This is a genomic window from Aquabacterium humicola (assembly GCF_030167915.1).
Taxonomy (GTDB): Bacteria; Pseudomonadota; Gammaproteobacteria; order Burkholderiales; family Burkholderiaceae_C; genus Pseudaquabacterium; species Pseudaquabacterium humicola.
This window is the reverse complement of sequence record NZ_JARGNB010000001.1, coordinates 448628-559173: the sequence shown is the minus strand read 5'-3', so window position 1 is coordinate 559173 and position 110546 is coordinate 448628. Positions and strand designations below refer to the sequence as shown.

The 110546-nt window shown below is 72.1% G+C and carries 103 protein-coding genes, 1 tRNA gene and 2 pseudogenes (2 of these 106 running past the window's edge); 62 read left to right on the top strand and 44 right to left on the bottom strand.

Going from position 1 to position 110546, the window contains the following annotated elements; translation table 11 throughout:
• The 3 genes from P1K89_RS02585 to P1K89_RS02575 all read right to left on the bottom strand — a co-directional run.
• Positions 1-134: the 5' portion of a (Fe-S)-binding protein gene (locus P1K89_RS02585; RefSeq protein ID WP_284614799.1), read on the bottom strand. It extends 1213 nt beyond the left edge of the window; 134 of the gene's 1347 nt are visible here — the first part of the coding sequence; it begins with the start codon at positions 132-134; its stop codon lies off the left edge, out of view.
• Between the two features lie 85 nt (positions 135-219).
• Positions 220-639: a rubrerythrin family protein gene (locus P1K89_RS02580; protein WP_284614798.1), complete on the bottom strand. Its 420-nt coding sequence runs from the start codon at positions 637-639 to the stop codon at positions 220-222.
• A 177-nt stretch (positions 640-816) separates the two neighbouring features.
• Positions 817-1680, bottom strand: a complete 864-nt coding sequence (locus P1K89_RS02575; protein WP_284614797.1) for an alpha/beta hydrolase — start codon at positions 1678-1680, stop codon at positions 817-819.
• A gap of 104 nt (positions 1681-1784) precedes the next feature.
• Between P1K89_RS02575 and P1K89_RS02570 the strand changes: the two genes are divergently transcribed.
• Positions 1785-1860 (top strand) — tRNA-Ala (locus P1K89_RS02570).
• A gap of 71 nt (positions 1861-1931) precedes the next feature.
• On the opposite strand, the gene P1K89_RS02565 is transcribed toward P1K89_RS02570, so the two are convergent.
• The gene (locus P1K89_RS02565) at positions 1932-2744 is read right to left on the bottom strand and encodes a TlpA disulfide reductase family protein (protein ID WP_284614796.1); all 813 of its coding nucleotides are present in this window, start codon (positions 2742-2744) and stop codon (positions 1932-1934) included.
• Between the two features lie 117 nt (positions 2745-2861).
• Positions 2862-3080, bottom strand: coding sequence for a cold-shock protein (locus P1K89_RS02560; RefSeq protein WP_284614795.1), 219 nt, complete (start codon positions 3078-3080; stop codon positions 2862-2864).
• 456 nt (positions 3081-3536) lie between these two features.
• Here P1K89_RS02560 and P1K89_RS02555 point away from each other — a divergent pair, with 456 nt between their 5' ends.
• The 8 genes from P1K89_RS02555 to P1K89_RS02520 all read left to right on the top strand — a co-directional run bounded on the left by P1K89_RS02555 (position 3537) and on the right by P1K89_RS02520 (position 10966).
• Positions 3537-3959, top strand: a complete 423-nt coding sequence (locus P1K89_RS02555) for an Hsp20/alpha crystallin family protein (RefSeq protein WP_284614794.1) — start codon at positions 3537-3539, stop codon at positions 3957-3959.
• A 30-nt stretch (positions 3960-3989) separates the two neighbouring features.
• On the top strand, positions 3990-4421 hold the full coding sequence (locus P1K89_RS02550; RefSeq protein WP_284614793.1) for a host attachment protein: 432 nt from the start codon (positions 3990-3992) through the stop codon (positions 4419-4421).
• 121 nt (positions 4422-4542) lie between these two features.
• Entirely contained in the window at positions 4543-4968 is a 426-nt protein-coding gene (locus P1K89_RS02545) for a hypothetical protein (RefSeq protein WP_284614792.1), read from the top strand.
• Positions 4969-5138: 170 nt separating this feature from the next.
• Positions 5139-7502 (top strand): acetate--CoA ligase, encoded by a 2364-nt coding sequence (acsA, locus tag P1K89_RS02540; RefSeq protein WP_284614791.1) that lies wholly within the window; start codon positions 5139-5141, stop codon positions 7500-7502.
• Positions 7499-8473, top strand: a complete 975-nt coding sequence (pdhA, locus tag P1K89_RS02535) for a pyruvate dehydrogenase (acetyl-transferring) E1 component subunit alpha (protein ID WP_284614790.1) — start codon at positions 7499-7501, stop codon at positions 8471-8473. Before acsA ends, pdhA begins: the two co-directional genes overlap by 4 nt.
• Positions 8470-9450, top strand: a complete 981-nt coding sequence (locus P1K89_RS02530; RefSeq protein WP_284614789.1) for an alpha-ketoacid dehydrogenase subunit beta — start codon at positions 8470-8472, stop codon at positions 9448-9450. The genes pdhA and P1K89_RS02530 overlap by 4 nt, the downstream gene beginning before the upstream one ends.
• Positions 9447-10667, top strand: a complete 1221-nt coding sequence (locus P1K89_RS02525; RefSeq protein ID WP_284614788.1) for a 2-oxo acid dehydrogenase subunit E2 — start codon at positions 9447-9449, stop codon at positions 10665-10667. The genes P1K89_RS02530 and P1K89_RS02525 overlap by 4 nt, the downstream gene beginning before the upstream one ends.
• Positions 10664-10966 carry an acyl carrier protein gene (locus P1K89_RS02520; RefSeq protein ID WP_284614787.1) on the top strand — a complete coding sequence of 101 codons (303 nt, stop codon included), beginning with the start codon at positions 10664-10666 and terminating at the stop codon, positions 10964-10966. The genes P1K89_RS02525 and P1K89_RS02520 overlap by 4 nt, the downstream gene beginning before the upstream one ends.
• 65 nt (positions 10967-11031) lie before the next feature.
• Here the strand turns inward: P1K89_RS02520 and ftsH are convergent, their stop codons facing one another.
• Positions 11032-12798 (bottom strand): ATP-dependent zinc metalloprotease FtsH, encoded by a 1767-nt coding sequence (ftsH, locus tag P1K89_RS02515; protein ID WP_284616294.1) that lies wholly within the window; start codon positions 12796-12798, stop codon positions 11032-11034.
• Between the two features lie 88 nt (positions 12799-12886).
• Positions 12887-13342, bottom strand: a complete 456-nt coding sequence (locus P1K89_RS02510; protein ID WP_284614786.1) for a CBS domain-containing protein — start codon at positions 13340-13342, stop codon at positions 12887-12889.
• Between the two features lie 407 nt (positions 13343-13749).
• Here P1K89_RS02510 and ppsA point away from each other — a divergent pair, with 407 nt between their 5' ends.
• The gene (gene ppsA / locus P1K89_RS02505; protein ID WP_284614785.1) at positions 13750-16158 is read left to right on the top strand and encodes a phosphoenolpyruvate synthase; all 2409 of its coding nucleotides are present in this window, start codon (positions 13750-13752) and stop codon (positions 16156-16158) included.
• Positions 16159-16179: 21 nt separating this feature from the next.
• Here ppsA and P1K89_RS02500 read toward each other — a convergent pair whose 3' ends face one another.
• A complete protein-coding gene (locus tag P1K89_RS02500; RefSeq protein ID WP_284614784.1) occupies positions 16180-16977 on the bottom strand; it encodes a GNAT family N-acetyltransferase in 798 nt (265 codons plus the stop codon).
• 153 nt (positions 16978-17130) lie between these two features.
• Between P1K89_RS02500 and groEL the strand changes: the two are divergent.
• Positions 17131-17304, top strand: a pseudogene (groEL, locus tag P1K89_RS02495) (chaperonin GroEL); the annotation flags it as partial.
• An 85-nt stretch (positions 17305-17389) separates the two neighbouring features.
• Here groEL and P1K89_RS02490 read toward each other — a convergent pair.
• Together P1K89_RS02490 and P1K89_RS02485 are read right to left on the bottom strand one after the other, a co-directional pair.
• Entirely contained in the window at positions 17390-17599 is a 210-nt protein-coding gene (locus P1K89_RS02490; RefSeq protein ID WP_284614783.1) for a hypothetical protein, read from the bottom strand.
• Positions 17600-17815: 216 nt separating this feature from the next.
• Entirely contained in the window at positions 17816-20008 is a 2193-nt protein-coding gene (locus tag P1K89_RS02485) for a PAS domain S-box protein (protein ID WP_284614782.1), read from the bottom strand.
• A gap of 145 nt (positions 20009-20153) precedes the next feature.
• Between P1K89_RS02485 and P1K89_RS02480 the strand changes: the two genes are divergently transcribed.
• Genes P1K89_RS02480 through P1K89_RS02470 form a run of 3 tightly spaced genes read left to right on the top strand, consistent with a single transcriptional unit; the run spans position 20154 to position 23583 of the window.
• Positions 20154-21164 (top strand): ABC transporter substrate-binding protein, encoded by a 1011-nt coding sequence (locus P1K89_RS02480; RefSeq protein WP_284614781.1) that lies wholly within the window; start codon positions 20154-20156, stop codon positions 21162-21164.
• A 2-nt stretch (positions 21165-21166) separates the two neighbouring features.
• A complete protein-coding gene (locus tag P1K89_RS02475) occupies positions 21167-22891 on the top strand; it encodes a sensor histidine kinase (RefSeq protein WP_284614780.1) in 1725 nt (574 codons plus the stop codon).
• The gene (locus tag P1K89_RS02470; protein WP_284614779.1) at positions 22888-23583 is read left to right on the top strand and encodes an ATP-binding response regulator; all 696 of its coding nucleotides are present in this window, start codon (positions 22888-22890) and stop codon (positions 23581-23583) included. The genes P1K89_RS02475 and P1K89_RS02470 overlap by 4 nt, the downstream gene beginning before the upstream one ends.
• Before the next feature lie 14 nt (positions 23584-23597).
• On the opposite strand, the gene P1K89_RS02465 is transcribed toward P1K89_RS02470, so the two are convergent.
• Positions 23598-24410: a universal stress protein gene (locus P1K89_RS02465; protein ID WP_284614778.1), complete on the bottom strand. Its 813-nt coding sequence runs from the start codon at positions 24408-24410 to the stop codon at positions 23598-23600.
• A 137-nt stretch (positions 24411-24547) separates the two neighbouring features.
• Between P1K89_RS02465 and P1K89_RS02460 the strand changes: the two genes are divergently transcribed.
• Positions 24548-25939 carry a wax ester/triacylglycerol synthase family O-acyltransferase gene (locus tag P1K89_RS02460; RefSeq protein WP_284614777.1) on the top strand — a complete coding sequence of 464 codons (1392 nt, stop codon included), beginning with the start codon at positions 24548-24550 and terminating at the stop codon, positions 25937-25939.
• Here P1K89_RS02460 and P1K89_RS02455 read toward each other — a convergent pair.
• A complete protein-coding gene (locus P1K89_RS02455) occupies positions 25866-26252 on the bottom strand; it encodes an HPF/RaiA family ribosome-associated protein (RefSeq protein ID WP_284614776.1) in 387 nt (128 codons plus the stop codon). The genes P1K89_RS02460 and P1K89_RS02455 overlap by 74 nt on opposite strands.
• A gap of 279 nt (positions 26253-26531) precedes the next feature.
• Positions 26532-26834, bottom strand: coding sequence for a hypothetical protein (locus P1K89_RS02450; protein WP_284614775.1), 303 nt, complete (start codon positions 26832-26834; stop codon positions 26532-26534).
• Positions 26835-26976: 142 nt separating this feature from the next.
• On the opposite strand from P1K89_RS02450, the gene P1K89_RS02445 reads away from it, so the two are divergent.
• Together P1K89_RS02445 and P1K89_RS02440 are read left to right on the top strand one after the other, a co-directional pair.
• Positions 26977-27939 carry a ribose-phosphate diphosphokinase gene (locus P1K89_RS02445; protein WP_284614774.1) on the top strand — a complete coding sequence of 321 codons (963 nt, stop codon included), beginning with the start codon at positions 26977-26979 and terminating at the stop codon, positions 27937-27939.
• A 193-nt stretch (positions 27940-28132) separates the two neighbouring features.
• A complete protein-coding gene (locus tag P1K89_RS02440) occupies positions 28133-29737 on the top strand; it encodes a diguanylate cyclase domain-containing protein (RefSeq protein WP_284614773.1) in 1605 nt (534 codons plus the stop codon).
• A 19-nt stretch (positions 29738-29756) separates the two neighbouring features.
• On the opposite strand, the gene P1K89_RS02435 is transcribed toward P1K89_RS02440, so the two are convergent.
• Positions 29757-30389 carry a dienelactone hydrolase family protein gene (locus P1K89_RS02435; protein WP_284614772.1) on the bottom strand — a complete coding sequence of 211 codons (633 nt, stop codon included), beginning with the start codon at positions 30387-30389 and terminating at the stop codon, positions 29757-29759.
• A gap of 45 nt (positions 30390-30434) precedes the next feature.
• Positions 30435-30896 (bottom strand): hypothetical protein, encoded by a 462-nt coding sequence (locus P1K89_RS02430; RefSeq protein ID WP_284614771.1) that lies wholly within the window; start codon positions 30894-30896, stop codon positions 30435-30437.
• Positions 30897-31231: 335 nt separating this feature from the next.
• Here P1K89_RS02430 and P1K89_RS02425 point away from each other — a divergent pair, with 335 nt between their 5' ends.
• Positions 31232-31867, top strand: a complete 636-nt coding sequence (locus tag P1K89_RS02425; protein WP_284614770.1) for a hypothetical protein — start codon at positions 31232-31234, stop codon at positions 31865-31867.
• A 54-nt stretch (positions 31868-31921) separates the two neighbouring features.
• Entirely contained in the window at positions 31922-33622 is a 1701-nt protein-coding gene (gene glgP, locus P1K89_RS02420) for an alpha-glucan family phosphorylase (protein WP_284614769.1), read from the top strand.
• A 37-nt stretch (positions 33623-33659) separates the two neighbouring features.
• On the opposite strand, the gene P1K89_RS02415 is transcribed toward glgP, so the two are convergent.
• A complete protein-coding gene (locus P1K89_RS02415) occupies positions 33660-34523 on the bottom strand; it encodes a TPR end-of-group domain-containing protein (protein WP_284614768.1) in 864 nt (287 codons plus the stop codon).
• Between the two features lie 333 nt (positions 34524-34856).
• On the opposite strand from P1K89_RS02415, the gene P1K89_RS02410 reads away from it, so the two are divergent.
• Entirely contained in the window at positions 34857-35375 is a 519-nt protein-coding gene (locus tag P1K89_RS02410; RefSeq protein ID WP_284614767.1) for a hydrolase, read from the top strand.
• Here the strand turns inward: P1K89_RS02410 and P1K89_RS02405 are convergent.
• Positions 35336-35515 (bottom strand): hypothetical protein, encoded by a 180-nt coding sequence (locus tag P1K89_RS02405; RefSeq protein ID WP_284614766.1) that lies wholly within the window; start codon positions 35513-35515, stop codon positions 35336-35338. The genes P1K89_RS02410 and P1K89_RS02405 overlap by 40 nt on opposite strands.
• A gap of 29 nt (positions 35516-35544) precedes the next feature.
• Complete coding sequence (locus P1K89_RS02400; RefSeq protein WP_284614765.1) at positions 35545-35970, bottom strand: hypothetical protein; 426 nt, start codon at positions 35968-35970, stop codon at positions 35545-35547.
• Positions 35971-36181: 211 nt separating this feature from the next.
• On the opposite strand from P1K89_RS02400, the gene P1K89_RS02395 reads away from it, so the two are divergent.
• Positions 36182-37147: a CBASS cGAMP-activated phospholipase gene (locus P1K89_RS02395; protein ID WP_284614764.1), complete on the top strand. Its 966-nt coding sequence runs from the start codon at positions 36182-36184 to the stop codon at positions 37145-37147.
• 33 nt (positions 37148-37180) lie between these two features.
• Positions 37181-37318, top strand: coding sequence for a BON domain-containing protein (locus tag P1K89_RS02390; RefSeq protein WP_284614763.1), 138 nt, complete (start codon positions 37181-37183; stop codon positions 37316-37318).
• 27 nt (positions 37319-37345) lie between these two features.
• Here the strand turns inward: P1K89_RS02390 and P1K89_RS02385 are convergent, their stop codons facing one another.
• On the bottom strand, positions 37346-40453 hold the full coding sequence (locus P1K89_RS02385; RefSeq protein ID WP_284614762.1) for a PKD domain-containing protein: 3108 nt from the start codon (positions 40451-40453) through the stop codon (positions 37346-37348).
• 494 nt (positions 40454-40947) lie between these two features.
• Between P1K89_RS02385 and P1K89_RS02380 the strand changes: the two genes are divergently transcribed.
• Positions 40948-41337 (top strand): response regulator transcription factor, encoded by a 390-nt coding sequence (locus tag P1K89_RS02380; protein WP_284614761.1) that lies wholly within the window; start codon positions 40948-40950, stop codon positions 41335-41337.
• A gap of 27 nt (positions 41338-41364) precedes the next feature.
• Here P1K89_RS02380 and P1K89_RS02375 read toward each other — a convergent pair whose 3' ends face one another.
• A complete protein-coding gene (locus P1K89_RS02375; protein ID WP_284614760.1) occupies positions 41365-42309 on the bottom strand; it encodes a helix-hairpin-helix domain-containing protein in 945 nt (314 codons plus the stop codon).
• A 249-nt stretch (positions 42310-42558) separates the two neighbouring features.
• Between P1K89_RS02375 and P1K89_RS02370 the strand changes: the two genes are divergently transcribed.
• The 3 genes from P1K89_RS02370 to P1K89_RS02360 are packed head-to-tail and all read left to right on the top strand — an operon-like array spanning position 42559 to position 44408.
• On the top strand, positions 42559-43035 hold the full coding sequence (locus P1K89_RS02370) for a universal stress protein (RefSeq protein WP_284614759.1): 477 nt from the start codon (positions 42559-42561) through the stop codon (positions 43033-43035).
• The gene (locus P1K89_RS02365) at positions 42995-43480 is read left to right on the top strand and encodes a universal stress protein (RefSeq protein ID WP_284614758.1); all 486 of its coding nucleotides are present in this window, start codon (positions 42995-42997) and stop codon (positions 43478-43480) included. The genes P1K89_RS02370 and P1K89_RS02365 overlap by 41 nt, the downstream gene beginning before the upstream one ends.
• Positions 43481-43517: 37 nt before the next feature.
• Positions 43518-44408 (top strand): hypothetical protein, encoded by an 891-nt coding sequence (locus P1K89_RS02360; RefSeq protein WP_284614757.1) that lies wholly within the window; start codon positions 43518-43520, stop codon positions 44406-44408.
• Between the two features lie 28 nt (positions 44409-44436).
• On the opposite strand, the gene P1K89_RS02355 is transcribed toward P1K89_RS02360, so the two are convergent.
• From P1K89_RS02355 to P1K89_RS02330, 6 genes are all read right to left on the bottom strand, one after another.
• Positions 44437-45864, bottom strand: coding sequence for a phenylacetate--CoA ligase family protein (locus tag P1K89_RS02355; RefSeq protein WP_284614756.1), 1428 nt, complete (start codon positions 45862-45864; stop codon positions 44437-44439).
• Positions 45865-45893: 29 nt separating this feature from the next.
• Positions 45894-46541 carry a response regulator gene (locus P1K89_RS02350; RefSeq protein WP_284614755.1) on the bottom strand — a complete coding sequence of 216 codons (648 nt, stop codon included), beginning with the start codon at positions 46539-46541 and terminating at the stop codon, positions 45894-45896.
• Complete coding sequence (locus P1K89_RS02345; protein WP_284614754.1) at positions 46538-48088, bottom strand: PAS domain-containing sensor histidine kinase; 1551 nt, start codon at positions 48086-48088, stop codon at positions 46538-46540. Before P1K89_RS02345 ends, P1K89_RS02350 begins: the two co-directional genes overlap by 4 nt.
• Positions 48089-48245: 157 nt before the next feature.
• On the bottom strand, positions 48246-49982 hold the full coding sequence (locus tag P1K89_RS02340; protein ID WP_284614753.1) for an AMP-binding protein: 1737 nt from the start codon (positions 49980-49982) through the stop codon (positions 48246-48248).
• Entirely contained in the window at positions 49979-50212 is a 234-nt protein-coding gene (locus P1K89_RS02335) for a hypothetical protein (protein WP_284614752.1), read from the bottom strand. The genes P1K89_RS02340 and P1K89_RS02335 overlap by 4 nt, the downstream gene beginning before the upstream one ends.
• Before the next feature lie 40 nt (positions 50213-50252).
• The gene (locus tag P1K89_RS02330) at positions 50253-51095 is read right to left on the bottom strand and encodes a universal stress protein (protein WP_284614751.1); all 843 of its coding nucleotides are present in this window, start codon (positions 51093-51095) and stop codon (positions 50253-50255) included.
• A gap of 152 nt (positions 51096-51247) precedes the next feature.
• Between P1K89_RS02330 and P1K89_RS02325 the strand changes: the two genes are divergently transcribed.
• The 11 genes and pseudogenes from P1K89_RS02325 (at position 51248) to P1K89_RS02275 (ending at position 62184) form a co-directional block, all read left to right on the top strand.
• Complete coding sequence (locus tag P1K89_RS02325) at positions 51248-55336, top strand: hypothetical protein (protein ID WP_284614750.1); 4089 nt, start codon at positions 51248-51250, stop codon at positions 55334-55336.
• A gap of 109 nt (positions 55337-55445) precedes the next feature.
• Positions 55446-55727 carry a DUF2249 domain-containing protein gene (locus P1K89_RS02320; protein ID WP_284614749.1) on the top strand — a complete coding sequence of 94 codons (282 nt, stop codon included), beginning with the start codon at positions 55446-55448 and terminating at the stop codon, positions 55725-55727.
• A 20-nt stretch (positions 55728-55747) separates the two neighbouring features.
• On the top strand, positions 55748-56200 hold the full coding sequence (locus P1K89_RS02315; RefSeq protein ID WP_284614748.1) for an RrF2 family transcriptional regulator: 453 nt from the start codon (positions 55748-55750) through the stop codon (positions 56198-56200).
• 44 nt (positions 56201-56244) lie between these two features.
• A complete protein-coding gene (locus P1K89_RS02310; RefSeq protein WP_284614747.1) occupies positions 56245-57438 on the top strand; it encodes an NnrS family protein in 1194 nt (397 codons plus the stop codon).
• A gap of 10 nt (positions 57439-57448) precedes the next feature.
• Complete coding sequence (locus P1K89_RS02305; RefSeq protein WP_284614746.1) at positions 57449-57838, top strand: SirB2 family protein; 390 nt, start codon at positions 57449-57451, stop codon at positions 57836-57838.
• Between the two features lie 48 nt (positions 57839-57886).
• Positions 57887-58909, top strand: a complete 1023-nt coding sequence (ubiU, locus tag P1K89_RS02300; RefSeq protein ID WP_284614745.1) for a ubiquinone anaerobic biosynthesis protein UbiU — start codon at positions 57887-57889, stop codon at positions 58907-58909.
• A gap of 48 nt (positions 58910-58957) precedes the next feature.
• Positions 58958-59902, top strand: coding sequence for a U32 family peptidase (locus tag P1K89_RS02295; RefSeq protein ID WP_284614744.1), 945 nt, complete (start codon positions 58958-58960; stop codon positions 59900-59902).
• Positions 59899-60405: a ubiquinone anaerobic biosynthesis accessory factor UbiT gene (gene ubiT / locus P1K89_RS02290; protein ID WP_284614743.1), complete on the top strand. Its 507-nt coding sequence runs from the start codon at positions 59899-59901 to the stop codon at positions 60403-60405. The genes P1K89_RS02295 and ubiT overlap by 4 nt, the downstream gene beginning before the upstream one ends.
• 50 nt (positions 60406-60455) lie before the next feature.
• Positions 60456-60614: pseudogene (locus P1K89_RS33380) on the top strand (DUF3079 domain-containing protein); the annotation flags it as partial.
• Positions 60615-60715: 101 nt separating this feature from the next.
• Complete coding sequence (locus tag P1K89_RS02280; protein WP_284614741.1) at positions 60716-61039, top strand: metal-sulfur cluster assembly factor; 324 nt, start codon at positions 60716-60718, stop codon at positions 61037-61039.
• Positions 60988-62184 (top strand): DUF8744 domain-containing protein, encoded by a 1197-nt coding sequence (locus P1K89_RS02275; RefSeq protein ID WP_284614740.1) that lies wholly within the window; start codon positions 60988-60990, stop codon positions 62182-62184. Before P1K89_RS02280 ends, P1K89_RS02275 begins: the two co-directional genes overlap by 52 nt.
• On the opposite strand, the gene P1K89_RS02270 is transcribed toward P1K89_RS02275, so the two are convergent.
• The 7 genes from P1K89_RS02270 to P1K89_RS02240 all read right to left on the bottom strand — a co-directional run bounded on the left by P1K89_RS02270 (position 62081) and on the right by P1K89_RS02240 (position 71624).
• Entirely contained in the window at positions 62081-62773 is a 693-nt protein-coding gene (locus P1K89_RS02270) for a hypothetical protein (protein WP_284614739.1), read from the bottom strand. The two genes, P1K89_RS02275 and P1K89_RS02270, sit on opposite strands and share 104 nt — an antisense overlap.
• A 70-nt stretch (positions 62774-62843) precedes the next feature.
• Complete coding sequence (locus P1K89_RS02265; protein WP_284614738.1) at positions 62844-63224, bottom strand: response regulator; 381 nt, start codon at positions 63222-63224, stop codon at positions 62844-62846.
• Positions 63221-66313, bottom strand: coding sequence for a PAS domain S-box protein (locus P1K89_RS02260; RefSeq protein WP_284614737.1), 3093 nt, complete (start codon positions 66311-66313; stop codon positions 63221-63223). Before P1K89_RS02260 ends, P1K89_RS02265 begins: the two co-directional genes overlap by 4 nt.
• Before the next feature lie 133 nt (positions 66314-66446).
• The gene (locus tag P1K89_RS02255; protein WP_284614736.1) at positions 66447-68576 is read right to left on the bottom strand and encodes a sensor domain-containing protein; all 2130 of its coding nucleotides are present in this window, start codon (positions 68574-68576) and stop codon (positions 66447-66449) included.
• A gap of 184 nt (positions 68577-68760) precedes the next feature.
• Positions 68761-69534 carry a sensor histidine kinase gene (locus tag P1K89_RS02250; RefSeq protein ID WP_284614735.1) on the bottom strand — a complete coding sequence of 258 codons (774 nt, stop codon included), beginning with the start codon at positions 69532-69534 and terminating at the stop codon, positions 68761-68763.
• A 178-nt stretch (positions 69535-69712) separates the two neighbouring features.
• Positions 69713-70906 carry an amidohydrolase family protein gene (locus P1K89_RS02245; protein ID WP_284614734.1) on the bottom strand — a complete coding sequence of 398 codons (1194 nt, stop codon included), beginning with the start codon at positions 70904-70906 and terminating at the stop codon, positions 69713-69715.
• On the bottom strand, positions 70899-71624 hold the full coding sequence (locus tag P1K89_RS02240) for a TetR/AcrR family transcriptional regulator (protein WP_284614733.1): 726 nt from the start codon (positions 71622-71624) through the stop codon (positions 70899-70901). The genes P1K89_RS02245 and P1K89_RS02240 overlap by 8 nt, the downstream gene beginning before the upstream one ends.
• 91 nt (positions 71625-71715) lie before the next feature.
• On the opposite strand from P1K89_RS02240, the gene P1K89_RS02235 reads away from it, so the two are divergent.
• From P1K89_RS02235 to P1K89_RS02190, 10 genes are all read left to right on the top strand, one after another.
• The gene (locus P1K89_RS02235; protein WP_284614732.1) at positions 71716-73344 is read left to right on the top strand and encodes a 6-hydroxynicotinate reductase; all 1629 of its coding nucleotides are present in this window, start codon (positions 71716-71718) and stop codon (positions 73342-73344) included.
• A 9-nt stretch (positions 73345-73353) separates the two neighbouring features.
• A complete protein-coding gene (locus tag P1K89_RS02230) occupies positions 73354-74259 on the top strand; it encodes a UPF0280 family protein (RefSeq protein WP_284614731.1) in 906 nt (301 codons plus the stop codon).
• On the top strand, positions 74256-74897 hold the full coding sequence (locus tag P1K89_RS02225) for an amino acid synthesis family protein (RefSeq protein ID WP_284614730.1): 642 nt from the start codon (positions 74256-74258) through the stop codon (positions 74895-74897). The genes P1K89_RS02230 and P1K89_RS02225 overlap by 4 nt, the downstream gene beginning before the upstream one ends.
• Positions 74898-74917: 20 nt before the next feature.
• Positions 74918-75502, top strand: a complete 585-nt coding sequence (locus P1K89_RS02220; protein WP_284614729.1) for an amino acid synthesis family protein — start codon at positions 74918-74920, stop codon at positions 75500-75502.
• 3 nt (positions 75503-75505) lie between these two features.
• The gene (locus P1K89_RS02215) at positions 75506-77386 is read left to right on the top strand and encodes an ABC transporter permease (RefSeq protein ID WP_284614728.1); all 1881 of its coding nucleotides are present in this window, start codon (positions 75506-75508) and stop codon (positions 77384-77386) included.
• The gene (locus P1K89_RS02210; protein ID WP_284614727.1) at positions 77386-78174 is read left to right on the top strand and encodes an ABC transporter ATP-binding protein; all 789 of its coding nucleotides are present in this window, start codon (positions 77386-77388) and stop codon (positions 78172-78174) included. Before P1K89_RS02215 ends, P1K89_RS02210 begins: the two co-directional genes overlap by 1 nt.
• Positions 78171-78932 (top strand): ABC transporter ATP-binding protein, encoded by a 762-nt coding sequence (locus P1K89_RS02205; RefSeq protein WP_284614726.1) that lies wholly within the window; start codon positions 78171-78173, stop codon positions 78930-78932. The genes P1K89_RS02210 and P1K89_RS02205 overlap by 4 nt, the downstream gene beginning before the upstream one ends.
• 83 nt (positions 78933-79015) lie before the next feature.
• On the top strand, positions 79016-79522 hold the full coding sequence (locus tag P1K89_RS02200) for a (2Fe-2S)-binding protein (RefSeq protein WP_439897964.1): 507 nt from the start codon (positions 79016-79018) through the stop codon (positions 79520-79522).
• On the top strand, positions 79519-83187 hold the full coding sequence (locus P1K89_RS02195; RefSeq protein WP_284614724.1) for a molybdopterin cofactor-binding domain-containing protein: 3669 nt from the start codon (positions 79519-79521) through the stop codon (positions 83185-83187). Before P1K89_RS02200 ends, P1K89_RS02195 begins: the two co-directional genes overlap by 4 nt.
• 35 nt (positions 83188-83222) lie before the next feature.
• The gene (locus P1K89_RS02190; RefSeq protein WP_284614723.1) at positions 83223-83591 is read left to right on the top strand and encodes a VOC family protein; all 369 of its coding nucleotides are present in this window, start codon (positions 83223-83225) and stop codon (positions 83589-83591) included.
• A gap of 12 nt (positions 83592-83603) precedes the next feature.
• Here the strand turns inward: P1K89_RS02190 and P1K89_RS02185 are convergent, their stop codons facing one another.
• The gene (locus P1K89_RS02185) at positions 83604-83906 is read right to left on the bottom strand and encodes a DUF2917 domain-containing protein (protein WP_284614722.1); all 303 of its coding nucleotides are present in this window, start codon (positions 83904-83906) and stop codon (positions 83604-83606) included.
• 126 nt (positions 83907-84032) lie between these two features.
• On the opposite strand from P1K89_RS02185, the gene P1K89_RS02180 reads away from it, so the two are divergent.
• Positions 84033-84968 carry a LysR substrate-binding domain-containing protein gene (locus P1K89_RS02180; RefSeq protein ID WP_284614721.1) on the top strand — a complete coding sequence of 312 codons (936 nt, stop codon included), beginning with the start codon at positions 84033-84035 and terminating at the stop codon, positions 84966-84968.
• Between the two features lie 82 nt (positions 84969-85050).
• Positions 85051-85830 carry a trypsin-like serine protease gene (locus tag P1K89_RS02175; RefSeq protein WP_284614720.1) on the top strand — a complete coding sequence of 260 codons (780 nt, stop codon included), beginning with the start codon at positions 85051-85053 and terminating at the stop codon, positions 85828-85830.
• Between the two features lie 10 nt (positions 85831-85840).
• On the opposite strand, the gene P1K89_RS02170 is transcribed toward P1K89_RS02175, so the two are convergent.
• Together P1K89_RS02170 and P1K89_RS02165 are read right to left on the bottom strand one after the other, a co-directional pair.
• On the bottom strand, positions 85841-86872 hold the full coding sequence (locus P1K89_RS02170; RefSeq protein ID WP_284614719.1) for a methyltransferase: 1032 nt from the start codon (positions 86870-86872) through the stop codon (positions 85841-85843).
• Positions 86873-87024: 152 nt separating this feature from the next.
• On the bottom strand, positions 87025-87957 hold the full coding sequence (locus P1K89_RS02165; protein WP_284614718.1) for a LysR family transcriptional regulator: 933 nt from the start codon (positions 87955-87957) through the stop codon (positions 87025-87027).
• Between the two features lie 131 nt (positions 87958-88088).
• Between P1K89_RS02165 and P1K89_RS02160 the strand changes: the two genes are divergently transcribed.
• From P1K89_RS02160 to P1K89_RS02130, 7 genes are all read left to right on the top strand, one after another.
• Positions 88089-88991, top strand: a complete 903-nt coding sequence (locus P1K89_RS02160) for a sterol desaturase family protein (RefSeq protein WP_284614717.1) — start codon at positions 88089-88091, stop codon at positions 88989-88991.
• On the top strand, positions 88988-89464 hold the full coding sequence (locus P1K89_RS02155) for a hypothetical protein (RefSeq protein WP_284614716.1): 477 nt from the start codon (positions 88988-88990) through the stop codon (positions 89462-89464). Before P1K89_RS02160 ends, P1K89_RS02155 begins: the two co-directional genes overlap by 4 nt.
• A 64-nt stretch (positions 89465-89528) precedes the next feature.
• On the top strand, positions 89529-90770 hold the full coding sequence (locus P1K89_RS02150; protein ID WP_284614715.1) for a helix-turn-helix domain-containing protein: 1242 nt from the start codon (positions 89529-89531) through the stop codon (positions 90768-90770).
• Positions 90771-90813: 43 nt separating this feature from the next.
• Positions 90814-91482 (top strand): outer membrane protein assembly factor BamB family protein, encoded by a 669-nt coding sequence (locus P1K89_RS02145; protein ID WP_284614714.1) that lies wholly within the window; start codon positions 90814-90816, stop codon positions 91480-91482.
• A gap of 132 nt (positions 91483-91614) precedes the next feature.
• Complete coding sequence (locus P1K89_RS02140; RefSeq protein ID WP_284614713.1) at positions 91615-92442, top strand: DUF899 domain-containing protein; 828 nt, start codon at positions 91615-91617, stop codon at positions 92440-92442.
• A 28-nt stretch (positions 92443-92470) separates the two neighbouring features.
• Positions 92471-93085 carry a hypothetical protein gene (locus tag P1K89_RS02135; RefSeq protein ID WP_284614712.1) on the top strand — a complete coding sequence of 205 codons (615 nt, stop codon included), beginning with the start codon at positions 92471-92473 and terminating at the stop codon, positions 93083-93085.
• Between the two features lie 141 nt (positions 93086-93226).
• The gene (locus tag P1K89_RS02130; protein ID WP_284614711.1) at positions 93227-93883 is read left to right on the top strand and encodes a hypothetical protein; all 657 of its coding nucleotides are present in this window, start codon (positions 93227-93229) and stop codon (positions 93881-93883) included.
• On the opposite strand, the gene P1K89_RS02125 is transcribed toward P1K89_RS02130, so the two are convergent.
• On the bottom strand, positions 93873-96779 hold the full coding sequence (locus P1K89_RS02125) for an ATP-binding protein (protein ID WP_284614710.1): 2907 nt from the start codon (positions 96777-96779) through the stop codon (positions 93873-93875). The two genes, P1K89_RS02130 and P1K89_RS02125, sit on opposite strands and share 11 nt — an antisense overlap.
• A gap of 130 nt (positions 96780-96909) precedes the next feature.
• On the opposite strand from P1K89_RS02125, the gene P1K89_RS02120 reads away from it, so the two are divergent.
• Positions 96910-97683: an EF-hand domain-containing protein gene (locus tag P1K89_RS02120; RefSeq protein ID WP_284614709.1), complete on the top strand. Its 774-nt coding sequence runs from the start codon at positions 96910-96912 to the stop codon at positions 97681-97683.
• Positions 97684-97701: 18 nt separating this feature from the next.
• Here the strand turns inward: P1K89_RS02120 and P1K89_RS02115 are convergent, their stop codons facing one another.
• Positions 97702-99099, bottom strand: coding sequence for an MATE family efflux transporter (locus tag P1K89_RS02115; protein WP_284614708.1), 1398 nt, complete (start codon positions 99097-99099; stop codon positions 97702-97704).
• Positions 99096-99614: a winged helix-turn-helix transcriptional regulator gene (locus tag P1K89_RS02110; RefSeq protein ID WP_284614707.1), complete on the bottom strand. Its 519-nt coding sequence runs from the start codon at positions 99612-99614 to the stop codon at positions 99096-99098. The genes P1K89_RS02115 and P1K89_RS02110 overlap by 4 nt, the downstream gene beginning before the upstream one ends.
• Before the next feature lie 77 nt (positions 99615-99691).
• Between P1K89_RS02110 and P1K89_RS02105 the strand changes: the two genes are divergently transcribed.
• On the top strand, positions 99692-102016 hold the full coding sequence (locus tag P1K89_RS02105; RefSeq protein ID WP_284614706.1) for a molybdopterin-dependent oxidoreductase: 2325 nt from the start codon (positions 99692-99694) through the stop codon (positions 102014-102016).
• Positions 102017-102125: 109 nt separating this feature from the next.
• Positions 102126-104324: a catalase/peroxidase HPI gene (gene katG, locus P1K89_RS02100; RefSeq protein WP_284614705.1), complete on the top strand. Its 2199-nt coding sequence runs from the start codon at positions 102126-102128 to the stop codon at positions 104322-104324.
• A gap of 7 nt (positions 104325-104331) precedes the next feature.
• On the opposite strand, the gene P1K89_RS02095 is transcribed toward katG, so the two are convergent.
• Together P1K89_RS02095 and P1K89_RS02090 are read right to left on the bottom strand one after the other, a co-directional pair.
• A complete protein-coding gene (locus P1K89_RS02095) occupies positions 104332-105540 on the bottom strand; it encodes a hypothetical protein (RefSeq protein WP_284614704.1) in 1209 nt (402 codons plus the stop codon).
• A gap of 83 nt (positions 105541-105623) precedes the next feature.
• Entirely contained in the window at positions 105624-106502 is an 879-nt protein-coding gene (locus P1K89_RS02090) for a LysR family transcriptional regulator (protein ID WP_284614703.1), read from the bottom strand.
• A 104-nt stretch (positions 106503-106606) separates the two neighbouring features.
• On the opposite strand from P1K89_RS02090, the gene P1K89_RS02085 reads away from it, so the two are divergent.
• Entirely contained in the window at positions 106607-107050 is a 444-nt protein-coding gene (locus tag P1K89_RS02085; RefSeq protein WP_284614702.1) for a VOC family protein, read from the top strand.
• A gap of 24 nt (positions 107051-107074) precedes the next feature.
• Here P1K89_RS02085 and P1K89_RS02080 read toward each other — a convergent pair whose 3' ends face one another.
• Positions 107075-107557 carry an aromatic-ring-hydroxylating dioxygenase subunit beta gene (locus tag P1K89_RS02080; RefSeq protein WP_284614701.1) on the bottom strand — a complete coding sequence of 161 codons (483 nt, stop codon included), beginning with the start codon at positions 107555-107557 and terminating at the stop codon, positions 107075-107077.
• A 5-nt stretch (positions 107558-107562) separates the two neighbouring features.
• Complete coding sequence (locus tag P1K89_RS02075) at positions 107563-108834, bottom strand: aromatic ring-hydroxylating dioxygenase subunit alpha (RefSeq protein ID WP_284614700.1); 1272 nt, start codon at positions 108832-108834, stop codon at positions 107563-107565.
• A 113-nt stretch (positions 108835-108947) separates the two neighbouring features.
• Between P1K89_RS02075 and P1K89_RS02070 the strand changes: the two genes are divergently transcribed.
• Complete coding sequence (locus P1K89_RS02070) at positions 108948-109871, top strand: LysR family transcriptional regulator (protein ID WP_284614699.1); 924 nt, start codon at positions 108948-108950, stop codon at positions 109869-109871.
• Between the two features lie 132 nt (positions 109872-110003).
• Complete coding sequence (locus tag P1K89_RS02065) at positions 110004-110414, top strand: OsmC family protein (RefSeq protein ID WP_284614698.1); 411 nt, start codon at positions 110004-110006, stop codon at positions 110412-110414.
• 28 nt (positions 110415-110442) lie between these two features.
• Here the strand turns inward: P1K89_RS02065 and P1K89_RS02060 are convergent, their stop codons facing one another.
• A protein-coding gene (locus P1K89_RS02060; RefSeq protein ID WP_284614697.1) for a DUF4197 domain-containing protein crosses the window boundary here: on the bottom strand, positions 110443-110546 show its end. The gene runs 583 nt beyond the window's last position; the window shows 104 of its 687 coding nt (coding positions 584-687); the start codon falls outside the window, past its right edge — the gene reads right to left on this strand; it ends in the stop codon at positions 110443-110445.

Sequence of the window (110546 nt, the reverse complement as noted above, 5' to 3'; positions counted from 1 at the left end):
ACGCAGCGGCGGCAGCCGTGGCAGATGTCGAACACGCGCTCGAGCTCGCGGTTGCAGTCGTCGCGGTCGTAGAAGAGCGGGTTCTTCCAGTCGATCGGATGCCGGGTCGGGGCTTCGAGGTTGCCTTCGCGCATGGGCTGGCCTTTGGCTGGCGTCGGGGAGCTTCGGAAGCACACAAGGGGCCGCGAAGCCCCTTGTGATCATCGTGCGTCGCGGAGGTCAGTCGACCAGCTGATCGAGTGCCTTCTGGTAGCGGTTGGCATGCGATCGCTCGGCCTTGGCCAGCGTCTCGAACCAGTCGGCGATCTCGTCGTGGCCCTCTTCGCGCGCGGTGCGGGCCATGCCCGGGTACATGTCGGTGTACTCGTGCGTCTCGCCGGCGACGGCGGCCTTCAGGTTGTCGCGGGTGGGGCCGATCGGCAGGCCGGTGGCCGGATCGCCCACGGCCTCGAGGAACTCGAGGTGGCCGTGCGCATGGCCGGTCTCGCCTTCGGCGGTGGAGCGGAACAGCGCGGCAACGTCGTTCTGGCCTTCGATGTCCGCCTTGTTCGCGAAGTACAGGTAGCGACGGTTGGCTTGCGACTCACCGGCGAACGCGTCCTTCAGGTTCTGCTCGGTCTTGGATCCCTTCAGGCTCATGGGAGGCTCCTCTGGAAAGTGGGTCGGCGTCCGCCTCTGTTCGGGCGGCACGAATCAACGCTACCAAACGGGATGCGCTGCAGCCAATACATCGCTTCTATTCAATGTATAGCCGATGACTATGAATAAGTAGTTACCCATAGCTGGCACAGAGTCTGTGCCTCGGCGACCGGGCTGTCAACCGAGGCCGAGCAACCTCAATCCCAGTGCATGCAATCGCGCCGCCGGGTCGACGAATTCGTGCAGCACGTCGAAGTGGTTCTTGCCGACGACCGTCTCGCACACCGGCACCGTGCTCGGGCCCCACTGGTCGCGGATCAGGCGGTTCTGCCGCAGGTGCTCGTCGCTTTCCTGCCCGCCGACCACTGCGTACAGCGGCCCGCGCGGCCGCGGGAAGAAGGCCGGGCTCAGGCGCTTCACGCTCGCCGGCGTCAGCTGCAGGTCGGCCTGCAGGAACGGCGCCTGGCGGATCGGGTCGAGGTCGAACACGCCGGAGATCGACAGCGCGCCGGTCACCAGGCGCGGCGGCAGGTCTTCGGCGACGGTCTTCCAGCGGCAGGCCAGCAGCATCGCCGCAAGATGACCACCGGCCGAATGCCCGGCGACGACGATGCGCGACGGATCGCCGCCGTGCTCGGCCGCGTGGCGCCAGGTCCATTCCAGCGCGCGCGTCATCTGCAGCGCGATGTCCTCGATGGTGACCGCCGGGCACAGGCCGTAGTTCGGCACCACGACCATCGCGCCGGCCTTCACGTAGGCCGGCGCGACGAAGGAATGGTCGGCCTTGTCCAGCGCGCGCCACCAGCCGCCATGAATGAAGACGAGCACCGGCGAGCCGGGTCGCTCGGCGGCGAAGACATCGAGCCGCTCGGCCGCGCTGTCGCCGTACGGCAGGTCGAGCGCGTGGCGCAGGCCCTCGCGCGCCAGGCGCGACGCCTCCGTCCAGCGCGCGAGCACCGCGCCGTGCTCGGGCACGCGGGCCCGGTTGTTGTACTGGGCCTCGTACCAGGCCGGTTCCTGCTGCACTGCGGCTGTCGCCATCGAGGTGTTCCGATCGTTCGTGGCGCCTTGCGGCGAGGCCGCTTTCTATCGCGCGCGCCGTGCGGCGGGGAAGGCTCAAAGTATTGCTAGAATGCCCAGCTTCTGGGGACGTAGCTCAGCTGGGAGAGCGTCGCGTTCGCAATGCGAAGGTCGGGAGTTCGATCCTCCTCGTCTCCACCAGACATTCCAGGGGCCGCCAGTGTGCGGCCCCTGTTCTTTTCGGGCTTGGGAAAGCCAAGGGGAAGGCCAAGTCAGTGGGGCCCCGTTATCCGCTCCAGTCGCTGCGCCAGCGTGGCCGTCGAGAGCGCGCCGATGTGACTGGCCACCTGCTTTCCGTGCCTGTCGAAGAACAGCGTCGTTGGATAACCCTGCTGCTTGAACGCTGCGCTGGCCTGGCGAAGCGGGTCGGTCAAGGCGTTCTCGAGGTCCAGCCCCTGCCGTTGCAGCCAAGCCTTCACGTGGCCGGGGTCTTCCCCCTGGTTCAGGAACACGAACGTCACGTCGCGGCGGTCCCGCTGGCCTTGTTGCAGCACGGGCATCTCGCGGACGCAGGGCGGACACCAGGTGGCCCAGAGGTTGATCACGACGGGCTTGCCCGAAAAGCTGTCCAGCCGGACATCGGTTCCATCGAGGGACTTGAAGCTCAGATCGGGCAGCGCACGATCGACCGGGTGAAGGACAAGCGCCGCCGTGCCGGCGACGAACAGCGCGGTGCCCGCCGCCATCGCGGCTCGCAGCGGCACCACAAGGCCCGGGCGCTTGCGCCAGCGGCTGAATGCCAACAGCCAGCCGCCCGCCAGGCCCGCCGGGGCGTTCCAGCCGCCGTCGCGGAGGTCCAGGATCGTCAACGGCGAAGCGAGGTAGAGCCCTCGATACTCGTAGACGAACGCCAGCCGCGCAGCCAGCACGCACACCAGGACGGCCAGCCACAGCTCGTCTTCGACCTTGACGCTGGCTCGCTTGCCGAGCCACAGGCCCGTAGCGAAGGCCAGTCCCACGGAGGCCAGGACCAGGATCAGCTGAAGCGGTAGCAGCAGAGGTCCGATTTGGACGGCGTTCGTCATGGGCAGCAGGTCGGCAGGCGATCGTGTTCGAAGGTCAACGGCTGGGAATCGTGGTTCCAGCAGTACCAAAAAAAAACCGCGGCGAACCGCGGCTTTCCTGTCACAGAGACCGAACGGTCAGACCGGACGGATGTTCGATGCCTGCAGGCCCTTCTGGCCTTGAGTGACTTCGAACTGGACGCGCTGGCCTTCGGTCAGGCTCTTGAAGCCATCACCGCGGATTTCCTTGAAATGCGCGAAGAGGTCCTTGCCGCCCTTTTCAGGCGTGATGAAGCCGAAGCCCTTGCCATCGTTGAACCATTTGACGGTGCCGACTTCGGTGTTGTCGTTGGACATGAAGATTTCCTTTGAAGGTGAAAGAACCGCGCAGCAAACGCTGACGCGTGGCAGAGACACGCAAGAGATCACCAAGGGGGAAATCCAGACAGAGCCCGTCACGGAACCGGACGGGAGAACAGAACCGACCTCGAAACGACGGTCTTGTGCACCACTACTCAGCGCAGTATACGCGTTCGCAGCAGATCCTGTGAGCAAATCTCGCGATCACGGAACTGACGCTCACATCGTACGCTAGCAACGAGGCGAACGATGTCGCATCCGATTTCCTGCCTTAGCGCCCTTGCTTACGGACCTGGTCGCATGCTGGAGACGGTGCACACGCACGCCGGAGAGGCGCGCGGCGGCATGCATTGCGTTTGCGCAAACGGCCCCGAGATGCAGTGCCTAGACTTTTTGGCACCCGTGCACGCGGTCGTGCCGGGAACGATCACATCGCAAGCCAGGAGTTTCATCATGAGCGCATTGACCCGCCTCGAGCGTTTCGACGAGTTCTTCCCCGAGCTCTTCCGCCGCATGTCGCGGCCGCTGGCCATGCCCGACATGCCCGGCGAGATCAAGATCGATGTCACCGAGAACGACAAGGACTACCAGGTGCGCGCCGAGATCCCCGGCGCCAAGAAGGAGGACATCCGCGTCACCGTCGACGGCAACTTCGTCTCGATCGCCGCCGAGGTCCGGCGCGAGAAGGAAGAGAAGGAGCAGAAGACCGGCCGCACGCTGGTCAAGGAGACCTACCAGGGCAGCGTGTCGCGCGGCTTCTCGCTGGCCAGCGAGATCGACCAGAAAGGCATCGTCGCCAAGCTCGAGGACGGCGTGCTCAAGCTCACGCTGCCCAAGCGCGAAGGTGCCGGTGCGCGGACCATCCCCATCCAGTGAGTTGTCGCCCACCCGGGAAGGAGTCGATCCATGAAGAACTGGCTGGTGGTGGCCAATGCCGCGCGGGCCCGGGTGCTCGAAGCCGCCGACGGGGCGGAACCGTACGTGCACGTTGCCGATCTGGTGCACCCGCAGAGCCGGCAGAAAGGCGTGGAGCTCGGCGACGACCGCGCGGGTCGCGTCTCCGGTGCGGGCCATGGCCTGGGTAGCGCCCAATACATCCCACGCACCGACGTGCGAGAACGCGAGCACGAGCGTTTCGCGCGGGAGGTCGCCGCGGTGCTGGACGACGGCGTTGCGGCGGGGCGCTGTGCCGGACTGGTGCTGGTGGCGTCGAACCCGTTCCTGGGCGAACTGAAGGCCCATCTCGGAGCACAAGCGTTGAAGTCGGTCCTGCGCACGGTGGCGGCCGACTACACCACGCTGGCGGACGACGAACTCGCTCAGCGCCTGCGCACCTGAGCACCACTGGTTCGCCGCGGGGCTCCTCGAAGCCGGCCCGGATCGCTACCGGTTATCCGGTAGCCCGCCCTACCAATGTCCGGCATGGCGCGCACGGGGCGCCGTGCCTACAGTCGGCGTCATGGCTGGAACGGACGTCGCCGCGACCGTGCGGGAGCTTGCGCCCGCCCTGCGAGCGGTGCTCGACGAGCGCATCGAACTGGCACTCGACATCGGGCCAGGCTGTCCCCCGGCGGCCTGCCGGCGCGAAGCGGTGGAAGACCTGTTGCTGCTGGCGATCAGGCCATTGCTCGGTGCCATGCTGGACAGTGGCCGTCTCCGGATCGGCGTGCACCCGGCCCAACGGCATGCGCGTGGCGGCATCCTGCTGTCCATCGATGGCGGCGGAGGCCGCGTGGTCACGCGCCGCCTGGCCGCCTGCACGCGGCCATGCTGGCCGACCGATCCGGCAACGGCCAGCGACTGCGGGATCGGTATGCCCGCCAGAGACGACAGCGGTGCGCACAACAGGGCCAGCGACGCGCTGTTGCCTTCGACAGGGCCATAGGCCTGTTCGAACACCAGGCTCGCGCACAAGGACAGTGACCGAACCAGGGTGACCTGCCCATCGCCGATGCGGGCCGCGGCGCCCCCGCCGGCCGCTTTGCGCTCGCGCAACGCCTCCCCTCGCAGCTCGCGTGACGATCGCCGGCATCTGATGCGACGGAGCTTGCACGCATGAACAGCCCCTTGCCCGCCCCCGCGCCGGGCCGCGTCCAGTTCGCCGGCCGCCAGCAGGCCGGACAGTTGCTCGCCGAGCGCCTCGCGGCCATGCCGCTGGCGGCCGATCCCGTGGTGCTGGCACTGCCGCGCGGCGGCGTTCCGGTAGGCGCCGCCATCGCTGCGCGCCTGCGGGCGCCGGTCGACCTGCTGCTGGTGCGCAAGATCGGGCTGCCGTGGCAGCCGGAGCTGGCGCTGGCCGCGGTCGTCGAGGGGTCCCCACCGGGTGTGGTCGTCAACGAGGCGGTGCTGAGCGACGGCGGCGTCGACCGCGACTTCCTCGACTGGAAGACGAAGGAGGCGACGCAGGAGATGGCACGGCGCCGCGCGCTCTATCTGGGCGGGCGCGCGGCCGTGCCGGTCGCCGGCCGATGCGTGATCGTGGTGGACGATGGCCTGGCCACCGGCACGACGATGCGCGCGGCCCTGCGGGCCTTGCGCGAACGGGGAGCGGCCCAGCTGGTGGTGGCGGTCCCCGTGGCCCCGGTCGACACCGTCGAACAACTGCGGCACGAGGCGGACCTGGTCGTCTGTCTCGAGCAGCCGGTGCCGTTCATCGCCATCGGCGACCACTACGCGGACTTCCACCAGCTGAGCGACGACGAGGTCCTGGCGGCGTTCGATGCGGCCGCACCGGGGGACATCCACCCCTGGCTGCAGGCGCGGGCGCTGCTCGGCCTGGCCCCGTCGGGCGGCCCGCTGAACATCGCCGCCCTCGCCGTCGACCGCCCCGCCGCCGGCCCGGCCGCGACGCGCTGCGCGCTGCGCTGGCTCGGCCAGGACGGGCGCCGCCGCGACATCACCTATGCCGAGCTGGCCGAGCGAAGCAACCGCTTTGCCAACGTGTTATCGACGCGTGGCCTGGCGCCGGGCGACGGCGTCTTCCTGCTCTGCGGCCGCGTGCCGGAGCTGCCGATCGCCATGCTCGGCGCGCTGAAGCACCGCTGCGTGGTCACGCCGCTGTTCTCGGCCTTCGGGCCGGAGCCGATCGCCACGCGGATGCGGCTCGGCCAGGCCCGCCTGCTGGTGACCACCGCCTCGCTGTACCGCCGCAAGGTGGCGTCGCTTCGGGCCACGCTGCCGGCGCTGGCCCATGTGCTGCTGATCCCCGACGACGACCAGCCGCTGCCACCGGACACCGCGGACCTGCGTGCGCTGCTCGACGCCGCGAGCCCGGACTACCGCATCGCGCCGACCGATCCGCAGACGCCGGCGCTGCTGCACTTCACCAGCGGCACCACGGGCCTGCCGAAGGGCGCGCAGCACGTGCACGAGGCCATCGTCGCGCACGTCGCGACGGCGCGTATCGCGCTCGACCTGCGCAAGGGCGACGTCTACTGGTGCACCGCCGACCCCGGCTGGGTCACCGGCACGTCCTACGGCATCCTCGCGCCGCTGGCGCTGGGCGCGACGCTGGTGATCGACGAGGCCGAGTTCGACGCCGAGCGCTGGTACCGCACCGTCGCCGACGAAGGCGTCAACGTCTGGTACACCGCGCCGACCGCGGTGCGCATGATGATGCGCGGCGGCGCGGCCGCGGCACAGGCCCATCGCTGCCCGGCGCTGCGCTTCATCGCCAGCGTCGGCGAGCCGCTGAACCCGCAGGCGGTGCAGTGGGGCCGCGAGGCCTTCGGCCTGCCGATCCACGACAACTGGTGGCAGACCGAGACCGGCGCGATCATGATCGCCAACCGCCCGGGGCTGCCGATCCGCCCGGGCTCGATGGGCCGGCCGCTGCCCGGGGTCGACGCCGCGATCGTGCAGCGCCAGCCCGACGGCAGCCTGCGCTTCATCGACGATCCTTCGACCGAAGGCGAGCTCGCGCTGCGGCGCGGCTGGCCGTCGATGTTCCGCGGCTACCTGAACGACGAAGCGCGCTACCGCAAGTGTTTCGTCGGCGACTGGTACCTGACGGGCGATCTCGCGCGCCGCGACGCCGAAGGCTACTTCTGGTTCGTCGGCCGCGCCGACGACATGATCAAGTCCTCCGGCCATTTCATCGGCCCGTTCGAGGTCGAGTCGACGCTGATGGAGCATGCCGCCGTCGCCGAAGCCGGCGTCATCGGCAGGCCCGAGCCGACGGTCGGCGAGATCGTCAAGGCCTTCGTCGTGCTGCGCCCCGGCATCGAGCCGACCGAGGCCCTGCGGCGCGAGCTGCTGGGCTTCGCCCGCACGCGCCTGGGCGCCGTGGTGGCGCCCAAGGAGATCACCTTCGCGCCGGCGCTGCCGCGCACGCGCAGCGGCAAGATCATGCGGCGCCTGCTGCGCGCCCGCGAGCTCGGCCTGCCCGAAGGCGACACCTCGACGCTGGAGGCGGCATGACGACGATGAATGCCGACGAGGCACGCGCCGCGCTGCACCAGATGCTGCGCATCCGTCGCTTCGAGGAGGCCTGCGCCGAGCTCTACGGCACCGGCAAGATCCGCGGCTTCCTGCACCTGTGCATCGGGCAGGAAGCGATCAGCGCCGGCGCGGTGCCGGAGCTGCGCCCGGGCGACAGCCTGCTGGCCACCTACCGCGAGCACGGCCATGCGCTCGCCCGCGGCGTGCCGATGAACGCCCTGATGGCAGAGATGTTCGGCCGCCGCGAAGGCTGCAGCCACGGCCGCGGCGGTTCGATGCACCTGTTCGATGCCGAGCGGCGGCTGTTCGGTGGCAACGCCATCGTCGCCGGCGCGCTGCCGATGGCCGCCGGCTTCGCGCTGGCCGATCGGATGCGCGGCAGCGACGCCGTCACCGCCTGCTTCTTCGGCGAAGGCGCGGTCGCCGAGGGCGAGTTTCACGAGAGCGTGAACCTCGCCGCGCTGTGGCAGCTGCCGCTGCTGCTGGTCTGCGAAAACAACCTGTACGCGATGGGCACGGCGCTGGACCGCTCGGAGTCGTCGACCGACCTGTGCGCCAAGGCGCGCAGCTACGGCATCGGCGCGATCGCCGTCGACGGCATGAATGTCGCCGCGGTGCGGGCCGCGACGCGCGCCGCGCTGGCCCGGGTCCGGGCCGGCGACGGTCCGCAGTTCCTCGAGCTGCGCACCTATCGCTTCCGCGCCCACTCGATGTACGACGCCGAGCTGTACCGCACGCGCGACGAGGTCGAGCTGTGGAAGCAGCGCTGCCCGATCGCCGCGCTGGCCCGCCACGCCGAGGCCGAGGGCTGGCTGCTCGACCAGCCGGCGCTGGAGGCCGAGGTGGCGCGGGAGGTGGCCGAGGCCGTGGCCTATGCCGAGGCGGGCACGCTGGAGCCTGTCGACGCGCTGGAGACCGATGTCACGGCGGAATCGGGGAGACCGGCATGAGCGCGCGCATCAGCTATCGCGAGGCGCTGCGCCAGGGCCTGCGCGCGGCGCTCGGCGCCGATGCCCGCGTCTTCCTGATGGGCGAGGATGTCGGACGTTATGGCGGCAGCTACGCCGTCAGCAAGGGCCTGCTGGAAGAGTTCGGGCCGGACCGCATCCGCGACACGCCGTTGTCCGAGTCGGCCTTCGTCGGCTGCGGCATCGGCGCGGCCATCAACGGGCTGCGGCCGATCGTCGAGGTCATGACCGTCAACTTCAGCCTGCTCGCGCTCGACCAGATCGTCAACAACGCCGCGACGCTGCGCCACATGTCCGGCGGCCAGGTGCACGTGCCGCTGGTGATCCGCATGAGCACCGGCGCCGGCCGCCAGCTGGCGGCCCAGCACTCGCACAGCCTGGAGGTCTGGTACGCCCACGTGCCGGGCCTGCGCGTGCTGGCGCCGGCCACCGTGGCCGACGCGCGCGGCATGCTGCAGGCGGCGCTGCAGCGCGAGGATCCGGTGGTGATCTTCGAGCATGCACTGCTGCTGAACGCCGAGGACGAGCTGCCGGACCCGCCGCCGCCGGTGGACATCGAGCGCGCCGCGCTGCGCCGCAGCGGCCGCGACCTGAGCCTCGTCACCTACGGCGGCTCGCTGCCGCGCTGCCTGGAGGCGGCGCAGCAGCTGGCGGCCGAGGGCATCGAGGCCGAGGTGCTCGACCTGCGCGTGCTGCGTCCGCTGGACCGCGCGGCGATCACCGCCACGGTGCAGCGCACCCGGCGCGTGCTGGTCGTCGACGAAGGCTGGAAGACCTGCGGCCTGGCCGCCGAGCTCATCGCCTCCGTGGTCGAAGGCGCGTTCTACGAGCTGGACGCACCGCCCGCGCGGGTGTGCAGCGTGGAGGTGCCGATGCCGTACGCCAGGCACCTGGAAGAGGCGGCGCTGCCGAACGTGGCGCGCATCGTCGAGGCGGCGCACGCGCTGGTGCAGCGATGATCGAGCTGCGCCTGCCATCGTTCGGCGCCGACATGGACGACGCCGAGTTCGTGCAATGGAACGTGCAGCCGGGCCAGGCGGTCGCGCGCGGCGACATCGCCTGCGTCGTCGAGACGCAGAAGGGCGCGATCGACGTCGAGGTGTGGCAGGACGGCACCGTCGCGCGACTGATCGCCGAACCGGGGCAGCGCCTGCCGGTGGGCAGCCCGCTGGCGCTGCTGGCCGAGGCGCACGAGGACTGGCGCACGCTGGCCGACGCCGCACCCGCGGCCGCCGGGCCGGCACCGCCATCGACACCGGCCGCCGCGACCGCCACGGCGCCGGCGCCGGACGCAGCGGCAGCGCCCTCGCCCGCGGGCGGGCCCCCGCTCTCGCCCACGGGCTCGCCCGAGCGTGCCGGTGGCCCGCGTGCATCGCCGGCAGCGCGACGGCGCGCGCGCGAGCTCGGCGTCGACCTCGACGCGCTGGCCGCCCGCGTCGGCGACAGGCCGCTCACCTTGTCCGATATCGAGTCCGCTGCGGCGGCGGCACCCGCCGCCGGCGCGCCCTCCGAAGGGTCGGCCATGCGCGAGGCCATCGCCGCGGCGATGGCGCGCTCCAAGCGCGAGATCCCGCACTACTACCTGGCCCGCGAGGCGGTGGTGGAGCCGGCCCTGCGCTGGCTGGAGGGCTACAACGCCGCGCGGCCGCCGGCCGAGCGCATGCTGTTCGCCGCGATGCTGCTGCGCGCCGTGGCGCTGGCGCTGGCCGATGCGCCGACGCTCAACGGCCGATGCGTCGGCGGCCGCTTCCAGCCGTCCGCCACGGTGGACCTGGCGGTCGTCACCTCGCTGCGCCGCGGCGGGCTGGTGATTCCGACGCTGCACGACGCCGCCCGGCTGCCGCTGCCGCAGCTGATGGCGGCACTAAACGATGTGCTCGCCCGGGCGCGCGGCGGTCGGCTGCGCAGCTCGGACCTCGGCGAGGCGACGATCAGCGTCAGCAACCTGGGCGATCTGGGCGCGGACGCCGTGCACGGCGTGATCTACCCGCCGCAGGTGGCCCTCGTCGGTGCCGGCCGCATCGCCAGCCGCGCGATCGTGCAGGACGGCCGGCTGATCGCCGCGCGCACCGTGCAGCTGACGCTGGCGGCCGACCACCGCGTCAGCGACGGCGCGACCGGCGCCCGCTTCCTGGCCACGCTCGTCGAGCGCCTCGACCATCCGGAGGACCTGTGACCCCTGCTCCCCTGCCGCAAGACCCGTCCGGCGCAGCGGCCGCGCCTGTCGACACCGCGGCGCTGCGCGCCACGCTCGCCGACAGCATCGCCGCCATCGCGCCGGAAGCCCGGATCGACGACCTGGTGCCCCGGCGATCGTTGCGCGCCCAGCTGGACCTCGACTCCTACGACTTCCTGCAGCTGCTCATCGAGCTGCACGAGCGCCTGGGCGTCGACGTGCCCGAGGCGGACTACGCGCGCGTGGATTCCCTCGACGGCCTGCTCGACTACCTCGCGGCGCGCACCGCTCAGCGCTGAATCGCTGCGGCGGACACGTCCCTCGAGCCGTCGCCCGCCACGTCACTGAACCGCGGATCGGCGCGCTACGGCGTGTTCGGTGCCCGCAGGCCGGCGGCCAGCGCCGCGAGCTCCGCTTCGTCGAGCGTTTCCCGCTCCAGCAGCGCCGCGGCGGCGCGATCGAGCAGCGCGCGGTTGAGCTCCAGGACTTCGCGCGCCTGCGCGCCGGCCGCCTCGATCAGCCGGCGCACCGCGGCATCGATGGCCTGTGCGGTCTGCGGGCCGAGGCCCGGCGACGTCCCGGCATCCAGGGGCAGCGGCAGGAAGCGCGGGCGCTCGTCGGCGTAGGCGACCGGGCCGAGCTCGTCGTCCATGCCATAGCGCATCACGAGGTCGCGTGCCAGGTCGGTGGCCTTCACGATGTCGTCCGCGGCACCCGTCGAGGGCTCGCCGAAGACCAGCGACTCCGCCGCGCGGCCGCCCATCAGCACGGCCAGCCGCGCGACCAGCTCGCCGCGGCGCATCAGGTGCCGATCCTCCGATGGCCGCTGCAGCGTGTAGCCGAGCGCGCCGACGCCGCGCGGCACGATCGACACCTTGTGCACCTGGTCCGTGCCGCGCAGCGCCAGCGCGGTCAGCGCGTGGCCGAGCTCGTGGTAGGCGACAGTGCGGCGTTCCTCGGCGCCCAGCAGGCTGCGCGGCTTCTCGATGCCGGCGACGATGCGCTCGATCGCCCGCGTGAAGTCGGCCAGGGTCACCGCATCGCCGCGACGGCGTGTCGCGACCAGGGCGGCCTCGTTGACGACGTTCGCCAGATCGGCTCCGGCCAGGCCGACCGTCAGCGCGGCCACCTGGTCGAGATCGACGTCGGGTGCCAGCCGGATCTTCTTCGCATGCACGCGCAGGATCGCCGCGCGGCCGACGCGGTCCGGGCGATCGACCAGCACCTGGCGGTCGAAGCGGCCGGCGCGCAGCAGGGCGGGGTCCAGCACTTCGGGCCGGTTGGTCGCGGCGAGCAGCACGACACCGACGCTCGGATCGAAGCCGTCGAGCTCGACCAGCAGCTGGTTCAGCGTCTGCTCGCGCTCGTCGTGGCCGCCGGACAGCGCGGCCGCGCCGCGCACCCGGCCGAGCGCATCGAGCTCGTCGATGAAGATGATCGCCGGCGCGTGGGCCCGCGCCTGCTCGAACAGGTCGCGCACGCGCGCCGCACCGACCCCGACGAACAACTCGATGAACTCCGAGCCGCTGATCGAGAAGAAGGGAACGCCCGCCTCGCCGGCCACCGCGCGCGCGAGCAGGGTCTTGCCGGTGCCGGTCGGTCCCATCAACAGCACGCCCTTGGGCATGCGCGCGCCGAGGCGGCCGTGCTCCTTCGGGTTCTTCAGGAAGTCGACGATCTCCTGCAGCTCGGCCTTGGCCTCGTCGACGCCGGCCACGTCCTCGAAGCGCACGCCGGTGCTGGCCTGCATGTAGAGCCTGGCCTTGCTCTGCCCGATGCTCAGCATGCCGGCGCCGAGGCCGCCGGCGCGCCGCGCCAACCACGACCACAGCAGCAGCATCAACGCCACCGGCACGATCCAGCCGAGCAGCGTCTGCAGCCAGGCCGGATCGCGCACGCGCTGGTAGGGCACGCCATGGCGGGCGAGGCGCTCGGCGATCGCCGGCTCGACCACCGTGGCCACCAGCGCCTGCGTGCCGTCCGGCTCGGGGGTCTTCAGCCGCGCGGTGACCGCCGTGTCGCCCACGCTCACCTCGGCGACGCGCCCTTCCGCCAACGCCTGCTCGAAGGCGCTGTAGGGCACGCTGCGCACTGGCGTGCGCGATTCCCAGCATCCGCGCATCACCATCATCAGCAGCAGCACGCCGATGGCGAAGCCGACATGCCGGGCGTTGTTCAGGCCCCACGGGCTGCGCCCGCCGGCCGGGGGCAGCGTGTCCTCAGTCCCCGGCTTCACGAACCTGCTCGCGGCTTGCCTGGCGGCCCGCTATGCGCGCCAGCGCGGAGAGCTCCTGCGCGAGCAGGTCGGCCACGTCGTCGGCGGTCACGATGCCGACCAGGCGGCCGTGCGCGTCGACGACCGGCAAGCGGCGTATGCCGTGGCTGCGCATGTGCCAGATCGCGTCGTAGGCGGTCTCGGAGCCGATCGCGGTGTGCACGTCCTCGTGCATCAGGTCCTCGGCAACTGCGTGCTCGGGCGCGATGCCGCACGCCATCACGCGCACCGCGAGGTCGCGGTCGGTGACCACGCCCACCGGGCGCACGCCGCCCTCGACGTCCTCGACGATCACCACGTCGCCGACGTGCCGGTCGCGCATCACGCGCGCCAGTTCCAGCGCGCTCGCCTGGCGCCCGCAGGTGACCACCGCGCGGGTGCACAAATCAGACAGGTACATGCCGTGCCTCCTGGGCGCTAGTCGGCGCGGCCGCGCTCGCCGCGAACGCGGAAGCCGCGGTCCAGCGCCGCCAGCGTCTCGACGATGCCGGTGTATTCGAACTCGCTCATCGGCAGCATCGCGGCGCCGACCTTCATGTGCAGCCTTCATGCGAGCCGCCTGGGCCCGTCGAAACAAGTCTAGGAAGCGACCTGTCCGCGCGCTTGCGGCAGATCAATCGCCGGGGCGGGCGTGATCGCGCGGGCGCGAGCCCGGGCTGGCTGGCGCCTCGGACACCAGGCGCTGCCGCGTTTCGGGCGTCGGCGCGCCAGGCCGCGGCTGACATCGATCAATCGTCGGCGCGCAGCGCTCGACAGAATCGATCGGCATGGAGGCCCCGCAAAGGCCGACCGACCGGAGGACTGCCCATGCCCACCCGCTACATCCGCTGGTTCTCCGAGCTCGGCCTGGCCGACGTGCCGCTGGTCGGGGGCAAGAACGCTTCGCTGGGCGAGATGTTCCGCGAGCTGTCGCCACTGGGCGTGCGCGTGCCCGACGGCTTCGCCGTCACCGCCGATGCCTACCGCCTGACGCTCGAGCGCAGCGGCGTGCTGCCGGCGCTGCGCGCGACCCTGGACGGGCTCGACGTCGACGACCTCGACGGCCTGGCCCGCCGCGCGCAGCGGGCGCGCGACATCGTCGCCGGCGCGGCGCTGCCGGACGAGCTGGCGACCGAGATCCGCGCCGCGTACCGGCGCCTGCGCGACGAGTACGGCGATGCGCTGACCGTCGCGGTGCGCAGCTCGGCGACCGCCGAGGACTCGGCCGAGGCCAGCTTCGCCGGGCAGCACGAGACCTTCCTCAACGTCGCCGGCGAGGCGCGTGTGCTCGACGCCGTGCGGCATTGTTTCGCCAGCCTGTTCCGCGACCGCGCGATCGCCTACCGGGCGCAGCGCGGCATCGACCACCTGAAGGTGCTGCAGTCGGTGGGCATCATGAAGATGGTGCGCTCGGACCGCGCGAGCAGCGGCGTGATGTTCACGCTCGATACCGAGACGGGCTTTCGCGACGTGGTCTTCGTCACCGGCGCCTGGGGCCTGGGCGAGAACGTCGTGCAGGGCACGGTCGACCCGGACGAGTTCCATGTGTTCAAGCCGACGCTCGCCGCCGGCCACCGCACGGTGCTGCGGCGCAGCCTGGGCAGCAAGGAGGTGCGCATGGTCTACGCCTCGCGCGCCGGCCGCGACACCACCTGCAACATGCCGACGGCGGCCGAGGATCGTGTGCGTTACTGCCTCGACGACGACGAGGTCATCGAGCTCGCGCAGGCGGGCGTGGCGATCGAGGCCCACTACAGCGCGCGCGCCGGTCACCCGGTGCCCATGGACATCGAATGGGCCAAGGACGGCCTCGACGGACGCCTGTACATCGTGCAGGCGCGGCCCGAGACGGTGGCCTCGCAGCGGCCGGCCGGTGTCGTCGACGACTACCGCCTCGGCGGCAGCGGCCCGGTGCTGGCGCGCGGCCGCGCGGTGGGCAGCCGCATCGCCACCGGGCGCGCCCGCGTGATCGGCGACATCGCGCAGCTGGGCGACTTCCGGCCCGGCGAGGTGCTGGTGGCCGACACGACGATGCCCGACTGGGGCACGGTGATGAAGATCGCCGCCGCCGTGGTCACCAACCGCGGCGGACGCACCTGCCATGCGGCGATCGTCGCGCGCGAACAGGGCATCCCGGCGGTCGTCGGCTGCGAGACGGCCACCACGGCGATCCGCAGCGGCGACGCCGTCACCGTCTGCTGTGCCGAGGGCAGCGAGGGCCGCGTCTACGCCGGCACCCTGCCCTTCACGCGCCAGGCCGTCGAGACGGCCGGCCTGGGCCGGCCGCGCACGCGGCTGATGGTCAACCTGGGCAATCCGGATGCCGCTTTCCAGACCGCCATGCTGCCGAACGACGGCGTGGGGCTCGCGCGCATGGAGTTCATCGTCGCCGAGCACATCCGCGTGCACCCGATGGCGCTGGTGCATCCCGAGCGGGTCGAGGATGCCGCGGTGCGCGCGCAGATCGCGCAGCTCACGCGCGGTCACGCCACGCCGGCCGCGTACTTCGTGCGCCAGCTCGCCGAGGGCGTGGGCACCATCGCCGCGGCCTTCTACCCGAAGCCGGTGATCGTGCGGCTGTCGGACTTCAAGACCAACGAATACGCCAGCCTGCTGGGCGGCCGCTGGTTCGAGCCGGTGGAGGCCAATCCGATGATCGGCTTCCGCGGCGCGTCGCGCTATGCGCACCCGGCGTATGCCGAAGGCTTTGCACTGGAGTGCGCGGCCATGAAGCGCGTGCGCGACGAGATGGGCCTGACGAACGTGAAGCTGATGATCCCGTTCTGCCGCCGCGTGCAGGAGGCCGAGGGCGTGCTCGCGGCGATGGCCTCGCACGGCCTGGTGCGCGGCGAGGGCGGGCTCGAGATCTACGTGATGTGCGAGATCCCCAACAACGTGATCCAGATCGACGCGTTCGCGCGGCTGTTCGACGGTTTCTCGATCGGCTCGAACGACCTGACGCAACTGGTGCTGGGCGTCGATCGCGACTCGGAGCTGGTGGCCTTCGACTTCGACGAGCGCGATCCCGGCGTGCTGGCCTTGATCCGCCAGACCATCGAGGGCGCGCACCGCAACGGCCGCCACGTCGGCCTGTGCGGCCAGGCGCCGTCGGACCATCCCGACTTCGCGCGCATCCTGGTCGAGCTCGGCATCGACTCGATCAGCGTGACGCCCGACACGCTGCTGCAGATCCGGCGCACGGTGCTGGACGCCGAGCGCGGAGGCCCCGCGCGCTGACGACTGCGCGGCGGGCGGGGCTCAGGCGCGACCGGGCCCGAGCCCTGCGGGCTCGCGCAACGAACGCACGATGCGAACCGTCCTGCGGTCCTCGGCGTCCGATCGCTCCACGAACCCCAGCTGGCGTGCCAGCTTGCGCATGCGGCGGTTGGTGACCAGCACCAGACCCTCCATCGTCGCCAGGCCGCGCGCCCGCGCGATGTCGATCAGCCGCTGCATCAGGATGCCGGCCAGACCGCTGCCCTGCCAGGCGTCGTCGACGGCGACCGCGAACTCGCAGCCGGTACCGGGTGCATCGACGAAGTAGTGCACGACGCCCACCTCGAGGCAGCCGGCGGGGGACTCGACGGTCGCCACCAGGGCCACGTGTCGCGCCTGGTCCACCGACGTCAACCAGTCCAGCTTCTTTTCCGGCAGCTCCTTCATCGTGACCATGAACCGGTTGTAGCGGGCCTCGGCGGAGAGTCGGCGGACGAAGGACGCCTCCAGGGCCTTGTCGTCGGCGCAAAGCGGCCGGATGGTGACCGGCGTGTCCCGCAGCACGTGCCGGCTCACGCCCCGTTCGTCGGGGGCCTCGCCGGACGGCGGCGGCGCCCGCCGGTCGGTCAGCCGGCGGCCGAGGTAGTCCACCAGCGCATCGAGGGTGTCCAGCTGTCCGTGGTCGGAAGCCGGAATCGGGACCGACAGGCGTTCGCCCAGTATCTCGACGACGTTCAACCAGTCCAGCGAGTCGAGCTCGAGCTGGGCGCGCAGCGGCTGAGCGGGCCGGATTCGCTGCACGTCGGCGCCCGGCACTACTGCGTCGATGGCCGCCAGCACGGCGCGGCGGATCTGCTGCGCATCGGGGGCGGTCTCAGGTCCCATGGACGGCAGGCGCGATCCAGGCGTTGTCGGGGCGCTCCATGGGGCACCCACTATCCGGGCTGTCGGCGATGTCGCGTTGATGCGCCTCAATCGCTATCGGGCCGACCGATGGCACGCAAGCAACTCGTTCATGGGGACGACGCGCGCGAGAAGATCCGCCGCGGCGTCGATGCCCTCGCCGATGCGGTGAAGGTGACGCTCGGCCCGCGCGGCCGCACCGTGATCCTCGATCGCGACTTCGGGCCGCCGCAGATCGTGAATTCCGGCGTCGTCGTCGCCAAGTCCACCGGCGAGGACGTCGCACGAGCGGGGAGTGCCTCCAGTGAGTCCCGAGATGTACTGAAGCAGCCGGTGCCGACATCGGCCCTCAATGCGGCGCCGCGGCCTGCACCGCCGGCGCCGAGAACTCCCGCCCGACCGCGTGGCGCGCGAAGAAGTAGTTCAAGCGCGCGCGTTCGCTCAGGGCATCGAGCGCCACATGGCCTTCTTGGTCGCACGGAAATGCGAGCGCGCGGCCTTCGTTGAACAGCGAACGGAAGCGCAGCTCGTAGGCGGCGGTCGACATCGGCTGGTTCATGGCGGTCTCCTGGGCGGATGAAGGAAGACTAGGCCGCCCCTGTCAATCGCCTGACAACGGCATGCACCACTCGGCAACGATCGGTGAATCGCCCGTATCCATCCGGTGACGGTGCATGCGCCCGGCCGTGCGGTCGATGATCAGCGGCGTCCGAACCGCAAGCCTGGATCCGGCCGGCAGCCGACCCGGACGGCGTGATCGCCCTGCCGTGCGACCTCACCGATCGATCGATGCCGGCGCGCGCGCCGCGAACGCGGCGTCGGGCAGCCGGACCGGCCGCGGCACGCTGACGCAGACCAGCGTTCCACCGTCGTCGCCGGGACGCACGTCGAGCGTGCCGTCGATCATGCGCACGCGCTCCTGCATGCCGATCAGCCCGACCGCGCCGCTGCGGCGCTGCTGCATCGCGGCGATGCCGACCCCGTCGTCACGGATCACGAGGCGCAGCTGCCGCGGCTGCACCTCGAGCGTCACCTGCGCCGTGCGTGCACCCGAGTGCTTCGCGACATTGTTCAGCGCCTCCTGAACGATGCGGTACAGGCAGGTCGCGGCGCGCGGCGGCAGCAGCGGCTCCACGGCATGGGCGTCGGCCTCGACATGGCAGGCCATGCCGGTGCGCCGCGAGAACTGCGCCGCCAGCGTGCGCAGCGCCGCGACCAGGCCGAGATCGTCGAGCATCTGCGGCCGCAGGTCGCCGATGATGCGCCGCGTCGCCTCGATCGACTGGTCGGCCAGCTCGCGTGCGGACTGCAGCAACGCCAGCGTCGCCGGCGCGGTGTCGGCCAGCCGCTGCACGGCGAGCCCGATGTCCATCTTGATCGCCGCGAGCGTCTGCTGCAGCTCGTCGTGCAGCTCGATCGCGATGCGCCGGCGTTCGCCCTCCTGGACCTCGTCCTGCGCGGCGACCAGGCGCTGCAGGTCGGCATTCGATCGCGCGAGGTCGGCCTCGATGCGGCGCAGCTCGCTCACGTCGCGCATCACCAGCACGATCTGCGGGTGGCCGCGTTCGATGAACTGCGTCGCCGTCGCCTGCACCGTGCGGATGCCGCCGTCCAGTCGCATCACGCGCAGCTCGACGAGCGGCAGCGTCGTGACGCCGGCCTGCAACGCCTCCATGCGTTGCTGCAGCAGCGCGCGCGAGTCCGGATGGACCAGCGCGAGCGGCGTACGCGCGGCGAGCTGCGCCGGCGTGCCGCCGAACAGGTGCAGTGCCTCGGCATTCACGTAGGCGATGCCCTCGTCGGCCTGCACCAGGACGGCGTCGGGCAACAGCTCGAGCAGCCGGCGAATGCGCGCTTCGCTGTCGCGCACCTCCTGCTCGGCGCGCCGCTGCTCGCTGGTGTCGCGGATCACCGCGGTGCAGAAGTCCTGCCCGTTGACCCGCTGCTGCGAGATCGTCGCTTCGGCGGAGAAGCGCTCGCCGCTGCTGCGCTGGCCGATGAGCGGGCCGCCGCCGCCCATCGTACGGCGCCCGCTCGCGCCGCCGACGAAGGTGGCGACCGCCTCGTGATGCCACTGCTGCAGTGGCGCGGGGATGAGCAGGTCCAGCGGCGCGCCGATCAGCCGCTCCACACGATGACCGAACATCGATGCCGCCGCCATGTTGGCCATCACGATGCGCTGCCGCGCGTCGACCGTCACGATCGCCTCGCTCGCGGTCTCGAAGATCGCGCGCAGTCGCGTTTCGCTGAGCGCGAGGGCGTCGCGTGTGGCCTGCAGCGCCCGCGTCCGCTCGGCCATGAGCCACTCGAGCGCCTGCCGGTGGCGGCGCTGCAGGCCCAGCGCGCGCAGGCGCGCCGCGCGCTGGCTGCGCAGCCTGCCGCCCAGCACCGTGAACAGCGCGATGCCCGCGGCCCCGGCCACCAGCAGCAGGCTCCGGTCTCGCTGCAGCTCGCGCTGCGCCTGGTCCAGGCGCCGGACGACGCGCGCGCCGGCCGCGTCGTCCAGACGGCGCAGCAGCGCGCGCACGCGCTCCAGGCTGCGGTTCCGGTCGTCACCGGTGATGCGTGCGGCCGCGCCCGCCCGATCCTGCAGGGCCAGCGCCATCGTCGTCGCCAGCTGGTCGCGCTTGACGTCGACGGCCGCGCGCAGATCGAGCAGGTCGGCATCCGGTTCGGCCAGGCGCTCGGCAGCGTCGAGCCGCGCCGCGGCGCGTGCGTCGGCATCGCGGTACGCGGCGGCCGCCGACGTGTCGCCGTCCAGCACGTGCGAGCGCAGCGCCTCGTCCGCACCCTCGAGCGCCGACTGCAAGTCCGCCAGCGCCTCGCGCGCCTGCGCGGCGCGCTGCGCCTGGGCCAGCGCCTCGCGCCAGTGCGCGGTCGACAGCACGCCGATCGCGGCGATCATCGCGATGCCTGCCGCGGCCAGCGCCAGCACGGCGAGGAATCTGCGGTCGAGGCGAAGGCGCATGGCTCGGCTGTGGCGCGCAACGTCGCGCAGCGGCCAGTCTAGGCATCCGGTTCAAGCGTCGCTTGCGGGCGATCAAGCGGTCAACTGCGGCGGCGAATTGATCAGGCGCAATCGAGGACCACGACGGCCACGTAGGCTCGACTGCATGAGTCGTGCGCCGCCAGCTGCCCGTTCGCGCCTCAGGCTGGCGCGTGTCGCGTCGCTCATCGGATGGCTGCTGTGCGCCATCGCGAGCGGCCCTGCGGCAGCTGCGGCCGATCCGCTGGTGATGGCCGTGGCCCGCCTGCCGCTGAGCCTGCCGCTGTACGTGGCCGAGGCGCGCGGCTTCCTGTCGGCCGAGGACGCGCCGGTGCGCATCGTCGATTGCGACTACGGCCGTCGCTGCCTCGAGCGCCTGCTGGCCGGAGGCGCGGACCTCGCCACGGTCGCGGTGCTGCCGCTGGTCGACTCGGCGCTGCGCGGCGAGCGCTTCGGCGTGCTGGCCACCATCGCGACCACGCGCAACGACACCAAGATCGTGACGCGGCGCGGCAGCGGCATCGACGCTGCCGCCGCGCTCGTCGGGCGGCGGGTCGGCACGTTCGTCGGCACGTCGGCGCAGTACCTGCTCGATCTGAGCCTGCTCGCCGCCGGCGTCGATCCGGCGACGGTGCAGGTGCGGGCGCTGCAACCGGCCGATGCCGTCGGCGCGCTGCGTGCGCGCGAGGTCGACGCGTTGGCGGTGTTCGAGCCGTACGCCTGGCAGGCGATGCAGGCGCTGGGATCGCAGGCGCAGGTGATCACCGACCGCCGACTGCACGTCGAGCCCTGGAGCATCGTCGTCTCGGCCCGCGTGCTGCCAGGCCGGGATGCACAGTTGCGCGCGCTGTGCCGCGCGCTCGACCGTGCGATGCGCTTCATCGCCGAGCAACCGGACGAGGCCTGGGCCATCCTGGGCCGCCGCCTCGGCTACGACGCGGCCGCGGTGGCCGCGATGCGTCGGGACATCGACTTCGCGCTGGAGTTGCGGCAGTCGCTGCTGACGTCGCTGGAGGGTCAGGCGCGCTGGGCGCTGCGCGGCGGACATGCGCGCGGCACGATGCCCAACTTTCTCGACTACCTCGTGCCCGGGCCGCTGGAAGCGGTGCGTCCGGACGCCGTCACCGTCGTGCGCTGACCATGCAGCTGCGCCGCCAGTTTCGCGCGCTGATCGCCTTCGCGGTGGTCCTGGGCCTGACGATGCTGACCGTGCTGGGCTGGTCGCTGCTGCGCACGCGCACGCTGCTGGCCAGCCACGAGGCCTCGACGTCGATGGCGCTCGAGGTGACCGGCCTGCTGGTGCTGACGCAGGACTACCTGCTGCATGCCGAACCGCGCGCGCTGGCGCAATGGCAGGCGCGCATGCGCCGCATCGAGAAGGCCTATGCCGCCGCGCGCGAGGCCGACCTGCCCGGCGTCACGCGCCTGGCCGCGGTGGAGCAGGTGCAGGTGCTGCCGGAGCTGTTCGAGCAGCTGCGCTCGCTGGCCGACGCGCCGTCCGACTCGCCGCTGCTCGCGCGCCGGCGCGAGCTGGCCATCGACCGGCTGCTCGGGGCGGCACAGTCGCTGGCCGACAACGCCTACCAGCGCGAGCAGGAGATCGAAGCGCTGCAGGCCGACAGCGAGCACCGCCTGATGGCGCTGGCGGTGGTGGTGCCCGCCCTGCTGCTGGTGCTGCTCGCCGTGGCCGTCGCGCTGGTGATGCGGCGCGTGCTGGCGCCGCTGGCCCGGCTGCGCGCGGCGATCGACGCCGCGGCGCGCGGCACCCGCGTCGCGGCGAGCGACGGTGCGCCGCGCAACGAGATCGGCGAGCTCGCAGAGCACTACGACCGGCTCGCCGATGCGCTGGCCGAACGCACGGCCGCGCTGGACGCCAGCGAGGCCCTGCTGCGGCGGGTGATCGACAACGTGCCGGCGCTGATCGGCTACTGGGATCGCGAGCAGCGCAACCGGCTGGCCAATGCCGACTACCGCCGCTGGTTCGGCCGCTCCCCGGAAGACATGCGCGGCCGGCACATCGCCGACGTGCTGGGCCCCGAGCTGTACGCGCAGAACAAGCCGTACATCGAAGGCGCGCTGGCGGGCGAGCGCCAGGAGTTCGACCGCTCGATCCCGGGCGCCGACGGCGTGCTGCGCCACAGCCACGCGAGCTACGTGCCGCACGTGGGGGCCGATGGAAGAGTCGACGGTTTCGTCGTGCTGGTCACCGACGTCAGCGAGCACGTGCGCTCGCGGCAGGCGCTGGCGCGCGCGCTCGACGAGAAGGAAACGCTGTTGAAGGAGGTCTACCACCGCGTGAAGAACAACCTGCAGGTCGTGCAGAGCCTGTTGAGCCTGCAGAGCCGCAGCGTGGCGGACGCGTCGGCACGCGACGCACTGGCAGAGATGGCCCAGCGCGTGCGCGCGATGGCGCTGGTGCACGAGCAGCTCTACCAGGCGCCCACCCTCTCGTCGGTGCCGCTGCCGAAGTACGTGCAGGCGTTGGTCGGCCAGCTCGCCGCAGCCGCCCGGCGCGACGGCACGGTGCAGGTCAACACCAACGTGGCCGAGGTCGACGTCCGACCCGACACCGCCATCCCGCTGGGCCTGTTGCTCACCGAACTGGTCGGCAACAGCCTCAAGCACGCCTTCGCGGCCGGCATGCCGGGCCACGTGACGGTCAGCGTGCAGCCGGCGGCCGATGGCGTGCGCATCGCGGTGGCCGACGACGGGCGCGGCTTGCCCATCGACGGCACGGCAGTGCACCCGCCGACCCTGGGCCGGCAGCTGGCCGCCAGCCTCGCCCGGCAGCTCGGCGGCGAGCTGCGCTACCAGTCGTCGCCGGGCGCCGGCACGACGGCCTCCGTGCAGGTGGCGCAGCTGTGAACGAGCCTGTGGCCCAGGCGCCTGCGGCGGCGCGCATCCTGGTGGTCGAGGACGAGGCCATCGTCGCGCTCGACCTGTGCCAGCAACTCGCCGCGCACGGCTACGACGTCTGCGGCAGCGCGGGCAACGCAGCCGCCGCGCTGGCGCTGGCGCGCGAGAAGCGGCCCGACCTGGTGTTGATGGATGTGCGGCTGCAAGGCGGTGACGACGGCGTCGAGGTCGCCGCGCGCCTGCGCGACGAGCTCGGCACGCCGGTGGTCTACCTGACCGCCGGGCGCGACGCGCAATCGGTGCAGCGCGCAACCGCGACGCGGCCCTTCGGCTACCTGATGAAGCCCTTCGATCCGCAAGTGCTGCACGCGGCCGTCGAACTGGCGCTGGTCCGCGCCCGCAGCGAAGCGGAAAGCGCCGCCCAGCGCGCGCGCCTGGAGGCGGCCGAGGCCGTGGCGCGCGAACGCAGCGCGCTGCTGTCGCGCTTCAGCCACGAACTGCGCACGCCGCTGAACGCGATCCTCGGCTTCGGCCAGCTGCTGCAGATGTCGCTCGCCGCCGACGAGAAACTCGCCGGTTATGCCGCGCATATCGTCCACGGCGGCGAGCACCTGCTGGCACTGGTCGACCAGGTGCTCGAGATCCAGCGACGCGACGACGGGGTGCTGCCGCCGGAACTGGGCGGCCCGCCGAGCGGCTGACCGGCCAGCGCCGTTCAGTGCGCCAGCAGCAGCGGCAACGGCGGCCGCTGCAGCACGCTGCAGGTGGTGCTGCCGAACAGCAGCTCGTGCAGCCGCCCGTGGCCGTGGCAGCCCATGACGAGCAGGTCCACCCCATCGCGACGCGCCAGCGCCAGCAGCGCTTCGCCAGGCGCCTGCGCGGCATGGGGCCATGGCACGATCTGCGCAGCGATGCCGTGCCGCTGCAGGTAGTCGCGGATGCGCCCGTCGTCGCGGCCCGAGGGCGTGCCGTCGAGCACCAGCACGCGCCGGGCTTCCTGCAGCAACGGCTGCGCCGCGGCCAGCGCACGCGCCGCGGCGGCCGAGGCGTCCCAGCCGACCAGCACCACTTGCGACGGGGGACTCGGCACCGCCCCGGGCGGCATCACCAGCGCGGGGCGGCCGCTGGTGCGCAGCACCTCGTCGACCAGGCCGGACGGCGTGCCCTGCGCAAGCGCCGGATCGTGCGCACCCAGCACAAGCAGGTCGGCGTAGGCGGCTTCTTCGCACACGTCCGCCAGCGCGCCGTCCGGGCCTGGCGCGCGCCAGCGCATCTCGGCCGTGCTGCCGCCGCGTGCGGACTCGAACAGCGCGTGCGCGTCCTCGTAGGCGGCCCGATCGGCGCGCAGCAGCAGCGCGGCGGGCCGATCGGACACCGTGGCGGCGAGCGCCGCGGCCGGCGGCGACGCGGCGAAGACGCCGGTCAGCAGGGCGCGGTGCTGCGTCGCGAGCGCCAGCGCCGAGTGAAGCCGCGCCGCGGCCGACGGCGTGGCGTCGAGCTGGACCAGCAGCGTTCGGATGGATGACATGGCGCCCTCCGGACAACGGACCGCGCCGATGATGCGCCGCCGTCGGTGACGCACGCTTGATCGCGCGCAATCGCCGCGGGGCGGTGCTTCCTAGCATCGAAGGGGCGCGTCGCGTGGTCCGGCGCGGGGAACAGAGCATGACGACGACACCCGACGAGCCGATGAGCCCGGTCGATGCGGCCTGGTACCACATGGACGGCCGCGTGAACCCGGCGATCGTCACCGGCGTGCTGGTCACGCGCACGCCGCTGGACGTCGCGCGCGTTCAGCAGGTCTGCCGCGAGCGGTTGCTGTCGTTCGAGCGCTTCCGCCAGCGCGTCGTCGAACACGGCCTGCCGCTGCCGGTGCCGCACTGGCGCACGCTGCCGGACTTCGACCTCGACCAGCACCTGCACCACGTCGCGCTGCCGGCGCCGCACGACGACGAGGCGCTGCGCCGGCTGGTCGGCGAGCTCGCCAGCACGCCGCTGGACCGGCGCCTGCCGCTGTGGCAGTGGACGCTGGTCGACCGCGTCGGCCGCGGCAGCGCGCTGGTCATGCGCTGCCATCACTGCATCGGCGACGGCGGCGCGATGATGGCGGTCGCGCAGCGGCTGTTCGACGGCGCCGCGCTGCCGGTGCACGCGCGGCACGCGGCGCCACCGGCGCCGCCGCGCGGGCTGCTGGGCTGGCTCGACGGCCTGGCCGGCGGCGTCACGGCCATCGTCGGCGAGTTGCTGCGCCCGGACGACCCGGCCTCGCCGATGAAGGGCGCCTTCGGCGTGCGCCAGCAGGTCGCCTGGTCGCGCCCGCTCGCGCTGAAGGACGTCAAGCGCATCGGCGCCCGCCGCGCCGCGAAGGTCAACGACGTGCTGGTCGCGACGATGACCGGCGCCCTGCGCGCCTACCTGCAGCGCCGCGGCCACGACCCGCGCTTGCGCACGCTGCGCGCGATGGTGCCGGTCGACCTGCGGCCGCCGGCGCGGCGCGGGCGCCTGGGCAACGAGTTCGGCCTCGTGATCCTCGAGCTGCCGATCGGCCTGGCGCGGCGCGACCAGCGCCTGGCAGCGACCCAGCAGCGCATGGACGCGCTCAAGCGCTCGGCCGAACCGTTCGCGATGCGCGTGCTGATGGACCTGTTCGGACGCGGGCCGAAGGTCCTCGAGGACGTCGCGAACACGCTGTTCGGCAGCAAGGCCAGCGTGGTGTTCACCAACGTCGCCGGTCCGATGGAGCCGGTGCGCTTCGCCGGCGCGCCGGTCGAGCGGCTGATGTTCTGCGTGCCGCACCCGGGCAACGATCTCGGCATGGGCATCAGCATCATGAGCTACGCAGGCCGCGTGACGCTGCTGGTGATGGCCGACGCCGGGCTGGTGCCCGATCCGCAGGCGATCACGCGGCTGTTCGAGCGCGAGTTCGACGCGCTGCTGCGCACGGCGTCGCGCCCCGAAACGCGAGCACCGGGTCGGCACACGATCAGGCGTCGGACCGGTCGCCCCCCGGCCACGACGGCTGGCCGCCCGCGCCGTCGCGGTCGGCGTGCGTCTTGACCTGGCCCTGCAGGCGACGGGCGCCGTCCTGCACCTGCCGCTTCATGTCGTCGAACGCGTCGTGCAGGGCCACGTAGACATCCTCGTGCTGCACGCGGTCGACCACCAGCTCGGCGCCCGGCATCGTAGCGTCGATGCGCACGGCGAACAGCCGGCCCTGGTGCTTGTGACGGTCCACCAGTTCGATGCTGACGCGGCACGACATCAGGTCGGGCCGGAAGCGGTCGAGGCGCGACGCCTTCTCGCGCACCGAGGCCTCCACTGCGGCGGAGGCCGCCATGCCGATGAACACGATCTGCAGAGGTTGTTTCATTGCAAGCGAGGCGGCGTGGCCCAGTGGTGGTTCTGAAAGCACTCTAGGACCCCGCACCGGCGGGCGATTGAGGTATCGCAATGCCTGGCGCCGCGGCGGGCGCGGCCTGCAATTCGGCGCGCTCGCCCGCGCCGGGGCGGTACCGACCTCGTGGCCTGCAACTCGTCGCATCGGCCACCGTGAACCAACCGCGCTGACTGCTGAAGTACGCGGCGGCTTCACGTTGACGAGCCCGGTGCCGCAGCGCCGGGCCCGGCAAGCCGACGCGTCGAATACCGCCTAGTCTGTATTCGAGATGCCGGCCGGCCACGCGGACAGGTCGGCCGGCGGCCAGACACCGGCGCGCGCGCGGCGCCGGCCAGCGCGCAGGGCAGCCATCGAATCGGCCAGCGCCGAGGCGCCGGCGATCATCCCGGCCCCCATCGTGCCCGGTGCATCGATGCCGGGCCAGGCGAAGACCGCCACGCCGCCGCCCACCAGGAACGCCGTCAGGGCGGCGCCCGCCAGCGGACCGGTCCAGATCCGCAAGGCGGCTCCGACGCCGAGGCCGAGCATCGCGAGCTCGGGCCAATGGTTCACCATGGGCCGCACTCTAGGCAGCGGGCCGGCGCAGCGACTGCGCGAACGCAATCGACCGCCGCCCCCGCGGATCGCTTGCGCCGGCGCAAGCCGGCCTGCCGCCACAGGGGAACACTGCACCGACCGCCACCGCCGGAGTGCTGCCATGCTGGTCTTCGCCCTCGATCCTCACCAGCGCGGCTTCGCGGACCAGCTGGCGCTGCACCTCGACACCGAACTGGCGCCGCACGAGGAGCGGGCCTTCGAGGACGGCGAGGCGACGCTGCGGCCGCTCGTCGACCCGTGCGGCGCCGACGCCTACGTCGTGCTCGGGCTGCACGCCAGCCCCGACGCCTCGCCGCGGGACCAGCTGTGCCGGCTGCTGTTCTTCATCGCGGCGCTGCGCGACCACGGCGCCGCACGCGTCAGCGCGGTAGTGCCCTACTTCGCGTTCGCGCGCAAGGACCGGCGGACCAAGCCGTTCGACCCCGTGACGCTGCGCTACGTGGCGCAACTCGTCGAGGCGGTGGGCGCCTACCAGGTGATCGCCCTGGAGGCCCACAACGAGGCCGCGTTCCAGAACGCCTTCCGGTGTCCCACCGTGCATCTGCACGGCCATGCCGCGTTCGCAGCGCTGGCCGACGAACTGCATGCCGCGGCGCCCGTCGTCGTCGCATCGCCCGACGGCGGCGGCCTGAAGCGTGCGCAGGCCTGGCAGGAGGACCTGGCGGCGCGGCTGAAGCGGCCCGTCGGGCTGGCGATGGTCGACAAGCGGCGCAGCGAGGACCGCATCGAAGGCGGCCACTTCGTCGCCGGCGATGTCGACGGGGCGGTCGTGCTGCTGGTCGACGACCTGATCGCCACCGGCGCCACGCTGCAACGCGCCGCGCTCGCGCTGCGCGCGGCCGGCGCGAAGCGCGTGCTGGCCTGCGCCGCCCACGGCCTCTTCGTCGCCCCCGCCGCCGAGCGCCTGACCGATCCGGCGATCGACCAGGTGCTGGTCACCGACAGCGTGCCCGGCTTTCGCGTGCCCGCCACCGGCGCGCTGCGCGACAAGCTGCGCGTGATGTCGTGCGTGCCGCTGTTCGCCGCGGCGATGCGGGCCAGCCACGCGGCCTGGATGCGTTAGGGACGGGGCGATCCACGTCCGGTGTCGCCGACAGTCGTCTTCGCGACGCCCGAGTCCCTGTATCGCGTTTGATCGTTGTCAACCTTTCGAGCGAATACCGGCGTTCCGGTAGTGCCGTCTCGCAGGCGACGGAATTCCGTCACGCCCCATGCCTGCCTACATTGGTCGCACACGAGTTGAACCGAGACGACCGATGACGCTGGCGATGGAGAAGCCCGAAGCACCGAGCGCCCTGCAACTGGCTGCCTGGATGCTGGACGAGAGCGACGAGGCGGCGCTGGCCACCGATGTGCGCGGCCAGATCGTCTACGTGAACAAGGCCTTCGAGGCACTGACGGGCTATGAACGCGCCGCCGCGCTGGGCCGCACACCTTCCATCCTGAAGTCGGGCCTGCTCGGGCGCGACTTCTACGGCGAGCTGTGGGACACCCTGCGCAGCGGCCACGAGTTCCATGGCGTGCTGGTCAACCGGCGCCAGGACGGCACGCTGTACCACGAGGAGAAGACGATCCGGCCGCTGCGCGACGGCTCGGGCGCGGTGAGCCACTACCTGTCGTGCGGGCACGACGTCAGCGCACGCGTGCAGGCCTTCGAGCGCCTGTCGCACGAGGCCTCGCACGATGCACTGACCGGGCTGCCGAACCGCAGTCTGTACCTCGACCGGCTGGAACAGGCGCTTCATCGCGGCGCACGCAGCGGCGAGCCCTTCGCGATCGCGATGATCGACATCGACCGCTTCAAGCAGGTCAACGACCGCTTCGGGCACGAGGCCGGGGACGCGGTGCTGCGCGCGGTCGCGCAGCGGCTGCGCCAGTGCCTGCGCGAGTCGGACACCGCAGCGCGGCTCGGCGGCGACGAGTTCGCGCTGCTGCTGCCGGACACCGAGGATCCGACCCGCGTGCTGGACTCGATCGCACGCGTGTGCGCCGAGCCGGTGGCCATCGAAGGCGCGGCGCCGCTGGATGTCTCGCTGAGCATCGGCGTCGGCGCGTACCCACGGGACGGCCGCGATGCCTCGGCGCTGCTGCGCCATGCCGACCAGGCGATGTACCGGGTCAAGCAGGCGGGTGGCGGCGCCGTCGGCGGCGAGGCCGCCGTGCCGCCGGACGCGGGCGATGCCAGCCCGGTGGCCCTGGCGTCGGCGAGCGGGCCGGCGGCGCTGCTGCTCGAACACGTGCCGGTGGTGCGCCGCGTGCTGCGTGCGGGCGACACGATCTACCGGGCCGGCGAGCGCCTGCGCGGCGTGCACCTGGTCAACGCGGGCATGTGCAAGCTGGTCAGCGTCAGCCCGGAGGGACGCGAGGAGCTCAGCGCCCTGCTGTTCAAGGGCGACTGGCTGGGCTTCGACGGCCTGATCGACGGCCGCCACGCATGCACCGCGCAGGCGGTGGACACCGGCGAGCTGTGGACGATGAGCTATGAGTCGCTGCTGCGCGCCGGCACGCGCCATCCGCAGCTGCTGGAGTGGCTGCATGTCGCGATGGCGCGTCAGGCCGCGCGCGAGCGCGAGGGGTCGCTGGCACAGCATGCGCTCAACGCCGACGCGAAGGTGGCCGACTTCCTCTGCCGCTGGGCCGATGGCCTGCACGACTGCGGGCTGCGCAACGACCAGCTGACGCTGCATGTCTCGCGCGCCGAGATCGGCAGCCACGTCGGCCTGCGGCTGGAGTCCGTCAGCCGCGCGATGACGAGGCTCGAGCGCGAGCAACTGGTGCGGTTCAGCGGGCCGTGCCGCAAGGAGATCGCGATCCCGCGGCTGGAGGCGCTGCGCGAGTTCGCGCGCGGGCAGGCGCAGTGACGGCCCGGCCGCGCCGCGGTCACCGCGCCGGCATGCCCAGCCGATCGACGAACCACTGCGCCGCGAGCCGGGACACCTGCTCGAGCGTGCCGGCCTCCTCGAACAGATGCGTCGCGCGCGGCACGACCTCGAGCCGCTTCTCGCCACCGAGCCGCGCCAGCGCCTGCCGGTTCAGCGCCAGCACGTCCGCGTCGGCCCCGCCGACGATCAGCAGCGTCGGCGCACGCACCTCGGCCAGCAGCTCGCCCGCCAGGTCGGGTCGGCCACCGCGCGAGACCACCGCCTGCACCTGCTGCGGCCGCTGCGCCGCCGCCACCAGCGCCGCGGCGGCGCCAGTGCTGGCGCCGAACAGGCCCAGCGGGCGGTCCGGGTGCAGGCGGCGCACCTCGTCGATGGCCTCGCCGACTCGCCCGGCGAGCAGGCCGATGTCGAACACGTTGCGCCGGTCGTCCGCCTCGTCCGGGGTGAGCAGGTCGAACAGCAGCGTGCCCAGGCCCTGCCGCTGCAGTGCCTGGGCGACCTGGCGGTTGCGCGGGCTCAGGCGACTGCTGCCGCTGCCGTGGGCGAACACGACGATGCCGCCGCCGGCATCGTACAAGTCCCCGGGCAGGCGGCAGCTGCCGATGCTCAGGATCGTTTCGGCATGGATCATGGCGACCTCCTTGCCTGCGGATCGTCGGCGCGCCTGGCTGCGGCCCTAGCCGTCCCGCGGCGACGGCGTGCCCGACGCGGCACGCGCCGCCGGGCCGAAGGCAGCGGCCGCGTCGATGGCGAGTTGCGCCGCCCCGATGCGCCAGCGCGACATCGCGTGGCCGAGCACGAGGCGGCGATTGTTGGCGACGTTGTCGTCGCGACCGACCACGTCGTCGGCGATGCGGCACAGCTGCAGCCGCAGGCGCGGCTCCTCGATCGATTCGAGCAGTTCGTCGACGCGCGCACGGTCGTCATCGCGCAACCAGGAACAGTCGCACAGGCGGTTGCCGAACTCGCCCGCGGCGACGGCGAGCAGGTCGACGAACCGCCCGCGGCCGATGCCGAGCACGGCGAAGGCATCGAGCTCGTCGAGCCGCCGGACGATCGCCGGGCCGTCGCCGGAGGCCGCCAGCATCAGCGTCAGCAACCGCGCCGGGATCTCGGTGGAACGCGCGTCGCTCGCCATCGCCTGTTGCTCCTCTCGGACAGCTGCCACCCTGTCAGGGCGCCGCGTCGGACGATCCCCGTGCCACGTCCGCCTTCCTGCTTCTGGTCGACATGGTGCTGCTCCTTACCACCGCTCTGGCGGATGCCATCCTCGACCGGGCCGGCCAGGCGGGGATTGCGCAACCGCAATCGACCGCTGCCGCGCGCATCCCGTGTTGTGACCACCGGTGTCCGCCCGCCCACGGCGGTCGGGGCCGCTCAGCGCGGCACGGACGCCGCCGATTGCGCGAACGCAATGGGCACCAGCCGCTGCGGCTCGATGATCGCCGGCATCGCATTGACGCAAACCCCGCCGTGAACGCCCTGCCGATGCCTGTTGTCCTGACCCTGGCCATCGCCGCCGCCACCACGGCCTGTTCCACGCCGCCGCGCGCGGAGCGCTACGTGCCGCCGCCGGCCGGCGCCACCTGGAGCTACCAGGTCACCAGCAGCGGCAGCTTCGGCAGCGGGGTGTCCACCCTGACGATGCGCATGGCCAGCGGGCAATGGCAGGGGCAGCCCGTGCTGCGCTACGAGTACGCGGCCGGCGCGACCCTGCAGACCGACCGCGTCGGCCTGCTGGCGACGCTCGACCGCAACGGCAACCCGCTGATGCGCTATGACCCCCCGCTCAGCTTCGAGTGGCCGCTGGAGGTGGGCCGCAGCTGGACCCAGCAGCACATGCTGCGGATCGGCGCGAGCGGCGAGCCGGTGCCGATGACGAGCCGCTGGAAGGTCGAGGCGCACGAGGAGGTCACCGTGCCGGCCGGTACCTTCAAGGCCTGGAAGATCGTCATGGAGGACAACTTCGGGTTCCGGCAGACCACCTGGTCCGTGCCCGAGACGATGGGCGCGTTCGCCCGTCGCGTCAACGAGCGTTCGGCGACGCATCCGATGGGCGGCGCGGGCGTCCAGGTGATGGAGATGACGGCGGTGCCCGCCCTGCGCTGACAGCGCGCGGGACACCGGCCCGCCGCAGGCCCCGCATCGGCCCCGGAACGCGCCATGGGATCGCTGCGCCCGTTCCTCGCCCGCACGCACATCGCCTACTTCACGATGGAGATGGCGATCCGGCCGGAGGTGCACAGCTACGCCGGCGGCCTGGGCGTGCTGGCCGGCGACACGGCGCGTACCTGCGCGGACCTCGAGCTGCCGGTGGTCTTCGTCACGCTGGTCAGCCGCGCCGGCTACTTCCGCCAGGTCATCGATGCCCAGGGTCGCCAGCTCGAACAGCCCGACTGGTGGCAGCCCGGGCAGTGGTGCCAGGCGCTCGACGCGATGGTGGCGGTGGCGATCGAGGGCCGCGCCGTGTGGGTGCGGCCGTGGCTGTATGTGCACCGCGGCGACGGCGGCCGGGAGGTGCCGATCCTGCTGCTCGACACCGACCTCGACCAGAACGCCCCGGACGACCGCGAGATAACGCATTACCTGTACGGCGGCGACGAGGCCTACCGGCTGAAGCAGGAGGCAGTGCTCGGCCTCGGTGGCACGCGGCTGCTGCGCGCGCTGGGCTTCCGCATCCGAACCTGGCACCTCAACGAGGGCCATGCCGCGCTGCTGGCGCTCGAGCTGCTGGAGCGCTCGCGGCCGGCGCCGCGCGACGGTGCCGCCGGCGCGCCGCCGTGCGACGTGGCCGCGGTCCGCGCGCGTTGCCTGTTCACGACGCACACCCCCGTCGACGCGGCGCAGGACCGCTTCCCCTACCCGCTGTTCGAGCGGCTGCTGCCCGACCTGATCGAGCCGGCGCTGCTGCGCGAGCTGGCCGGCTCCGGCGGCGTGAACATGACGCAGCTCGCGCTCAGCCTGTCGGGCTGGGTCAACGGCGTCTCGGCGCGCCATGCGCGCACGACAGAGCAGCGCTACCCGGGGCGACGCGTGCACGCGATCACCAACGGCGTGCACGTGGGCACCTGGACGCACGAAGCCTTCGCGCGGCTGTACCGCGCGCACTGGCCGCAATGGCAGCACGAGCCGGAGCTGCTCGCGCGCGCAGGGCAGCTCGACGACGGCGAGCTGTGGCGCTGCCACGAAGCCGCCAAGCAGGCGCTGATCGAGCGCGTGCACGGCCTCGGCGGCCCGCGGCTCGACCCCGAGCGCCCGATCCTGGTGATCGCCCGCCGCATGACGGCCTACAAGCGCCCGCTGCTGCTGTTCAGCGACCGGGACCGGCTCGCGGCCATCGCCGCGCGGCATCCGTTCCAGGTGGTGATCGCCGGCAAGGCGCATCCGCGCGACGAAGGCGGCAAGGACGCGATCCGCCACCTGCACGAGGTGCTGCGCGCGCTGCCGCCGGGGCTGGACGCGGTTTTCCTGCCGAACCACGAGATCGACCTGGCGAAGACGCTGGTGGCCGGCGCGGACGTCTGGCTGAACACGCCGCTGCCGCCGATGGAGGCGTCCGGCACCAGCGGCATGAAGGCCGCGCTCAACGGCGTGCTGAACCTGAGCGTGCTCGACGGCTGGTGGCTCGAGGCCTGCGCCGACGGCATCAACGGCTGGGCGATCGGCACCGACGGCGGCAACGACGCCCCGCAGGCGCACGCCGCCGAGCTGTACCGCCTGCTCGACGAGGTGGTGCTGCCGCTGTACGCGCACGACCGCGCGCGCTGGCGCACGATGATGAAGGAGGCGATCCGCACGATCGCCTCGTACTTCAACAGCCAGCGCATGATGCGCCGCTACGCGAGCGAGGTGTACCTGCGCTGAGCGGGCGCTACGCCGCCGGCCGGTCGCCCCTGCGCCGCTAGGCGACCGCCGCGGCGAACTCGGCCTGCGTCTTCAGGCCCGCGAAGTCGGGGTCGGTCCGCGCCCGCTCCTTCAGCGCGGGCAGGAGCTCGAAGGCCTTGCCGGCATCGCGCACCACCTCGGCCGGCGGCTTGCCCATCAGCGCCTTGTAGCAGGCCTTGTTGTACCAGGCGCGCGCGGCACGAGGATCGCGGCTGGTGACGGCATCCAGGGCCCGCAGCGCGGCCGTCCAGTCGGCCGCGGCGTCACGGCCCTGCTGTCCCGCGAGCTCCGCCTTGCGGCGCGCCACCTTGGCGCTGCCCATCAGCGCCTCGGCATCGTCCGCGTCGACTTCCAGCGCGGCCTTGAAGCGCTGCTGCGCCTGCTCCAGGATGCGCTGGGCCTCGTCGAAGCCGCCGGCGGCGAGCAGTTGCTCCTTGCGCAGGTCGAACTCGATCAGCTTGCGGTCGCCGTCCTTCACGTTGATGGTCAGCTCGACGCTCTGCGTGCGGGCCGCCCGCACCGCGGCGTCGGCCTTGTCGGTGGCGATCTGTTCGGCGATCTTGCGCGTCAGCGGGTTCAGCAGGCGGATGCCCGCGTACCCGGACAGCACGCCCAGCGCGACGACGCGGATCAGCTGCGTCATGTCATTCCCGAACTGCTCGACCTTCAGGTCGGGGAACAGCGCGCTGGCGACGGTGAAGATCGCGATCGCCGCCGTCATGCCCACCAGCGCGTCGCCTGCCGAGCCGATGTCGAAGCTGCGGCTGCCCCAGGACACCTTGTACGAGATGTCGGTGGTCAGCCCGTCGACGAAGCCGCCGAGCGCGCCGAACAGCATCACGACGCCAATCACGTACCACCCTGAAGCTGCCGGATCCATGGCTGCATCTCCCTTCGAGCCCACGCACCCTGCAACGATAGGGAGCGGCCGTGCGGCCGGGTTGCGCCAGCGCAATCGCTCCCCCAGGGCCCCGGTGACGAGGCGGTGCTGCCGCTCGAAGTGAACGGCCGCCGCCACGCATCCGGCCCGCCGATTGAGCGTTCGCAAGCCCGACGGCGGGCGACGCGGCCACCATCGCTGCGGTGCAACGGTCGATGGAGGATGCGATGCACGGCGAATCAGACGAGCTGCCGGTGACCGACGAGCTGCTGCGGCGGCTGCGCGAGGCCGGCTTGTGAGCGCGACCCACCCTTCCCGATGCGTGGAGGCCTCGTGAACATCAATGAACTGCTGCGCTACGACACCAGCGTCAATACGACCGGCTGCTGCCCGAAGTTCGACCCCGCCGGCTGGGACGACCAGGCGCTGCACCTGCGCGACAAGCCGTTCGTGCGGGCCGGCACGCGCAGCGTCATGTACGTGCCCCAGGACATGGGCGAGGTGTTCGCCCGCGTCTTCCGCCACATCGAGCAGGCCGGTGCATCGGGCGAGGACGGCGTGCTCGTGATGAGCCGCGACCTGTCGCCGACGAACGCCGAGCACCTGTTCGCGGTGTCGAAGCCCGTGCCGGAAGAGCAGATGACCACGCTCAGCGGCGACTTCGTCACAAAGGTCTTCGAGGGACCGTACGAGCGCATCGGGCAGTGGCGCGACGAGCTGGCGCAGCGGGTGCGCGCGCACCATGCGGTGCCGGGCGACGTCTACTTCTTCTACACCACCTGCCCGAAGTGCGCCCAGGCCTACGGCCGGAACTACGTCGTCGGCATCGCGGCGCTGGAGCCCGGCGCCTGAGCGCCGTGGCGGCCACCGGGCAGACGCTGCGGGCGCAGCAGGTGCGCGACTATCGGCGCGCGGTCGTGCAGGTGCGGCTGCACGAGGCGCAGGCCGCTGTCGTCGGGCGGCAGCGCCGCAACTCGCTCGGTGTCCGTCATGGTCCGCCCGCTGGCGTGAAGGGTGGTCGTCAGGCCGCCAGCGCCCGCAGCGGGCCGGCCATGTGCCGGATCTGGGCGGCCAGCCAGTGCGCGACGGCCGGCTGCAGGCGCGGCGCGGCGGCGACGAGCACGTCCGGCCGCATCGCGCGCAAGGCGTTCAGCGCCGCGGCCCAGCTCGCCGGCTCGGCGGCGCCGTCGTCGATCAGCACCACGGCACGGCCCCGCAGCCGCAGGGCACGATAGTCCTCGACGAGCTCCGGCGTGAGCGCCGGCGCCACGTGCGCCCCGGGGCCCACCAGCACGTCGAACGGCGCCCCGAGCGCGCGCGCGATGCGGCAGGCGCTCAGCATGCCCTCGGGCAGCGCCACGACCATCGGGTTCGGCAGGTCCAGCTCGACCAGCGCCTGGCCGAGCATCTCCACCGGGGCCGGGGGCATCAGCAGCTCACGTGTCATCGCGCCTGTCTCCTCGAATGACCGCCATGGCCCTGCGGGGCCCGATGCGCTGCATGCTAGGCAGCGCGCGACCACGCGCATTGCGATTGCGCAACCGGCCCGTCATCGCGCGCGGCCGACTGATCGGGCGCAAGGCCCGCCCGCCGGGCGGCCGGCAGGATCGCGGCCACACCAGCCAGCCCCATCGCGCCATGCCGGCCGACACCCTCCGATGAACGCCGAAGTCCGCGGCACGCCGAGCCCGCGCGTGCTGGCGCTGTCCGGCGGCGGCTTTCTCGGGCTGTACACGGCCGTCGTGTTGAAGGAACTGGAGGCGCGCGCCGGCATGCCGCTGGCACGGCGCTTCGACCTGCTCGCCGGCACGTCGATCGGCGCCGTGCTGGCGCTGGGCCTGGCCTTCGAGGTGCCCGCCGCACGCCTGGTCCAGCTCTTCACGGACCACGGCGAGCGCGTGTTCTCGCGCCGGCCGCTGCCGCGCGGCCAGCTCGGACGCCTCGTCGACATGAGCCGCGCGGTGCTGGGCCCCAAGTACTCCGGCGAGGCGCTGCGCAGCCTGCTGGAGGCCGAGCTCGGCGACCGGCGGTTGGCCGACGCGCCGCATCCGGTCGTGATGCCGGCGGTCGACATCGAGCGCTGCCGCACCAAGGTCTTCAAGACGCCCCATGCGCCGGGCGCGCGCGGCGACGGCGCGCTGCGCGCGGTCGACGTCGCGATGGCCGCCTGCGCCGCGCCGACGTACTTTCCCGCGGTGCGCATCGGCGATCGGCTGTACGCCGATGGTGGCCTGTTCGCGGTGGCGCCGGACCAGATCGCGCTGCACGAGGCCGAGCATTTCCTGGGCCTGCGGTTCGATCGCCTGAAGCTGCTGTCGATCGGCACCGCCACCCGGGGCTTCGTGCCCGACGCGCGGGTCGACGAGGACGCCGGTGCCGTCGGCTGGCTGCGCGACGGGCGGCTGATCCTGACGCTGATCTCGGTGCAGCAGCAGCACGTGCAGGCCATGGTCGAGGACCGCCTCGGTCCGCGGCTGCTGCGCATCGACGCCGACTGGCCGATCGGCGCCGGCCTGGGGCTCGACGTCGCGACGGCGGCGGCCGCCGGCACGCTGGAGAACCTCGCCCTGGCCTCGCTGCAGGCACTGCCCGCGGCGGCGCTGGACGGCTACCTGAAGGCCTGAGCGCCGGCAGCCGGCGACGACTGCGGCGCGTCAATGCCGCCCGTCGCCCGCGGCTGGATCACGCTGCACGGCGAGGTCGACGGGGACTTCCAGCGGCGGCATGCCGAGAAGGCAGCGAGCCCGCTGCGCGGCGTCGCCTGGCGTCGGGCACCTTCGCCGCGCCCCCGCTGACCGAAGCCTGGGGCGCGCGGCGCGGCTTCAACGCGGCGCGGCCTTCGCGCTGGCCTGGTTCGACTGGCACAGCTCGTCGGTGTTCGGCGCCGCCGGCCGCACGACGTAGTGGTAGGTCGTGCCGTTCACCGCCTTGTCGTCGAGCCAGGTCGCCCAGGTCGACGCGGTGGTGCCGATCTTGACGTACGGCCCGCCGCTGAGGGTGCCGCGGTAGACGTTGTAGCCGGCCGCGCCGGCCCACGGCGTCCAGGTCAGCTGCACCTTGCCCGACTTCGGCCGCGCCGCGAGGTTCGCGATGCAGGCGCATGCCGGGTCGTCGACGGCCCGCACATGCACCGTCGCGCTGGCGACGCTGCTCAGGTTGCCCTGCCCGCTGGCGGGGTACGAAGCCGCCGTCGTGTCGGTCACCTTCAGCTGCACGAGGTGGCTGCCGACGCCGAGAGCCTGCAACGGCCCCTTGACGCTGGGCATCGGACCGGACGCGTCACCGAAGCTGCCGTCGCCGTCGAGGTCCCACAGCCAGCTCTGGATCATGTCGCCGGGATACGGCCCGGGCTGGTGTTGCCCGTCGTCCGGATTGACCGAGCCGCTGCCGTCGAGGAACCAGTTGGCCGTCGCCGGACAGAAGCTGTAGGGTCCGTTCGCGTTCGCGGTCGGCGGCGACGGCGGGATCGTGACCTGCACCATCATCGTCGTGGTGGCGGCCTTCTCCGGCGCGCCGTCGTCGGTGACGCGCAGCGTGACCGGATGGCTGCCGAGCGCCGCGAACGAGGTGGTCACCACCGGCCCGGTGAAGTCCCAGATGCCGTCGTTGTTCAGGTCCCACTGCCACGAGTCGACCTTGCGCGCAGCGTCCTGGTGGAACGAGTCGCTGCCGTCGAGCGTGATCGTCTGACCCACGAGCGCCGGGTTGGGCACCGCCTTGGCCACGGCCACCGGCACGCCGGACTCGAACACCGTGCGGTTGAGCATCATGATCGCCCACGCGGTCTCGAAGGGGTACTGGCTGCCGTCGGCATCGTGACCGATCCAGTAGCCGGCCGCGAGCTGGTCATTGACCAGCGTGCGAGCGACGCCGTTGGTCGGGTCGCCCTTGCTCGTCTCCGCCGCATACCAGTCGATCGGCGCGACACCCGGCGTCATCGACCGCAGCAGCGTGATCGGCTCGGCGATGCCATCGCCGTTGCTGTCGTGCAGCAGCATCGACTTGGTGAACGAGAACAGCCCGTAGTAGTAGGCCTTGACGTTGCTCGTAGAGCCGCCGCCGTTGGCGAAGTTGTCGCGCATGTAGGTCTCCGCGCGATCCCAGCTGGGATCGTTGGGACCTTCCGGCGTGCCGCGGCCGATGCCGTCCATCGCCATCTGCACCATGCCCGACGGCGTGGTGGCGAACGGCCCCCATACCGGCGCGGTGTTGGTGTAGCCGAAGTAGCCGGCCGCATGCTGCGTGTAGTTGAGCCAGTAGCGGTTCCAGTTCTTGACGAGCGCGGGCACCACGGCGCCGAAGTGGCGCTGCGCGGCGATCAGACCGATCGCGCCCCACTGCGCCGACGAGTTGTCGGGAAACTCGTTGCAGTTGTAGCGCCAGCCGCCGCCGCCGCTGCCGTCGTACTGGCAGTAGGCGTAGTAGTCGACGAGGTCCTGCACGATGTCGCGGTAGGTGCGGCCGACGATGTTGGCCGGGCCCCGCGTCGCAATGGCGTTGGGGGTGCCGGTCGCGACGAGGGCATCGATGAACATGCCGCCCTGGTAGAAGGGGTAGGACTGGTTGACGTACGTGCCGATGCCGTTGCCGTTGGCATCGGGGTTGAACGTGCCCAGCCCGTTGGTCTGCGTGCCGATGGACGCCGTGCCGAGGAAGTCGAACAGCCGTCGCACGCCGCGCGCAGCGGTCTCGGTATACGGGTTGTCGGCCGATCCGGTTTCGGAGTGGCCATTGACGAGGAAGGCATTGACGTTGGCCGCGCTTAATCCGTAGTAGCCGAACACGTTCGTCCAGTCGCCCAGCGCGACACCGCCGGATGAAAAGCGGTTCTGCGCCTTGTGCAGGTACCACAGGCCTTCGTCGATCGCGACGTTGACTTCGGCATCCAACGTCTTCGGCTTCATCTCGACGTAATAGGCGCGGTTCGCCGATTCGCCCGTGGCCATGTTGAGCACCGTCAGGCGTGCGGTCCAGACCGTGCCCGGCAGGCCGGCATAGCTGTGGGCGGCCTCGATGGCGTAGCCGTTGGCCACGGTGCCTGTGGCCGCCGGGCTGCCGTCGCCGAAGTCCCAGCTGTACTGGATGCCGGCACCTGCGAGGTCGCTGGTGCCCTTCAGGCGGATCGACTTGCCCGGGAACGTGGTGTGGGGGATCAGCGGATTGCTCGCCACCCAGGGCACGGTCTTGACGACCGGCGCCGCAGCGTGGGCCGTCAGCGCGAACAGCGCCGAGGCGGCGCCCGCTGCGATGGCCAGGACACGGCGGCGGCGGCTCCAGCACAGCGCCAGCACGCCGAGCGTCACCAGCGCGGCGCTGGCCGGCTCCGGCGCCTGCCCGCCGCCCTGGATGCTCAGCGTGCTCCAGAAGTACAGCGCCGCGTCGCTGTCCGGATCGGACTGCGCGAGCAGCAGTCCGTTGGCCGGCTTCGAGCTCGAGACGATGAACCGGATCGTCGCCGTCTCGTCGCTGTCGAGCAGGAAGTTCCACGCCAGCGCCATCGCGACGTCGTCCTCCTGGCCCGCGGGCACGGCGTTGGTGTTGTCGAGCGCACCGGTCATGAAGTGGTCGTAGATGTCGCCGAAGAGGAAGCCCGGCTCGTCGATCTCCCAGCTCAGGCCCGCGGCGGCGGACCCGCTCATGGCGCCGCGCTCGTTGAAGAAGGTATTGATCGCCTCGTCGATCTCGTGGTCGACGAACAGGCCGACCGTGTGGTTGCCGGCGCCGCTCATCGTGAGCGTCAGGGTCCCGATGCCCGTCGAGGGATCGAAGCCGCCGGCATTGACGTGCGCCGGCAGTGAATCGGTGTGTCCGTACACCGTGCCGTCGATCTTGAGCGCATGGTCGAACAGCGTGATCGTCGCGGCGGGTGCCTGGGCGCCGGCCAGCAGGGTGGCGGCGGCCAGCAGGATGTGCCTCATCAGGGTTCTCATCGAAGTCCTCGTCTTCGGTCGTGTCGATCCGATCGATTACAGCCACCATGACGAGAGGCCGATTGCGCGTTCGCAATCCGCCCCGGGGGCGAACGGCGGGAACGGCGCGCACCCAGGCGATTGAGCTTGCGCAAGTGGTGCCGCGGCGACAACGTGCCGGTGATCCTGGCACCCGCCCTGATCCACCGCGGGCTCCACCGCGCCGCTGCCCGCGAACGCCGGCGCCTGCGCCGGCGGCGACCGCGTCCGTGGTGACGGTTGACAGGGATCGAACGGGCAGGACCGCGTTGGCATTGCGCAAACGCAATCGCGCCGGTGCGGGACCAACCAAGAATCACGCGAACATCCACCGCGGCGTTCTGAGCGCCGAGGTGGACAGCGCCGCCGATCTGCAGGAGCAAGGATGACGAACCTGGCCGAGATCGTGACCGACCGCCTGGCGCAGGGCACGGGTGGATCGCCGAAATGAAACGCCCTCGCTCGCTTCGTTCGCCGTGCTGACGACCCATGTGCTCGTCGTCGACGACCACGCCGTGGTTCGCCGGTTGCTCGTGTCCCTGCTGCAGGCGGCCGGACGGAACTGGCGCGTGAGCAGCGCGACAGGCGGCGAGCAGGCCCTGGCGATGTTGCGGGCGGACCCGGCCGACGCGGTGGTGCTCGACCTGTCGATGCCCGGCATGAGCGGCATCGAGCTGCTGCAGCGCCTGCGCGCCGGTTTCGGCGCCACGCCAGCAGTGGTGCTCAGCATGCACGACGAGGGGCCGTACCGGCAGCGGGCGTTCGAGTGCGGCGCCGACGCCTACGTCCTCAAGGACCGCGCCGACGCCGAACTCGTCCCGGCGCTGTGCAGCCTGCTGGACCGGCGCGCCGGCGTCACGGGTTGAGCGACGCCGGCGCGCCGGCGCAGAGGGTCATCCGTGGTGCGGCGCGTACCGGTCTCGGCATTCCAGCTCGCGGCCGCGAACGACACGCAGCCCCTCCAGGCTGCCGCGCGTCTCGGTCACGATGGTGTGCTGCCGCTCGAAGTGATCGGCCCCGTGGAAGTAGATCACCACCCAGTCGCGCTCGCGGTGCAGCTCGTGCGCACGCGCGGTGTTGGAGAACAGCAGCGTGAAGTGCCAGCCGTCGCGCTCGACGTGCCACACCGGCAGCCAGGCCTCGCCGCGCGGGTTGAAGCGCCGCGGCGCGATCGTCGGCAGCCGGCCGGCGGCGGCCTGCGCCCGGTACTCGGCATCGAGTTCGAGCAGCAGGTCCACCGGTGGAACGGCCCGATCGGTGGACGGCGCCGACGACGTCGACGCCGCGTCCCCGCGGCCCGGCGCGCTCGCCTGCGGCGCCGCACGCGGCGGTCCGCGGTCCAGCATCTGCGCCAGCACCGCGCCGATCGCGCGCGCCCGTCGCGGCCCGATGCCGCGCACGGCGGCGAGCCGGCCGTCGAACGCGGCGGCCTCCAGGGCTTCGAGCGTATCGATGTGCAGCTCGTCGTGGATGCGTTCGCTCAGCTCGGCGCCGATGCCCGGCACGACCTGGAACAGGTGGGCCGCGTCGGTCTCGCCGCGCCAGCGCTCGAGCTGCCGCCAGCGGCCGGTCACCAGCATCTCGGCGATCGCACCGGCGATGCCGGGGCCGATCGCGGGCAGGGCGTCGAGCGCGGCCCGGCCGCCGCGATCGAAGGTCGCGCGCACGCCATCGCGCTGCGCATCGACGGTGCGGGCCGCCTCGCGGTAGGCGCCGACCCGGAACGGATTGGCCCGCTGCGCGGCCAGCAGCGTCGCCGCCTCGCGCAGCGCTTCGGCGATGCGCGCGTTCTCGGCAGCGATCGAGGGGTTGAAGGGGGCGCTGGCGATCTCGTTCATGGTCGTCGGCGGACTGCGTGTGCGTGATGCACGCCGCCCGAGCACTATCCGTCGCCGGCAGCGGCCCGCCTTGATCGGCCGCAAGCGCACGCCGCGCGACCGCACGGCCGACGGTTTCGTCGCCTTCGCGCTCGCCGATCTGCGCCATCTCAATGCGCGGCAGGCGCCCCGGCGCCAACATCGACCAAGCCCGTGCGGCGGTCGACGCAGGGCGCCCTTGCAGGACATCGGCCGGGGAAGGCGCGATCCATGTACACCCGCATCCTGGTACCGACCGACGGCAGCCCCTGCAGCGAACGCGGCCTGCGCGAAGCGATCGCGCTGGCCCGGCAGCTGAAGGCGTCGCTGGTGCTGCTGCATGTCGTCAACGACTTCCCGCTGCTGATGGCGATGGGCTCGGCGCAGGCCGTCGACGTGCCGCACGCCGGCGTGCTCGAGGCGGCCCGCGCGACGCTGACCCAGGCCGAGGCGGCGGCAGCGGCCGCCGGGGTCGACGCCGAATGCGTGCTGCGCGACGCCCGGACGACGCCGGTGGCCGACGTGGTGGTCGAAGAGGCGCGCACGCGCCGCTGCGACCTGATCGTGATGGGCACGCACGGCCGCCGCGGCCTGCGCCGCCTGACGATGGGCAGCGATGCCGAACTGGTGCTGCGCCACGCGCCGGTACCGGTGCTGCTGGTGCGCGATGCCGAGACGGCGTCGCCGGCCGCGCAGGACAGCGCCTGACACGAAGGGACGCGCCATCCTGGCAGCGCTCGACGGCAGCCCCGCCAGCGAACGTGCGCTGCGCGAAGCGATCGGCCTCGCGGTGGCGCTGCGCTCCGAGCTGGTGCTGCTGCATGTCGTCGAGGACCCGGCGCCCTGGTTGCCGGGCGCCGTGGACCTGCACGACGAGGGCGAACGCCATCGGGCGCTGGCCGACTTCGGGCAGGTGCTGCTGCAGCGCGCGGCGGACGCCGCCGCCGGCGCCGGCGCGAAGGCCGAGCGGGTGCAGCGCAAGGCGGGCCGCGTGAACATTGCCCGCACCATCCTCGACGAGGCCGCCGCGCGCGAGTGCGGCCTGGTCGTGCTGGGCTCGCACGGGCGCCGCGGCCTGACGCCGCTGCCGCTCGGCGGCGACGCCGACGGCGTCGTGGCGACGGCCACGATGCCGGTGCTGATCGTGCGCTGACCCGGACCGCGCCTGGATTCGCAAGGAAAGGCACGCGGTGCGGTTCTCCCTGCTCGCGCTGGCCGCTGCGGCCGCCGTCGCTTCGAGCGCCTTCGCCGCGCCGCCGCAACCGGAGTCCGCCGGCGCGCAGCGCCTGGCCGCGATGCAGGCGGCGCTGGCGCCGCGCCTGGCCGCGGCGCCAACGCCGCGACCGCTGCTGATCGAGTCGAGCGAACAGGCGGCCGTCGCGCGCGGCGACATCTACGCCGTGCTGCCGCATCCGTACGCGACGCTCGTCGCGGCGCTGCGCGAGCCGGCGCAGTGGTGCGAAGCGTTCGAGCTGCACCTGTACGTGCGCGGCTGCAGCGCGGGCCCGCCGGGCCTGACGCTGCAGGTCGTCACGCGCCACGACGCGCCGGCCGATGGCGCTCATGCGCTGGCGCTGGCCTTCAGCCGCGAGGTCGAGGGCTCAGGCTACGTGCGCACGCAGCTTCGCGCTGCGAGGGGGCCGCTGGGCACGCGCGACTACGAGATCGTGTTCGAGGCCGTGCCCGCCGGGCCGTCGGCGAGCTTCGTGCACTTCGGCTACCAGGCCGGCGCATCGATGATGGGGCAGTGGGCGCTGCAGGCCTACCTGGCCACGCGCGGGCGCGACAAGGTGGGCTTCAGCGCCGCGCCGGGCGACGATCGACCAGGCACGATCCGCGGCACCCGCGGCGTCGTCGAGCGCAACGCGATGCGCTACGAGCTGGCGATCGAGGCCTACCTCGACAGCCTGGCGCTGCCCGAGCCGGCCCGGCGGGCGCACCGCCTCGCGGCCTGGTTCGACGCCACCGAGCGCTACCCGCGCCAGCTGCACGAGGTCGAGCGCGCGGACTACCTCGCGGCCAAGAGCCGCGCCGCGGCGCCGGCGATCGGCGCCGCCGCGGGCGATCGGCTGCCGCCGTGACCGGTCCGCGCCGTCGTGCGCGCGTTGGTCAGGCCGGCGGGTCCGCCGCCAGCGCGACCACGCGCTGCAGCTTGCCCCCGCGCCCGCGTGAACCCGGCCGGCCGCTGCGCCGCTGCAGCCGCACGCGAGCGATGCCCTGACGGTCGAAGTACGCGGCCAGGGCCCGTTGCCCGCGTTCGAGCGCCGCCGTCGCGGCAGCGCCGTGGCCGGGCACCGACAGCAGCAGCTCGGCCGGCGCCAGCTGTTCCAGCCGGAAGTCGAACAGCCCGGCGTCGTCCTCCAGCACCGTGCACAGCGCCAGCGGCGCGATCGCGACGAGCCCGGCGCCGCGTGCCGCCGGCAGGTGCAACAGGTCGTCGCTGCGACCGGCCACCTCCAGCAGCGGCAGTGGCGAGCCGCAGGCGCAGCGTTCCACCGGCAAGCGCACGCGATCGCCCAGGTCGTAGCGGATCAGCGGCTGCACGGTGTTGGCCAGGTTGGTCAGCAGCACGCTGGCGCCGCTGGTGCCCGCCGGCACCGGCCGGCCGTGCGCATCGACCGGCTCCAGGATCACCCAGTCGCTGTTCAGGTGCAGGCGGCCCTGCGGGCACTCGCAGGCGATGGTGAAGAACTCGCTGGCGCCGTAGCTGTCGATCACCGGGCAGCCGAAGACCCGCTGCAGCCGCTGCCGCATCGGCGCGGTCAGCGTCTCGCCGCCGGTGCGGATCTCGCGCGGATGCACCGTCAGCCGGCCGGCCTCGGCCAGCTCGGCCAGCACCATCGCCGCCGTCGGGTAGCTGCCGATGAGGGTCGGCTGCAGCGCGTTCAACCGGGCCGCCAGCGCCTCGGGCGGCTGCAGGAAGGACACCTCGTGCAGGCGCTGCGACATCGCCGGGTTGAGGCGGCGCAGCCGCGTCGTCGAGACGACGCTGGCGAAGTGCCCGCCGGTCGCGCCGACGAGCGCGATCACCTCGCCGGCGTACCACGGGTCGAGCAGGCGCCCCGGCGACCACGGCCGGCGCAGGGCCTCGAGCGCGTCGTAGACGGCCAGCGCGGCCGCGTCCTGCACGAAGATGCCGGGCTCGCCTCGGCTGCCCGAGCTCTCCCAGACCAGATAGCGTCCCAGGTACGCGTCCCCGATGCGTGCGGGGTCGGCGGTGAAGCGGCGCAGGTCGGCCAGGCGCAGCGCCGGATCGCCCACCCAGCCCTCGAACTGCGCCATCAGCGTGGCCTTGCGCAGCACCGGCAGCGTCGGCAGCAGCTGCAGCACGTCGTCGCGATCGGGATCGAGACCCCGCAGCAGCGTTCGGTACAGCGGCGAGGCGTGCTGCGCCGCGCGCAGCAGCCGGGCGAGCCGGCGCGCCTGCAGCAGCCGCAGCGCCGGCGCGCCCGCCAGCGGCGCCCACGCCACCTCGGCGAGTGCGACGCCGGCGGCCAGCGGGTCGAACGGCGGAGTCCGGTCGCCGGGTTCGCGCATGTTCCTTCCGCGCGCGAGCCGGCCGCCCGTCAGAGCGAGCTCATGCCCTCGCGGATCGCGTATCGCGTCAGCTCGGCGACGGTGTGCAGGTCCAGCTTGCGCATGATGTTGCGGCGGTGCACCTCCACCGTCGCGACCGAGATGTGCATCTGCTCGGCGATCTCGGCCGACCGGCGACCCTCGGCGACCATGCGCAGCACCTCGCGCTCGCGCCGGCCCAGCCGCTGTGGCGCGCGCAGGTCGCCGGCCGCGGTGTCGCGAACCTCGTCGACCAGCGCGGCGGACACCTCGGGGCTGAAGTAGCCGTGCCCGGCCGCGACGGCGCGGATCGCGGCCACCAGGTCCGTGCCGGCCGCGGATTTCGTGACATAGGCGGCCGCGCCGGCCCGCAGCATCTCGGTGACGAAGCGCTTGTCGCTGTAGGCGGACAACGCGATGATGCGCGTCGACAGGCGCGCGTCGCGCAGCCGCGCCGCGGTCTCGATGCCGTTGACGTCCGGCAGCCCGATGTCCAGCACGATCACGTCGGGCACCCACTCGCGCGCCAGCGCCAGCGCCGTCGCCGCGTCGCCCGCCTCGGCGACGACGCGGATGTCGGCCTCGCGGGCCAGCGTGTCGCGCAGCGCCTCGCGCACCAGCCGGTGGTCCTCCACCAGCATCACTGTCGTTTCGCTCACGCGGTGCTCCCCTGGTCGTGCGCCATGGGCGCGCATGCGGGCGCCATGCCCAGCAGGGGCACGTGCAGCAACGCCTCCGTGCCATCGCCCGGAACGCTGCGGATCTCGAACCGCCCGCCGATGAACGCCAGCCGTTCGCGCACGCTCGCCAGGCCGAGGCCGCGCCGCGCCGACCCGGCCGGCATCGGCAGGAAGCCGACGCCGGCATCGTCGACGCGCACGCGCAGTTCGGCCCCGTGGCGCTCGAGACGCACGGCGGCCGAGCGCACCGCGGCATGCTTGGCCACGTTGATCAGCAGTTCACGCACCGCCCGGTAGACGATCGAGCGCGCCTCCGTCGACAGCGGCTTGGGCGCACCGTCGTCGGTGATCGTGACCACCAGGCCGAACTGCGCCTCCACCTCCTCGGCGAGCCATTCCAGGGCGGCCGCGAGGCCCAGCTCGTACAGCACCGCGGGCGCCAGCTGCGCGGCGAGCGATCGCGTCGCGCGGTTCGCCTCCGACACGATCGCCGCGATCTCGGCGGCCGCCGCCCTCACCTCGGGCTGGGCATCGCGGCACAGGGCATCGAGCCGGATGCGCGCCGCCGCCAGGGTCTGGCCGAGGTCGTCGTGCAGGTCGCGCGCGAGCTGGCGCCGCTCGCCGATCTCGGCCGCCTCCAGCTCCGCGGCCAGTCGCCGCAGCTGTTCGGTGCGCTCGACGACGCGGCGCTCGAGCTCGTCGGCGGCCTGCTGCGCGAGCCGCTCGCGCTGCCGGCGTTCGGTCGCGTCGTGCAGCAGCACCAGGCAGCGGTCGTCGGACAGCCGGCGGACCGAAGCGTCGACCGCCACCACGCCGCCGTCGCCGCGCAGCAGTGTCCACGGATGGCGGTGCACCGCGCGGTCGGCCGCGGACCGGCAGGCCTCGAAGGCCTCGCGCTGGTGGTGCCCGGGTGCCAGCAGCGCGTCGAAGCCGCTGCCGACGAGCTGGTCGCGGCGGCGGCCCAACAATGCGCAGGCCGCCTCGTTCGCCTCGATGCAGCCGTGGTCCGGATCGACGATCACGATGCCCTCGGAGACCTGCTCGAACAGCCCGTGCCAGTATTCCTCGCTGCGCGTGGCGACCCGGGGCTGCTCGGCGCCACGCTGCGTCAGGCGCACGACGTCGGTGACGTCCTCGACGCGGTGCAGGAGGTAGGCGATGCGGCCGTCGGCACCGAAGGCCGGCGAATTGACCGGGCTCCACCAGCGCGGCTCGAAACCGCCACCCTGCTCGGGCGGCCGCTGCACGTCGTGCTTCTGCACCGCCATCACGTCGGGCGCGCCGGTCGCCAGCACGCGATCGAGCGAGGCGCGGAGGTTGCGCACGCCATCGGCCCGCGGATCGTCCGGGTTGTCGGGAAAGACGTCGAACAGGCCACGCCCGAGGATCCGGTCGCGCCGTGTCATCGTCGCGCGGGCGTAGTCGTCGCTGACGGCGGCAATGGTGAAGCGCGGGGAATCGGGGCGCAGCGCGAGCGTCGGCTCCGGAGAGGCCTCGAACAGCACTCGGAAATCTGGATCGTCCATGGGCGCGGCGAATCGCCTCCTCCCTCGCCACGCCACTATAGGCCCGGCGTCGGCGCCGGCCCTTGCGTGTTGTCAAGGGCCGCCGGACGATTCGCGGTGCGCGCGATACGGGTTGTGTCCGGCCGGCCGGCCGCGCCGGCGTGCCGGCCACGCGGCGTCAGGCCGGGGGTGCCGTCGGGGGTGCCGGGCGCAGCGCGCGCCGCAGGATCTTGCCGAGGTTGGTCTTCGGCAGAGGCTCGTCGCGGAACTCGATGGTGCGCGGCAGCTTGTAGTCGGTCAGGTGCTGCCGGCAGTGCGCGAGCAGGGCCGCTTCGGTCAGCGTCGGGTCCGCACGCACGACGAACAGCTTCACGGCTTCGCCGCTGCGTTCGTCGGGCACGCCCACCGCGGCCACCTCGGCCACGCCGGGATGCAGCGCCACCGCGTCCTCGATCTGGTTGGGGAACACCTTGAAGCCGGACACGATGATCATGTCCTTCTTGCGGTCGGTGATGCGGAACCAGCCGGACTCGTCGCAGGTCCCCATGTCGCCGGTGCGCAGCCAGCCGTCGACGATGGTGCGCGCCGTCTCGTCGGGGCGCTGCCAGTAGCCGGCCATCACCTGCGGCCCGCGCAGGCAGATCTCGCCGACCTCGCCGCGCGGCAGCTCGCGGCCGTCGTCGTCGAGCACCGCGGCGTCGGTCGACGGCAGCGGCAGGCCGATGGTGCCGGTCCACTCGCCGATGTCCAGCGGGTTGGAGATCACCACCGGCGAGGTCTCGGTGAGCCCGTAGCCCTCGATCAGCGGCGTGCCGGTGGCCCGGTGCCAGCGCTCGGCGACTATGCGTTGCACGGCCATGCCGCCGGCGGCCGCCACCTTCAGGCCGCCCCAGTCGATCGTCTCGAAGCCCGGCGCGTCCAGCATCGCGCGGTACAGCGTATTGACCCCGATGATCGCGCTGCAGCGCTCATGGTGCAGTTCGGCAATGAACGACTTCAGGTCTCGCGGGTTCGTCACCAGCACGCTGCAGGCGCCGATCTTCACGAACACCAGCATCGAGGTCAGCGCGTACACGTGGTACAGCGGCAGCGGGCACATCAGCGTCTCGCGGCCGTCCAGCAGGTCCTTGCCGATCCACGCGGCGAGCTGCTGCACGTTGGCCACCAGGTTGCCGTGCGTCAGCATCGCGCCCTTGGCGACGCCGGTGGTGCCGCCGGTGTACTGCAGGAACGCGAGGTCGCTGCGCGCGAGCGGCACCGGATCGAAGGCCTCGGCATGCGCGTGGCCTTCCTCGAGCGCGGTGCCGAAGGGGATCGCGCCGTCGATGTGCCAGGCCGGCACCATCTTCTTCACGTGCTTGACGGTCGCGTTCACGACCCAGCGCTTGGGCGCGGCGAAGCAGTCGCCGACCTGCGTCGTCAGCACCGTCAGCTTCCAGCCCGGGTTGCGCTCGAGCACTTGCTGCACCGTGTGCGCGAAGTTCTCCAGCACCAGGATGGCGGAGGCTCCCGAGTCGCGCAGCTGGTGCTCGAGCTCGCTCGGCGTGTACTGCGGATTGACGTTGACCACCACCAGCCCGGCCCGCAGCACGCCGAAGAGCGCGATCGGATACTGCAGCAGATTGGGCAGCATGATCGCCACGCGCGCGCCGCGCGGCAGCGTCGCCACGCACTGCAGCCAGGCCGCGAAGTCGCGGCTCGCGCGGTCGAGGTCGGCGTAGCTGAGCGCCTCGCCCATGTTGCGGAAGGCCGGCAGCTGCGCATGCCGGCCGCAGGTATCGGCCAGCACCTCGACCAGCGAGCCAAAGGCCTGCACGTCGACTTCGGCCGGGATGCCGGCCGGATAGCGGGCGAGCCAGGGCTTCGTGCCCCGCGCGCCGGCGCCCTCGCGCATCGGTGTTGCCTGCCCGTTCATCCCAGTTGCTCCACGCCGCGCGGCAACAACGCCGGCACCAGCCACGGGGTCGCGCCCCATTGGCGGATCCACTCGGCCTGCAGGTCCCACCACGGCTGCCACAGCGCCTGCTGCAACTCGAGCCACGCCTGCATCGCGGCGCTGCCGCCGTCGATCCAGCGCAAGCTGTCGTGCACCGCACCGAGCGGCGCCAGCGCCGCCGGGTTGCTCGCGATCATGTCCTTTGCCATCGCTGTTCGCTCCATTCAGTTCAACTCGATTCACCGTCGGTCAGTGCGACATCAGTACCGGCACCGTCATGGCGTCCAGCAGTCTGCGCGTGGCGCCGCCGAGCATGCGCTCGGTCCAGCGCATGTGGCCGTAGGCGCCCATCACCAGCAGGTCCGCCCCGAGGTCAGCCGCCCGCGACAACATCGCCTCGGCAACTGCGACGCTGCTCGTTTCCACGGCGGTCTCGGCGACCACCCCATGCCACGCCAGCCACTGGCGCAGCGCGCCCAGGCGCTCGGCCAGCGGCACCTCGCCCTGCAGCCCCCGTTCCTGCCAGGCCACCACCTGCACCTGCGCGGCGCGGCGCAGCAGCGGCAACGCATCGGTCACCGCCCGCGCGGCCTCCCGGCTGTCGTCCCAGGCCACCATCACGCGCTGCCCGACGTCGCCGAATCGGCCGGCATACGGCACGATCAGCGTCGGCCGCGCGCTCTGCAGCACCACGCCCTCGACCATGTCGCGCCGCAGCAGGTAGTCCGCCTGATCGGGGTCGGGCTGGCCGAGCAGGACCAGATCGCTGCAATGCGCATGCCGCACCAGCGCGACCGCCTCGTCCTCCTCGACGACCACGGTCTCCTTCGAAGCCAGGTGCGCGTCGCGGCAGGCCTCGTCGAAGCGCTCCGTCGCCTGCTGCGCCTGGCCGTGCAGCGCCGCCCACGCGATGCCGGCGAACTCGTCGAGCATCGCCGCGCCGTGCACGCTGGTCGGCCACTGGATGCGGCCGGTGGGGGCCAGTCCGACCAGATGGGCCTCGAACGCATGCGCCAGCTGGATCGCCAGTTGCGTTCGCACCGGGCAGCGCGCATCGTTGTCGAGCAGGGTCAGCAGGCTTCGGTAGGTCATGCCGACAACTCTGAACGCCGTCGGGATGGCGTCCATTGCGCCAGCGCAAACCGTCGGAACGGCCGGCCTGCAGGGTCATTCCGGGCGCAGGCCTTCTCTGCGGGTTCACGAAGTGTTGCAATGCGCCTCTCCCGCCGGATGTGAGACAGCCCATGAACCGGTCGCGTGCCTTTCGCGTCGCCCTGACGGTGCTGCTGGTTTCGTGCGGGGGCGGCCGGCAGGACGGCGCGGAGCAGGCGCAGCGCAACCCGTTCAGCCACGCCGAGGTGGCGGCCGTCGACCCTTCGTTCTGCCGGCCCGACCGGCCGCACGCCGCGTCGCTGATCCGGCACCACGTGATCGACGGCGCCTGCGTCCGTCGCTTCGCTGGCCTGGACGCGGCGTCCGCCTCGACCACGACCCAGCACCCGCGCCGACGGGCCCTGGCGGCCACGGCTGCGCCCCGCACGCCGACGCCGGACGAGCTGTTCGACTGGGCCGAGCGGACCTATCCGCAGTTCTTCCCGACGCACCAGCCGACCCTGACCTTTCCGCCGTATGCCTACCGGCACTATCCGCAAACCGGGAACTACGCCGCGGTCGCCAACGGCATCGCCTACGTGCTCGGGCCGATCAGCAACAACGAGATGCTCGAGGTGGGACGGGTCGAGACCTTCGCCTGCCAGGTCTTCCCCGCAGACTGTCAGCCCGAAGCGCGCCGGTGCCAGGTGACGTCCTGGGAGGTGGGCGGGCTGACCTGCACGCCCAACAGCGGCCAGAAACTCGAACTCGAGTCCGGCGATTCGGTCAGCTACGTCGACGCGCTGGGCGCCACGCACGGCAGCGCCACCTTCACCTGCACCGATGGCAGCCTGGCGGTGAAGGGGCAGGCCGTGTGCGATGCGGTCCCCGAGCGGGCGTGCAACACGCCGCGACAGGCGTGGACCGCCGGCGGCCGCAGCTGCACGGCCAACGTCGGCGAACCCGAGCAGATCTCCTCTGGCCGCAGCCACACGTTCAGCGCATCGACCTCGTTGCTCGGACAGGCCACCTTCACCTGCACGGACGGCGTGCTGTCCGCGCCGGCCAACGCCAGCTGCGCCCAGCCGGCGGCGCAGCCATGCCGGCCCACCTTCGCGTTGAGCTGGGCCGAAGGCCTCAACGCCTGCAGCCCGGACGTGTTGCCCGAGCAGATCGCGGTGGGCGGTCGCTTCGGCATGACCGACTCGACAGGCGGCACGACCGGCGAGGCCGCGGTCCTCTGCACCACCCGCGGCCTGGAGATCGACCTGATCAACGCGACCTGCGGCGCGCAGGCGCGCGTGCAGGACAGCTTCGGCGGCGACGGTGGCGACGCCGGTGGCGCGGACGGCACCGCGGGCGATGGTGCACCGATCGCTGGCGGCCTCGTCACGGTGACCGACAGGAACGGCAGGAAGGCTTACGGCACGACGCAGGCCAACGGCTACTTTCGCGTCAGGACGCCCGGCTTCGAGGCGCCGATCGTCGTCAGCGTCGCGCGGCCCGACGGGGTCGTGCGCCACTCGCTGAGCACGCAGCCGCTGGTCCCGAACCGCTATGCGTTCGTCGCCGTGACCGGACTCAGCGACAAGATCGCGTCGGACATCGCGCGGGCGGCCGGCTATCCCGGGGCCTCGGGGCTGACGCCGGCGATCATCGCCTCGAATCCGTCGGCACTCGACAGCGCGCTCGCCGCGATGCGCACCGATCCCGGCATCAGCCCGCTGCTGCGCGGCGCCGGCATCGACCCGGCCCGCTTCGATCCGCTGACCACACCGTTCCGCGCCGACGGCACCGGCTACGACCGGGTGCTCGACAACCTGGTGATCGGCACCGACGACAAGGGAACAACGGTGGTCACGACCCTCGACTGCCCGCTGCCGGCGTCCTGGAGCGTCGGCAGCGCAACCTGCGCGCCGGACCCGGATCAGCCCGCTGTCGTTCAGTCGGGCACCACGCGCGTGATCGCGGACTCGATCGGCAGCACCGAGGGCTTCGCCAACTGGTCCTGCAACAAGGGGGCGCTGGAGTTGAAGCAGCGCGCCTGCAACGTCCGGCGCCCGGCCGCGAGCTGCACCGCGCCGAGCGCCTGGTCCGACGGCGCGGCCTCCTGCAGCCCCGACGGAGGGCAGCCGACGCAGATCGCCTCGGGCACGAGCGTGAAGCACGTCGACACGGCCGGCGCGACCACCGGCTCGGTGACTTGGTCATGCCTGGACGGCACCCTGGCGCCACCTTCCAGCCTGGTGTGCCGGCAGACGGCGACCAGCTGTGCCGTTCCGGCCTCCTGGAAGGTCGGCAACGCGACCTGCAGTCCCGATCCCGGCCAGCCGGCTGCGATCGCCTCCGGCGAGAGCGAGATCATCCGCGACAGCACCGGCAATGCGACCGGCGCGGCGCAGTGGTCCTGCAGCAACGGCACGCTGCAGCCGCCCACGGCGATGAACTGCACGATCGCCGCGAGCTGCACGCTGCCAACGTCGTGGAAAGCGGGCGACGCGAGCTGCACGCCCGATCCCGGTCAAGCGACGACGCTGGCCTCCGGCGAGCGCCTGACCCACCAGGACAGCAGCATGCCGACGACCGGCTCGATCACCTGGACATGCCACGACGGCACCGCGGCACCGGCCGCGGCGGGCACGTGCGCGACGGCCTGCACCGCGCCGACGTCGTGGACGGTTGGCGGCTCGGCGTGCGCTCCCGACTTCGGCCAGCCGGTCATCGTGGCTTCCGGCAGCACGCTGACCCTGCGGGACACCCAGGCGCCGACCACGGGCGTGCTGACCGCGCAGTGCAGCCAGGGGCAGCTCAGCGACATCGAGCCGCCGAGCTGCAGCACCGCCGCGGTGCCGTGCGAAACGGCGGACATCGTCGCCAATGGCTGGACCGTGGGCGGCCAGACCTGCAAGCCCGATTCAGCACCAGCCAGCGTTGCCTCCGGCGCGAGCCTGGCGCTCGCCGATGCCACCGGGCCGACCACCGGCACGATGAACGCGCAGTGCGTCAACGGCACGCTGCTGACGGTCGGCGATCCGTCCTGCAGCAGCTCGGCGGCGAAGGCCTGCGACACCGCGGCCGTCGCGAGCGCCGGCTGGACCGTGGGCACAGCGAACTGCAGGCCCGATTCGGTTCCAGCCAGCGTCGCATCGGGCCAGATGCTGCACCTCGTCGATTCGCAGGAGCCCAACACCGGCGGCGTGAGCCTGCAGTGCAATGACGGCGCGCTGAACCAGGTGGGGCAGTCGTCGTGCGCGGCCGGCAGCCCGCCTCCCCAGGGCTGCAGCACGGCGTCGCTGGCCGCGAACGGCTGGACCGTCGGCGCGAACACCTGCATGCCGGACAGCCTGCCCGGCTCGGTGGCCCATGGCGCGACGCTCGACCTCACCGACAGCCAGCAGCCCACGACGGGCGCCATCTCGCTGAGCTGCGGCAACGGCACGCTGTCGACGACGGGATCGCCGACCTGCAACGCCAGCGGCCCCGCCGCCTGCGACATCTCCTACCTGCCGACCACGGGTTGGACGGCCAACGGCTACACCTGCCGCGCGTGGACCTTCGACCAGACGATCGCCTCCGGCACGCAGCGGACCTTCACCGACACCTACGAACCGGAGACCGGGACCATCACCCTGCAATGCACCGACGGCACGCTGACGCCGGTCGGCACGCCGTCGTGCACGCTGCAGGCGGGGGCCTGCAACGTGGACGCGCTCGCCGCGTCGGGGTGGACAGCGGGCGGCCCCACCTGCTTCCCTGACACCCGGAACGGCTGGGACGAGAAGTGGGCACCCTCCGGCGCACGCATCCAGTGGACGGACATCAACTCGGCACCGTATGGGTTCCTGGACGCTGAATGCGTGAGCGGAACCCTTGTTCCGGTCGGTTCGAACACCTTCTGCTCGCCGACCAAGCCTGCCTGCGGCAACATCCTGTGGGGGGACGGAGAGGGGAACTTCTGCGAAGCGGACGACTACGGGCCGCCGTTCCTGCCCGACACCACCAGGAACTGGGTCGATTCGATCGGACCGACCACCGGCTCGCTGACGCTGACCTGCCGGATGGGCCCGCTCTGGGACTGGGTCGACTGGTCCTGCACGACCGTGCCGGAGGGCCGGCGCAAGTCGAACGCCGTCCGGCGTTCGATCCTCGCCGCCGACCCTGCCCCTCAGGCCGCGCCGATCAAGCCACCGCCCTTCGTGTACAGGCGAATCGGCGAAAGACCCGCCGCCGATCGACCCTGAGCCCGAGGGGCGCGCCGGGCCCCCGCCATTGACATGGCGCAAACGCCGGGCGAGGGCGATTCCTAGAATTGATGCATTCAACGTGCACCTTTGACAGGAGCCCCTTTTGATGACCAGCGCCAGCACCACCCTCGACGTCCGCGCCCTGCCCCCGCGCGAGCGCCATCCGCTGATCTTCTCGACCTTCCGCGGCCTCGCCGCGGGCGAGGCGATGCAACTGGTCAACGACCACGACCCGCGTCCGCTGTACCACCACTTCCAGGCCGAGCTGCCCGGCGGCTTCGGCTGGGACTACCTAGAATCCGGCCCCGAGACCTGGCGCGTGCGCATCACGCGGCTGGCGACCAGCAAGGCCGGCGGCAGTTGCTGCGGCGGCTGCTGCAACGGCTGAACTTCGACGGAACCAAGGCCATGCGCCTGACGACCTTCACCGACTACAGCCTGCGCGTGCTGATCTACCTGGCCGCCGAGCCGGGCCGGCGCGCGACGGTGGCCGAGATCGCCGCCGCGTTCGACGTGTCGGAGCACCACCTCACCAAGGTCGTGCATTTCCTCGGGCGTGAAGGCTGGCTCGCCACGGTGCGCGGCAAGGGCGGTGGGCTCGGGCTGGCGATGCTGCCGGAAGACATCGTGATCGGCCACGTCGTCCGGGCCACCGAAGGCGCGGCGATGCCCGCCGAGTGTTTCGGCGATACGCCCGACAACTGTTCCATCGCCCGCATCTGCCGCCTGCGCGGCGTGCTGCGCGACGCGGTCGAGGCCTTCCATGCGGTGCTGGACGGCTACACGCTGGCCGACCTCGTCTACAACCGCACCACGCTGACACGCGCGCTGTTCATCCGGCCGGCCGCCGGCAACGCCTGAACGCGATGGCGTCGACAAGCGGCGCCCACCCTGCAGCGCACACCATGACGCCCGTGCTGACCCTCCACGAACCGGCCCCGGCCGAACCGCCGCGCGGCTTCGCGCTGTGGGCCCTCGGTTTCCGCCCCTTCTACCTGCTGGCCAGCAGCTTCGCCGCGCTGTCGATCGCGCTGTGGGCCGCGCAGTTCGCGGGCTGGCTCGCTCGGCCCTATCTCGCCGGCCCGCTGTGGCATGCGCACGAGATGCTGTTCGGCTTCACGCTGGCGGTGATCGTCGGCTTCCTGTTCACCGCCGGCCGCAACTGGACCGGCCACCCGACGCCCACCGGCGCGCCGCTGGCCGCGCTGGCCGCGCTGTGGCTGGCCGGCCGCGTGCTGGTGCTGACGCCCTTCGCCTGGGCCGCCGCGCTGGTCACCACCGCCTTCCCGCTCGCCGCGGCGATCGCGCTGGCGATCCCGTTCTGGCGCGCCCGCAACCGGCGCAACTACTTCTTCGTCGGCCTGCTGCTGCTGATGGCGGCGGCCGAGGCCGCGCTGCATCTGACGCAGCTGAAGCTGCTGACGCTGCCGGACTGGATCGGCGTGCAGCTCGGGCTCGACGTGGTGCTCTTCATCCTCGCGGTGATGGGCGGCCGCGTGATCCCGATGTTCACCAACAACGGCGTGCCGCTGGCCGGCGCGCTGCGCGACGCGCGTGTCGAGAAGGCCGCGCTCGGCAGCCTGCTGGCGCTGCTGGCGGCGGACCTGCTGCGCGCGCCCGGGGCGGTGCTCGCGCTGGTCGCGCTGGTCGCGGCGGTCGCGCATGGCTGGCGATTCGCGCTCTGGAAACCCTGGCGCACGCTGCGCACGCCGCTGGTCTGGGTGCTTCACGTCGCTTATGCCTGGGTGCCGCTGCACCTCGGCCTGCGCGCCGCCGGCCCGCTCGGCTGGGTGGCGCCGTCGCTCGCGGTGCATGCGCTGACGGTCGGTGCGGCCGGCGGGCTGATCATCGGCATGATGACGCGCACCGCGCGCGGCCACACCGGGCGCCCGCTGCGCGCGGACCACGTGGACATCGCGTGTTATGCGCTGGTGCTGCTGGCCGCGCCGGTGCGGGTGCTGGTGCCGATGCTGTCGCCCGCCGCCACGCTGCATGCGGTGCTGGGCTCGGCCGCGCTGTGGTCGGCCGGCTTCGCGCTGTATGCGTTGCGCTACGCGCCGACGCTGATCCGCCCGCGCGCAGACGGCCAGCCGGGTTAGCCTTGGCGGGATGGACTACCCGCTGCTGAAGTCGATCCACCAGGCCGCCGTCGCGCTGTCGTTCGCCGGCTTCTTCGCCCGCGGCGCCGCGGCGCTGGCCGGCGCCGCCTGGGTGCGCAGCCGGCCGGCGCGCACGCTGCCGCACATCGTCGATTCGGTGCTGCTGCTGTCGGCGCTGGCGATGGCCTTCGCATTGCGGCTGTCGCCGCTGGAGGCGCCCTGGCTGCTGGCGAAGATCCTCGGCCTGCTCGCCTACATCGGGCTCGGCGTGGTGGCGTTGCGCCCGTCGACGCCGCTGCCGCTGCGCGCGCTCGCCTGGCTGGCCGCGCTGGCCACCTTCGTCTGGATCGTCACAGTGGCGATCACCAAGCGGCCTGCCGGCTTCTTCGCCTTCACTTGAGTTGAGGCAAAACCGCCCTCGCGACTCGCCCGCACAGTGCGGGCCGTGATGCCCGATCCCGTGAAGCCCCGATCCAAGCCCGACCTCGTCTGCCCCGCCGGATCGCTGCGCGCACTGCAGTGCGCCGTCGATGCCGGCGCCGACGCGGTGTACCTCGGCCTGAAGGACGCGACCAATGCGCGCAACTTCGCCGGCCTGAACTTCGACGATGCGCAGGTGCGCGACGGCGTGGCCTATGCCCACGCCCGCGGCGCGCAGGTGCTGATGGCGCTGAACACCTTCGCCGACGCGCGCGACCCCTCCCCGTGGTTCCGCGCCGCCGACCGCGCGGCGGCGCTCGGCGCCGATGCGCTGATCGTCGCCGACAGCGCGGTGATGGCCTGGTGCCGCGACCACCACCCGTCGCTGCGGCTGCACCTGTCGGTGCAGGCGTCGGCAACCACGCATGCGGCGATCGAGTTCTACCGCCAGCGCTACGGCATCCAGCGCGCGGTGCTGCCGCGCGTGCTGACGATCGAGCAAGTTGCGCAGGTCGCGCGCCACACCGGCGTCGACATCGAGGTCTTCGGCTTCGGCAGCCTGTGCGTGATGGTCGAGGGCCGCTGCACGCTGTCGTCCTGGACCACCGGCTGCTCGCCGAACAACGCCGGCGTCTGCTCGCCGGCCTCGGCGGTGCGCTGGAACGACACCACGGCCGGCGTCGAAGCGCGGCTGAACGACGTGCTGATCGACACCTACGCGCCCGACGAGCCGCGCGGCTACCCGACGCTGTGCAAGGGCCGCTTCGTCGTCGACGGCCGGCGCGACTACGCGCTGGAGGAGCCGACCAGCCTGAACACGCTGACCCTGCTGCCGCGGCTGATCGACATCGGCGTCAAGGCGATCAAGATCGAAGGCCGCCAGCGCAGCGCGGCCTATGTCGAGCAGGTCACGCGGGTGTGGCGTGCGGCGATCGATGCCGCGGCCGGACCGGGGCCGTACAGCGTGGCGCCGGCCTGGACCGCACAGCTGGCGCGCCATGCGGAAGGCCAGCAGCAGACGCTGGGGGCCTATGACCGCCCCTGGCGATGATTCCGCGGGGATTCCGCGGTGAATCCGCCGTCATCTCGCACCGACACCATGACGCTCATTTCAACAGATAGCACCCGCCTCGGCCTGACGGTCGGCCCGGTGCTCTATTTCTGGCCGCGCGCGACGCTGCTGCAGTTCTACGCCGGCCTCGCCGACAGCCCGGCCGATACGCTGGTGATCGGGGAAGCGGTCTGCGCGCGCCGCCGCGAGCTGCGCCTGGCCGACTGGCTGGCGCTGGGCCGCGAGCTGCAGCAGGCCGGCAAGACCGTGGTGCTCGCGGCGCAGGTGCTGGTAGAGACCGAAGCCGACCTGCGGCTGATCGAGCACCTGGGCGAACAGGACGGGTTCGCGGTCGAGGCCAACGACGCCTCGGCGCTGCAGCTGCTGGTCGGCCGCGTGCCGCTGGTGCTGGGCCCGCACCTGAACATCTACAGCCGCGCCGCGCTGGTCGAACATGCGGGCCTCGGCGCGACGCGCTGGGTCGCGCCGATCGAGCTGCCGCTCGACTCGCTGGCGGCGATCAACCCGCCGGCCGACCCGGTGCGCACGCCGCTGGATGCGGCGATCGAGACCGAGGCCTGGGCCTTCGGCCGCGTGCCGCTGTCGTTCTCGGCGCGCTGCTTCACCGCACGCCACCACCGCCTGGCCAAGGATGCCTGCGAGTACCGGTGCCTCGAAGACCCGGACGGGCTGCCGATGAAGACCACGGAAGGCGCGCCCTTCCTCGTGCTCAACGGCACGCAGACGCAGTCGGCCGCGGTGCAGTGCCTGCTGCACGACGCCGCTGCGCTGCGCGCCGCCGGCGTGCGCCGGCTGCGGCTGTCGCCGTGTGCACAGGGCTTCGAGCAGGTGCTGCGCGATTTCGACGCGGTGATGAACCACGGCGAGCCCGCCGGCTCGCGCACCGGCGACTGGCGCGGCCTCGGCGTGCCCGGCCCGCTGGCCAACGGCTACGCCCGGCGCGCCCCGGGCATGAACTGGATCGAACCATGACGAGCTTCAGCCCCGCCGACTCGGCGGCCCAAGGTTCCGCCCCGGCGGCCGAACGTCCCGTGCCGCGCGGCCTGCCGCTCCCTCTCGCTGCGCTGCACCGGCGCCTCGCCGACGTGGCCGAACGGCTGCCGAGCGCGCCGCCGTCGGCCTTGCTGGCGCTGGCGCTGAACCGGCGCCTGCTGCCGCGGCTGCCGCAGGATGCGGTCGATGCGCTGCAGGGCCGCGTCGTGGCGCTGGAGGTGCGCGACTTCGGCCTGCGGGTGCGGCTGCGGCTGGGCCCGCGCGGCTTCGCCGCCGCTGGCGACCGCGAGCCCGCGGCGCTGACCATCCGCGCCTGCGCCGAGGCCTATCTCGCGCTGGCCCGCGGCCTCGAAGACCCCGACCGTCTGTTCTTCGAGCGCCGCCTGGTGATGGAAGGCGACACCGAGCTCGGCCTGGTGCTGAAGAACACGCTCGACGCGATCGGCCCCGACTGGTTGCCGTGGCGCGGCGGCGCCCGCTGACCGATCGCCCCCCGGATCGGCCACCGCACCGCCCCACCGGAACGCCCCCCATGGCCCGTCGCTTCCCGATCCAGCCCGCCCACCCCGAGCGGGTGTGCTGGGGCTGCGACCGCTACTGCGCATCCGACGCGATGATCTGCGGCAACGGCAGCGTGCGCACGCCGCACCCGTCCGAGCTGTTCGGCGAGGATTGGGCCGAGTGGGGCCTGGACTCGCCACAGCAGGCGCAGACTGACGAGACCTGCGGTGCCCCATCCGGTGCGCCATCAGATGCGCCATCATCGGCAGGCCCACCGCCCGCGGAGACGCCATGTCCTTCCCCTACGACGGTCCCGACGCGCTGCACGACGACGTGATCGAGGCGCTCAAGCGCGTCGTCGATCCGGAAGTCGCGCTGTCGATCGTCGACGTCGGCCTGATCTACGGCGTGACGATCGCCGACGACGTGGCCACCGTGAAGCTGACGATGACCACGCCCGCCTGCCCGGTCGCCGATGTGATCGTCGACGACATCGGCCGCGAGCTCGAGCGTGTGCTGCCGACGCATTGCACGATCGACGTCGACCTGGTCTGGGAGCCGCCGTGGACCCCCGAACGCATGAGCGCCGACGCCCGCCGCTTCATGGGCTGGTGATCCGCGCGCTGCTGGTGGCGCTGGTCGCCACCGCGCTGCTCGCGGCGATCGCCGGCGGCCTGCTGCGCGCCGGGCTGGGCCACTGGCTGCCACCACTGCCGGCGGATGCGGCCGCCCGCGCGGCGCTCGGCCATGCGGCGCTGATGATGGTCGGCTTCCTCGGCACGGTGATCGGCGTCGAGCGGGCGGTGGCGTTGTCGCACGGCGCATCGACCGCCGGACGGACCGCGGTCTTCGTCGCGCCGTTGACCTCGGCGCTCGGCACGCTGGCCTGGCTGGCGGGGCTGGCCGCGCCGGCGCAGGCCTTGTGGCTGGCCGCGTCGCTCGCGTTCGTCGCGGTCAACCTCGTCGTGCTCAAGCGCCAGGCGGCACCGCACACCGCGCTGCTGCTGGCCGGCGCGCTCGCGCTGCTCGCCGGCAACGGGCTGTTCGCGCTCGGGGTGGATGCACCGCTGGTGCTGCCGTGGTGGTTCGACTTCCTGGTGCTGACGATCGCCGCCGAGCGGCTGGAGATGGCGCGCCTGATGCGGCCGCACCCGGCCGCGCGGCCGCTGCTGCTGCTGGTGCTGGCCGCGCTGCTGGTGGCCAGCGCGTGCACCGCGCTGGCGCCGCGCGCGGCCGGCATCGGCTTCGGTGCCGCGCTGGTGGCGCTGGCGCTGTGGCTGGTGCTGTTCGACGTCGCGCGGCGCACGGTGCACGCGGCCGGCCTGAGCCGTTACATGGCCGTGTGCCTGCTCGCCGGGTACGCGTGGCTCGCCGCCGGCGGCGCCGCGTGGGCCGCGATGGCCGCCGGTGCGCCGACGCGCGACCTCGCGCTGCATGCGATCGGCCTCGGCTTCGTCTTCGGCATGGTGATGGCGCACGCGCCGGTGATCCTGCCGGCGGTCACCGGCATCCGGCTCGCGTGGTCGCGGGCCTTCTACGCGCCGCTCGCGCTGCTGCAGGTCTCGCTGCTGCTACGGCTGGCAGGCGGCCTCGCCGACGACGGGCTGCGCCGGGCCGGCACGCTGCTGAACGTCGCGGCGATCGTGCTGTTCGCGCTCACGATCGCCGCTGCGGCATGGGCATGGCGCCGCGCAGCGGCGAACGCGCCGGCGGCGGCACGAGCAGCGCGAGCGCGCGCCGCTCCACCGGCCGCACGATGAACACCGCCGGGTCGTCGCGCAGGTCGATCAGCAGCGTCTTCACGCGCCGCTGCCAGCGTTCGCCCAGTTCGCGCAGGTCGGCGCCGTCGACATGGCGGCGCTGCAGGCCATCCACCAGTTCGTCGAGCCGCGCATCGCACGGCAACAGGCTCAGGTCGGCAGTGGCATCGATCGCCGCCCGGTTGTCGAGCCGCGTGTAGCGCATCGTCAACGGCAGCTCCGGCACGAAGCGCTGCAGGCCGGCGCGCGCGAAGCGTCCGCCCAGGCCCTTGAAGCCGCTGCGGCCGGCGGCGCCGGTGAGCATCTGCACGACGGTGGCCACGACGCCGGTGCTGCCGCTGCGGGCGTCCTCGCGGAATTCGACGCTCAAGCCGCCGCGTTCGGGCAGGTCGTCGCCGTACAGCTGCCGCAGCGCGAGCCAGGTGAGCCAGTAGGCCGACGCGACCGTCGGGCAGGAATGACCGGTCAACCGTACCGCATCGGCATACCGGAACTCGAGGATGCCGTCGGTGGCGCTGCCGAGCGTCTCGGCCAGCGCATCGTGCACACGCAGCGCCGGCACCTCGTCGAAGAAGGCGGGAAAGTCCATCCGGCCATTGCCGCACCGCGGGCCGCGGGCCCCGTTGACGCCGCGCAAGGCGGCGCCGTATCGCGGGTGATCACCCGGCCGCCGCGGGCAGCATTGCACGCACCTGGCCGGCGAAGGTCGGCACGTCGATCGGCTTGCTGAGGTAACCGTCGAAGCCGGCGTCCAGGAAGCGCTGCTCGTCGCCGGCCACCGCATAGGCGGTGAAGGCGACGATCACCAGGTCGGCGGTCGGCGGCTGGGCCTTCAGCTCGACGGTGAGCGTGAGGCCGTCGACGCCCGGCATCTGGATGTCCATCAGCACCAGGTCCGGCCGTCGCCCGGCGATGCACTGGCGCGCGGCTTCGCCGTCGGGCGCGGTCTCGACCTCGAAACCGGCATCCTCGAGCACCAGCCGCGCCAGCTCCAGGTTCAGCGGCTGGTCGTCCACCACCAGGACGTAAGGTCGGTTCATCGATCCCCCGTTGATCGCCCGATCGCATCGGGCGCGTCGGTTGTCGGCGCCCATCGTTGCAAGGCCTCCAGCACCTCGGCCACGCCACCGCCGCCCTTGTCCACGATGCCCTGGGCCGAGCGAGCCAGCACCGCGTACTCGTCCTCGGTCAGCGCCATGCTGGTCCACACCAGCACCGGCAGGTCGCGCCAGGCCGGGTCGGCCCGCAACCGGTGCAGCACCTGGAAGCCATCGACCTCCGGCATCATCAGGTCCAGCACCATCGCGGCGGGCTTCAGGGTCGGGAGCAATTTCAATGCCTCCAGGCCGCCGCCGGCGCCCGCGGTGCGCAGGCCGAAGCCTTCCAGCGTCGCCTGCATCAGGTCGCGCGCCAGCGGATCGTCGTCGACCACCAGCACCACGCCGCCGCCGCCGATCGCCGGCCGCAGCGGCCGCAGCGCGTCGGACACCTCGTCGGCGCGCAGCGGCTTGGCGATGACGTCGCTGACCGCGAAGGTCGCCAAGCGCCCGTCGCCGCTGGAGGCCGCCAGCGCGCGCACCGGCGGCGCCTCGGCATCGCCCCGGCGCAGCTGCGCCAGCGCGTCGAGCCCGCCGCCTTCGCGGTTCAGCGCCAGCGCCAGGCCGTCGTAGCGGCGGGTGCGGGTCAGCCGGATGACCTCGGCGGTGCTGCCCGGCGCATCGACCGGGATGCCGCCTTCGGCCAGCTCGCGCGCGATGTGATCGCCGAGCGGCTTCGCCTGCTGCGCCAGCAGCATGCGCGGCAGGCCGGGCGCACGGCGCGGCAGCCGCGCGAAGAAGGTGCTGCCCTGCCCGGGCACGCTGCGCGCGCCGACCTCGCCGCCCTGCGCCTCGACGAGCTGGCGCGTCAGCGTCAGGCCGAGCCCGACGCCCTGGTGCCGCTTGGCATAACCGCCGTCGAGCTGCTGGATGTTGACGAACAGCCGCGGCAGGTCGTCCGCGGCGATGCCGACGCCGGTGTCCTCGACCTCGAGCCGGAAGGTCGCGTCATCCTCGGCCAGCGCACGCACCGCGATGTGGCCGCCGGCCGGCGTGAACTTCACCGCGTTGGAGACGAAGTTGAACAGCACCTGTTCGATGCGCGCCGGATCGAGCACCACGTCGTGCAGCGCCGGGTCGACACTGGCCGTCACGCGCAGCGCCTTGGCCGCCGCGGGCTCGGCGAGCGCGCCGATGACCTTGTCGATGGCCTGTGCCAGGTCGACCGGCGCGGGATGCAGCTCGAGCCTGCCGCCCTCGATGCGCGACAGGTCGAGGATGTCGTTGATCACCTGGAGCAGGTGGCGGCCGCTGCTGGCGATGTGGCTGACGAACTCGTGGTGTCGCGGCGAGTCGGGCGCGACGCGGCGTTCGCGCAGCACGTCGGCGAAGCCGATGATCGCGTTCAGCGGCGTGCGCAGTTCGTGCGACATGTTGGCGAGGAACTGGCTCTTCAGCCGGCTCGACGCGATGATCTGCAGGTTCTCCTGCTGCAGCTTCTGCGCCAGCAGCCGCGCCTCTTCCGCCTGCCGCAGCGGGGTGATGTCGGCCACGATGCCGACCATGCGCGCGGTGGCTTCCGGCTCGCCGGGCAGCACGCGGCCATCCATGCGCAGCCAGTGTTCGCTGCCATCCGGCCACAGCGCGCGGAACTCGGCATGCCATTCGGCGCGCCCGTCGATCGCCGTGCGCAGGCTCTGCTCGACCGCCGGCCGGTCGTCCGGATGAACGTGCTCCAGCAGCGTGCGCCGCGTCCACACCAGCAGCGGCTCGTCGTGGCCGAAGCAGCGGTCGTGCCGCGGCGAACGCCAGACCTCGCCGCCGTCGAGCTCCATCTCCCAGTCGCCGATCAGCGCCGATTCCAGCGCAAAACGGATGCGCGCCTCGCTGCGCCGCAGCGCGGCCTCGATCAGCCGCTGGTGCGTCAGGTCGCGCATGGTCTTCGCGACGCCGGCCACCTGGCCCAGCGCGTCGCGGATCGGCGAGATCGTCAGCGACACCTCGATCTGCCGGCCGTCCTTCGCGCAGCGCACGCTGCGCAGCGACACGCCGCCGCGGCCGGCGACGATCTGCGCGAACAGCGACGCCTGCTCGGCGCGCTGCGCCGGCGGCACCAGCACTTGCATCGGCTGGCCGACGGCCTCGTCCGCGGTATAGCCGAACATGCGCTCGGCGGCGGCGTTCCAGTCGGTGATGCGGCCGTCGAGCGAGCCGGCGATGATCGCGTCGGCCGACGATTCGACCACCGCGGCCAGCCGGCGCACCGCGCTCTCGGCCTGCGACAGGCGGGTCACGTCGCGCAGCACCAGCGTCAGGCCGCGGGCGCTGCCGTCCGCAGCACGCGTCAGGTCGGCGTTGAGCTCGATCGCGGTGCGGCGGCCGTCGCGCGCGACGCAGACCGCCGACAGCGCCTCCGGCGCCGGCCCCGGGCGCGACAGCAGCGCGAACACCGGGTCGCGTTCGTCGGGCGGTTCGCCTTCGCGCTCGAACACCCGCCACAGCGACTGGCCCTGCGCATCGCCCTCGGCCCAGCCGGTGACGCGCTCGGCCACGGCGTTCATGCGCGTGACCAGGCCGGCGGCATCGGTGGCGATGAAACCCGCGCCAATGCTGCCCAGCGTCGTCGCCAGGCGCTGCTCGATCTCCTGCAGTTGCTCCTCGGCGCTGCGCCGGCGCGCGACCTCGGCCTGCAGCGCCGTGATCACCGACTGCAGCGCGCCGACCGTCGGGATCCTCAGCGCCCGCGGGATCAGCGGCCACAGCGCCAGCGCCGTGTAGGCCGAGATCGCCGCCGTGCCGGCCTTCACCGCCGCCTGCAGCGGATACACCGGCTGCCAGACGACCCACAGGTCCATCACGTGGGTCAGGCCGCAGCCGAAGATGAAGGCCGAGAACAGCCAGGGCACGCCGCCGAAGTTCTGCTGCGGCCGCTTGCGCACGAAGCTGATGATCGCCAGCGGGATCGAGAAATACGCCAGCGCGATCAGCAGGTCGGCGCCGACCATCGTCCACAGAAGGCCCGGCGACCACTGGAAGCAATAGCCATGCGGCAAGTAACCGTTGCGGGCCAACAGCGATTCGAGAGCGTCCATCGCGCCACCCCCCTGCCGAGGCCTTCAGACCCTGGCGCTATCCGATGACCGATCCTCGCACAACCCACTCATTCGTGGGGGTAGAGATCGCCGCCGGCGCGCGCTGCGCCATCGCAGACCCGGCCGCGGGCCGTCAGGCCTGCAGGCGCTGCTCGAACTCGTCGCGCGGCACCGGCCGGCAGAACAGGTAGCCCTGCGCGAGGCGGCAGCCCTGCCCGGCGAGGAACGCGGCCTGCGCCTCGGTCTCGATGCCTTCGGCGACGACGCGCAGGTTCAGCGCCCGCGCGATCGCCAGGAAGGCTTTCACCAGTTCGGCCTGGCGCGGGTCGCTCTCGATGTCGCGCACGAAGACGCGGTCGACCTTCAGGCAGTGCACGTCGAACTTGCTCAGGTAGCCGAGCGCCGAATAGCCGGTACCGAAGTCGTCGATCGCGATCTCGATCCCGATGGCGCCCAGCGCACGCAGCGCGTCGCGCACGCTGTCGCTGTCCTCGAGCAGCAGGCTCTCCGTGACTTCCATCGTCAGCCAGCGCGGATCGCAGCCGTGCCGCTGCAGTGCGGCGTTCACCACGGCCGGCAGGTCGTCACGCAGGAACTGCCGCGTCGAGGCGTTGAACGACAGCCGCAGCGGCGGCTGACCTGAGGTTAGGCGCCCGGCATTCCAGCGGCTGGCCACGCGGGCCACCTCGTCGATCACCCAGCCACCGATCGGCACGATCAGCCCGGTGTCCTCGGCGATGCCGATGAACCGGTCCGGCGCCAGCAGGCCGCGCTCGGGATGGCGCCAGCGCAGCAGCGCCTCGGCACCGACGATGCGGCGGCCCTCGTCCAGCGCCACCAGCGGCTGGTAGTGCAGCTCCAGGCCCTCGCCGTGCTGGGCGGCGCGCAGCGCCTGCTCCAGCGCCATGCGTTCGCGCGCGCGTTCGCTGAACTCGCTGCGGTAGAACGCATAGCGGCTGCCGCCGCCGCGCTTGGCGTGGTACATCGCGGCGTCGGCATGCGCCATCAGGTCCTCGAGCAGCGCACCGTCGGCCGGATACAGCGCCATGCCCATGCTCGCGCTGACCACCAGCTGGCGGCCCCCGAGCTGCATCGGCGCGAACAGCGCGCGCTCCACCTTTCCGGCGATCGCCGCCATGTCGAGGTCGTCCTCGAGGTTGGTCGCGACGATCGCGAACTCGTCGCCGCCCAGCCGCACCAGCAGGTCGGAGCTCCGGATGCAGCCGGCGATGCGCTGGGCGACCTCGCGCAGCAGTTCGTCGCCGAGCGGATGGCCCATCGAGTCGTTGACGTCCTTGAAGCGGTCGATGTCCAGGATCATCACGCCCAGCCGACGGCGGTGCCGCTGCGCCTCGGCGATCAGGCCCGGCGCGTAGTCGTGCAGCGCCTGGCGGTTGTGCAGCCGCGTCAGCGGGTCGGACAGCGCCAGCGCGCGGATGCGCTCGCGCTGCTCGACGCCCTGCGTGATGTCGCGGGCCAGCCCCAGCGCCCCTTCGATGCGGCCGTCCTCGCCCCGGATCGCGACGATGCGCACATGGTGCGTCTCGGTGCCGCCGGCGGTGTTCGGCGCCGGCAGCACCAGCTCCAGCTGCGCCGGTTCGCCGGAGCTGAGCACGTCGCGCAGCACCGCCTCGTAGGCGGCCATCGTCGCTTCGTGGCCGGGCAGCGCGCTCTCGGCCGGCGTCAGGCCGATGAACCAGTGGGCGGGCCGCCCCAGATGCACCAGGAAGGCCGGATTGGTGTAGCGCACGCGCGCCTGGACGTCGTAGCGGATGATGAAGTCCGGCGAGGTTTCGGCGAGCAGGCGGAACTCGCGTTCGCGCGTGGCCAGCGCCGCTTCGGCGCGCTTGCGCGCGGTGATGTCGGTGGCGATGGTCAGCACGCTGGCCGGCTTGCCCTCGGCATCGCGCTCGACGGTGATGCGCACCGCATGCCACAGCATCCGGCCGTCGACCGTGCGCCACTCGAAGTCCAGCTCCTGCAGCTGGCCGGTCTCGATGGCGCGCCGCATGCACTGCTCGAGCCGTTCGGCCAGGCCGCCCATGCGCGAGACCTCGCTCAGGCGTCGGCCGAGGTACTGCTCGGGCTTCAGGCCGTTGAGCTCCTCGAAGCGCGGGTTCGCGTAGATGCGCCGCAGCTCGAGGTCATAGCGCACGATGATGTCGGGCGAGTTCTCGAGCACGCTGCCGACGACGTCCGCCGCGCTCGGCCGCGGCCGCGCCGGCGGCGGGGGTTTGCCGGTGTCACCCGCCGGTGCGTGCATGCGTGCATCCCAACATCGGGCATAGGGTAGCGCAGCCGGGCCGCACGCTGCGAGCCAGCCGCCTCACGCGTCGGCGGTCTCGGGGTCCATCCCGCCGATCATGCGCTCGTAGTCCTCGCGCACCAGCCCGTAGCAGCGGCAGGAAGCCGACTCGAGGCGCGCCCGTCGCCGCGCGCGGCTTGGTTCAACGCAGCGGCAGCGTGAAGTAGAAGCGCGCGCCCTCGCCCGGCGACGCGTCGGCCCACACCCGGCCGCCGTGGCGCTCCACCGCGCTGCGCACGATGCTCAGCCCGATGCCGCAGCCTTCGTAGCGCCGCCCGTGCAGGCGCACCAGCGGCTGGAACAGCCTGTCGGCCCGTGCACGATCGAAGCCGACGCCGTTGTCGCGCACGCAGATGATCAGCTCGCCGCCGTCCGCGATGCCGTCGATGTGGATGCAGGCGTCGTCACGACCACGGGTGAACTTGACGGCGTTGTTGATCAGGTTGTGCAGCACCGCGTGTAGCAGGTCCGGATCGGCCGTCACGGGCGGCAGCGGCTGAACGCACAACACCGGCGGCCGCAGCAGGCCCTGGCACAGCGCGACCTCCTGCGCCACCGTCTCGGCCAGCACGCCGAGGTCCACCGGCTCGCTGCGCAGCGGCGCCTCGCGCGTCTGCGCCAGCCGCAGCAGCCCGCGCAGCATCTGCGCCGAACGATGCGCCTGCTGCGCGATCAACGGCAGCGCGCGCAGAGCCGACGCGTCGTCGTGCTGCTCGCGCAGCGCCACGTGCGTGACCTCCGCCAGCCCGGCGATGCCGCCGAGCACGTCGCGCAGGTCGTGTGCCACCTGCGCGCAGAAGCGCTCGAGGCACTGCACGCGTTCCTGCAGCATTTCGGTGCGCCGCGCCAGCGCCCGCTCGAACTGGACGTCGAGCTCGGTTGCCTGGAACTCCCGCTCGAAGATGACGCTGTCCATGCCGCCTCCTACTGCAAACGACGGGCACTGCCGAGTGGGAACCACTTTAGGGCAATGCTGATCCAGGCGCCGTTCCCAGCGGCCGCAATCGATCAAATGATGAATTGGTGGTCGCCTGCGCGAAAAACGGCCGCCTGTCGACCAGGCCCAGGGCGACGAACGCGCGCTCTGGCGACCGTCAGCCGCCCACCACCACCGGCACCTCGGTCGCCGGCGGCGTATTGCGGCTGCGACCGCAGCGCACGAGGCCGTCGATCATCACCATGCCGACCCCGGGAATGTCGCCCAGTTGCACGCTCTCCAGCAGCGTGCGGCCGGCGGTGTGCTGCGCGCGGTCCAGGAAGACGAAGTCCGCGTCGCGGCCGGGTTCGACCAGCCCGCCGTTGAGGCCGCGGATGCGCGCGGTGTTGCCGGTGGCGAAGCAGAACACCAGCTCGGCGGGGATGTTGCCCAGGCTCGACAAGAGCGAAATCATGCGCAGGATGCCCAAGGGCTGCACGCCCGAGCCCGCCGGCCCGTCGGTGCCCAGGATCACCCGGTGCGGGCATTTCAGCAGCATTGCTGCCTGGGCAGCGGCGATGGCGATCTTCTCGTTGCCGTTGTGCACGATCTCGATGGCGCGGCTGCTCTTCTCGCACAGCGTGCAGACATCGCGTTCGGGCAGCGCCGTGTGGCCGCCGTTGATGTGGCCGATGACGTCGGCATCGGCTTCGAGCACCACGTCCTTGTCGATCAACCCGGAGCCCGGGATCGACGGGCCGCCGGTGTGGATGGTGCTCTGGATGCCGTGCCGGCGCGCCCAGGCGACCATCTGCTGCGCCTCGTAGCCCGCCTTCACCGAACCGAGGCCGACCTCGCCGAGCAGCTTGACGCCCGCGGCCGCGAGGTCGGCGAAGTCCTGCTCGACCATGCCCTTCTCGATCACCGGCGCACCGGCGATCACCTTGACGCCGCCGGGGCGGAAGTTGTCGAACGCGCGCTGCGCGGTGATGGCCAGTGCCTTCAGGCCGACGATGTCCTTCGGCCGCCCCGGCAGGTGCACCTCGCCGGCGGAGACCATCGTCGTCACGCCGCCGTTCATCGTCGAGTCGATCCAGCCGAGCTGGTTCTGCCGCGGCGTCCAGTCGCCGAAGACCGGGTGCACGTGGCTGTCGATGAGCCCCGGGCAGACGCAGGTGCCCTTGGCGTCGATCAGCGTCTTCGGCTGCGCGGCATCCAGGTCCTTCTCGCGGCCGACCGCGACGATCACGCCGTCGTCGATCACGATGCAGTCGGCATCGAGGATCGGCCGGTCGATGTCGCCCGACAGCAGCAGGCCGATGTTGCGGATCACGACCTTGCCGGACTTCCCGGCGACGGCGGCATCAGCCATGGTGATGGTTCCTCTTGCTGGCCGGACTCGGCACGTTTGCAGCATCGCCGTGGTTCCGCACGACGCTGCGTTCGACGGTCTCGATGACATGGGCCTGCCACTGCGCGAGCGCTTCCGGCGCTTCCAGGTCTTCGCCCAGGAAGGCCGACAGCGTGAAGCGGTTCGACAGGTAGAAGTAGCACAGCGCGGCGATCGTCAGGTACAGGTCGCGCGCGGACAGGTCGGCGCGGAACAGGCCTTGCGCGGCGCCCTGCTTCAGCACATGGTCCAGCACGCCGACGGCCGGCGACGAGTATTCGCGCGCGGTCGGCGACTTCGCGATGTGCTTGCCGCGGTGCAGGTTCTCGGTGTTCAGCAGCGTGATGAACTCCGGGTGCTTCAGGTAATAGGACCACATGAAGCGGATCACCGCGCGCAGCGCCTCCGGCGGCGGCAGGTGGTCGAGCTGCAGTTCGGACTCGGCCTCGTTGAAGCGCCGGTAGATCTCCTCCAGCACGGCGATGTACAGCGCCTCCTTGCTGCCGAAGTAGTAGTAGATCATGCGGTCGTAGGACTTCGCGGCCTTGCTGATCTGCTCGATGCGGCCGCCGGCGAAACCGTGCTTCGCGAACACCTTGATCGCCGCGCGCAGGATGCCGTCGCGCGTGGCCTGCGCGGCCAGCTCGCGCACGCCGGGCTTGCGTTCGATCACCGCGCTGCTGTTGTCTCCGGACTGCATTTTTCGACGAGTCGGGTTCGGCCCGATTTCTCAGTTCATGTAGTGAATGCTACATTGAACCCATCGAGCCCGACAAGCGCGGAAGATCCCGATGACGGAGCACAGCAAGACCGATGGTTTGCCAGCACTGGACATGCCGGCCGCGCCGCAGGTGCTCGAGCGCTCGCGGCCGCGCAACGAGCGCATGGCCGGCGACAAGATCGAGTGCAACGCCTGCCCGGTGCTGTGCCAGATCAGCGAAGGCAAGAGCGGCGCCTGCGACCGCTATGCGAACCACGAGGGCACGCTGATCCGCGTCGACCCGGTGCTGCTGCTGCGCCGCACGGTCGAGGCCGGCGCGGTGCCGCTGGTCGCCTTCGAAGGCCGCGTGCAGCCGCCGGCCGACGCCGCGGCCGGGGCGCCGGCGCCGAACGACAGCGCCGACTGGAACGGCGACCTGCTGCATGCCAACGAGGTCTTCGTCACCGGCGTCGGTTCGTCCACCACCTATCCCGACTACAAGCCCGCGCCCTTCATCGTCGGCTCGCAGGTGAACGGCGTCGACGTGGTGACCGTCGTCACCGAAGGCATCTTCAGCTACTGCAGCTTCAAGCTGAAGATCGACACCGACCGCTTCCTCGGCCCCGAGCAGGCCAACGTGCGCTGCAAGGGCGAGGTCGTGGGCCATGTCACGACGATGGAATACGGCTCGCAGATGCTGTCGCTCGGCGGCGTGCACCACCTGACCGGCGGCAGCAAGAAGGAAGGCCGCGTCACGCTGGAGGTGATGGAGACGCTCGGCAACCGCGGCGCGGTGGAACTGCACATCGACGGCGGCTCGCAGGTCATCGTGCAGGCCGGCCGCGCGCCGATCGTCAACGGCGTCGAGGAACAGCGCATGCGCGTCGGCTGCGGCTCGGCGACGATCGGCATCTTCGCGAAGCAGCTCTACGGCCAGGCCGACGAGGTGATCGTCGTCGACGACCACATCACCGGCGTGCTGACCGAGCACCAGGCCGGCCGCTGCCTCGACATGCGGCGCTCGGGCGTGAAGATGCGCGGACGCAAGTCCACGCCGGGGCGCTGGTTCCAGGTGGCGAACCCCGGCACCGGCTGGGGCGGCACCGACCTGACCGAGCCGCTGGCCATCGTCGAGGGCTGGGACCCCGAGCTCGCGTGGCCGGGCCTGCGCCTCCTGATGACCTCGACCACCGGCGAACATGCCGCGTGGTACGTGCTCGACGAACAGCTGCGGCCGGTGGAGCAGGACATGCCGGCCCCGGTGCGCGCGGTCGTCGAGCGCATCGGCGAGAACTGCGAGCCTTCGCTGTGCTCCGTGCTGTTCCTCGGGGGTGCCGGCGGCAGCCTGCGCGCCGGTGTCACCGACAACCCGGTTCGCCTCACACGCTCGATCAAGAACGCGCTGGTCAACGTCACCTGCGGCGGCGCGCCGGCCTACGTGTGGCCGGGCGGCGGCATCACCGTGATGGCCGACGTGCTGCGCATGCCCGAGCACAGCTTCGGCACCGTGCCGACGCCGGCCATCGTCGCGCCGATCGAGTTCAGCATGCGGCTCGAGGACTACGCCGCGCTCGGCGGCCACCTCGACCATGTGCGGCCGCTGGCGCAGGTGCTGAAGACCGGTGCCTGGCACAACGACGGCGCACCGACCGCGCGGCGCTGGGCGGTCGGTTCGACGAACAACCCGTGGCCGCTGGGCCACGGTCCGATGCTCGGTTAGGACGCCCGCATGCCCGCGATCCGCACCCAATGGCGCGACGGCCGTCACTTCCAGCACGGCCCGATCGACGTGCTGATCGGCGCCGACGGCGAGCACGACGCCGTCGAAGCCGCGCACGAAGCGGCGTGGCGGCGCTTCGAGACCATCCTCGACGAACTGGTGGCCGAGCTGCCGCTGCTGAAGCGCCCGGTGCGCGGGCCCTGCCCGCTGCGCGGCGACATCGCGCGCCGCATGTGGCTGGCCTGCCGGCCGCACCATGAGGCCTTCATCACGCCGATGGCCGCTGTGGCCGGCGCGGTGGCACAGGAACTGATCGGCTTCTACCGCCAGCCGGGCATCCGCCGCGCGTGGGTGAACAACGGCGGCGACATCGCCTTGCACCTGGCGCCCGGGGAATCGCTGCGCGTGGGCCTGTTCGCCGACATCGCGAAGCTCGATGCGCGGCAGCTGCTGGAAGGGCACGGGGGCCTGGCGCTCGACGGCCGTTTCGCGATCACCGCCGCGATGCCGGTGCGCGGCATCGCCACCAGCGGCTGGCGCGGCCGCAGCTTCTCGCTAGGCATCGCCGACAGCGTGACGGTGCTCGCGCGCACGGCGGCCGAAGCGGACGCGGCGGCGACGATGATCGCCAACGCGGTGAACAGCGACGACCCCCGCATCGTGCGCCGCCCCGCGAACACGCTGAAGGACGACAGCGACCTGGGCGACATCCCGGTCACCGTCGACGTGCCGCCGCTCGCGCATGCCCAGGTGCTGGATGCGCTGCGCGCCGGCGCGAAGTGCGCACGCGCGCTGCAGTCGCGCGCCCTGATCTGGTCGGCCGCGTTGGTCTGCCAGAGCCGCCTCGCGCGCGTCGAGCCGGTCCACCCTCCCGAACCCCAGCCCGCCATCGCCGCGGAAAGCACGCCGACATGATCCAGATCCGCCGCGTCCTGACGCAGGTCGAGGACATCCACCATGAATTCGGCCCGCCGGCCGCCACGCCGCTGAAGCGCGGCGCGATCGCCGCGGTGCTGACGAACCCCTTCGCCGGCCGCTACGAACCGCAGATCCTGCCGATGATGGATGCGCTGCAGCCGGTGGGCATCGACATGGCGCAGCGCCTGCTGGCCGCGATGGACGTGCCGGCCGAGCGCATCGAAGGTTATGGCAAGGGTGCGATCGTCGGCGCCGGCGGCGAGCTGGAACACGGCGCGCTGTGGCACGTGCCCGGCGGCTACGCGATGCGCGAGCTGCTGGGCTGGAAGGGTGACCGGGCGGCCTATGTGGCCGGCAAGCCCGAAGAGAAGTCAGGACAACCCGGCAATGCGCTGGCCATCGTGCCGTCGACCAAGAAGGTCGGCCCGCCCGGCGCCGCACTGGACGTGCCGCTGACCCACATCAACGCCAGCTACGTGCGCAGCCATTTCGACGCCATCGAGGTGCGCGTGCCCGGCGCACCGGCCGCCGACGAGATCGTCTTCATCCTGGTGATGAGCACCGGGCCGCGCGTGCACAGCCGCGTCGGCGGGCTGAAGGCTTCCGAGATCACCCAGTGGAACGGACTGCGCTGACCATCCCCGAGGACACCCGAATGACTGCCAACATCCGCAAGCTGATCGTGCAGGTCGACGAGACCCGCATCGAGATGGGCCGCCCGGTCGATCCACCCACGCGCCGCGCCGTCGCGATCGCGGTGATCGCCAATCCCTGTGCCGGAAAGTACGTGGAGAACCTGGACGAGCTGATCGGCATCGGCGAGGAGCTGGGCGGCCTGCTCGGCGAGAAGTGCGTGCGAGCGCTGGGCATCGCGCCCGCCGAAGCGCAGAGCTACGGCAAGGCGGCGATCGTCGGCGAGGCCGGCGAGCTGGAGCATGCCGCGGCGATCCTGCATCCGAAGCTCGGCGCGCCGCTGCGCAAGGCGGTCGAGAAAGGCGCCGCGCTGGTGCCGTCGGCCAAGAAGATCGGCACGCTGGGCACCGCGATCGACGTGCCGCTGGGCCACAAGGACGCGGCTTTCGTGCGCAGCCACTTCGATGCGATCGAGGCCCGCGTGGCCGATGCGCCGCGGGCGAACGAGATCGTCGTCGCGGTGGCGGTGACCGCCAGCGGGCGGCCGCTGCCGCGGGTGGGCGGCCTGCAGGCCTCGGAAATCAAGGGCGAAGACGGGCTGCGCTGACCCATGGACCTGTCCGGCTTCGTCGTCCAACTGCTCAACGGCCTGGCCGGCGCGTCGTCGCTGTTCCTCGTCGCCGCGGGGCTGTCGCTGATCTTCGGCGTGACGCGCATCGTCAACTTCGCGCACGGCTCGTTCTTCATGCTGGGCATCTACGTCGCCTACGCGATCGTCGACAAGCTCGGCCCCGGCTGGTTCTGGCCCGGCCTGGCGCTGGCGGCGATCGGGGTCGGCGTGCTCGGCGCGCTGGTGGAGGTGCTGCTGCTGCGCCGCATCTACCGCGCGCCCGAGCTCTTCCAGCTGCTGGCCACCTTCGCGCTGGTGCTGGTGATCAAGGATGCCGCGCTGTGGCTGTGGGGGCCGGAAGACCTGCTCGGCCCGCGCGCCCCCGGCTTCACCGGCTCGGTCGAGATCCTGGGCCGGCGCTTCCCGAGCTACGACCTGCTGCTGATCGCCGTCGGCCCGATCGTGCTCGGCCTGATGTGGCTGCTGCTGACACGCACGCGCTTCGGCACCCTCGTGCGCGCCGCCACGCAGGACCGCGAGATGGTCAGCGCGCTGGGCGTCAACCAGGCGTGGCTGTTCACCGGCGTGTTCACGCTCGGCGCGCTGCTCGCGGGGCTGGGCGGTGCGCTGCAGTTGCCGCGGGAGCCAGCCAACCTGGGGCTGGACCTGGTGACGATCGGCAACGCGTTCGTGGTCGTCGTGGTCGGCGGCATGGGCTCGATCCCCGGCGCCTACGTCGCCGCGTTGTTGATCGCCGAGATCAACGCGATGTGCGTCGGCCTCGGCAACGTGGAACTGTTCGGCCTGACCTTCAACTTCTCGAAGCTGACGCTGGTGGCCGAATTCCTCGTGATGGCGGTCGTGCTGGTCGTGCGGCCCTGGGGCCTGCTGGGTCGCCCGCAGGCGCCGAGCCGCCATGCCGGGCCGATCGAAGCGCCGCTGCACCCGGCCGGCAAGGGCCTCAAGATCGCCGGCGCGGCGCTGCTGGCCGCGCTGGTGCTGCTGCCGCTGGTCACCAGCGGCTCGCCCTACCTCACCGTGCTGGCGATCGACCTGCTCACCGCCGCGCTCTTCGCCGCCAGCCTGCACTTCATCATGGGCCCGGCGGGCATGCATTCCTTCGGCCATGCGGCCTACTTCGGCCTCGGCGCGTACGGCGCGGCACTGCTGGTGCGCTCGCTGCACCTGCCGATGGAGGTGGCGCTGATCGCCGCGCCGCTGGCCGCCGCGGCGGGCGCGCTGCTCTTCGGCTGGTTCTGCGTGCGCCTGTCGGGCGTCTACCTCGCGATGCTGACGCTGGCCTTCGCGCAGATCGTCTGGTCCGTCGTCTTCCAGTGGGACGAAGTCACCGGCGGCAGCAACGGGCTGACCGGCGTGTGGCCCTCGGAATGGCTCGCCGACAAACGCATGTACTATGGCCTGACGCTCACTTTGGTCGTCATCGCCGTGCTCGCCCTGCGCCGCATGCTGTTCGCCCCCTTCGGCTTCGCGATGCGCGCCGCACGCGACTCGGTGCTGCGTAGCGACGCGATCGGCATCGACGTCAAGCGCGTTCAATGGGTCGCCTTCATCGCCGCGGGGCTCTTCGCGGGCCTGGCCGGCGCGCTGTTCGGATTCTCCAAGGGCAGCATCTCGCCCGACGCGCTCGCCGTCGGCCGCTCGGTCGACGGGCTGGTGATGGTGCTGCTGGGCGGGCTGCAGACGCTGTCCGGCCCACTGGTGGGCGCGGTCACCTTCACCTGGCTGCAGGACACCGTCGCGCGCAACACCGACTACTGGCGTGCGCTGCTGGGCGGCATCGTGCTGCTGCTGGTGCTGGTGTTCCCGATGGGGCTGGCCGGCTTCGTCAAGCAGCGCTTCCAGCGCGAGGAGGCGACCTGATGGCCTCGACTCCGCTGCTCGAGGTGCGCGGCCTGACGAAGAACTTCGGCGGCAACCGCGCCGTCGACGACGTGAACTTCTCGCTGCACGCCGGCGAGCTGCTGGCGCTGATCGGCCCCAACGGCGCGGGCAAGTCCACCACCTTCAACATGGTCAACGGCCAGCTGCGGGCCGATGCCGGCTCGATCCAGCTGGCCGGCCGCGAGCTGGTGGGCCTGGCGCCGCGCCGCATCTGGCGCCTGGGCGTGGGCCGCACCTTCCAGATCGCCGAGACCTTCGGTTCGATGACCGTGGTGCAGAACGTGCAGTTGGCGCTGCTGTCGGCCGATCACCGCGTATTCTCGTTCTGGCACCGCGCAGCGGACCATCGGCGCGACGATGCGCTGGCCCTGCTGGAACAGGTGGGCATGCGCGCGCAGGCCGATCGCCCGTGCAGCGTGCTGGCCTACGGCGACATCAAGCGCGTGGAACTGGCCATCGCGCTGGCCAACGACCCCAAGCTGCTGCTGATGGATGAACCCACCGCCGGCATGGCGCCCAAGGAACGCAACGAACTCATGGCATTGACCAAGCAGCTGGTGAAGGACCGCGGCTTGAGCGTGCTGTTCACCGAGCACAGCATGGACGTGGTCTTCGCCTACGCCGACCGGCTGATCGTGCTGGCGCGCGGCAAGCTGATCGCCGAAGGCCCGCCGCAGGCGATCCGCGACCATGCCAAGGTGCAGGAGGTCTACTTCGGCAGCGGCAGGACCTTCGAGAAGCCGGTGGCCGCGGAGACCGCGCGATGAGGCACCCCGAACCCGCTGCGATGCCGCCGGAGGCGCCGGCCCTGCTGCGTGCCAAGGCGCTGAACGCCTGGTACGGCGCCGCGCACATCCTGTTCGACGTCGATCTCGAGGTGAAGCGCGGCGAGGTCGTCGCGCTGATGGGCCGCAACGGCGCGGGCAAGTCGACCACCTTGAAGGCGGTGATGGGCCTGCTGGACCGCCACCGCGGCAGCATCCAGTTCATGGACCGCGACATCAGCCAGGCCGAGCCGCACCAGATCGCGAGTCTGGGCCTGGGCTACGTGCCCGAGGACCGCCGCATCTTCAGCGACCTGACAGTCATGGAAAACCTGGAGGTCGGCCGCCAGCCGCCGCGCCGCTGGGCCGACGGCAGCGAAGCGCCCGCCTGGACCCCGGAGCGCCTGTTCAAGCTCTTCCCCAACCTCGGCGAGATGCCCGACCGGCCCGGCGGCCGCATGAGCGGCGGCGAGCAGCAGATGCTGACCGTCGCGCGCACCCTGATGGGCAACCCCTACCTGGTGCTGCTCGACGAACCCAGCGAAGGTGTCGCGCCGGTCATCGTCGAGCAGATGGCCCACATGATCCTGGAGCTCAAGGGCCATGGCGTCAGCATCCTGCTGTCCGAGCAGAACATGCACTTCGCCGAGCTGGTGTCCGACCGCGCCTACGTGCTGGAGAAGGGCCAGATCCGCTACCACGCGACGATGGCCGAACTGGCGCGCAACGACGAGGTGCGGCGCGCGTACTTGAGTGTATGACCCCCCCCCGGAGCGACCTGCGGTCGCCTCCCCCCCAGGGGGGCGCCGCCAGCGGCCCGGCAAAGCCGGTTCCGCGGCGGCCGCTGGACCATCCGAGCACCTGCCACGAAACAAAGCTAACGCTCGACGTGAACGGCCAGCCGCACACGCTGGCCGTGCCGCCCGACGCGCCGCTGCTGCAGGTGCTGCGCAACGACCTGGCGCTCAACGGCCCGAAGTACGGCTGCGGCCTGGGCGAATGTGGCGCCTGCCTGGTGCTGATCGACGGCACGCCGGCGCGGTCCTGCGTGATCCCGGTGCGGGTGGCCGAAGGCCGCGCGGTGACGACGCTGGAAGGCCTGCCCGCGCGGGCCCAGGCTGAAGGCGACGCCCTGCACCCGGTGCAGCAGGCCTTCATCGACGCGCAGGCCGCGCAGTGCGGCTACTGCCTCAACGGCATGGTCATCGCCACCGTGGCGCTGCTGGAGCGCCACCCGTGCCCCAGCGACGTGCAGGTGCGCGCCGCGCTGTCGCACAACCTCTGCCGCTGCGGCACGCACCTGGAGATCCTGGACGCCGTGCGGCGCGCCGCGGATCTGATCGCGCCATGACGCGCCGCGCGGATTCGCCGCGCACCCGCGCCGACTTCCGAACGGCCGACGGGGTGCTGCTGGTGCTGCGCGATCCGCCAGCGCCGCCGCCACCCGCACCTGGCCAGCCGGCGATCGTGCCGGGCAACCCGGCCGAAGGCCCCGAGATCCTGCTCGCCGTGTGGGACGACGGCAGCGCCACCGCACTGGCCGGCCATGTCGACCTGGGCACGGGGCTGCAGACCGCGCTGGCGCAGCTGGCCGCCGAGGAGCTCGACCTGCCCTTGCGCTGCGTCGCGATGCAGCTGGGCCACACCGCCGCGGTGCCCAACCAGGGCCCGACGATCGCCAGCGCGTCGATCCAGATCCACGCCGCGCCGCTGCGCCAGGCTGCTGCGCAGGCCCGCGCCTGGCTGCTGGCGGAAGCAGCGTCGCGCTGGCAGAGGCCGGTCGAGGAACTGATCGCGGCGAACGGCGTCGTGCGCGGCCGCTCCGATGACACGTTGGCGATGCCGTACGGCGCGCTGCTGCAGGGCCGGCATGTCGAGTTGATGCTCGATCCATCGACCCCGCTGAAGCCCGCGGCCGATCACCAGCTCGTCGGCCGGTCCGTGCCGCGCATCGACATCCCCGCGAAGGTGCGCGGCGAGGCGGTGTTCGTGCACGACATGCGCCTGCCCGGCATGCTGCACGGCCGGGTCGTGCGGCCGCCGTATGCCGGCGTCGATGCCGGCGACTTCGTCGGCACCAGCCTGGAGGCGGTGGACGAATCGTCGATCGCGCACATCCCCGGCATCGTCGCCGTGGTGATTCAAGGCGACTTCATCGGCATCGTCGCCGAGCGCGAGGACCAGGCCGAGGCCGCGCAGGCCGCGCTGCAGGTGCGCTGGAAGCCCGGCACGCCGACGCTGCCGCCGCTGCACGACCTGGCGCAGGCACTGCGCGACCAGCCGGCGAGCGAACGCGTGCTGGTGAACGAAGGCGACCTCGATGCCGCGCTCGACGGCGCGGCGCAGCGCCTGCAGCGCGAGTACGTGTGGCCCTACCAGCTGCATGCGTCGATCGGCCCGTCCTGTGCGCTGGCGCTATGGCGAGAGTCCCACGAAGCGGGCGCGAAGGGTGACACCGCCCCGCGCCTGCAGGTCTGGGCCGGCACGCAGAACCCGCACGTGCTGCGCGCGGACCTGGCGCGGCTGACCGGCCTGGCCGACGTGCAGGTCGACGTCATCCGCATGGAAGCCGCCGGCTGCTACGGCCGCAACGGCGCCGACGACGTGGCCGCCGATGCCGCGCTGCTGGCGCGCGCGGTCGGCCGGCCGGTGCGCGTGCAGCTGACGCGCGAGCAGGAACACCTGTGGGAGCCCAAGGGCGCCGCGCAGCTGATGCAGGTGGACGGTGGCCTCGATGCGAACGGCGAGCCGGTCGGCTACCACTTCCGCACCGCCTACCCGTCCAACGGCGCGCCGACCCTGGCACTGCTGCTGACGCGCACGATCGCGCCCAGCGCCGACGCCTACCAGATGGGCGACCGCACCGCGCGGCCGCCCTACGCGTACGCGTCGCAACGCATCGTCGCGCGCGACATGGCGCCGATCCTGCGCGCGTCGTGGCTGCGCGGCGTGTCGGCGCTGCCGAACAGCTTCGCGCACGAGAGCTACATCGACGAGCTGGCCACCGCCGCCGGGCAGGACCCGGTCGCCTATCGCCTGAAGTACCTGACCGATGCTCGCGCCGCCGAGCTGCTGCGCGCCACCGCCGACCGCGCCGGCTGGAAGCCGCACACCGCGCCGCAGCTGCAGCCGGCCCAAGGCGACTGGCTGCAAGGCCAGGGCGTGGCGTATGCGCGCTACGTGCACAGCAAGTGGCCCGGCTTCGGCGCCGCGTGGGCCGCGTGGGTGGCCGATGTCGAGGTGCACCGCGAGACCGGCGAGGTCAACGTCCGGCGGATCGTCGTCGGCCACGACGCCGGCATGATGGTCAACCCGGCCGGCGTGCAGCAGCAGGTGCATGGCAACGTGCTGCAGACCACCAGCCGCGCGCTGAAGGAGCGTCTGGCCGTCGACGAGAAGACGCAACTGCCCGCGGCGCGGGAATGGGGCGCGTACCCGATCCTGAACTTCCGCGACGTGCCGGTGATCGACGTGCTGCTGATGCCGCGCCCCGGCGAGCCGCCGCTGGGCGCGGGTGAGTCGTCGTCGGTGCCCGGCACCGCGGCGATCGCCAACGCGATCTTCGATGCCACCGGCGTGCGCTTCCGCCAGCCGCCGTTCACGTCGGAGGTGGTGCGGGCGGCGCTGCATCCGCTGCCGGCGCCGGGGGACAGCGCCGCCGGTTCACCGGCCGCGACGGCGCCACTGCCGACGCTGACACCCGAGCCGCCCCCCGCCCTGCCCGCGACAGCCCGCCTGCCGCGCCGCCGCAGTCTCGTCGCGCGCGCCGGTGCGCTCGCCGCCGGCCTCGTCGCCGCGGCCGGCGCGCTGCTCGGCTGGCGACCGGCCATCGCGCCGGTGACGACGACGGGTTCGGCCGCGTCGGTCTACACCGCCGACACCTTGGAACGTGGCCGCCAACTGGCTGCGTTAGGCAACTGCGCCACCTGCCATACCGCCGAGGGCGGCGCGCCGAACGCCGGCGGCCGCTGGCTCGAAACGCCCTTCGGCCGCATCGTCAGCACCAACCTGACGCCCGACCCGGCCACCGGCATCGGCGCGTGGTCCTTCAGCGCCTTCCAGCGCGCGATGCGCGAAGGCATCAGCCGCGACGGCCGCCACCTCTACCCCGCGTTCCCGTACACCGCATTCGCGAAGACCAGCGACGACGACCTGCAGGCGCTGTACGCCTTCCTGATGAGCCAACCCGCGGTGAGCAGCGCCACGCCGCCCGCCGAGCTGAGCTTCCCGTTCAACATCCGCCCGCTGATGGCGTTGTGGAACCCACTCTTCCACGACCCGGCGCCGTACCGCCCCGAGCCGACGCGCAGCCCGCAGTGGAACCGCGGCGCCTACCTCGTCAACGGCCTCGGCCATTGCGGCGCCTGCCACACCGAACGCAATGCCTTCGGCGCCGAGAAGACCGATGCGCAAGCCTTCCTCGGCGGCGGGATGGTCGACGGCTGGGAAGCGCCGGCGCTGACCGCGCTGTCGCGCGCGCCGGTGCCCTGGAACGAGCAGGGCTTCTACGACTACCTGCGCCGCGGCTACAGCGCCGAGCATGGCGTCGCGACCGGGCCGATGGCGCCGGTGATCCGCGAGCTCGCCACGCTGCCCGACGACGACATCCGTGCGATGGCCCACTACCTCGCCAGCTTCAACCCGGCGCCGACATCGCTGACGCCGACCGCCGCCCAGGTGATCGCACGCGCCGCCGCATCGGCACCGCTGGCCTCCGCCGGCCAGCGCCTCTTCGACCAGGCCTGCGGCGCCTGCCACCACGACGGCGACGGTCCCGCCGTGTTCGGTCGCAACATCCCGCTGAGCCTCAGCACCAAGCTGCACAGTGATCGCCCGGACAACCTGGTGCGGCTGATCCGCGAGGGCGTGCGCGATCCGGCACATCGCGACATCGGAAACATGGCCAGCTTTGCCGATGCGCTCGACGCGCAACAGGTCGGCGAGCTCGCGCGTTACATGCGCTCGAGGTTCGCGCCGGCGCGCGCCGCGTGGCGCGTCATTCCCTCGCTAGACTGACCGACCCATCCCGCAGCCAGCTTCCGAGGGCCCTCATGTTCGACCACGTCGTCTTCGGCGTCCGCGACTACGAAGCCAGCAAGGCCTTCTACCTTCGGGCGCTGCAGCCGCTGGGCATCGAGGTGGTGCTGGAAGGCCCGCTCGGCATCGAGATGAGCGCCGACGGCAAGACCTCGCTCTGCCTCGCGCCCACCGACGAGAAACCCGCCCACCTGCACATCGCGTTCCGCGCCGAGCGCCGCGAGCAGGTCGACGACTTCCACTGCGCGGCGCTGGCAGCCGGTGGCAAGGACAACGGCGGGCCGGGCCTGCGACCGAAGTACCACCCGAACTACTACGCGGCCTTCGTCATCGACCCGGACGGCCACAACATCGAGGTGGTCTGCCACGAACCGGGGGGCTGAGCCGCACCGCGCTCAGGCCGCGGCCGTGCGGGCCGGACCCGGCCGCGGCGTCCAGCGTGCGCGCGACGGGCCCTCGTCGCGCGCCTGAACCTGCAACTCGGCGGCCCGCAGCGCATAGACGATCACCGGCTTGTGCTCGTCCGTGACGAAGCGCTCGCCGGCCTCGATCACGAAGTCGCGCGGGTCGTCGTCGAGCGTGATCCACAGCGAACCGCTGCGGCATTCGATCTGCACGCCGGCGGCGTCCGGCAGCTTGAACAGGCCACGCCGCGGCAGGTGGCGCGGGGCGGCGGAAGTGGTGGCAGCAGCAGTCATGATGGAAACCTCTGGCATTCGTCGATGGCATGACTGTAGGAATCCGGCCCGCAGGGCTCAAACGCTAAGATCGAATGCCTTGCATGCTGCAGCAGCATGCAAGCCCCTTCCCGGAGGCCCCTCGCCGTGCACCGCTCCGAACTGCCCCGCCTGGACCTGTTGCGCACCTTTGAAGCGGCCGCGCGCCATGCCAGCTTCACGCGCGCGGCCGACGAACTGGCGCTGACGCAATCGGCCGTCAGCCGCCAGGTCCAGCTGCTGGAAGAGGGCCTGGGCGTGACGCTGTTCACCCGCCGCCACCGCGCGATCGAGCTCACCGAGGCCGGCCGCGTGATGCAGCGCGCGGTGGACGACGTGATGGAGCGCCTGCGCGATGCCACCGCGCGCATCCGCAACGCACAACGCCGCGAGCCGCTGTCGATCACCTGCACCGCCGGCTTCGCGTCGCTGTGGCTGATCCCGCGGCTGGCGCGCTTCACTGCCGCGCACCCGGCGATCGATGTGCGCGTGTCGGCCACGCACGAGATGATGGACCTCGAACGCAGCGGCATCGACGTGGCCGTGCGCTTCATCCCGGTGGCCCAGGGCCAGGGCAAGCCGCTGTTCGAGGAGACGCTGCTGCCGGTGTGCGCGCCCTCGCTGCTGCGCGACCGCTCGCGGCCGCTGAAGGTGCCGGCCGACCTGGAGAACCACACGCTGCTGGCGGTGGAGGCCTATGTCGACGAATCGCTGATGACCGACTGGGCGCCGTGGCTGGTGGCGATGGGCCTGCCCGAGCTGCGCATGCGCAATGCGCTGCGCTTCTCGCAGTACACCGATGCGCTGGCCGCCGCCGTCGCGGGCCAGGGCGTGGTGATCGGCCGCCTGCCGCTGCTGGCGCCGAAGATCGCCGCCGGCGAGCTGGCCGCACCGTTCAAGGCCGGCGCGAAATCGCAGCGCGGCTACTTCGTCGAGGTCAGCCGGCATGCGGCCACCGTGCCGGAGGTGCAGGACCTCGTGGCGTGGTTGCGCGAAGAGGCGGCCCGTACCGGCGCCGAGGCCCGGCAGGGCACCGCGGCATGACGTGATCGCGGGGGTACGGGCGATTGACCCGGCGCGCGGCAAGTCGAACAATGCGCGCCAGCAGTCTCCACGGAGGTGCGGCATGTTGTACCGTCTCGCCTGCGCCCTGGCCTTCTCGCTTTTCGCCGCGCCCGCTTTCGGGATCATCGGCGGCGAAGCGGACGGCAACCGACATCCCTTCGTCGGCGCCATCGACGTGCGCCCCACCGGCCGCACGATCCCGTGCACCGGCACGCTGATTGCGCCGACCGTCTTCCTGACGGCCGGACACTGCGCTGACTTCTTCCTGTCGCTGGGCATCACGCAGGCCAGCGTGAGCTTCGATCCGGTCTTCAGCGATCTGGCCACGTTCCACACCGGCACCATCCACCTGCACCCCGGCTACCGCAGCGATCCGGCGTCGAACCGGCGCCAGGACTCGCATGACGTGGCGGTGATCGTGTTCGGCCAAGCGGTCGCCGGAGTGACACCGGCGGCCCTACCTGCCGCCGGCCTGCTCGATGCGCTGGGACCCAACGCGCTGCGCCCGCAGGCCTACCCCGTGGTCGGGTTCGGCATTTCGCGGCTGCTGGGTGGCCGCGACGGCGGCGGTCCACGCGACATCGACCGCAGTTCCGCCGGCACTCGCAAGACCGGTGACTGGCGCCTGATGTCGGTCACGCCGGACTGGGTGCGCTTCGACATGCAGGACGCCCGCGCCTGCACGGGCGACTCTGGCGCGCCGAACTTCCTCGGCGATAGCCGCCTGATCGTCGGCATCGGGATCGGGGGCGACTCCAACTGCGAGACGATGAGCGCCAACCTGCGTGTCGACACGCCCGCCGTGCGCGCGTTCCTCTCGCAGTTCGTGACCCTGCCTTAACGCAGGATGGTCACTTCCATGCCACCGCCGCCGCCCCCGGCCCGGCGAGCGGGATCACCTCGGTGCGCGTGAAGCCGACCTCCTTCGCCCAGCCGTCGAAGTCCGCGCCGCTGTAGTCGAACGCGTCGCCGAACTCGATCAGCATGTTCAGCGACATCAGCAGGCCGAAGTCATTGGTGCGGCGCTGATCGTCGATCAGGTTGTCGATGGCGATCAGGCAGCCGCCGTCGGGCAGAGCGTCGTAGGCCTTGCGCATCAGCGCGAGCTTCTTCTCCAGGTTCCAGTCGTGCAGCACCATGCCCATCGTGATCACGTCGACGGTGGGGAACGGGTCGGCGAAGAAGTCGAGCGGCCAGGCGCCGACGCGGTGCGTCAGGCCGTCGGCATCGATGTGGCGCTGCGCGATCTTCGTGACCTCGGGCAGGTCCAGCGACGTGCACCACAGGTGCGGATGGCGCTTGGCCAGGATGCGCGACAGCTGCGCCGTCGCGCCGCCGACGTCGGCCATCGTGCGCACGCTGGCCCAGTCGAACTTCTCCGCCAGCAGCTGGAAGTTGCCGGCGGAGATGCCGCTCATCGCGGCCATGAACTGCTCCAGCCGCGCGGGGTCCTCGTAGAGCTTCGCGAACATCGATGCGCCGCCGTGGCGCACCTCGTTCTGCGGCTGGCCGGTGCGCAGCGCATTCGTCAGGTCGCCCCAGAACGGATACAGGCGCGCGTTCGCCATCTCGAGGATGCCCCCTACATAGCGCGGGTCGCGCCGCACCGCGAAGGCCTGGGTCTCGGGCGTATTGCGGTAGGCGGCGAGCGGGCCGTCGCCTTCGCGCTCCAGCAGGCCCAGCGCCACCAGCGCGTCGGTGAAGTCGGGCACCGCGCGCGGGTGCAGCTGCAGCCGCTCGCGCAGTTGCTCGGCCGTCAGCGGCCCATCGGCCAGCGCATCGAACAGGCCGAGCTCGACGGCCGACAGCACGGTCTTCGACTTGAAGAAGGCCAGGCCGGTCTGCAGCAGGTGGTCGGGGGTGAGCGGGGTAGCGGGGTTCATGCGGGTCCTTCGTGATGCGACGGGGTTCGTGACGCTGGCCAGTGTCCCGATCGCGTCCCGCGCGCGCATCGCCCACGAGGAGCCACTTGATGCGGCGCCTGCGCGGCCGCGTGGCCCGCTCGGGCCATCGCGAACGGCGCGGTCCGCGCGGCTCAGCCGGCCACCGGCGCGTTGACCTCGGCCGCCACCTCGCGCACGCAGGCGATCGCGCGCTGCGCGATCGGCGACGGCGTGCGGTTGAGCAGGCCGACGATGCCCATCTCCGCGTAGACCGCCGGCAGGTCCGGCACCGTCAGCTGCACCAGCCGGCCGGCGGCGACGTCGTCGCGCAGCCCGACCGCCGACGCGGCGATCACCGTGTCGGTGTCCAGCGCCAGCCCGCGCAGCAGCGCGGTGTCGTCGCATTCCAGCGCCAGCACCGGCTCGGCACCGGGCGGCAGTCCGGCGAGCTTCGCGACCAGCGTCTTCATCGGCAGCGGCAGCCGGGTGGCCGCGAGGCCGAAGGCCCAGGCCTGCGCGAAGCGGCAGCGCTGGCCGGCCAGCGGATGGCCCGCGCGCACGTACAGGTGCGCGGCATGGCGGCCCAGCGGCGACACCTCGATCGCCGGGTTGTCCGGCAGGTCGCGCACGTCGGCGACGAAGAACTCGATGTCTTCGGCCAGCAGGCGCTCGTACAACAGCTGCCAGTTGCTGGTCTCCAGCCGCAGGCCGACGCCGGGATAGCGGCGCCGCAGCATCGACAGCACGCGCGGCATGATCGTCGCGGCCGGGAACGGCCCTGCGCCGAAGGCCGTGTCGCCCAGCGCGCTGTCGCGGTACAGCAGCGCATCACGCTGCAGGCAACGCGCGTCGAACAGCAGGCGGCGGGCACGTTCGATCAGGAACAGCCCGGCGGGCGTCGGTTTCACGTCCCCGGCCGCGCGGTCGAACAGCTGCAGGCCGACGTCGCGCTCTATCGACTGGATGCTGCGGCTGAACGCCGGCTGGCTCAGGTGCACGCGCTCGGCGGCGCGCGCGAAATGGCACTCGTCGGCCAGGGCCACCAGATGGCCCAGCCGCTTCAGGTCCACCGTCGGTTCTGCCATCGCCCAATGCTCGCCATGCATTGAGACGTTGTCAACATTGCATTGGACACATCGCTTGCGGGCGCCGATAAACCACGCACCCGCCGACCACCGGCGCCGGCATCGCACCGGCGCCACGGAGACAAACCGCGATGAATCCCCTGCTCCAGAACGTGCTGATCGTCAGCCTGATCCTCGGCTTCGCCGGCATGGAATGGGTGTCGCGGCGCTACCGCGACACCGTGCACGCGACGGCCAACGACACCCGGCTCGAACTGCTGATGTTCGTCAGCCTGCTCGCCGTGGCCCAGCCGGTGGCGCTGCTCGGATCGGATGCGCTGGCCGCGTGGCTGATGCCCGGCCAGCGCGGCGCGTGGGCGCACCTGCCGTGGTGGGCGATGGTCGGCATCCTGCTGGTGGCCGACGACATGACGCAGTACTGGTGGCACCGCCTCTCGCACACGCCGCTGCTGTGGCCGCTGCACCGCGCGCACCACTCGGCGCGCTACATGAGCATCCGCATCACCTACCGCAACAACTTCTTCTACTACCTGCTGATGCCCGGGCTGTGGCTCGCCGGCGTGCTGCTGTACCTGGGCTTCGGGCCGGTCTACACCGGCTACATCGTCGTCAAGATCGCGGTGATCCTGGGCGCGCACTGCGCGTGGCGCTGGGACGAGCCGCTTTATCGCGTGCGTGCGCTGCGGCCGCTGATGTGGCTGGTCGAGCGCACGGTCTCGACGCCGGCCACGCATTGGGCGCACCACGCGCTGAGCAACGCCGACGGCATCGGCCACTACAAGGGCAACTTCGGCAACCTGCTGTTCTTCTGGGACGTGCTGTTCGGCTCCGCTCACATCACGCGTCATTACCCGCCGGCCGTCGGCCTGCAGGACGACCTGCTTTTCGGCGACGAGCACTGGGTCGACCAGATGTTCTACCCGCTGTCGCATTCGAAGCGCGCGCACACCGCGCTGCGGCCGGGCGGGCGGCCCTACGACGACGCCGCGCCCGTGGCACACTGCCCCGAGCCGCCCCCGACCACCGCCCGATGATCCCGTTCGGCCTGAAGAAGGACGCCTTCGTCACCCGCTGCACGCGCCTGCTCGACAAGTGCGCGCCACAGGCGATCGGCACGCTGCGCGACCTGTTCGCGCGCGAGTTGCCGCCGACGGTCACCGCCGCGTCCGTCGAGCTCTTCGTCGGCGATGACGATGCCGGCCTCGACGCCTGGATCAGCTTCGACGGCCGGGACAGGAAGGTCGATTCGCAGGACCCCGGCCTCTTTCCCGGCCGGTCGCTGAAGCTCGAGCTCGGGCTCGAGGCCTTCGGCGAATTCGACGAGCGCTACTTCGGCGAGAAGTTCGACGGCGGCGCGCTGATCGCCGACCTGGTCAAGCGCTGGATCGCGGAATGCTGGTGGAAGGCCGGCGGCTGGACGTATGCGGTGCCGGTCGAAGTCTCGGTACACGACGGCCTCGGCGACGGCACGCCGATCCGGCTGACCGAGCGCAAGCCCGCGGCGTGAGCCCGATGTCCGACTGCGTCTTCACGTGACGCGGCCGGAGGCCGCTCACCATGCGAACTAGGCCATGGACTCGCTGACCAGCGCCGCCGCCCGCGCGCTGGCCACCGGCGATCCGCTGGGTGCGCTGAAGCGCATCGCGCTGCGCGACGATCCGCCGGCGCTGGCGCTGCGCGGCATCGCGATGGCGCAGCTGGGCGAGCATGCCCGCGCACGCGAGCTGCTCAAACGCGCCGCGCGCGGCTTCGGGGCGCACGAGGCCCTGGCGCGGGCCCGCTGCGTGATCGCCGAGGCGGAGGTTGCGCTGGCGATGCGCGACTTCGGCGCTTCGCCGCGCGCGCTGGACGCGGCCGTCGCAACGCTCGACGCCCACGCCGACCGCGCCAACGCGCTGCACGCGCGCCTGATCGCCGTGCGGCGCCTGCTGCTGCTGGGCCGGCTCGACGACGCGGGCGCCGCGCTGGCGGCGCTGCAGCACCCGTCGCTGCCGCCGCTGCTGGCGGCGGTGGCCGCGCTGGCCGCGGCCGAGCTGGCGCTGCGTTCGCTGCGCGTGGACGATGCCCGCGCGGCGCTGGCGCAGGCCCAGGACGCGGCGGCGCGCGCGAAGGTCCCGGCGCTGCAGGCCGAGGTGGCCGAACTGCGCGACACGCTGCAGCGGCCGGCGGCGCGCCGGCGTCAGCGCGGACGCGACAGTGACGCTGCCGGCGAGGCCCCGCTGCGCCTGGACGAGGTCGCCGCGCTGCGCGAGGCCGGCACGCTGGTGATCGATGCCTGCCGGCGCAGCGTGCGCGCGGGCAACGTGTCGCTGTCGCTGGCCCGCCGGCCGCTGCTGTTCGCGCTGGTGCGCGCGTTGGCCGATGCCTGGCCGGGCGACGTCGACCGGGCCGAGCTGATCCTGCAGGCCTTTCGCCAGCGCGATGCCGACGAGACGCACCGCGCGCGGCTGCGCGTCGAGATCGGCCGGCTGCGCGCGCTCGTCGCGCCGCTCGCCCGCGTCGACGCCACCGCGCGCGGTTTTGCGCTGGTGCCCCACGACGCGGCGCGCGGCGTGATGACGCTGCTGCCGCCGATCGACGGCGAACAGGCCTCGCTGCTGGCGCTGCTGGCCGATGGGGCCGCCTGGTCGACCTCCGCGCTGGCGCTCGCGCTCGGCGACAGCCAGCGCACGGTGCAGCGCGCGCTGGTCGCGCTGGAAGCCGAGGGCCGCGTGCGGTCGATCGGCCGGGCCCGCGCGCAGCGCTGGCTGGCGCCACCGCTGGCGGGATTCACGACGATCTTGTTACTCCCCGCCGCGCTGCCGCCTGCGTAGAGTCCTCTCCATGCCGACACCGGCGCCGGACAAGGACCCCCCGATGACCCGCCCCACCGACATCCCCGCCCCCCGCCCGGCCGAGCTGGTGCGCGAGTACGGCCCGTTCGACGGCGCCGAACGCATCGGCGGCGTCACGCACGACGGCCGCCATGTCTGGGCGGCCGCCGGCGACCGGCTGCTGGCCTTCGACCCGGCCACCGGCGAGCCGGCGCGCAGCATCGCCTGCGCTGCCGACGCCGGCACCGCCTTCGACGGCCGCCACCTGTACCAGATCGCCGAGTCGCGCATCGACAAGATCGACCCGGCCACCGGCGTGGTGCTGGCCTCGATCCCCGTGCCGGGCGACGGCGGCGCCTCGGGCCTGACCTGGGCCGAGGGGCACCTGTGGATCGGCCGCTACCGCGACCGCCGCATCCACCAGATCGACCCCGCCACCGGCGCCGTGCTGCGCACGATCGAATCGAACCGCTTCGTCACCGGCGTGACCTGGGTTGACGGCGAGCTGTGGCACGCCACCTGGGAAGGCGACGACAGCGAACTGCGCCGGATCGATCCCGAAGACGGCACGGTGCTGGAGCGGCTGCAGATGCCGCAGGGCATCGGCGTCAGCGGCCTCGAATCCGACGGCGCCGGCCTCTTCTACTGCGGCGGCGGCGGGAGCGGCAAGGTGCGCGCGGTGCGCCGGCCGCCGCGACGCGCGAGCGCCTGATCTCCGGCGCGGTTCGCCAGCGTCCAAAAGACGCGTCCACCGTTTTATCGAACCCTCGGCAGACCGGCCGCGACAGGCCGGTCCGGCCGCTGCATTCCCCACCCGACGGCTTCACGAGCCAGGAGCACTGCCATGAGCATCACGATGGATTCCACCGGCGTCACGACCCCCACCGCTACGCACCCGGTCGTCGACCGCGAGCGCTGGCTGAGCCAGCGCACCGCGCTGCTGGCGCGCGAGAAGGCCCTGATGCGCGAGCACGACGCGCTGGCGCGTGAACGCCAGGCGCTGCCCTGGGTGCGCATCGACGAGCCCTACGTCTTCGACACCGTCGACGGCCCACGCACGCTGGCCGACCTGTTCGACGGCCGCCGCCAGCTGGTGGTGCAGCACTTCATGTTCGGCCCCGGCTGGGAACAGGGCTGCCCGAGCTGCTCGTACATGGCCGACCACATCGACGGCGCGCGACCGCACCTCGCGCAGCGCGACGTCAGCTTCGTCGCGGTATCGCGCGCGCCGCTGGCCGACCTGCAGCGCTTCCGGACGCGCATGGGTTGGCAGTTCCCGTGGGTGTCCTCGCACGGCAGCGACTTCAACTTCCACTTCGGCGTCAGCTTCACGCCCGAGCAGCTGGCCACCGGCCAGGTCCCCTACAACTACGGCCTGCGCCCCTTCCCGGTCGAGGAGGCGCCCGGCATCAGCGTGTTCGTGCGCGACGACGGCGGCACCGTCTTCCATGCCTACTCGACCTACGGCCGCGGCGTCGAGCTGATGATGGGCACCTACGACCTGCTCGACATCGTGCCGCGCGGCCGGCATGAAGAAGGCCTGCCGCACACGATGGCCTGGGTGCGGCACCACGACCGCTATGCGCCGCTGAACCCGCCCGCGGCGCCCGCCGCGCCCGCAGCACCGGCTGCCGGCGGCACAGCCTCGTCCTGCTGCGCTTCGGGCGGCTGAATCGCGACCCGACGCACCGGAGCGCGCGATGGGCAGCTGGTGGCCTTGGATCGCCGTCGCCGGCCTCGGCGCGCTGCATGGCCTGCATCCGGCCAGCGGCTGGCCATGGGTCGCGGCCTGGGGCCTGCGCTCGTGCAGCGCCGCGCCGGTCTGGCGCGCGCTGCTGCCGATCGGCATCGGCCATGCGGCGTCGCTCGGCCTGGTCGCGCTCGCGCTGGCGGCCGGCCTGTCGCTGGATGCGGAGCGGCTGCTGGTGCTCGCCGGGGTGCTCTGCGTCGCGGCCGCGCTGCTGCACCTGTGGGGCCGCCAGCCGCATCGCGCGCCGGCCGGGCAGGCGGGTCTGGCGCTGTGGTCCTTCATGATGTCCACCGGCCACGGCGCCGGGCTCGCGCTGGTGCCGACGCTGGCGCTGTGCATCGGCGGCGACGCGCCGGCGGCGTCCGGGTCGAGCTCGTGGTCCACGGCGCTCGCGGTCATCGGCGTGCACCTGGCCGCGATGCTGGCGGTCACCGGCCTCGTCGCTGCAGGCATCTGCCGCGGTGTGGCGGTCGGCGCAGGATGGCTAACGCGCCATTGGCGCGTCACCGCTCAGCCGGTGCGGGCCGGCCTCGACGGGGACCGCAGCGGCAGGTCGCCGCGGTAGCGCCGCAGCCCGGCGGGGTGGAAGGCCTGGCGACGGGCGAACCACGGCGCCCGGTGACCGCGCGCCGGCCTCCTCGTTTGTGGGGATGCCGCGTCGCGGCACGGGGCGCAGACTCACCGCTCCTTCCGAGGAGGAGCAGTCATGGCCTCTTGTGTGCGCATCCGTGCTCTGGCGTTGACGGGGCTGGCGATGATGGCGGGCTGCGAAACGCCACCGCGGGCAGTGGTGGTGCAGCCGAAGCCGGCGTTCGAGAGCAGGGCCTACATCACCCTCGAGGAAGCGCAGCAGGCCGGGCGCGAGTTCCGGAATGCGGCGCTGCGTTCCATGCTGACGCTGAGCCCAGGCGAACAAGCCTGCGTGGTGCGTGACGCGCCGCCCTCTGGCTTCGCCAGCCGCTGCTACGTGAAGATCGAGGTCTTCCCGTACACCGTCGGCAACAGCAAGTACTGCCTGGCCCGCCTGCTCGACCGCATCGAGTTTCCGGTGAGCGAGAGCAACAAGAAGAAGATGATGGTCTTCGAGCTCGTGATGGCCGCCCCTGCCGTCGCGGTGAGCTACCGGTTCGACAAGGCCCACGGCATCAAGGTCTGGGGCAAGCCGAACAGCCAGATCACGCCGCTGCAGCGTGGCAACGGCGACCCGGGCAATACGAACTCCGCCCAGTTCCACGTCCGCAACGACGGCAAGAAGGAAGAGGCCTTCTACCTGCCGGTGATCCTGCAGCACACGGTCGGCGGCAGCGACGACGAGCCGGAGGCGGTCTGCGCGGCCGCCGACCCGAAGATCATCAACAACTGACCGCCTGCCGCGGCAGCGGCGCGCCGAGCGCGGCCAGGCGCCGGCCCAGCTCCGACGACTCGGTGCAATCGAGCTCGATCGCAATGCATTGCGCAGCCGCCAGCGCCTTGGCCGCCGCCGCGGGGCAGGCGGCGAGCGACTCCACCTCGGCCCGATCGCACAACAGCAGCGCCTGGCTCAGCCGATCGGCCACGTTGTGCAGCAGCTGATCGCCGATGGCCAGTGACGCCCGGGCCGCTTCGCCATGCCCCCGGCGGGCAAGGTTGAGCGCCAGGTAGCCACGGAACTGCCCCTCGGCGCGGCGGTCTCCTGCAGCCTGCGCCGATTCGACCGCCTGGCGCAAGTGTCGGTCCGCATCGTCGAGGCGCTGTTCCGCAGCTGCCAGGATACCCAGGTTGCACTCGACCGTGTAGGCCAGGCGAACGTGCCCGATCTCGCGGGCGATCGCCAGGGCCCGGCTGAACTGCTCGCGGGCCGCGCCCCGGTGACCCTGCTCCTGCAGCACCAGGCCGAGGTTGCAGTGGGCGTTGCCAGCCCAGCGCCGATCGCCGACCGTCGCGGCCAGATCCAGTGCCTGCTCGATGTGGCTGCGTGCCGCCTCCAACTCGCCGCGGTCGTGGTAAAGCCCGCCCAGGTTGCCGAGCAATCCGCCTTCGAGGCGCCGATCGCCGACGCGACGCGAGATGGCCAGCGCCCGTTCGTAGCAATCGCGCGCCTCGGCCCAGCGGGATTGGCGGTCCATGTGGGCGCCCAACTCGTTCAGCGTGAGCATCAGCAGCTGGGGGTCGTCGATCTCGGCGGCGAGGCGGTAGGCCTCTGCGAGGTCCTGCAAGGCGGCGTCGAGTTCACCGTCCAGGTTGGCACGGCGGCCTCGCACCAGCAGCAGTCGCACGCGGATGTCGTCCGCGCCGGCGCGCACGGCGGCCTCCAGGCCCGCCCGCAGGCTGGCCAGGGCGGGTTCGGTCTCGCCCAGCAGCTCGAGCGCATCAGCGGCCATCCAATGCACCTCGGCCCGCTGCGCGTCGCGCAGGTCCGGCCGTTCGGCCAGCACGCCCGCCAGCTCGCTGGCGACGCGGTACGGGCCGGTCAGGCGCAGCGCCGCCCAGGCCGCGCGCAGGCAGCCCGTGGCCGCCTCGGTATCGCCTGCGGCCGTCGCGGCACGGCAGGCGGCCACCAGGTTGTTCGCCTCGGCACAGCGATCGGCCGTGGCGCCGCGCTCGTCCAGCGCGGCGAAGTGCCGCCAATGCGCGGCCTGCACGCGCTGCGCCAGCGCCGGCCCGCTGCCGGGGAAGCTGCCCTCGCCGCGCAGGCGGCTCGCCGCGTACTCGCGCACCGTCTCCAGCAGATCGAAACGTTCATCGGCCACCTGCCGCACGAGGCTCTTGTCGACCAGCCAGGGCACCATGAAGTCCGCCGCGGCGTCACCGCACCCGACGGCCGTGATCACCGCGTCCGCGGTCTCCAGCGTGAAGCCGCCCTCGAACACCGACAGCGTCGCCAGCGCCTGCTTCTCGGCATCGCTCAGCAACTCCCACGACCAGTCGAAGGCCGCACGCAGCGTGGTCTGCCGGTCGTGGCGTGCACTGCGCGAGAACAGCGCGTCGAAGCGGTCGCGCATGCGCGCGACCAGCGTGCGCGGCGGCATCACGCGCACACGCGCCGCGGCGAGCTCGATCGCCAGCGGCAGGCCGTCGAGCACCCTGACCAACTGGCGGATCGCGGCGATGTCTTCTTCGCCGGGCACGTAGCCCAGCCGCGCCGCGGCGGCGCGCTGCGCGAAGAGCGCGCTCGCGTCGTCGGGGTTCAGCGGCGGCAGCGACAGCACCTGCTCCCCCGCGATGCCCAGCAGTTCGCGCGTCGTCACGACGAACTGCGCCTGCGGTGCGCGGTCCAGCCATTGCCCGACCGTGGCCTCGGCATGGCGCGCGACCTGCTCGAAGTTGTCCAGCACGACCAGGCAGCGACAGCGACCGGACAGGGCCTGCGCGATCTGCAGCATCGCGTCGGTGCGGCCCAGCGGCAGGTCCAGACCCTGGGCGACCGCGAAGTGGATGCCTTCGAGCGTGCGCGCGGCCGACAGGTCGCAGAACCACGCGCCGCCCGGGTACAGCCCCAGCAGGCTCCAGGCGGCATGCGTCGCCAGCCGGGTCTTGCCGGCGCCGCCCATGCCCGACACGGTCACCAGCCGCACGCCGCGCGCCAGCTTGTCGGCCAGCGCATGCAGGTCGGCCGAGCGGCCCACGAAGCTGTCGCGCTCCGCGGGCAGGCTGTGGCGCAGCTCGGCCACCGGCAGCCAGTGGCCGCCCTGCTGCACGACGCGATGGGCTTTTGCGCCATCGTGCGGCACCTGGTAGGCACAGCCTTCCTCCTCCAGCGCAAACAGCTCCAGCGGTTCGGCCACGCCCTGCAGTCGCCAATGGCCCTGCGAGCGCAGGCGGCACGGCGTCTCGGGCAGTGCCCGCGCGGCGTCGGCACTGAGCAGCGTCTGGCCGCCGGCGGCCACCGACATCACCCGCGCGGCCAGCGGCAGGGCCAGGCCGATCACCTCGACCGGCTTGGCGCCCCGCGCGACGTCTTCCGGCGCATTGGCGCGCAGCGTCACGCGCCCGCTGTGCAGGCCCGCGCGCGCGGCGAACGGCAGCCCCTGCGCCTTCAACGCGCGGTGGTAGGCCAGCGCGTAGCCGGCGGCATCGGGCACGCTGTCAAACAGCAGCAGCATGCCGTCGGTCTTGTCGATCTCGCGGCCGCGCCACGCCGGCAGCAGGTCGCGCGCCAGGCGGTCGTGCAGCGCCCACCAGCGGCCCATCGCCTCGTCGCCCAGCGTCTCCAGCAGGTGCGTGCTGTCGACCACGTCGGTCAGCAGCAGCGCATGTTCGGTCGCGGTATCGGTGGGCATCATCGAACCTTCGGACCGCGCGGCAGGGCTGTCAAGGTGCGTGTTCATCGTTTCGGCGGACGAGCGGCGGCGTCGCTGCTGTCACCATTTCAGGCAACTGTGTCGCGCGGGCTCCGCTAGATTGACCTTCATGAGCACCGCCCGTCCCCTCCCCGCCTTCGCCTGGCCCACGATCGAGCAGGCCTCGGACCGCCTGTTCACCGCCTTCGACACCGATGACGACGGCAAGATCACCGTCGCCGAAGTCACCGGCGTGGTCGACCCGGCGGGTGTGCACGGCAACGGCCTGGCGACAATCGTCGCGCGCGTGATCGGCCTCGTCGACGACGACGGCGACGGCGCGATGTCGACCGCCGAGGTCGACGCGACGCTGGCGGCATTCGACCGCAATGGCGACGGTTCGCTGACGCCGGCCGACCTGGGCGAAGCGATGGCCCACGACGGCCGCCTGCCGATGCTGGCGCTGCTGCTGCAGCCCGGCCCGCCGCCGGGCGTGCCCGAGCCGTTGCCGCCGGTGATGCCCGATCCGCCGGAGGCCCCGCGCGCCCCGACGGTGGACGACGTGGTCGACGCGCTGTTCAGGCGCTTCGACGGCGATCACGACAGCGCGATCACGCTGGCCGAGCTGCTGGCGGTGCTCGACCCGCGCGGCGTGCGGCCGCGCATCGATGATGCGATGGCCTCGCTGGTCGGCGCGGTGGACAGCAACCACGACCAATCGATCAGCGAAGCCGAGATGGCCGCCGCGGTCGCGACGCTGGACGCCGACGACGACGGCACGCTGAACCACGACGACCACCTGCCCGGCCCGCCGCAGGCCGCCGACGACGTCGACCTGATCGGCCTGCTGCTGCCGCAGCTGCGCCAGTACGACGCGGCGGCGCTGCTCGTCGATTTCAGCTGAGCGCGCGGCGCGGCCGGTTCACGAGGCCGCGCCCCAGCGCGTGAAGCGCACCGCCAACGCGGTGGCGAGGCCGTAAGCGGCCATGCCGACGGCCACCAGCACGAAATAGCTCGCCGGCGCCGCGCCGCGCGCGGCCAGCCACGAGCCGACGCCGGCAACCAGCCCCAGCCGCAGCGCCCCCGCCAGCACCGGCCCCAGCACCCGCCCCGCGCCCTGCGACGCGAAGTACAGCGTGAGCCCGAGGCCGAACAGCGGGAACGCCGGGCCGACGCTGCGCAGGAACTGGCGCGCATGGGCCAGCACCGCCTCGTCGCGCGTGAAGAGGCCGGCCCACGCGTCGGGCCACAGCGCGACGACGAAGCCGATCAGCGCCAGGTTCAGCGCCGACACCGCACCCGCCGTCCACGCGATCCGGCGCGCCCGCGCGACATCGCCGGCGCCGATCGCCATGCCGACCATCGGCACCGACGCGACACCGATGCCGAAGGCGATCGGCACCAGCAGGAACTCCAGCCGCTGCCCGATCGCGTAACCCGCCAGCGGCAGCACGCCGACGTGCGCGATCAGCCCGGTGAAGATCAGCACCGTCAGCACCGACATCACCGGCGAGACGCAGGACAGCGCGCCGACGCGCAGGATGTCGGCCAGCAGCGACCGTTGCAGCGGCGGCCCGCGCCAGCGCAGCGTGATGCGCGCGCGCCCGCTGGCGAGGAACCACCACAGCACGCCCACCATCGCGGCGGTCGCGACGAGGTGGCCGGCCGCGACGCCGGCCATGCCGAAGGACGGCACCGGCCCGGCGCCCAGGCCCAGCAGGCCGCCGAGCGCGATCTGCAGCGCCGCGGCCAGCACGATGGTGATCGAGGGCACGCGCATGTTGCCGGTGCCGCGCAGCACCGAGGCCAGCGTATTGCCCAGCCACACCATCCAGGCGCCGCTGAAGACCAGCGCGCCGTAGCCCACCGCCTCGCCGAGCACCGCGTCGCGGCCGCCGAGGCCGCGGTAGAAGACCGGGCCGAGGACCAGGAAGATCGCGGTGTAGGCGACGCCCGCCGCGGCGCCGATCGCCATCGCGTGGCGCGCCAGCTGCGCCGCACGCTCGCGGTCGCCGGCGCCCAGCGCGCGGCTCACCGCCGAGGACACGCCGCCGCCCATCGCGCCGGCCGACATCATCTGCGTCAGCATCGCGAACGGAAAGACCAGCGCCATCGCGGCCAGCGGCGTGGTGCCGAGGCGGCCGACGTAATAGGTCTCGGCGATGCCCACCAGCACGGTCAGCACCATCGCCAGCACGTTGGGCACGGCCAGGCGCACCAGCGTCGACAGGATCGGGCCCTCGCGCAGCTGCTGCAGGCGCAGCAGGTCGGGCGCCGTCGTGGCCGGCGCGGCCGCGCCCGGGATCGCTGCGACGCTCATGTCTTCCTCCTCGACGGCGTGGCCGCCGCGACTTCGGCGGCGAAGGCTTCGCGCTCGCGCAGCGCGCCGGCAGCGGGCAGCACCTCGCCCGACCGGGCGTCGACCGGCTCGCCGCATTCGGCGCAGGCCAGCACCGCCTTCAGCGCGTGGTCATGGCCGCGGTGCATCAGCTTCAGCGGCGCGCCGCCGCGGCCCCAGGGGCCGGCCCAGCGCTCGCCCCACTGGCGCAGCGTGACGATGACCGGCCAGAGGTCGAGCCCCTTGGGCGTCAGCCGGTACTCGTGGAAGGCGGGTGCATCGCGCACCGGCACCTTCTCGAGGATCTCATCGTCGACCAGCCGGGCGAGGCGCAGCGCCAGCGAGCGCGGCGACATGCCGGTGTGCAGGCGCAGGCCCTCGAAGCGGCGGTTGCCGAGGAAGAGCTCGCGCAGGATCACGAAGGTCCAGGCGTCGCTCAGCTGGCCGGCCGCGCGGGCCACCGGGCACAGGCGTTCGCCGATGGTGCTGCGCTTCATGAGCGGGATCGCGGAAGGCGAGGGTTGCAGGATGCCATATAAAAAGTATAGTCAATTCATTCACCCGGAGCCAGCCCATGACCATGACGACCGAGACCGCTTCCGATACCAACGCCGCTGCCGACGGCCACGCGCCCTGGCAGCCCACGGCCTGCATCCTGTGCGAATGCAACTGCGGGCTGGAAGTGGAGCTCGGCGGCGAGAACGGCCGCCACCTCGTGCGCGTGCGCGGCGACGATGCGCATCCGGCCTCGCGCGGCTACGCCTGCGAGAAGGCCTCGCGCATCGACTACTACCAGAACGGCCCGCACCGGCTGACGAAGCCGCTGCGCCGCCGGCCCGACGGCGGCTTCGATGAGATCGACTGGGACACCGCGATCCGCGAGGTCACCGAGCGCGCGATGGCGCTGGCGATGGCGCACGGCGGCTCGAGCATCCTGTACTACGGCGGTGGCGGCCAGGGCAACCACCTGCCCAGCGTCTACAGCCGCGCGATGCGCGCCACCCTCGGCATGCGCTACCAGTCCAGCGCGATCGCGCAGGAGAAGACCGGCGCGTTCTACGTCGCCGGCTGCATGACCGGCGGCCTTGTCCGCGCCGACTTCGAGCACTGCGAGGTGGCGCTGCTGCTCGGCAAGAACCCGTGGCATTCGCACGGCATCCCGCGCGCGCGCGTCACGCTGCGCGAGATCGCGCGCGACCCGGCGCGCACGCTGATCGTCATCGACCCGCGCCGCAGCGAGACCGCCGACATCGCCGACCTGCACCTGGCCGTGCGACCCGGCGGCGACGCCTTCCTGCTGGCCGCGATGATCGCCACCGTGGTGCAGGAACGACTGGTCGCCGTGCCCTGGCTGGATCGGCATGCCGACGGCCTCGACGACATTCTGACGCTCTTTTCGGACGTCAGCATCGCCGACCATGCCGCCAAGGCGGGTGTGCCCGAAGACACCGTGCGCAGCGTGGCGCGTCGCATCGCGCTGGCCGACAGCGTCGCGAGCTTCGAGGACCTGGGCGTGCAGATGAACCGCCACTCCACGCTGGTGTCCTACCTGCACCTGCTGCTGATGCTCCTGACCGGCCACTTCGGCAAGCGCGGCGCGATGTACCGGCCGTCGGCGCTGGTGCCGCTGGTGTCCGGCGCCACCGGCCCGGGCTCGGTCAAGCGCACGCCGGTCACCGGCGCGCCGATCATCGGCGGGCTGATGCCCTGCAACAGCATTCCCGACGAGATCCTGTCGGACCATGCCAAGCGCTTCCGCGGCATGTGGGTGGAGTCCGCCAACCCCGCGCATTCGCTGGCCGACGGGCAGCGCATGCGCGAGGCGCTGTCGGCCCTCGACCTGCTGGTGGTCGTCGACGTCGCGATGACCGAGACGGCGCGGCTCGCGCACTACGTGCTGCCGGTCGCCAGCCAGCTCGAGAAGGCCGAGGCCACCTTCTTCAACTTCGAGTTCCCGCGCAACGTGTTCCACCTGCGCCGGGCGCTGCTGCCGCCGACGGGCGGCCTCTTCAGCGAGGCCGAGCTGCATGCACGGCTGCTGGAAGCCGCCGGCGTGCTGCCGGCCGACGCGGTCGCCGCGCTGCGCGCCGCATGGCAGCAGGGCCGCGCCGCCTTCCGCCAGGCCTTCGCCGAGCTGGCCGCCGCGAAACCCGAGGCGCTGGCACTGATGCCGGTGCTGCTGTACCGCGCGATCGGCGACCTGCTGCCCGAGGGCCTGGCCGAAGGCGCGGCGCTGTGGGGCGTGTGCCAGCTGGCGGCGAAGCACCAGCGCGCGTCGATCCAGCGCGCCGGCATCGGCGCCGGCCTGACCGACCCCGCCGAGCTCGCCGATGCCTTGTTCGATGCGATCCTCGCCGCGCCGTCCGGCCTGAGCTTCGCGGTCGACGACTGGGACGAGTCGATGCGCCGCATCACGACGCCGAACGGCCGCCTGCAGCTGGCGCTGCCCGAGTTCTTCGACGAGCTGCGCGCGCTCAACGATGAAGCCGCACCGGCGCCGCCGGCGGACTACCCGTTCGTGCTGTCGGCCGGCGAGCGCCGTTCGTACACCGCGAACACCATCATCCGCAACCCCGACTGGCGCCGCAAGGACCGGGACGGCGCGCTGCGCATCAGCCCGCAGGATGCCGAGGCGCTCGGCCTCGCCAGCGGCGATCGGGTGCGCGTCTCGACGCAGCGCGGCTCGACCCTGGCCTCGGTCGACATCTCCGACCGCATGCAGCCCGGCCACGTCTCGCTGCCCAACGGCCATGGCACCGATTTCCCGTCGGCGGCCGGCGACGGCGGGGCGCTCGATGGCACGCCGCCGAACGAGCTGACGCGCATCGAGGACCGCGATGCCTTCGCCGGCACGCCGTGGCACAAGTACGTGCCGGCGCGGATCGAGGTGATGCGCTGACAGCCGCAACCCGGCGGCGCCGCTATCGCCGTCATTGACACGATCGCTTGGATCGTGGGCGCACCCGGCTCCTAGACTGCCTGCACACCCGCAGCGAAAGAGGAGCCCCATGTCGAACAACGAAGCGAAGTGCCCGTTCTCGGGCGCCACCCTCTCCAGGCATGCCTCGGCCGCCGGCCGCGGCAACCGCGACTGGTGGCCCAACCAGCTGAACCTGGCGATCCTGCACCAGCAGTCGCCGCGCGCGAACCCGATGGGCGAGGACTTCGACTACGCGACCGAATTCAAGACCCTCGACCTCGACGCGGTGATCCAGGACCTGAAGGCCCTGATGACCGACTCGCAGGACTGGTGGCCGGCCGACTACGGCCACTACGGCCCGCTCTTCATCCGCATGGCCTGGCATGCCGCCGGCACGTATCGCGTGGCCGACGGCCGCGGCGGCGCCGGCCATGGCGCGCAGCGCTTCGCGCCGCTGAACAGCTGGCCCGACAACGGCAACCTCGACAAGGCGCGGCGCCTGCTGTGGCCGATCAAGCAGAAGTACGGCCGCAAGCTGTCGTGGGCCGACCTGATCGTGCTGACCGGCAACGTCGCGCTCGAGTCGATGGGCTTCAGGACCTTCGGCTTCGGCGGCGGCCGGCCCGACATCTGGGAGCCCGAGCTCGATGTCGACTGGGGTCCGGAGTCGAAGTGGCTGGGCGACGAGCGCTACAGCGGCGAACGCCAGCTCGCGAACCCGCTGGCCGCCGTGCAGATGGGCCTGATCTACGTGAACCCGGAGGGCCCCAACGGCCAGCCGGACCCGCTGGCCTCCGCCCACGACATCCGCGAGACCTTCGCGCGCATGGCGATGGACGACGAGGAGACCGTCGCGCTGGTGGCCGGTGGCCACACCTTCGGCAAGGCGCACGGCGCGGGCGACCCGGCCAACGTCGGCCCCGAGCCCGAGGGCGCGCACATCGCCGAACAAGGCCTGGGCTGGGCCAACCGGCTCGGCACCGGCCGCGGCGCCGACACCATCACCAGCGGCCTCGAAGGCGCGTGGAAGCCGAACCCGACGACCTGGGACAACGGCTACTTCGAGACCCTGTTCGGCTACGAGTGGGAACTGACGAAGAGCCCGGCCGGCGCGCACCAGTGGACGCCCAAGGGCGGCGCCGGCGCCGGCACCGTGATCGACGCGCACGACCCGTCGAAGCGCCATGCGCCGATGATGTCCACCGCCGACCTCGCGCTGCGCATGGACCCGGCCTACGAGAAGATCTCGCGCCGCTTCCTGCAGAACCCGGCGCAGTTCGCCGACGCCTTCGCGCGGGCCTGGTTCAAGCTGACGCACCGCGACATGGGCCCGATCGCGCGTTACCTGGGGCCCCTGGTGCCGAAGGAAACGCTGATCTGGCAGGACCCGCTGCCGGCGGTCGACCACGCGCTGGTGACTGCCGGCGACATCGCGGCGCTGAAGGCGCAGGTGCTGGGGTCGGGCCTGAACATCTCCCAGCTGGTGAGCACCGCGTGGGCGAGTGCGTCGACCTTCCGCGGCGGCGACAAGCGCGGCGGCGCGAACGGCGCGCGCATCCGCCTCGCGCCGCAGAAGGAATGGGCGGTGAACCAGCCGGCCGAGCTGTCGTCGGTGCTGTTCAAGCTCGAAGGCCTTCGGAAGACTTTCAACGCCGGGCAGAACGGCGGCCGCAGGATCTCGCTGGCCGACCTGATCGTGCTGGCCGGTGGTGCGGCGATCGAAGCGGCGGCGAAGCAGGCCGGTGTCGCGATCGCCGTGCCGTTCACCCCCGGCCGCACCGATGCGACGCAGGACCAGACCGACGTCGAGTCGTTCGCGACGATGGAGCCGCCCGCCGACGGCTTCCGCAACTACGTGCGTGAAGGCCTGGAAGGCGGCGCCGCCGAGTTGCTGATCGACAAGGCGCAGCTGCTGACCCTGAGCGCGCCGGAGATGACCGTGCTGGTCGGCGGCCTGCGCGTGCTGGGGGCGAACACCGGGCACTCGACGCTCGGCGTCTTCACGCAGCGGCCGGGCGTGCTGACGAACGACTTCTTCGTCCACCTGCTCGACATGCGCACCGCCTGGCGCCCGTCCGGCAAGGCCGGCGTGCTGGAAGGCCGCGATCGCACGAGCGGTGCGCTGAAGTGGACGGCGACGACGGCGGACCTGGTCTTCGGCTCGAACGCGCAGCTGCGCGCGGTGGCCGAGGTCTACGCCAGCAGCGATGCGCAGGTGCGCTTCGTCGAGGACTTCGTGAAGGCCTGGGTGAAGGTGATGGAGCTGGATCGCTTCGACCTGCGCTGAGCTGCGCTCAGCCCTTCGTCGCGGCCGGGCTGCGGGTGGACTTGATCGCCCGCGCCGGCCGCGTCGACGCTTCGGCGATGCCGGACTCCTCCGCCTCCTGCTGGATCACCCGCACGATGCGCCCGCGCGAGCCGGCGTGCGCGACCAACGCCTCTTCCTGGTCGGAGCGGTCCAGCCAGTCGAACAGGCGCTGCACCGCGTAGCGCGTCGTCGCGCGGTCGCGGCAATTGGCCAGCAGCACGATCTGGATGCGCTGCACCGGGTCGAGCACATAGATCCCGAAGGACGTGGCCACCACGGTGGCGTCGGGGAAGCCCAGCAGGTCGGTCGCCTGCTTCTCGGTGGCGCCGCGGTGGCAGGCGATCACGTGCACCGGGCCGTGCGCATCGGGCGCCGCGCGCAGGTGCTCGTGGTCGGCCAGGAAGGGCCGGCCGACGAGCTCGCGCGCGGCGGCCAGCGAGGTCGCGGCCGGGATCGCATGCACGCAGAACAGGATGCCCGCACCGCCGACGTTGACGACGGCGTGCCGGCCATCCGCCGCCCCCGGCGCGGCCGCGCCCGAGGCCGGCGGCGACCGGTCGAGCAGCGCTTCGCGGCACGCCTGCTCCATGTGCTGCTTGCGCTTGGCGAAGTCGAGCCGGCTCCAGTCCAGCGCCTCGCCGAGCGAATAGCTCTCCTTGCGGATCACGCCGGCACCGCCGCGCGCCAGGTCGGCCGTGGCCTTCGCGAGGGTCTTCACCACGAGCTTGAAGGCACCCTCCTCGTCGGTCGTCGGCGGGCCGGTGAACTGCAGTTCCGAGGCGAAGCGCTCGCGCAGCCGCCGGTCGCGCGCGTCGACCTCCTTGGCGGTGAGCGGCAACTGGACGATGTACGTGCGCGCCCGCCCCGAGTAGAGCGCCTCGTTCAGCTCGGCATGACAGATGCCGTCATCGGCGTCTTCCGCCGACCATCCGGCATCGCCGTTGTACAGCGCGATGACGATGTGCGAGCTCCGGATCTCGCGCAGGCAGGTCGACCAGACGTCGCCCGCCGCCGACAGCGCCGGCTCTTCCTCGTTCGCGAAGCACTGGAAGACCTTCTGGCCGAAGACCCGCTCCGCATCGATGTGCGTCTTCAGCCGCTTGCGCAGCGCCTTGAGCGGGAAGGACGCGCCATCGAGGGTGGTGTAGTCCTTGCATCGGCTAGAGAGCATCACGCGCACCTTGTCGATCGGCATCGTTTCCTCCTGCGTGCCCGGTGTCCGTCAGGCTCCGGACTATGCCGCCGCGGCGGCCGTCTGCACAGCCCGCGGCGCGGGCATCAGGCAGCGCCGGCCCCCGCGTAGGCGTCGCCGATCAGCCCCGCCAGCACCCGCGCCGGCTCGCCGAGCCGGCCGCGGTGCACCAGGCCGATCTCGCGGTGGAAGGTCTGCTCGCCGAGGTCGATCGCGCGCACGCCCGCCGGCCAGCGCCGGAGCGTCGCCGCCTGCGGCACCAGCGCGATGCCGACGCCCAGCGCCACCAGCTGCACGATCGCGTCGAGCTCGTCGAGCTCGCAGGCCTCGCGCACGGCGATGCGGGCGCTGCGCAGGAAGCGGTCGACGAGGCGGCCGCCGAAGGAGGTGTGGTCGTAACGGATGAAAGGCTCGGAGGCCAGCAGCGCGGCCGCATCGTCGCCCTTCACGGCCCTGGGCACCAGCAGGCGGAAGGGCTCGCGCGCCAGCGGCGTCCAGCGCAGGTCGGCCGGCAGTGCGAAGGGCGGGCGGATGATGACCGCCAGCTCCACCTCGCCGGCGTCCACCTGGTCCATCAGCGCCATCGAGACGCCGGGCACGATGCGGCTGCGTGCGTCGCGGAAGCGGCGGTGGAAGGCGGCGACGGCCTGCGGCAGCCGCGACTGCTGCACCGACGCGATCGCGCCGAGGCTGACGAAGACCGGGCTGGACTCCGCAGCGCCGGCACGCGAGCCCAGCTGGCCCGCCAGACGCAGCAACTCCTCGGCCTGCGCCAGCGTGCGCTGACCCATCGCGTTGAGCCGGGCCGAGCGACCGACGCGGTCGAACAATGCGAAGCCGAGCTCGGCCTCCAGGCGCTGCATCTGAGCGCTGACGGCGGCCTGCGTCAACCCGATGCGCGCGCCGGCGGCGGCGAAGGTGCCCTCGCGCGCCACGGCGGTCAGCGTTTTCAGCTCGCGCAGCATTCACAAACAGAATCGATGCATCAGACAAATATAGTTTGATTTTTCTTTTCAGCGGCGAACCGTACGATGCGGGCTGTCCTCCTCCTCCACCAGCCTGCCCCGCCATGCAAGCCCTCACCACCAACCCAGGCCCGCTGTCGCCCTTCCACCTCGCCTTCCCGGTCCACGATCTCGCCGCCGCACGCGGCTTCTACGGCGAGCTGCTCGGCTGCCCCGAAGGCCGCAGCTCCGACGAGTGGGTCGACTTCAACTTCTACGGCCACCAGATCGTCGCCCACCTGGCGCCGGGCGAGACCGGCCCCAGCGCCCGCAATGCCGTCGACGGCCACGGCGTGCCGGTGCGCCACTTCGGCATCGTGCTGCCGATGGCCGACTGGGACGCGCTGGCCGCGCGGCTGAAGGCCGCCGGCACCAACTTCGTCATCGAGCCCTACATCCGCTTCAAGGGCGAGCCCGGCGAGCAGGCGACGATGTTCTTCCTCGACCCCTCCGGCAACGCGATCGAGGTCAAGGCGTTCGCCGACATCACGAAGCTCTTCGCGAAGTGAGCCTGCGGCGCGCCGGTCCCGGGCTCAGATCGGATAGATGATCGAGTTCGGGATCAGCTCGCTGTCGTAGATGCACTCGCGCGACGCGAACCTGAAGCCCTCGCGCGTGCGCACCACATGGTCGAGCGTGCGGCCGACGTTGAACACCGTCGTCGGCTCCGACAGCTTGGTGCGGAACACCGCGTAGTTCGCCTCGCAGCGGAAGCCGTCGGCATCCACCGAGCGCAGCAGCGGCGTGCCCACCACGTGGCGCTGATAGTACGGGTCATGGAACAGCGTCTCCTTGATGCCGTAGACGCGGTCCTTCAGCATGCCGCGGCTGGTGAAGGCCAGGGTCGCCAGCGGGAAGCCGCGCTCGTGGTTCTCGCGCGGCTGAAGCCGGTAGACGCAGGGGTCGGTGAAGAAGTCCGGCCAGCGGTCCCAGTCGCCGGCGTCGAGCGCGGCGGCGTAGTCGGCGTACAGCTGCGTCAGCGCCAGCCAGTCCTCGAAGTTCAGTGCAGCGCCCATGGCGGTCAGCCCTCCGCTTCCATGACGTCGCGCCAGTAGCGGTACATGCCGCGGATCAGCGTCTCGGTGACCATGTGCTCGGTGTCTTCCACCGCGTGGCCGCCCAGCTCGGCCAGCGTGCGGTGGAAGGGCTTGCTCTCGAAGGCCTGCTGCGAGAACTCGATCACTTCGCCGTCGTCGGCGGAGACGAAACCGGCCGGCCCGAACAGGTTGGCCTGGCGCAGCCGGCGCTCGGTCATCTCCGGCGTGTCGTCGGCGAAGCCGAAGTGCGTCCAGACGAAGTCGAAGCTGCCGTGGCCGTTCGGCTGGATATGGCGCGTCGACACGCTGTTGACCTGCTGCTGCAGGATCACGCTCGGGAACAGCGTGGTCATCACCGCGGTCGGCCCGCCCCACCAGGGCTCGGGCACGATGTCGAGGAAGCCCGGGTCGTTCAGTTCCATGCTGGCCTTGAAGCTCGACACCTGCGACACGTCGGAGGCCTTGCCGGCATTGCCGCGCGTGGAGATCATCGCCGCGTGCCGGTGCTTCGCATCCATGCGCAGCTGCGACCGGTTGTCCGCGCGCCAGAGCCCGAACGTGACGAACCAGGTGTGCAGCAGGCCCGGGTGATAGGGGTCCTTGATGTTCTCCTGCATCAACTTCCAGTTGCCCGGGATGCGCTGGCGGTTGTAGCCGAGGATCTTCAGCGGGCGGCCGTCGAACAGGCGGTCGAACCAGCGCAGGATCTCGGGGCCGAGGAAGTTCTCGAAAGGCTCGATGCCGGCATCGAAGGACGCGAAGACCACACCGCCGCGAACCGCCACCTTCAGCTTCGTCAGGCCATGGTCTTCCGTGCGGAAGTCATCGGGCATGCCGCCCTGCACCGTCCCGTCCGCCGCCTTGACGCCGCGCCGCAGCGGCACGCCGCGCAGCTCGCCCTTCAGGTTGTAGGTCCACTGGTGATACGGGCAGACGAAGGCCTTGCGCGTGCCGTGGCGCTCGCGGCAGAAGCGCATGCCGCGGTGCGCGCAGACGTTCTCGACCACGTTCAGGCCGCCTTCGGCATCGCGCGTCAGGATCACCGAGCGTTCGCCGATCGACGTGCGCTTGAAGTCGCCGGGGTTCGGCACCTCGGCTTCCAGGCCGACGTAGCACCAGTGGCCCTTGTAGAAGAAGCGCTCGAGCTCGCGGCGGTAGAGCTCGTCGCTGGTGTAGGCGAGGAAGGGGATGCGGTGGGTGCCGTCGCCTTCCCAGTGGGCGGCAGCGGGAAAGGTCGTCGGCGAGGGGTGGTTCATCGGGGCTCCGGCGGCTGAACCCGCCGATGGTCCGCCAGACACGCCGATCAGCCAAGGGCATTCAGGCTATAAGGCACATCACTGCCGGTGATGGACGCAAGAGGCCTGCGACGATGGAACTGCACGAGCTGGACCTGAACCTGCTGGTGGTCTTCCACCAGCTGCTGATCGACCGGCGGGTGTCGAAGGCCGCCGAGTCGCTGGGCCTGACGCAGCCGGCCGTCAGCAACTCGCTGGCCAAGCTGCGACGCCTGTTCGGCGACGAGCTGTTCCTGCGCACGCCGCGCGGCATGGAGCCGACGCCGCACGCGCAGCAGCTGGCCGAGTCGGTCAGCGTCGCGCTGGCGATGATCCACGGCGGCATCAACCAGCGCACGCACTTCGATGCGCAGACGGCCGAGCGCGGCTTCACGGTCGGCATGACCGACATCGGCGAGATCTACTTCCTGCCCGCGCTGCTCGAGCGCCTGCGGCGCGACGCGCCCGGCGTCACCTTGAGCACCGTGCGCAACACCGCGGTGAACCTGCGCGACGAGATGGAAGCCGGCCAGGTCGACCTGGCGCTGGGCCTGTTGCCGCAGCTGAAGGCCGGCTTCTACCAGCGGCGCCTGTTCATGCAACGCTATGTCTGCCTGCTGCGCCAGGGGCACCGGCTGGCGAAGAAGCGCATGACCGCGGCGGAATACGCAGCGGCCGAGCACCTCGTCGTGATCTCGGCCGGCACCGGCCACGGCAAGGTCGACGAGGTGCTGCAGCGCGCCGGCATCACGCGCCGCGTGCGGCTGACGGTGCCGCACTTCGTCAGCGTCGGCCACATCCTGCAGGGCTCGGACCTCGTCGCCACCGTGCCCGAAGGCCTGGCCGACCGCCTCGCCGCGCCCTTCGGACTGGTGAAGGCCGTGCACCCTGCACGGCTGCCGGATGTCGCGATCAACGCCTTCTGGCATGCCAAGGTGCACCGCGATCCGGCGAACCGCTGGCTGCGCGGCGTGGTGGTGGAGCTGTTCGGCGACGGCGCGGCCGCTGCGGGTCGCTAGTGCACAGTAGCGATCCGCTCACCAGAATGGGCGCAACGTACAGGGCTGGGTCGCCAATCGATGTCAGCCCAGCAACGGCATCAGGGCCAGCAAGTCGTCCTTGATGCGATGAAGCCACACCGGAGCCCCGCCATGACCTTGACCGTCACCCGCGACCTGCCGCACCCGATGAAGCACACGGTGCACGTGCGCGCCCACACGCTGGCCGTCGACGAACCGCCCGCCAACGGCGGCGAGGACCTGGGCTTCACGCCGCACGACACCTACGACGCCGCGCTCGGCGCCTGCAAGGCGATGACGGTGGTCTGGTACGCGCGCCGCAAAGGCATGCCGCTGGAGGACGTTCAAGTCTCGGTCGCGCGCGACGACAGCGCCGAGCGCCAGGGCACCTATCGCCTCGCGGTGACGCTGCAGCTCGGCGGCCCGCTGAGCGATGCGCAGCGTCGCGAGCTGCTGGCGGTGGCCGAGAAGTGCCCGCTGCACAAGCTCATGACGCAGGTGACCACCGAGGTCACCACCGCGCTGGCCGGCGCCGCGGGCTGAAAGACAGACGCCGCGGGCTGAAGCCGCTTCAGCGCAGCGCGCCGAACACCTTCTTCAGGATCGCGCTGCCGGTGCCCACCGGGTCGGCGCGGATCTTCTTCTCCTCCTCGCCGATCATCAGGTAGAGCCCGT

Excerpts from the sequence above, each read along its gene's own strand:
- P1K89_RS02280 (WP_284614741.1), top strand. The coding sequence starts at position 60,716 with ATGTCCTTCCCCTACGACGGTCCCGACGCGCTGCACGACGACGTGATC.
- P1K89_RS02510 (WP_284614786.1), bottom strand. The coding sequence starts at position 13,342 with ATGTACCTGTCTGATTTGTGCACCCGCGCGGTGGTCACCTGCGGGCGC.
- P1K89_RS02445 (WP_284614774.1), top strand. The coding sequence starts at position 26,977 with ATGCTGGTCTTCGCCCTCGATCCTCACCAGCGCGGCTTCGCGGACCAG.
- P1K89_RS02245 (WP_284614734.1), bottom strand. The coding sequence starts at position 70,906 with ATGGCTGATGCCGCCGTCGCCGGGAAGTCCGGCAAGGTCGTGATCCGC.
- P1K89_RS02175 (WP_284614720.1), top strand. The coding sequence starts at position 85,051 with ATGTTGTACCGTCTCGCCTGCGCCCTGGCCTTCTCGCTTTTCGCCGCG.
- glgP (WP_284614769.1), top strand. The coding sequence starts at position 31,922 with ATGGGATCGCTGCGCCCGTTCCTCGCCCGCACGCACATCGCCTACTTC.
- P1K89_RS02155 (WP_284614716.1), top strand. The coding sequence starts at position 88,988 with ATGATCCCGTTCGGCCTGAAGAAGGACGCCTTCGTCACCCGCTGCACG.
- P1K89_RS02215 (WP_284614728.1), top strand. The coding sequence starts at position 75,506 with ATGGACCTGTCCGGCTTCGTCGTCCAACTGCTCAACGGCCTGGCCGGC.
- P1K89_RS02345 (WP_284614754.1), bottom strand. The coding sequence starts at position 48,088 with ATGGACGATCCAGATTTCCGAGTGCTGTTCGAGGCCTCTCCGGAGCCG.
- P1K89_RS02225 (WP_284614730.1), top strand. The coding sequence starts at position 74,256 with ATGATCCAGATCCGCCGCGTCCTGACGCAGGTCGAGGACATCCACCAT.
- P1K89_RS02080 (WP_284614701.1), bottom strand. The coding sequence starts at position 107,557 with ATGGGCGCTGCACTGAACTTCGAGGACTGGCTGGCGCTGACGCAGCTG.
- P1K89_RS02580 (WP_284614798.1), bottom strand. The coding sequence starts at position 639 with ATGAGCCTGAAGGGATCCAAGACCGAGCAGAACCTGAAGGACGCGTTC.
- P1K89_RS02270 (WP_284614739.1), bottom strand. The coding sequence starts at position 62,773 with ATGGACTTTCCCGCCTTCTTCGACGAGGTGCCGGCGCTGCGTGTGCAC.
- P1K89_RS02095 (WP_284614704.1), bottom strand. The coding sequence starts at position 105,540 with ATGCCGATCGACAAGGTGCGCGTGATGCTCTCTAGCCGATGCAAGGAC.
- P1K89_RS02075 (WP_284614700.1), bottom strand. The coding sequence starts at position 108,834 with ATGAACCACCCCTCGCCGACGACCTTTCCCGCTGCCGCCCACTGGGAA.
- P1K89_RS02430 (WP_284614771.1), bottom strand. The coding sequence starts at position 30,896 with ATGGCGAGCGACGCGCGTTCCACCGAGATCCCGGCGCGGTTGCTGACG.
- P1K89_RS02295 (WP_284614744.1), top strand. The coding sequence starts at position 58,958 with ATGACGCTCATTTCAACAGATAGCACCCGCCTCGGCCTGACGGTCGGC.
- P1K89_RS02550 (WP_284614793.1), top strand. The coding sequence starts at position 3,990 with ATGAAGAACTGGCTGGTGGTGGCCAATGCCGCGCGGGCCCGGGTGCTC.
- P1K89_RS02315 (WP_284614748.1), top strand. The coding sequence starts at position 55,748 with ATGCGCCTGACGACCTTCACCGACTACAGCCTGCGCGTGCTGATCTAC.
- acsA (WP_284614791.1), top strand. The coding sequence starts at position 5,139 with ATGAACAGCCCCTTGCCCGCCCCCGCGCCGGGCCGCGTCCAGTTCGCC.
- P1K89_RS02090 (WP_284614703.1), bottom strand. The coding sequence starts at position 106,502 with ATGCTGCGCGAGCTGAAAACGCTGACCGCCGTGGCGCGCGAGGGCACC.
- P1K89_RS02220 (WP_284614729.1), top strand. The coding sequence starts at position 74,918 with ATGACTGCCAACATCCGCAAGCTGATCGTGCAGGTCGACGAGACCCGC.
- P1K89_RS02195 (WP_284614724.1), top strand. The coding sequence starts at position 79,519 with ATGACGCGCCGCGCGGATTCGCCGCGCACCCGCGCCGACTTCCGAACG.
- katG (WP_284614705.1), top strand. The coding sequence starts at position 102,126 with ATGTCGAACAACGAAGCGAAGTGCCCGTTCTCGGGCGCCACCCTCTCC.
- P1K89_RS02210 (WP_284614727.1), top strand. The coding sequence starts at position 77,386 with ATGGCCTCGACTCCGCTGCTCGAGGTGCGCGGCCTGACGAAGAACTTC.
- P1K89_RS02490 (WP_284614783.1), bottom strand. The coding sequence starts at position 17,599 with ATGAACCAGCCGATGTCGACCGCCGCCTACGAGCTGCGCTTCCGTTCG.
- P1K89_RS02370 (WP_284614759.1), top strand. The coding sequence starts at position 42,559 with ATGTACACCCGCATCCTGGTACCGACCGACGGCAGCCCCTGCAGCGAA.
- P1K89_RS02560 (WP_284614795.1), bottom strand. The coding sequence starts at position 3,080 with ATGTCCAACGACAACACCGAAGTCGGCACCGTCAAATGGTTCAACGAT.
- P1K89_RS02450 (WP_284614775.1), bottom strand. The coding sequence starts at position 26,834 with ATGGTGAACCATTGGCCCGAGCTCGCGATGCTCGGCCTCGGCGTCGGA.
- P1K89_RS02330 (WP_284614751.1), bottom strand. The coding sequence starts at position 51,095 with ATGACCTACCGAAGCCTGCTGACCCTGCTCGACAACGATGCGCGCTGC.
- P1K89_RS02365 (WP_284614758.1), top strand. The coding sequence starts at position 42,995 with ATGCCGAGACGGCGTCGCCGGCCGCGCAGGACAGCGCCTGACACGAAG.
- P1K89_RS02070 (WP_284614699.1), top strand. The coding sequence starts at position 108,948 with ATGGAACTGCACGAGCTGGACCTGAACCTGCTGGTGGTCTTCCACCAG.
- P1K89_RS02555 (WP_284614794.1), top strand. The coding sequence starts at position 3,537 with ATGAGCGCATTGACCCGCCTCGAGCGTTTCGACGAGTTCTTCCCCGAG.
- P1K89_RS02530 (WP_284614789.1), top strand. The coding sequence starts at position 8,470 with ATGAGCGCGCGCATCAGCTATCGCGAGGCGCTGCGCCAGGGCCTGCGC.
- pdhA (WP_284614790.1), top strand. The coding sequence starts at position 7,499 with ATGACGACGATGAATGCCGACGAGGCACGCGCCGCGCTGCACCAGATG.
- P1K89_RS02110 (WP_284614707.1), bottom strand. The coding sequence starts at position 99,614 with ATGAAGCGCAGCACCATCGGCGAACGCCTGTGCCCGGTGGCCCGCGCG.
- ubiU (WP_284614745.1), top strand. The coding sequence starts at position 57,887 with ATGCCCGATCCCGTGAAGCCCCGATCCAAGCCCGACCTCGTCTGCCCC.
- P1K89_RS02105 (WP_284614706.1), top strand. The coding sequence starts at position 99,692 with ATGACCATGACGACCGAGACCGCTTCCGATACCAACGCCGCTGCCGAC.
- P1K89_RS02230 (WP_284614731.1), top strand. The coding sequence starts at position 73,354 with ATGCCCGCGATCCGCACCCAATGGCGCGACGGCCGTCACTTCCAGCAC.
- P1K89_RS02165 (WP_284614718.1), bottom strand. The coding sequence starts at position 87,957 with ATGGCAGAACCGACGGTGGACCTGAAGCGGCTGGGCCATCTGGTGGCC.
- P1K89_RS02375 (WP_284614760.1), bottom strand. The coding sequence starts at position 42,309 with ATGAACGAGATCGCCAGCGCCCCCTTCAACCCCTCGATCGCTGCCGAG.
- P1K89_RS02400 (WP_284614765.1), bottom strand. The coding sequence starts at position 35,970 with ATGACACGTGAGCTGCTGATGCCCCCGGCCCCGGTGGAGATGCTCGGC.
- P1K89_RS02475 (WP_284614780.1), top strand. The coding sequence starts at position 21,167 with ATGCAGCTGCGCCGCCAGTTTCGCGCGCTGATCGCCTTCGCGGTGGTC.
- P1K89_RS02435 (WP_284614772.1), bottom strand. The coding sequence starts at position 30,389 with ATGATCCATGCCGAAACGATCCTGAGCATCGGCAGCTGCCGCCTGCCC.
- P1K89_RS02135 (WP_284614712.1), top strand. The coding sequence starts at position 92,471 with ATGGGCAGCTGGTGGCCTTGGATCGCCGTCGCCGGCCTCGGCGCGCTG.
- P1K89_RS02565 (WP_284614796.1), bottom strand. The coding sequence starts at position 2,744 with ATGACGAACGCCGTCCAAATCGGACCTCTGCTGCTACCGCTTCAGCTG.
- P1K89_RS02320 (WP_284614749.1), top strand. The coding sequence starts at position 55,446 with ATGACCAGCGCCAGCACCACCCTCGACGTCCGCGCCCTGCCCCCGCGC.
- P1K89_RS02415 (WP_284614768.1), bottom strand. The coding sequence starts at position 34,523 with ATGGATCCGGCAGCTTCAGGGTGGTACGTGATTGGCGTCGTGATGCTG.
- P1K89_RS02480 (WP_284614781.1), top strand. The coding sequence starts at position 20,154 with ATGAGTCGTGCGCCGCCAGCTGCCCGTTCGCGCCTCAGGCTGGCGCGT.
- P1K89_RS02150 (WP_284614715.1), top strand. The coding sequence starts at position 89,529 with ATGGACTCGCTGACCAGCGCCGCCGCCCGCGCGCTGGCCACCGGCGAT.
- P1K89_RS02545 (WP_284614792.1), top strand. The coding sequence starts at position 4,543 with ATGGCTGGAACGGACGTCGCCGCGACCGTGCGGGAGCTTGCGCCCGCC.
- P1K89_RS02260 (WP_284614737.1), bottom strand. The coding sequence starts at position 66,313 with ATGGACGCTCTCGAATCGCTGTTGGCCCGCAACGGTTACTTGCCGCAT.
- P1K89_RS02125 (WP_284614710.1), bottom strand. The coding sequence starts at position 96,779 with ATGCCCACCGATACCGCGACCGAACATGCGCTGCTGCTGACCGACGTG.
- P1K89_RS02340 (WP_284614753.1), bottom strand. The coding sequence starts at position 49,982 with ATGAACGGGCAGGCAACACCGATGCGCGAGGGCGCCGGCGCGCGGGGC.
- P1K89_RS02190 (WP_284614723.1), top strand. The coding sequence starts at position 83,223 with ATGTTCGACCACGTCGTCTTCGGCGTCCGCGACTACGAAGCCAGCAAG.
- P1K89_RS02335 (WP_284614752.1), bottom strand. The coding sequence starts at position 50,212 with ATGGCAAAGGACATGATCGCGAGCAACCCGGCGGCGCTGGCGCCGCTC.
- P1K89_RS02130 (WP_284614711.1), top strand. The coding sequence starts at position 93,227 with ATGGCCTCTTGTGTGCGCATCCGTGCTCTGGCGTTGACGGGGCTGGCG.
- P1K89_RS02115 (WP_284614708.1), bottom strand. The coding sequence starts at position 99,099 with ATGAGCGTCGCAGCGATCCCGGGCGCGGCCGCGCCGGCCACGACGGCG.
- P1K89_RS02310 (WP_284614747.1), top strand. The coding sequence starts at position 56,245 with ATGACGCCCGTGCTGACCCTCCACGAACCGGCCCCGGCCGAACCGCCG.
- P1K89_RS02485 (WP_284614782.1), bottom strand. The coding sequence starts at position 20,008 with ATGCGCCTTCGCCTCGACCGCAGATTCCTCGCCGTGCTGGCGCTGGCC.
- P1K89_RS02265 (WP_284614738.1), bottom strand. The coding sequence starts at position 63,224 with ATGAACCGACCTTACGTCCTGGTGGTGGACGACCAGCCGCTGAACCTG.
- P1K89_RS02385 (WP_284614762.1), bottom strand. The coding sequence starts at position 40,453 with ATGAGAACCCTGATGAGGCACATCCTGCTGGCCGCCGCCACCCTGCTG.
- P1K89_RS02160 (WP_284614717.1), top strand. The coding sequence starts at position 88,089 with ATGAATCCCCTGCTCCAGAACGTGCTGATCGTCAGCCTGATCCTCGGC.
- P1K89_RS02235 (WP_284614732.1), top strand. The coding sequence starts at position 71,716 with ATGACGGAGCACAGCAAGACCGATGGTTTGCCAGCACTGGACATGCCG.
- ftsH (WP_284616294.1), bottom strand. The coding sequence starts at position 12,798 with ATGATGGTGATGCGCGGATGCTGGGAATCGCGCACGCCAGTGCGCAGC.
- P1K89_RS02205 (WP_284614726.1), top strand. The coding sequence starts at position 78,171 with ATGAGGCACCCCGAACCCGCTGCGATGCCGCCGGAGGCGCCGGCCCTG.
- P1K89_RS02250 (WP_284614735.1), bottom strand. The coding sequence starts at position 69,534 with ATGGACAGCGTCATCTTCGAGCGGGAGTTCCAGGCAACCGAGCTCGAC.
- P1K89_RS02390 (WP_284614763.1), top strand. The coding sequence starts at position 37,181 with ATGCCGCCCGTCGCCCGCGGCTGGATCACGCTGCACGGCGAGGTCGAC.
- P1K89_RS02525 (WP_284614788.1), top strand. The coding sequence starts at position 9,447 with ATGATCGAGCTGCGCCTGCCATCGTTCGGCGCCGACATGGACGACGCC.
- P1K89_RS02465 (WP_284614778.1), bottom strand. The coding sequence starts at position 24,410 with ATGTCATCCATCCGAACGCTGCTGGTCCAGCTCGACGCCACGCCGTCG.
- P1K89_RS02120 (WP_284614709.1), top strand. The coding sequence starts at position 96,910 with ATGAGCACCGCCCGTCCCCTCCCCGCCTTCGCCTGGCCCACGATCGAG.
- P1K89_RS02455 (WP_284614776.1), bottom strand. The coding sequence starts at position 26,252 with ATGAAACAACCTCTGCAGATCGTGTTCATCGGCATGGCGGCCTCCGCC.
- P1K89_RS02085 (WP_284614702.1), top strand. The coding sequence starts at position 106,607 with ATGCAAGCCCTCACCACCAACCCAGGCCCGCTGTCGCCCTTCCACCTC.
- P1K89_RS02145 (WP_284614714.1), top strand. The coding sequence starts at position 90,814 with ATGACCCGCCCCACCGACATCCCCGCCCCCCGCCCGGCCGAGCTGGTG.
- P1K89_RS02185 (WP_284614722.1), bottom strand. The coding sequence starts at position 83,906 with ATGACTGCTGCTGCCACCACTTCCGCCGCCCCGCGCCACCTGCCGCGG.
- P1K89_RS02140 (WP_284614713.1), top strand. The coding sequence starts at position 91,615 with ATGAGCATCACGATGGATTCCACCGGCGTCACGACCCCCACCGCTACG.
- P1K89_RS02575 (WP_284614797.1), bottom strand. The coding sequence starts at position 1,680 with ATGGCGACAGCCGCAGTGCAGCAGGAACCGGCCTGGTACGAGGCCCAG.
- P1K89_RS02325 (WP_284614750.1), top strand. The coding sequence starts at position 51,248 with ATGAACCGGTCGCGTGCCTTTCGCGTCGCCCTGACGGTGCTGCTGGTT.
- P1K89_RS02255 (WP_284614736.1), bottom strand. The coding sequence starts at position 68,576 with ATGCACGCACCGGCGGGTGACACCGGCAAACCCCCGCCGCCGGCGCGG.
- P1K89_RS02355 (WP_284614756.1), bottom strand. The coding sequence starts at position 45,864 with ATGCGCGAACCCGGCGACCGGACTCCGCCGTTCGACCCGCTGGCCGCC.
- P1K89_RS02240 (WP_284614733.1), bottom strand. The coding sequence starts at position 71,624 with ATGCAGTCCGGAGACAACAGCAGCGCGGTGATCGAACGCAAGCCCGGC.
- P1K89_RS02170 (WP_284614719.1), bottom strand. The coding sequence starts at position 86,872 with ATGAACCCCGCTACCCCGCTCACCCCCGACCACCTGCTGCAGACCGGC.
- P1K89_RS02305 (WP_284614746.1), top strand. The coding sequence starts at position 57,449 with ATGGACTACCCGCTGCTGAAGTCGATCCACCAGGCCGCCGTCGCGCTG.
- P1K89_RS02065 (WP_284614698.1), top strand. The coding sequence starts at position 110,004 with ATGACCTTGACCGTCACCCGCGACCTGCCGCACCCGATGAAGCACACG.
- ubiT (WP_284614743.1), top strand. The coding sequence starts at position 59,899 with ATGACGAGCTTCAGCCCCGCCGACTCGGCGGCCCAAGGTTCCGCCCCG.
- P1K89_RS02440 (WP_284614773.1), top strand. The coding sequence starts at position 28,133 with ATGACGCTGGCGATGGAGAAGCCCGAAGCACCGAGCGCCCTGCAACTG.
- P1K89_RS02460 (WP_284614777.1), top strand. The coding sequence starts at position 24,548 with ATGACGACGACACCCGACGAGCCGATGAGCCCGGTCGATGCGGCCTGG.
- P1K89_RS02405 (WP_284614766.1), bottom strand. The coding sequence starts at position 35,515 with ATGACGGACACCGAGCGAGTTGCGGCGCTGCCGCCCGACGACAGCGGC.
- ppsA (WP_284614785.1), top strand. The coding sequence starts at position 13,750 with ATGCCCACCCGCTACATCCGCTGGTTCTCCGAGCTCGGCCTGGCCGAC.
- P1K89_RS02395 (WP_284614764.1), top strand. The coding sequence starts at position 36,182 with ATGAACGCCGAAGTCCGCGGCACGCCGAGCCCGCGCGTGCTGGCGCTG.